Annotated in this window: 101 protein-coding genes and 3 pseudogenes (2 of these 104 running past the window's edge); 56 read left to right on the top strand and 48 right to left on the bottom strand. The window is 71.8% G+C overall.

From position 1 onward, the window contains the following. Positions 1 to 1,128, bottom strand: partial view of a 4-hydroxyphenylpyruvate dioxygenase gene (gene hppD / locus DA075_RS16930; protein ID WP_099954232.1) — the 5' portion only. 3 nt of this gene lie to the left of the window's left edge; only the first 1,128 of its 1,131 coding nucleotides appear in the window; its start codon is at positions 1,126 to 1,128; its stop codon lies beyond the left edge, outside the window. 118 nt (positions 1,129 to 1,246) lie between these two features. Between hppD and DA075_RS16925 the strand changes: the two genes are divergently transcribed. Both DA075_RS16925 and DA075_RS16920 read left to right on the top strand, forming a co-directional pair. After that, the gene (locus DA075_RS16925) at positions 1,247 to 1,741 is read left to right on the top strand and encodes an Lrp/AsnC family transcriptional regulator (protein ID WP_099956641.1); all 495 of its coding nucleotides are present in this window, start codon (positions 1,247 to 1,249) and stop codon (positions 1,739 to 1,741) included. Between the two features lie 190 nt (positions 1,742 to 1,931). Next, complete coding sequence (locus DA075_RS16920; RefSeq protein ID WP_099954231.1) at positions 1,932 to 3,017, top strand: patatin-like phospholipase family protein; 1,086 nt, start codon at positions 1,932 to 1,934, stop codon at positions 3,015 to 3,017. 40 nt (positions 3,018 to 3,057) lie between these two features. On the opposite strand, the gene DA075_RS16915 is transcribed toward DA075_RS16920, so the two are convergent. Both DA075_RS16915 and DA075_RS16910 read right to left on the bottom strand, forming a co-directional pair. Continuing rightward, positions 3,058 to 3,489: a CBS domain-containing protein gene (locus DA075_RS16915; RefSeq protein WP_099954230.1), complete on the bottom strand. Its 432-nt coding sequence runs from the start codon at positions 3,487 to 3,489 to the stop codon at positions 3,058 to 3,060. Positions 3,490 to 3,647: 158 nt separating this feature from the next. Beyond that, positions 3,648 to 4,466, bottom strand: a complete 819-nt coding sequence (locus DA075_RS16910; protein ID WP_099954229.1) for a rhomboid family intramembrane serine protease — start codon at positions 4,464 to 4,466, stop codon at positions 3,648 to 3,650. 532 nt (positions 4,467 to 4,998) lie between these two features. Between DA075_RS16910 and DA075_RS16905 the strand changes: the two genes are divergently transcribed. Then, positions 4,999 to 5,601 carry a PAS domain-containing protein gene (locus DA075_RS16905; protein ID WP_099954228.1) on the top strand — a complete coding sequence of 201 codons (603 nt, stop codon included), beginning with the start codon at positions 4,999 to 5,001 and terminating at the stop codon, positions 5,599 to 5,601. 159 nt (positions 5,602 to 5,760) lie between these two features. On the opposite strand, the gene DA075_RS16900 is transcribed toward DA075_RS16905, so the two are convergent. From DA075_RS16900 to DA075_RS16885, 4 genes are all read right to left on the bottom strand, one after another. Then, complete coding sequence (locus DA075_RS16900; protein WP_099954227.1) at positions 5,761 to 6,138, bottom strand: hypothetical protein; 378 nt, start codon at positions 6,136 to 6,138, stop codon at positions 5,761 to 5,763. Between the two features lie 97 nt (positions 6,139 to 6,235). Continuing rightward, positions 6,236 to 8,203, bottom strand: coding sequence for an alpha/beta hydrolase domain-containing protein (locus DA075_RS16895; protein ID WP_099954226.1), 1,968 nt, complete (start codon positions 8,201 to 8,203; stop codon positions 6,236 to 6,238). 89 nt (positions 8,204 to 8,292) lie between these two features. Then, a complete protein-coding gene (locus DA075_RS16890; protein WP_099954225.1) occupies positions 8,293 to 8,994 on the bottom strand; it encodes an NUDIX hydrolase in 702 nt (233 codons plus the stop codon). Beyond that, a complete protein-coding gene (locus DA075_RS16885) occupies positions 8,994 to 9,896 on the bottom strand; it encodes a PhzF family phenazine biosynthesis protein (RefSeq protein ID WP_099954224.1) in 903 nt (300 codons plus the stop codon). The genes DA075_RS16890 and DA075_RS16885 overlap by 1 nt, the downstream gene beginning before the upstream one ends. Before the next feature lie 320 nt (positions 9,897 to 10,216). Here DA075_RS16885 and DA075_RS16880 point away from each other — a divergent pair, with 320 nt between their 5' ends. Next, a complete protein-coding gene (locus DA075_RS16880) occupies positions 10,217 to 11,221 on the top strand; it encodes a DUF2891 domain-containing protein (RefSeq protein WP_244936164.1) in 1,005 nt (334 codons plus the stop codon). Between the two features lie 4 nt (positions 11,222 to 11,225). Here DA075_RS16880 and pdxY read toward each other — a convergent pair whose 3' ends face one another. Further along, positions 11,226 to 12,074 carry a pyridoxal kinase PdxY gene (pdxY, locus tag DA075_RS16875; RefSeq protein ID WP_099954222.1) on the bottom strand — a complete coding sequence of 283 codons (849 nt, stop codon included), beginning with the start codon at positions 12,072 to 12,074 and terminating at the stop codon, positions 11,226 to 11,228. Positions 12,075 to 12,292: 218 nt separating this feature from the next. On the opposite strand from pdxY, the gene DA075_RS16870 reads away from it, so the two are divergent. Then, entirely contained in the window at positions 12,293 to 12,817 is a 525-nt protein-coding gene (locus DA075_RS16870) for a DedA family protein (protein ID WP_099954221.1), read from the top strand. Positions 12,818 to 12,970: 153 nt separating this feature from the next. Beyond that, positions 12,971 to 14,176 carry a GGDEF domain-containing protein gene (locus tag DA075_RS16865; RefSeq protein ID WP_099954220.1) on the top strand — a complete coding sequence of 402 codons (1,206 nt, stop codon included), beginning with the start codon at positions 12,971 to 12,973 and terminating at the stop codon, positions 14,174 to 14,176. A 6-nt stretch (positions 14,177 to 14,182) separates the two neighbouring features. Here DA075_RS16865 and DA075_RS16860 read toward each other — a convergent pair whose 3' ends face one another. The 5 genes from DA075_RS16860 to DA075_RS16840 form a co-directional block, all read right to left on the bottom strand. Then, positions 14,183 to 15,187 carry an ABC transporter substrate-binding protein gene (locus tag DA075_RS16860; RefSeq protein WP_099954219.1) on the bottom strand — a complete coding sequence of 335 codons (1,005 nt, stop codon included), beginning with the start codon at positions 15,185 to 15,187 and terminating at the stop codon, positions 14,183 to 14,185. Positions 15,188 to 15,216: 29 nt separating this feature from the next. After that, the gene (locus DA075_RS16855; RefSeq protein ID WP_099954218.1) at positions 15,217 to 16,002 is read right to left on the bottom strand and encodes an ABC transporter permease; all 786 of its coding nucleotides are present in this window, start codon (positions 16,000 to 16,002) and stop codon (positions 15,217 to 15,219) included. 22 nt (positions 16,003 to 16,024) lie between these two features. After that, positions 16,025 to 16,852: an ABC transporter ATP-binding protein gene (locus tag DA075_RS16850; protein ID WP_232388576.1), complete on the bottom strand. Its 828-nt coding sequence runs from the start codon at positions 16,850 to 16,852 to the stop codon at positions 16,025 to 16,027. 131 nt (positions 16,853 to 16,983) lie between these two features. Beyond that, the gene (locus DA075_RS16845) at positions 16,984 to 17,244 is read right to left on the bottom strand and encodes a hypothetical protein (protein WP_244936162.1); all 261 of its coding nucleotides are present in this window, start codon (positions 17,242 to 17,244) and stop codon (positions 16,984 to 16,986) included. Next, positions 17,244 to 18,359, bottom strand: coding sequence for a PepSY-associated TM helix domain-containing protein (locus tag DA075_RS16840; protein ID WP_099954216.1), 1,116 nt, complete (start codon positions 18,357 to 18,359; stop codon positions 17,244 to 17,246). Before DA075_RS16840 ends, DA075_RS16845 begins: the two co-directional genes overlap by 1 nt. Positions 18,360 to 18,606: 247 nt before the next feature. Here DA075_RS16840 and DA075_RS16835 point away from each other — a divergent pair, with 247 nt between their 5' ends. Further along, positions 18,607 to 19,089, top strand: coding sequence for an MmcB family DNA repair protein (locus DA075_RS16835; protein ID WP_232388000.1), 483 nt, complete (start codon positions 18,607 to 18,609; stop codon positions 19,087 to 19,089). Between the two features lie 14 nt (positions 19,090 to 19,103). On the opposite strand, the gene DA075_RS16830 is transcribed toward DA075_RS16835, so the two are convergent. Continuing rightward, positions 19,104 to 19,727 carry a PilZ domain-containing protein gene (locus tag DA075_RS16830; protein WP_099954214.1) on the bottom strand — a complete coding sequence of 208 codons (624 nt, stop codon included), beginning with the start codon at positions 19,725 to 19,727 and terminating at the stop codon, positions 19,104 to 19,106. A 277-nt stretch (positions 19,728 to 20,004) separates the two neighbouring features. On the opposite strand from DA075_RS16830, the gene DA075_RS16825 reads away from it, so the two are divergent. Further along, on the top strand, positions 20,005 to 21,255 hold the full coding sequence (locus DA075_RS16825; protein WP_099954213.1) for an MFS transporter: 1,251 nt from the start codon (positions 20,005 to 20,007) through the stop codon (positions 21,253 to 21,255). Continuing rightward, positions 21,252 to 21,980, top strand: a complete 729-nt coding sequence (fhuF, locus tag DA075_RS16820; protein WP_099954212.1) for a siderophore-iron reductase FhuF — start codon at positions 21,252 to 21,254, stop codon at positions 21,978 to 21,980. The genes DA075_RS16825 and fhuF overlap by 4 nt, the downstream gene beginning before the upstream one ends. Here the strand turns inward: fhuF and DA075_RS16815 are convergent. The 4 genes from DA075_RS16815 to DA075_RS16800 form a co-directional block, all read right to left on the bottom strand. After that, on the bottom strand, positions 21,967 to 23,142 hold the full coding sequence (locus DA075_RS16815) for a glutathionylspermidine synthase family protein (protein ID WP_099954211.1): 1,176 nt from the start codon (positions 23,140 to 23,142) through the stop codon (positions 21,967 to 21,969). The two genes, fhuF and DA075_RS16815, sit on opposite strands and share 14 nt — an antisense overlap. Next, entirely contained in the window at positions 23,142 to 23,753 is a 612-nt protein-coding gene (locus DA075_RS16810; protein WP_338067977.1) for a DUF1190 domain-containing protein, read from the bottom strand. Before DA075_RS16810 ends, DA075_RS16815 begins: the two co-directional genes overlap by 1 nt. 45 nt (positions 23,754 to 23,798) lie before the next feature. Continuing rightward, positions 23,799 to 24,197: a DUF350 domain-containing protein gene (locus DA075_RS16805; RefSeq protein WP_099956639.1), complete on the bottom strand. Its 399-nt coding sequence runs from the start codon at positions 24,195 to 24,197 to the stop codon at positions 23,799 to 23,801. A 158-nt stretch (positions 24,198 to 24,355) separates the two neighbouring features. After that, complete coding sequence (locus tag DA075_RS16800; RefSeq protein WP_099954209.1) at positions 24,356 to 25,255, bottom strand: LysR family transcriptional regulator; 900 nt, start codon at positions 25,253 to 25,255, stop codon at positions 24,356 to 24,358. A gap of 224 nt (positions 25,256 to 25,479) precedes the next feature. Here DA075_RS16800 and DA075_RS16795 point away from each other — a divergent pair, with 224 nt between their 5' ends. The 8 genes from DA075_RS16795 (at position 25,480) to DA075_RS16765 (ending at position 34,622) form a co-directional block, all read left to right on the top strand. Continuing rightward, entirely contained in the window at positions 25,480 to 27,000 is a 1,521-nt protein-coding gene (locus DA075_RS16795) for an ABC transporter substrate-binding protein (protein ID WP_099954208.1), read from the top strand. A gap of 11 nt (positions 27,001 to 27,011) precedes the next feature. Beyond that, positions 27,012 to 27,926, top strand: a complete 915-nt coding sequence (locus DA075_RS16790) for an ABC transporter permease (RefSeq protein ID WP_099954207.1) — start codon at positions 27,012 to 27,014, stop codon at positions 27,924 to 27,926. Continuing rightward, positions 27,923 to 28,843 (top strand): ABC transporter permease, encoded by a 921-nt coding sequence (locus tag DA075_RS16785; RefSeq protein WP_099954206.1) that lies wholly within the window; start codon positions 27,923 to 27,925, stop codon positions 28,841 to 28,843. Before DA075_RS16790 ends, DA075_RS16785 begins: the two co-directional genes overlap by 4 nt. 55 nt (positions 28,844 to 28,898) lie before the next feature. Then, complete coding sequence (locus DA075_RS16780; RefSeq protein WP_099954205.1) at positions 28,899 to 30,314, top strand: M20 family metallopeptidase; 1,416 nt, start codon at positions 28,899 to 28,901, stop codon at positions 30,312 to 30,314. Between the two features lie 324 nt (positions 30,315 to 30,638). Then, positions 30,639 to 32,252 carry an ABC transporter ATP-binding protein gene (locus DA075_RS16775; RefSeq protein WP_099954204.1) on the top strand — a complete coding sequence of 538 codons (1,614 nt, stop codon included), beginning with the start codon at positions 30,639 to 30,641 and terminating at the stop codon, positions 32,250 to 32,252. Positions 32,253 to 32,357: 105 nt separating this feature from the next. Beyond that, positions 32,358 to 32,972, top strand: coding sequence for an aminotransferase class I/II-fold pyridoxal phosphate-dependent enzyme (locus tag DA075_RS38150; protein WP_276330914.1), 615 nt, complete (start codon positions 32,358 to 32,360; stop codon positions 32,970 to 32,972). Further along, positions 32,861 to 33,532 carry an aminotransferase class I/II-fold pyridoxal phosphate-dependent enzyme gene (locus DA075_RS38145; protein ID WP_276330937.1) on the top strand — a complete coding sequence of 224 codons (672 nt, stop codon included), beginning with the start codon at positions 32,861 to 32,863 and terminating at the stop codon, positions 33,530 to 33,532. Before DA075_RS38150 ends, DA075_RS38145 begins: the two co-directional genes overlap by 112 nt. 109 nt (positions 33,533 to 33,641) lie before the next feature. Next, positions 33,642 to 34,622: a catalase family peroxidase gene (locus DA075_RS16765; RefSeq protein WP_099954203.1), complete on the top strand. Its 981-nt coding sequence runs from the start codon at positions 33,642 to 33,644 to the stop codon at positions 34,620 to 34,622. 107 nt (positions 34,623 to 34,729) lie between these two features. Here DA075_RS16765 and DA075_RS16760 read toward each other — a convergent pair whose 3' ends face one another. From DA075_RS16760 to DA075_RS16740, 5 genes are read right to left on the bottom strand one after another with little or no spacing between them, the layout of a single operon-like run. Continuing rightward, entirely contained in the window at positions 34,730 to 37,159 is a 2,430-nt protein-coding gene (locus DA075_RS16760) for a glycosyl hydrolase 2 galactose-binding domain-containing protein (RefSeq protein ID WP_099954202.1), read from the bottom strand. A 7-nt stretch (positions 37,160 to 37,166) separates the two neighbouring features. Continuing rightward, complete coding sequence (locus tag DA075_RS16755) at positions 37,167 to 38,153, bottom strand: DUF1839 family protein (RefSeq protein ID WP_099954201.1); 987 nt, start codon at positions 38,151 to 38,153, stop codon at positions 37,167 to 37,169. A gap of 7 nt (positions 38,154 to 38,160) precedes the next feature. Then, positions 38,161 to 39,138, bottom strand: a complete 978-nt coding sequence (locus DA075_RS16750; RefSeq protein WP_099954200.1) for an amino acid--[acyl-carrier-protein] ligase — start codon at positions 39,136 to 39,138, stop codon at positions 38,161 to 38,163. Further along, a complete protein-coding gene (locus tag DA075_RS16745; protein ID WP_244936160.1) occupies positions 39,138 to 40,382 on the bottom strand; it encodes an acyl-CoA dehydrogenase family protein in 1,245 nt (414 codons plus the stop codon). Before DA075_RS16745 ends, DA075_RS16750 begins: the two co-directional genes overlap by 1 nt. Beyond that, positions 40,379 to 40,633 (bottom strand): acyl carrier protein, encoded by a 255-nt coding sequence (locus DA075_RS16740; protein WP_099954199.1) that lies wholly within the window; start codon positions 40,631 to 40,633, stop codon positions 40,379 to 40,381. Before DA075_RS16740 ends, DA075_RS16745 begins: the two co-directional genes overlap by 4 nt. A gap of 654 nt (positions 40,634 to 41,287) precedes the next feature. On the opposite strand from DA075_RS16740, the gene repA reads away from it, so the two are divergent. Both repA and repB read left to right on the top strand, forming a co-directional pair. Next, a complete protein-coding gene (gene repA, locus DA075_RS16735; protein ID WP_099954198.1) occupies positions 41,288 to 42,496 on the top strand; it encodes a plasmid partitioning protein RepA in 1,209 nt (402 codons plus the stop codon). Continuing rightward, entirely contained in the window at positions 42,493 to 43,626 is a 1,134-nt protein-coding gene (gene repB, locus DA075_RS16730; RefSeq protein ID WP_099954197.1) for a plasmid partitioning protein RepB, read from the top strand. The genes repA and repB overlap by 4 nt, the downstream gene beginning before the upstream one ends. 5 nt (positions 43,627 to 43,631) lie before the next feature. On the opposite strand, the gene DA075_RS16725 is transcribed toward repB, so the two are convergent. Then, complete coding sequence (locus tag DA075_RS16725) at positions 43,632 to 44,054, bottom strand: MerR family transcriptional regulator (protein ID WP_099954196.1); 423 nt, start codon at positions 44,052 to 44,054, stop codon at positions 43,632 to 43,634. Between the two features lie 71 nt (positions 44,055 to 44,125). Here DA075_RS16725 and DA075_RS16720 point away from each other — a divergent pair, with 71 nt between their 5' ends. From DA075_RS16720 to DA075_RS35985, 4 genes are all read left to right on the top strand, one after another. Then, positions 44,126 to 44,875 (top strand): MauE/DoxX family redox-associated membrane protein, encoded by a 750-nt coding sequence (locus tag DA075_RS16720; RefSeq protein ID WP_099954195.1) that lies wholly within the window; start codon positions 44,126 to 44,128, stop codon positions 44,873 to 44,875. 68 nt (positions 44,876 to 44,943) lie between these two features. Continuing rightward, entirely contained in the window at positions 44,944 to 45,147 is a 204-nt protein-coding gene (locus DA075_RS16715; protein ID WP_099954194.1) for a hypothetical protein, read from the top strand. 61 nt (positions 45,148 to 45,208) lie between these two features. Next, positions 45,209 to 45,433 (top strand): hypothetical protein, encoded by a 225-nt coding sequence (locus DA075_RS16710; RefSeq protein WP_174800096.1) that lies wholly within the window; start codon positions 45,209 to 45,211, stop codon positions 45,431 to 45,433. Positions 45,434 to 45,477: 44 nt separating this feature from the next. Then, entirely contained in the window at positions 45,478 to 46,035 is a 558-nt protein-coding gene (locus DA075_RS35985; RefSeq protein WP_123834305.1) for a hypothetical protein, read from the top strand. 329 nt (positions 46,036 to 46,364) lie between these two features. Here DA075_RS35985 and DA075_RS16700 read toward each other — a convergent pair whose 3' ends face one another. The 6 genes from DA075_RS16700 to DA075_RS16675 form a co-directional block, all read right to left on the bottom strand. After that, on the bottom strand, positions 46,365 to 48,698 hold the full coding sequence (locus DA075_RS16700) for an FdhF/YdeP family oxidoreductase (protein WP_099954192.1): 2,334 nt from the start codon (positions 48,696 to 48,698) through the stop codon (positions 46,365 to 46,367). An 81-nt stretch (positions 48,699 to 48,779) separates the two neighbouring features. Then, on the bottom strand, positions 48,780 to 49,247 hold the full coding sequence (locus DA075_RS16695; RefSeq protein ID WP_099954191.1) for a YaiI/YqxD family protein: 468 nt from the start codon (positions 49,245 to 49,247) through the stop codon (positions 48,780 to 48,782). Positions 49,248 to 49,251: 4 nt separating this feature from the next. Then, positions 49,252 to 49,443, bottom strand: coding sequence for a hypothetical protein (locus tag DA075_RS16690; RefSeq protein ID WP_099954190.1), 192 nt, complete (start codon positions 49,441 to 49,443; stop codon positions 49,252 to 49,254). Positions 49,444 to 49,717: 274 nt separating this feature from the next. Next, complete coding sequence (locus DA075_RS16685; RefSeq protein ID WP_244936158.1) at positions 49,718 to 50,893, bottom strand: glycosyltransferase family 4 protein; 1,176 nt, start codon at positions 50,891 to 50,893, stop codon at positions 49,718 to 49,720. Between the two features lie 8 nt (positions 50,894 to 50,901). Further along, positions 50,902 to 51,918: a glycoside hydrolase family 5 protein gene (locus tag DA075_RS37505; protein ID WP_164712358.1), complete on the bottom strand. Its 1,017-nt coding sequence runs from the start codon at positions 51,916 to 51,918 to the stop codon at positions 50,902 to 50,904. A 1-nt stretch (position 51,919) separates the two neighbouring features. Then, a complete protein-coding gene (locus DA075_RS16675; protein ID WP_164712356.1) occupies positions 51,920 to 53,281 on the bottom strand; it encodes a lipopolysaccharide biosynthesis protein in 1,362 nt (453 codons plus the stop codon). Between the two features lie 358 nt (positions 53,282 to 53,639). Between DA075_RS16675 and DA075_RS16670 the strand changes: the two genes are divergently transcribed. The 3 genes from DA075_RS16670 (at position 53,640) to DA075_RS16660 (ending at position 57,513) form a co-directional block, all read left to right on the top strand. Next, the gene (locus DA075_RS16670) at positions 53,640 to 54,449 is read left to right on the top strand and encodes a WecB/TagA/CpsF family glycosyltransferase (protein ID WP_099954187.1); all 810 of its coding nucleotides are present in this window, start codon (positions 53,640 to 53,642) and stop codon (positions 54,447 to 54,449) included. Positions 54,450 to 54,655: 206 nt separating this feature from the next. Continuing rightward, positions 54,656 to 56,467, top strand: a complete 1,812-nt coding sequence (locus tag DA075_RS16665; protein WP_123834303.1) for an alpha/beta fold hydrolase — start codon at positions 54,656 to 54,658, stop codon at positions 56,465 to 56,467. After that, the gene (locus tag DA075_RS16660) at positions 56,464 to 57,513 is read left to right on the top strand and encodes a glycosyltransferase (RefSeq protein ID WP_099954185.1); all 1,050 of its coding nucleotides are present in this window, start codon (positions 56,464 to 56,466) and stop codon (positions 57,511 to 57,513) included. Before DA075_RS16665 ends, DA075_RS16660 begins: the two co-directional genes overlap by 4 nt. Before the next feature lie 333 nt (positions 57,514 to 57,846). Here the strand turns inward: DA075_RS16660 and DA075_RS16655 are convergent, their stop codons facing one another. Continuing rightward, positions 57,847 to 59,859, bottom strand: a complete 2,013-nt coding sequence (locus DA075_RS16655; RefSeq protein WP_099954184.1) for an SDR family NAD(P)-dependent oxidoreductase — start codon at positions 59,857 to 59,859, stop codon at positions 57,847 to 57,849. Positions 59,860 to 60,025: 166 nt separating this feature from the next. On the opposite strand from DA075_RS16655, the pseudogene DA075_RS16650 reads away from it, so the two are divergent. The 8 genes and pseudogenes from DA075_RS16650 (at position 60,026) to DA075_RS16615 (ending at position 68,010) form a co-directional block, all read left to right on the top strand. Next, positions 60,026 to 61,122: pseudogene (locus DA075_RS16650) on the top strand (CgeB family protein). After that, positions 61,119 to 61,795: pseudogene (locus DA075_RS16645) on the top strand (glycosyltransferase family protein); the annotation flags it as partial. The pseudogenes DA075_RS16650 and DA075_RS16645, both read left to right, overlap by 4 nt. 196 nt (positions 61,796 to 61,991) lie before the next feature. Continuing rightward, positions 61,992 to 63,020: a UDP-glucuronic acid decarboxylase family protein gene (locus DA075_RS16640; protein ID WP_099954183.1), complete on the top strand. Its 1,029-nt coding sequence runs from the start codon at positions 61,992 to 61,994 to the stop codon at positions 63,018 to 63,020. 73 nt (positions 63,021 to 63,093) lie between these two features. Next, positions 63,094 to 63,858 (top strand): alpha/beta fold hydrolase, encoded by a 765-nt coding sequence (locus DA075_RS16635; protein WP_099954182.1) that lies wholly within the window; start codon positions 63,094 to 63,096, stop codon positions 63,856 to 63,858. Between the two features lie 272 nt (positions 63,859 to 64,130). Beyond that, the gene (locus tag DA075_RS16630; RefSeq protein ID WP_099954181.1) at positions 64,131 to 64,505 is read left to right on the top strand and encodes a helix-turn-helix domain-containing protein; all 375 of its coding nucleotides are present in this window, start codon (positions 64,131 to 64,133) and stop codon (positions 64,503 to 64,505) included. 130 nt (positions 64,506 to 64,635) lie between these two features. Beyond that, on the top strand, positions 64,636 to 66,351 hold the full coding sequence (gene ilvD / locus DA075_RS16625) for a dihydroxy-acid dehydratase (RefSeq protein WP_099954180.1): 1,716 nt from the start codon (positions 64,636 to 64,638) through the stop codon (positions 66,349 to 66,351). A 241-nt stretch (positions 66,352 to 66,592) separates the two neighbouring features. Next, a complete protein-coding gene (locus DA075_RS16620; RefSeq protein WP_099954179.1) occupies positions 66,593 to 67,024 on the top strand; it encodes an ester cyclase in 432 nt (143 codons plus the stop codon). A 53-nt stretch (positions 67,025 to 67,077) separates the two neighbouring features. Then, on the top strand, positions 67,078 to 68,010 hold the full coding sequence (locus DA075_RS16615) for a glutathione S-transferase family protein (protein WP_099954178.1): 933 nt from the start codon (positions 67,078 to 67,080) through the stop codon (positions 68,008 to 68,010). Between the two features lie 88 nt (positions 68,011 to 68,098). Here DA075_RS16615 and DA075_RS16610 read toward each other — a convergent pair whose 3' ends face one another. The 3 genes from DA075_RS16610 to DA075_RS16600 form a co-directional block, all read right to left on the bottom strand. Continuing rightward, positions 68,099 to 69,613: a L,D-transpeptidase family protein gene (locus DA075_RS16610; RefSeq protein ID WP_099956637.1), complete on the bottom strand. Its 1,515-nt coding sequence runs from the start codon at positions 69,611 to 69,613 to the stop codon at positions 68,099 to 68,101. A gap of 150 nt (positions 69,614 to 69,763) precedes the next feature. Continuing rightward, positions 69,764 to 70,459, bottom strand: coding sequence for a DUF1796 family putative cysteine peptidase (locus tag DA075_RS16605; RefSeq protein WP_232388026.1), 696 nt, complete (start codon positions 70,457 to 70,459; stop codon positions 69,764 to 69,766). Positions 70,460 to 70,482: 23 nt separating this feature from the next. Then, positions 70,483 to 71,436 (bottom strand): acetyl-CoA carboxylase carboxyltransferase subunit alpha, encoded by a 954-nt coding sequence (locus DA075_RS16600; RefSeq protein WP_099954176.1) that lies wholly within the window; start codon positions 71,434 to 71,436, stop codon positions 70,483 to 70,485. A 300-nt stretch (positions 71,437 to 71,736) separates the two neighbouring features. Here DA075_RS16600 and DA075_RS16595 point away from each other — a divergent pair, with 300 nt between their 5' ends. From DA075_RS16595 to DA075_RS16580, 4 genes are all read left to right on the top strand, one after another. Then, complete coding sequence (locus DA075_RS16595; RefSeq protein ID WP_099954175.1) at positions 71,737 to 72,903, top strand: patatin-like phospholipase family protein; 1,167 nt, start codon at positions 71,737 to 71,739, stop codon at positions 72,901 to 72,903. Between the two features lie 27 nt (positions 72,904 to 72,930). After that, on the top strand, positions 72,931 to 73,674 hold the full coding sequence (locus tag DA075_RS16590; protein ID WP_099956636.1) for an acetoacetate decarboxylase: 744 nt from the start codon (positions 72,931 to 72,933) through the stop codon (positions 73,672 to 73,674). An 80-nt stretch (positions 73,675 to 73,754) separates the two neighbouring features. Continuing rightward, on the top strand, positions 73,755 to 74,540 hold the full coding sequence (locus tag DA075_RS16585) for a 3-hydroxybutyrate dehydrogenase (protein WP_099954174.1): 786 nt from the start codon (positions 73,755 to 73,757) through the stop codon (positions 74,538 to 74,540). A 302-nt stretch (positions 74,541 to 74,842) separates the two neighbouring features. Further along, positions 74,843 to 75,676, top strand: coding sequence for a YfdX family protein (locus tag DA075_RS16580; RefSeq protein WP_099954173.1), 834 nt, complete (start codon positions 74,843 to 74,845; stop codon positions 75,674 to 75,676). A 463-nt stretch (positions 75,677 to 76,139) separates the two neighbouring features. On the opposite strand, the gene DA075_RS16575 is transcribed toward DA075_RS16580, so the two are convergent. From DA075_RS16575 to dapB, 3 genes are all read right to left on the bottom strand, one after another. After that, complete coding sequence (locus DA075_RS16575; RefSeq protein WP_099954172.1) at positions 76,140 to 76,484, bottom strand: CsbD family protein; 345 nt, start codon at positions 76,482 to 76,484, stop codon at positions 76,140 to 76,142. A 172-nt stretch (positions 76,485 to 76,656) separates the two neighbouring features. Further along, on the bottom strand, positions 76,657 to 77,280 hold the full coding sequence (locus DA075_RS16570) for a 2,3-bisphosphoglycerate-dependent phosphoglycerate mutase (protein WP_099954171.1): 624 nt from the start codon (positions 77,278 to 77,280) through the stop codon (positions 76,657 to 76,659). A gap of 36 nt (positions 77,281 to 77,316) precedes the next feature. Next, positions 77,317 to 78,114: a 4-hydroxy-tetrahydrodipicolinate reductase gene (gene dapB / locus DA075_RS16565; RefSeq protein ID WP_099954170.1), complete on the bottom strand. Its 798-nt coding sequence runs from the start codon at positions 78,112 to 78,114 to the stop codon at positions 77,317 to 77,319. Positions 78,115 to 78,374: 260 nt separating this feature from the next. On the opposite strand from dapB, the gene DA075_RS16560 reads away from it, so the two are divergent. After that, a complete protein-coding gene (locus DA075_RS16560) occupies positions 78,375 to 79,406 on the top strand; it encodes an alpha/beta fold hydrolase (protein WP_099954169.1) in 1,032 nt (343 codons plus the stop codon). Here the strand turns inward: DA075_RS16560 and DA075_RS16555 are convergent. Both DA075_RS16555 and DA075_RS16550 read right to left on the bottom strand, forming a co-directional pair. Then, the gene (locus tag DA075_RS16555; RefSeq protein WP_099954168.1) at positions 79,372 to 80,091 is read right to left on the bottom strand and encodes a MarC family protein; all 720 of its coding nucleotides are present in this window, start codon (positions 80,089 to 80,091) and stop codon (positions 79,372 to 79,374) included. The genes DA075_RS16560 and DA075_RS16555 overlap by 35 nt on opposite strands. Then, positions 80,091 to 80,843 (bottom strand): class I SAM-dependent methyltransferase, encoded by a 753-nt coding sequence (locus DA075_RS16550; protein WP_099954167.1) that lies wholly within the window; start codon positions 80,841 to 80,843, stop codon positions 80,091 to 80,093. Before DA075_RS16550 ends, DA075_RS16555 begins: the two co-directional genes overlap by 1 nt. A gap of 229 nt (positions 80,844 to 81,072) precedes the next feature. On the opposite strand from DA075_RS16550, the gene gloB reads away from it, so the two are divergent. Next, positions 81,073 to 81,852 carry a hydroxyacylglutathione hydrolase gene (gene gloB / locus DA075_RS16545; RefSeq protein WP_099954166.1) on the top strand — a complete coding sequence of 260 codons (780 nt, stop codon included), beginning with the start codon at positions 81,073 to 81,075 and terminating at the stop codon, positions 81,850 to 81,852. A 5-nt stretch (positions 81,853 to 81,857) separates the two neighbouring features. Next, positions 81,858 to 82,295, top strand: a complete 438-nt coding sequence (locus DA075_RS16540) for a cupin domain-containing protein (protein WP_099954165.1) — start codon at positions 81,858 to 81,860, stop codon at positions 82,293 to 82,295. On the opposite strand, the gene nhaA is transcribed toward DA075_RS16540, so the two are convergent. Next, positions 82,292 to 83,533, bottom strand: a complete 1,242-nt coding sequence (gene nhaA / locus DA075_RS16535; protein ID WP_099954164.1) for a Na+/H+ antiporter NhaA — start codon at positions 83,531 to 83,533, stop codon at positions 82,292 to 82,294. The two genes, DA075_RS16540 and nhaA, sit on opposite strands and share 4 nt — an antisense overlap. Before the next feature lie 217 nt (positions 83,534 to 83,750). On the opposite strand from nhaA, the gene DA075_RS16530 reads away from it, so the two are divergent. Together DA075_RS16530 and DA075_RS16525 are read left to right on the top strand one after the other, a co-directional pair. Beyond that, entirely contained in the window at positions 83,751 to 84,818 is a 1,068-nt protein-coding gene (locus tag DA075_RS16530; protein ID WP_099954163.1) for a metallopeptidase domain-containing protein, read from the top strand. Positions 84,819 to 84,840: 22 nt separating this feature from the next. Continuing rightward, complete coding sequence (locus DA075_RS16525) at positions 84,841 to 85,140, top strand: hypothetical protein (protein WP_123834301.1); 300 nt, start codon at positions 84,841 to 84,843, stop codon at positions 85,138 to 85,140. A 60-nt stretch (positions 85,141 to 85,200) separates the two neighbouring features. Here the strand turns inward: DA075_RS16525 and tlpA are convergent, their stop codons facing one another. After that, entirely contained in the window at positions 85,201 to 85,848 is a 648-nt protein-coding gene (gene tlpA, locus DA075_RS16520) for a thiol:disulfide interchange protein TlpA (RefSeq protein WP_099954161.1), read from the bottom strand. On the opposite strand from tlpA, the gene argH reads away from it, so the two are divergent. Both argH and DA075_RS16510 read left to right on the top strand, forming a co-directional pair. Further along, positions 85,847 to 87,238, top strand: coding sequence for an argininosuccinate lyase (argH, locus tag DA075_RS16515; RefSeq protein WP_099954160.1), 1,392 nt, complete (start codon positions 85,847 to 85,849; stop codon positions 87,236 to 87,238). The two genes, tlpA and argH, sit on opposite strands and share 2 nt — an antisense overlap. Before the next feature lie 228 nt (positions 87,239 to 87,466). After that, a complete protein-coding gene (locus tag DA075_RS16510) occupies positions 87,467 to 88,249 on the top strand; it encodes an SDR family oxidoreductase (protein ID WP_099954159.1) in 783 nt (260 codons plus the stop codon). 126 nt (positions 88,250 to 88,375) lie between these two features. Here DA075_RS16510 and DA075_RS16505 read toward each other — a convergent pair whose 3' ends face one another. Continuing rightward, entirely contained in the window at positions 88,376 to 89,542 is a 1,167-nt protein-coding gene (locus DA075_RS16505) for a complex I NDUFA9 subunit family protein (RefSeq protein ID WP_099954158.1), read from the bottom strand. Positions 89,543 to 90,015: 473 nt separating this feature from the next. Here DA075_RS16505 and DA075_RS16500 point away from each other — a divergent pair, with 473 nt between their 5' ends. Continuing rightward, positions 90,016 to 91,347: a peptidoglycan-binding domain-containing protein gene (locus DA075_RS16500; protein WP_099954157.1), complete on the top strand. Its 1,332-nt coding sequence runs from the start codon at positions 90,016 to 90,018 to the stop codon at positions 91,345 to 91,347. A gap of 69 nt (positions 91,348 to 91,416) precedes the next feature. Further along, positions 91,417 to 91,752, top strand: a pseudogene (locus tag DA075_RS38535) (DUF2243 domain-containing protein); the annotation flags it as partial. Between the two features lie 4 nt (positions 91,753 to 91,756). Here DA075_RS38535 and DA075_RS16490 read toward each other — a convergent pair. Continuing rightward, positions 91,757 to 93,259: an NAD(P)/FAD-dependent oxidoreductase gene (locus DA075_RS16490; RefSeq protein WP_099954155.1), complete on the bottom strand. Its 1,503-nt coding sequence runs from the start codon at positions 93,257 to 93,259 to the stop codon at positions 91,757 to 91,759. 188 nt (positions 93,260 to 93,447) lie between these two features. Between DA075_RS16490 and DA075_RS16485 the strand changes: the two genes are divergently transcribed. The 4 genes from DA075_RS16485 to DA075_RS16470 are packed head-to-tail and all read left to right on the top strand — an operon-like array spanning position 93,448 to position 97,695. Then, positions 93,448 to 95,274 (top strand): hypothetical protein, encoded by a 1,827-nt coding sequence (locus DA075_RS16485; RefSeq protein WP_099954154.1) that lies wholly within the window; start codon positions 93,448 to 93,450, stop codon positions 95,272 to 95,274. A 3-nt stretch (positions 95,275 to 95,277) separates the two neighbouring features. Next, a complete protein-coding gene (locus DA075_RS16480; RefSeq protein WP_099954153.1) occupies positions 95,278 to 95,844 on the top strand; it encodes a hypothetical protein in 567 nt (188 codons plus the stop codon). Further along, positions 95,844 to 97,160 (top strand): flavin monoamine oxidase family protein, encoded by a 1,317-nt coding sequence (locus DA075_RS16475; RefSeq protein WP_099954152.1) that lies wholly within the window; start codon positions 95,844 to 95,846, stop codon positions 97,158 to 97,160. The genes DA075_RS16480 and DA075_RS16475 overlap by 1 nt, the downstream gene beginning before the upstream one ends. Before the next feature lie 58 nt (positions 97,161 to 97,218). Continuing rightward, entirely contained in the window at positions 97,219 to 97,695 is a 477-nt protein-coding gene (locus DA075_RS16470) for a hypothetical protein (protein ID WP_099954151.1), read from the top strand. A 30-nt stretch (positions 97,696 to 97,725) separates the two neighbouring features. On the opposite strand, the gene DA075_RS16465 is transcribed toward DA075_RS16470, so the two are convergent. Both DA075_RS16465 and DA075_RS16460 read right to left on the bottom strand, forming a co-directional pair. Next, positions 97,726 to 100,038, bottom strand: a complete 2,313-nt coding sequence (locus tag DA075_RS16465; RefSeq protein WP_099954150.1) for a PAS domain S-box protein — start codon at positions 100,036 to 100,038, stop codon at positions 97,726 to 97,728. Between the two features lie 94 nt (positions 100,039 to 100,132). Further along, a complete protein-coding gene (locus DA075_RS16460) occupies positions 100,133 to 100,537 on the bottom strand; it encodes a DUF1236 domain-containing protein (protein ID WP_099954149.1) in 405 nt (134 codons plus the stop codon). Between the two features lie 277 nt (positions 100,538 to 100,814). Between DA075_RS16460 and DA075_RS16455 the strand changes: the two genes are divergently transcribed. Continuing rightward, positions 100,815 to 101,894, top strand: a complete 1,080-nt coding sequence (locus DA075_RS16455) for a replication initiator protein A (protein ID WP_099956635.1) — start codon at positions 100,815 to 100,817, stop codon at positions 101,892 to 101,894. A gap of 1,183 nt (positions 101,895 to 103,077) precedes the next feature. On the opposite strand, the gene hutU is transcribed toward DA075_RS16455, so the two are convergent. The 3 genes from hutU to hutI form a co-directional block, all read right to left on the bottom strand. Next, positions 103,078 to 104,742 carry a urocanate hydratase gene (hutU, locus tag DA075_RS16450; RefSeq protein ID WP_099954148.1) on the bottom strand — a complete coding sequence of 555 codons (1,665 nt, stop codon included), beginning with the start codon at positions 104,740 to 104,742 and terminating at the stop codon, positions 103,078 to 103,080. Between the two features lie 133 nt (positions 104,743 to 104,875). Further along, on the bottom strand, positions 104,876 to 106,411 hold the full coding sequence (gene hutH / locus DA075_RS16445) for a histidine ammonia-lyase (protein WP_099954147.1): 1,536 nt from the start codon (positions 106,409 to 106,411) through the stop codon (positions 104,876 to 104,878). Then, on the bottom strand, positions 106,408 to 107,631 hold the full coding sequence (hutI, locus tag DA075_RS16440) for an imidazolonepropionase (protein WP_099954146.1): 1,224 nt from the start codon (positions 107,629 to 107,631) through the stop codon (positions 106,408 to 106,410). The genes hutH and hutI overlap by 4 nt, the downstream gene beginning before the upstream one ends. A gap of 117 nt (positions 107,632 to 107,748) precedes the next feature. Here hutI and DA075_RS16435 point away from each other — a divergent pair, with 117 nt between their 5' ends. From DA075_RS16435 to mqo, 4 genes are all read left to right on the top strand, one after another. Then, on the top strand, positions 107,749 to 109,107 hold the full coding sequence (locus tag DA075_RS16435; protein WP_099954145.1) for a formimidoylglutamate deiminase: 1,359 nt from the start codon (positions 107,749 to 107,751) through the stop codon (positions 109,105 to 109,107). A gap of 234 nt (positions 109,108 to 109,341) precedes the next feature. Continuing rightward, positions 109,342 to 110,085 carry a histidine utilization repressor gene (hutC, locus tag DA075_RS16430; RefSeq protein ID WP_099954144.1) on the top strand — a complete coding sequence of 248 codons (744 nt, stop codon included), beginning with the start codon at positions 109,342 to 109,344 and terminating at the stop codon, positions 110,083 to 110,085. 124 nt (positions 110,086 to 110,209) lie between these two features. Then, a complete protein-coding gene (locus DA075_RS16425) occupies positions 110,210 to 110,716 on the top strand; it encodes a CYTH domain-containing protein (RefSeq protein WP_099954143.1) in 507 nt (168 codons plus the stop codon). Positions 110,717 to 111,167: 451 nt separating this feature from the next. Continuing rightward, positions 111,168 to 111,546 carry the 5' portion of a malate dehydrogenase (quinone) gene (gene mqo, locus DA075_RS16420; protein WP_099954142.1) on the top strand. Its footprint extends 1,337 nt past the window's final position, so only the first 379 of its 1,716 coding nucleotides appear in the window; its start codon is at positions 111,168 to 111,170; its stop codon lies off the right edge, out of view.

Below are 111,546 nucleotides of genomic sequence, written 5' to 3'. Positions count from 1 at the left end.
CGCCGCCGCGTCGCTTCTGTCCCCGGCCGTCAGCACGCCGCGGCGGATCTGGTCCTCCTCGATCGATTCGAACAGGGCCTTGAAGTTGCCCTCGCCGAAGCCGTCGTCGCCTTTTCGCTGGATGAACTCGAAGAAGATCGGCCCGATCGCGTTGGCCGAGAACAGCTGCAGCAGGATCTTGGTCATCCCGCCCTCGACCACCCCCTCGCCATCGATCAGGATGCCGTTGCGCTCCATCCGATCCAGCGGCTCGCCATGGCCGGGCAGGCGGCTTTCGACGCGGCGGTAATAGACCGAGGGGGGCGAGGGCATGAAGGCGACGCCGCCGGCCCGCAACGCCTCGATCGTCGCGTAGATGTCGCGGCAGCCGCAGGCGATGTGCTGGATGCCCTCGCCGTTATAGGCGTGCAGGTATTCCTCGATCTGGCTCTTCGCGTCGGCCGACTCGTTGATCGGGATGCGGATCTTGCCGTCCGGCGAGGTCAGGGCCTTCGAGAACAGGCCGGTCTGCTTGCCCTCGATGTCGAAATAGCGGATCTGCCGGAAGTTGAAGATTCGTTCGTAGAACCCGGCCCAGACGCCCATCCGGCCGCGATGCACGTTATGGGTGAGGTGATCGAGATAGTAGAGGCCCAGGCCCTCAGGGCGCGGGTCGCGCTCGGCCACCCATTCGAACGCGGCGTCGTAGGGCGAGCCCTTCGCCCCATACGTCTCCACGAAGTAGAGCAGCGAGCCGCCGATCCCCTTGATCGCCGGCACGTCGAGGGTCTTCTCCCCGTCCGCCGGGTCGGCCGGCTCGGCGCCGAGCGAGATCGCCCGGTCATAGGCGGCCCTGGCGTCGACGACCCGGAACGCCATCGACGGCGCGCAGGGGCCGTGGGCGGCGACGAATCGGTGGCCGTGGCTGCCCGGCTCCTCGTTGACGAGGTAGTTCACGTCGCCCTGGCGGTAGACGGTGACCGCCTTGGTGCGGTGGCGCGCCACGGCGGAGAATCCCATGGCGCGGAAGAGGTCGTGCAGGGCCTGGGGCTCCGGATGGGCGTATTCCACGAACTCGAAGCCGTCGGTGCCCATCGGGTTGGCGGCGGTGACCTCGGCGGCGGGAGCGTCGTGCGGATAGGGGCCCATGGGTGCGTCCTCGTGGCGGCTTGGCCCGCATCACAGCATGGACGGCCCGCGCGGGGCGTGCGAAATCCGGCCGCCGATCCGGATCTGGCGCACGGATCGTGCACGGATGACCCTTCCGATGACCGATTCTCTCACCCTCGACGGGTTCGACCTCAAGATCCTCGCGGCGTTGCAGGAGGACGGCCGGCTCGGCAACCAGGAGCTCGCCGAGCGGGTACATCTCTCGGCAAGCCAATGCTCGCGCCGGCGCCTGCGGCTGGAGGAGCGCGGCGTGGTGCGGGGCTACCGGGCGGATCTGGCGCCGGAACCGCTGGGCCTGCGCGTCACGGTCTTCACCAAGGTCGCGCTCGCCACCCACAACCGCGACAATGCCCGGCGCTTCGCCGAGCTGGTCCGCGGCCTCGACAGCGTGCTGGAGGCCCACGTGATGACCGGCGACAGCGACTACCTGCTGAAGCTGATCGTGCCCGACCTGAAGGCCCTGTCGGCCCTGGTCAACGACGTGCTGCTGCCGCACGAGAGCGTGGCCCACGTCCATTCCTCGGTGGTACTCGACACGCTGAAGGCGGCGGCGCCGCTGCCGCTGCCGCGCGGGCCGGCCGCCGGCGGCTAGCATGCCCCCATGCCTGTCCCCACTTCTCAACGGGGTGCAGCAAGGGCCCGCACGGGGCCGGAAGGCTGCGGCTGGGACGGGATCGCCCAAATCTTCTCCCAAACGGCAATGAAACCTCTGCCGTTGACGAACGCTTGATTCATCCACGCCACACTGCAATCCGGGACAGGCCCGGCAGAGGTCAGGCGCCATGATGTGGGACGGCATCGCACTCTTTTCCGGCGCGCCCGTGCGGCGCTCAGCGGACGGCGTGCTGGGTGCCGCGGGTGTTCCCGAACACAAGCCGCCCCTGCCCAAGGCCCCCCAGCCCAAGCCCCCCCTGCCCAAGCCGCCCCGGCGGGCGAAGGTCGGCCTGGCGCTCGGCGGCGGAGCCGCCCGCGGCTGGTCGCATATCGGGGCGATCGAGGTGCTGCAGGAGGCCGGCATCGCCATCGACGTGGTGGCGGGATGCTCGATCGGGGCGGCGGTGGGCGCCTGCCACGCGGCCGGCAAGCTCGGGGAGCTGCGCGAATTCGCCCTGTCGCTGACCAAGCGCCGGGTGATGGGCCTGCTCGATTTCCATATCAGCGGCTCGGGACTGATCGCCGGCGAGCGCCTGCGGCGGCTGCTCGAGCGCGACCTCGGCCATGCCCGGATCGAGGAGCTGCCGCTCACCTTCGCGGCGGTGGCGACCGAGCTCGGCACCGGCCACGAGATCTGGCTCACCCGCGGCGGCCTCGTCGAGGCGGTGCGGGCGTCCTATGCCCTGCCGGGCATCTTCGATCCGGTGAAGATCGCCGGGCGCTGGCTGATGGACGGGGCGCTGGTCAACCCGGTGCCGGTGACGGCGGCGCGCGCGCTCGGCGCCGACGTGGTTCTGTGCGTCAACCTCAACGGCGACATGCGGGTGCGCGGCACGGTGATCCAGTCGCACGGGGCCGAAGGGGCCGACGCGGTGATGGAGGCCGCCGCCGAGGCCACCGCCATGCCGGAGGAGCCGCGGCGCTGGCCCCTGATCGGCGGCCGCCGCACGCGGCCGAAGCCCCGGCCGGAGATCGGCGCGCCGAGCGGCATCGCCAGCGTGATGGTGGATGCCTTCAACATCACGCAGGACCGGATCTCGCGCTCGCGCCTCGCCGGCGACCCGCCCGACGTGATGATCAACCCGAAGCTCGCCCAGATGGGCCTGTTCGAGTTCCACCGCGCCGAGGAATGCATCGAGCTCGGCCGCCAGGCCACGCGGCGGATGCTGCCGGAGATCCACGAGATGATCGCGGCGGCGGTGACGCCGGTCTGAGGCGGTGCGGCGGCGGTTAGGACCGCCGCCAACCTGGCCGTCAGGCCGTGGCGATGTACTCGCGCAGCGCGCGATGCTCGGCCTCGACCGATTCGATGCGGTGCTTGACCACGTCGCCGATCGACACGAGGCCGACCAGCCGGCCGTCCTCGACCACCGGGACGTGGCGGAAGCGCCCGTCGGTCATCAGTTCCATCACCTCGTCGACGGCGGTGGCGCGGGAGCAGCACACCACCTTGGCGGTCATGTGCCGGGAGACCGGCGCCTCGAGCGCCGCGCCGCCGCTGCGGACCACGGCCCGGATGATGTCGCGCTCCGACAGGATGCCGAGGACGGTCTGGCCGGCATCGCTCACCACGAGGGCGCCGATGCCCTTCTCGGTCAGCAGTGCCGCGGCCTCCGCCAGCGTGCGGTGGGGCTGAACGGTCACCACGGTGCGGCCCTTCTGCGACAGGATGCGCGCAACGGTCATCAACACCTCCCTGCTCGGGCCCCGCCAGCCACCGAGTGGTCCGGGCGGGACGCTCGTTCGGAGGGGGAGTGTGTGACCGCGCGCCGATTGAGGCAAGCACCCCGGAGGTCGAAGAGAAACAATCTCCCGGAGAACCGATCTCCGATCCCTTGCCTGCCTCAGCGTCGTCCGAGCCGGTCGACCAGGGGAAGCAGAAGGAAACCGACGACGAACCCCCCGAGATGCGCGTCCCAGGCGACCGCGGAATCGCTCAGGCCCAGCGGCAGGGCGGCGAGACCGAACAGCAGGTTGGTGACGAGCCAGATGGCGAGGAACACCACCGCCGAGCGGTTGCGCAGGAGTTCCGGAATGGTCTGCAGCCGGGTCGGCACGGGACGCTGCCACGGCACCGCCGCCGGCCCCACCATCTCGACCGGCTGGAAGGCGAAGCGCACCGCCGCCGCCATCAGCCCCGATACGCCAGCCGACGCGCCGATCAGCGGCACGGTGCTCAGGGGATCGATGAGGACGTGGAGGAAACCGCCCGCGGCGGTCGAGACCAGGGCGATCAGGCCGTAGCGCCAGGCGCCGCAGCGCCGCGCCACCGGCGTGCCGAAGGCCGCGAGCCAGACGCTGTTGAGGAGCACGTGGGCCCAGGAGCCGTGCAGGAGCGCGTAGGACGCGAAGGTCCAGGGCATCGCGCCCGGATCGGCCACCAGGTAGGCCGCGAAGGCCTTGCGCGCCTCGACCTCGAGGGCGCCGCCCCCCGAGGCGGCTGCGGCCCGGATCACGTCGGCGGCCCGGTCGGGGTCGAGGGCGAGGGTCCAGCGCGCCGGCACCAGTGCGAGGTCGAGGAGCAGGGTGATGTCCCAGACGTCGGGCAGCACCTGCCGCACGGCGTGGATCAGCACCAGGATCCCCACCGAGGCGGTGACCACGGCGGGCATGTTGAACACCGGCACGCGCGGCGGTCGCGGGAGGTCGGGGGTGGCATCCATGTCGGCACCATTGCGGGGCCGCCGGCCCGACCGCAAGGGCGACCGCCGCCGCGGGCCCGGCGCACCCCCGAAAAGAGGACGTCGCCCGCGAAAAAACACGGTCTCGCACGAAAAAAGCAGCACGTTGCCGCTCTCCCCGCCGCGCACAAAAAAAGGGAGAGCGTCGCCGCTCTCCCCGAAAGAGGGTGCCTCCGCGCCCGACCATGTCCGGCCGCACGCGAAACGTCTTCAGGACCGTGATGACGCGGGCCGGGACCGACCCTCACCCCTTGGTATGCGGGCGGGCATAGGGTGGGTGTCTCACCCCTGCCAGCCCGAATTCGCTGTCGTTCACGACAATCGCGCAAGTGTGGGAGAAACGCAACATTTATGACTTGGTAACCTTAATCAAACCTTACGCTCTCGCGGCACCGCCATTCGGCATACGGTCTGCTGAACCGAATCAGCCGAACCGGTCGTCGTCCCGAAACGGGACGCCGACCGGCGGCCCCTGGACCGCCCGATCACACGTTCCGTGCCAGACCGAGACGCCATGAAGCACCCGACCAGCCGCATGCTCCACGCCTACTGGAACGGCCTGCGCGGCGCCCGCGCCGCACCGGAGCGGGGCGAGATCGAGCCCGGAGAGATCCGCCACGTCCTGGCCGACAGCCTGATCCTCGAGATCGACGCGCCCCGGCACGCCGCCACGGTGCGTCTCGCCGGCACCCGGCTCTGCGCGCTGTTCGGGGCCGAGCTGCGGAGCCTCTCCTTCGCGGGCTTGTGGGGCGAGGCGCCGGCCGCCGATCCGTGGCGGCTCGTCGAGGTGGTGATCCAGGACACCACCGGCGTGGTGGTCGGCCTCGTCGGGGTGACGGAGGCCGGGGAGACGATCGACCTCGAATTGCTGCTCCTGCCCCTGCGCCACCGCGGCAAGACCCAGGCCCGGGTGATCGGCTCGCTCTCGCCGGCGGTGATTCCGACTTGGCTGGGCCTGCGCCCGATCGTGGCCCTGCGCACCGTGTCCCTGCGGATCCTGACGCCCGAGGCCAACGCCGCCCCCGCCCCGCTGGCGGCGCCGCCGCCGGCGGCCAACGACGAGCCGGGCCTCGAGCGCCGCAAGCGCTTCGTGGTGCATCGCGGCGGACGGCTCTGAGCCGACGTCGCAAGAGCGGTTTCGGTCCTGCGATAGAAATCCGCGACAAGACAAGAACCTGAGCGAACGAAGCGTCGGCCTGCCGACGCAAGTCCGCGGTGGAACCGTCAGGCCCTCGCGCCGCCATGCGGAGAGCCCGAAACGGCGCCCCGGGGCGGATCAGGCTCGTGTCGCCCCGTCCCGCAGCCTAGCCCCGGCCTCGCCGTAGCCCGAGGCCGCCGCCGCCCGGTTGGCGATGCCGCGGCTCAGCGTGACCCATTCGAGGTCGTTGATCGCCTTCACCAGCCGCTCGCGCTCGGGCGCCTCCGCCTCCTCGCCGGGTGCGGCTTCGGCGAGGTTCACGGCGGCGATCAGGACCTGGTCGCGCCCGTCCTCGATCCGGGGATCGCGCTCGACATGGCCGCGCACGTCGTCGTCGAAGCGCTTGATGACCGACCAGGGCAGCGCGTCCGCGCTGCACCCCGACGGATAGCCCCGTGCGACGAGCCGGGCCTGCGCCGCAGCCTCCCGGACGAGTTCGACGAGCTTGGCGACCATGGCCCCTCCGTGCCGGCATTCTCGGAGCGGGAACCCGCGAGATCGCCCGCGGGTCCCCGATGCGGATCCCCGATGAGAATACGCCCGGCGAGGCGCGTCACCGCGCCAGCGACCCTTCCTGCGCCGCCTTCGCCATCTCCTCGGCATCCGCCGGCAGCAGGGTCCGCTCGGCCACCATCCGCTCGGCCGCCGCCTTCACCGCCGCCGCGTAGGCGACCGCATCCGGGTAGCGCTCCTCCAGCGAGGGCCGTGGGTCGTCCGCGGCCTTCGCCGCCGCCCGCGTCTCGGCGAAGGGGAGGACGCCGCCCTTCTGGTTGCACAGGGTGTCGGCGGCGACGCCGCGGGTCGGGTTCCAGGCGGTGTAGGTCGCCCGCGGCGCCTCGATCAGCGGGAGGCGGAGGCCCGCCAGGGTGTTGCCGTCGGGATCGACCTTCGGCAGCAGCAGCGGGTAGGTGCCGCGCACCACCGGCGGATCGCCGCGCCCGGCGCCGGGTTCGATCCCAGGCTCGACCCACTCGGCCGGGGTGTGGAGGCCCGTATAGGGCAGGCCGGGGATCGGCGGGTAGAGATGCGCCGGTGCGCCCAGGGTGCCGTCGGCCCGCGAGGGATAGCGGCTCGCCGGCGGCGCGATGCCGTCGGTGATCCAGGCTTCGAGCGCGGTGAGGAGGGCCCGCGACGCCGCCCCCGCATGGACCGGGCTCACCGGCAGGGCGCAGCCGGGCTCGCTCGCGGTCCTCGCGTCGGGAGCGGCGAAGTGCGGCGCGCCGGTGACCATGTAGACCCGGACCTCCGGCGGCTGGGGCAGGTCGGCGCCGCGCGTGTCGGTGGTCACGAGCGCCCCGCGGGAGCCCCACAACTCGTACTCGCTGTCGACATGCATCAGGCGCGGGCAGGTGTTGGTCACCCGGCAGCGCAGGAAGAGGCCGTCGCGCCTCCCCGTCAGGGCGTCGGTCGTCGTCGCATAGGCGAAGGGGAACTGGTCGGCGGGGTAATGGCGGTCGAGATGGGGTCCGGGATTGCGGCCGGGCTGGGCGAAGCGGGCATTGGTGAAGCTGCGCCGGCTGCCGGCGATGTGCGGCATCATCCCGTCGAACACCATCCGGCCCCGCTCGTCCTCGTTGAGGCCGAGATAGAGCAGGTCGCGCAGCACCCGGCCCGATTGCGAGATGCCGAAGCCGATCGCCCGGTCGATGGTGCTCCGGCCGTCCCGCGCGAGCGGGTTCCGGTCGGTGGTGTCGTGGCGCAGGAAGGTCGCGACGTCGCGGATCGCCGCGAGGCCGAGGCCCATCACCGCCGGGTCGCGGGCGGTGTAGCTCAGCTCGTAGAGGGCGCTGCCGTCGAACCCCGGGGGCCGGGTGATCTCGATGCGCTTGGCGTCGAGGTAGCGGAACGCCAGGCCCGGCGGCGTGGTGCGCGGGTCGTCCGGCTTTGCCCGCACGGTGAGGCGGGCCTTGCCCGGGTCGAGGTCGGCGGCGGGCCAGGTCAGCGGCGCGGCGATCGGGGATTTCGTGTTCTCGAAGCTCCATTCCTCGCGCGAGGGCCCGGTCACGCCGGTGAGCACCGGCAGGCGGATGCCCATCCCGGTGCCGGGGGCGATGTCGCCCTGCCAGCCGATCCAGGCGAGGGTGTAGCCGCGCGACAGCAGGAAGCCGCGTCCCCCATCGTCCGCCTGTTCGAGCCGGCCCGACGCCTCGGTCGAGACGCCCTCGAAGAGGGGGCCGATCAGCTTGCGGCCGCGATTGGGGATCTCGACCAGCAGGAGCCCGTTGGGGCGCTCGGGGCGCAGCAGCACCACGTCGGCCACTGCCTCGACCCGGCCCTCGGCGTTGCGGGGCGCGAGCGCCAGGTCGGCGATGACCGCGTTGCGCGGGTCGGCGGGATCGAGCGCGAGGGTCGCCCGGCCGGTGATCTTCTGCGCCGTGCCGCGCTCGCCGAAGCTGCGGCCCTGCAAGGCGGGCGTCTCGGCGGCGGCGGTCTCGAACCGCGTCACCTCAGCCCCGGCCGGCCCGGCGGCGAGGCCGCAGCCGAGCATCGCCAGGGCCACGGCCCTCGGCATCCTGGTCATCGCTGGACTCCCCCTGGCGGCGCCACGGACGGGCGCCTTCGGGACGACCGTAAAGGTGCGACGCCCGGCTGTGAACCGGAACCCGCGGCTCAGGCGGCCAGCACGCTCGCGAGATAGTGCCGGACGAAGCGCGGCATCCGGGCGGGATCGAGATCCGCCGCGTCGCGCACCCCGACGATGGCCGACAGTTCCGGCTCCGCGTCCGCCGCGAGGTGGGCGGCGATGCTCTCCCGCACCTGCGCCTCGTCCTCGTCGAGCTGCACCGGGCGCAGCAGGGCCATCAGGCCGCCGTCGCGCACGATGGTCCAGCCGGGATCCGGCCCGTCGGGGGCGACGAGGCCGGTCTCCTCCCGCAACTCGCGCAAGGCGCTCGCCGCGAGGTCGACTTGCCCGTCGGGGCCGATATCGGTCGGGTCCGGCGTGCCGCAGGGAAAGTAGACCCGCCCGGCGGCGGCGGTGTGCGGGCCCATCTCGCCGAGCAGGAAGGTGCCGTCCCGGGTGCGCGGCACCGCCGCCGCGAAGACGTTGAGGACGCCTCCATCCGGAAAGCCCCAGTCCTTCAGGGCGGTCAGGGCCGCGTACTGGGCCTCGAACAGCTCGGCCTCGAGCACGCCGCGGGCGAGGGTCCAGCGGCGCAGCATCAGCACCGTGCCGTTGAACATCGCCGGGCGGGCGGCCCGCCGCTCCTCCCAATGGGCGGCGATCGCCGCCCGGTGGTCGCGGGCCCAGGGCCAGTCATGGGCGACCATCCGGGCCTCGACCCGGCGGGCCGGAGTGAGGGTGACGCCCATCAGAGATGCAGCGCGCCCTCGGAAACCAGGACGGCGCTGCCGCCGATCTCGGCCGCCCGCAGGGCCCCGTCCTCGATCGTGAGCTGGAGCGCGATCTCGCTCGGCCGGCCCATCTCGAACCCTTGCGCGATCGTGAGGTCGTGCGTGCCGCTGCCCAACGGCTCGAACTGCATGAGCGCCCCGGCGAAGGCCGCGACCGCGCCGCCGGTCGCCGGGTCCTCGGCGATGCCGGCGCCGGGGGCGAACATCCGGGCCCGGAAGCTGTGGCCCGCCTCCCCGGTCTCGCCGGTATAGAGGAAGACCTTGGCTTTGGGTCCCAGGGCCTGGTTCAGCGCCTCGGCGCTGGTGCGGGCCCGCGCCAGGGCGTCGAGCCCCTGCACCGGCACGAGGTGGAACGGCGTGCCGGCGCTGTAGCGGCTCGGCCGGTGACGGGCAAAGCCGATCTCGGACGGCGACAGGCCGAGGGCAACGGCGAGGCCTGTGGCGTCCGGCTCCTCGCCCCAGCTCTCCGGCAGGCGCGGCAGGCGGAAGCGCGCGCGGCCCCTGCCCTCCCCGGCCTCGACCACGCAGGGCACCACCCCGACCTGCTCCTCGAGGCCGAACGCCACCGCGTCGGCGACCTCCGCCCGCCGGTCGCCGAGGGCGAGCAGCACCGCGGTGCCGACGGTCGGGTGGCCCGCGAAGGCGAGTTCCTGGGTCGGCGTGAAGATCCGCAGCCGCGCCCGGTGCCGGGCCTCGGCGGGCGGCAGCACGAACACCGTCTCCGACAGGTTGAACTCACCGGCGATGGCCTGCATCGCGGCATCGTCCAGCCCCTCGGCGTCCAGCACCACCGCCAGCGGGTTGCCGGCGAGGGCTGTGTCGGTGAACACGTCCAGGGTGGCGTAGCGGCGTGCGGGCATCGGGTCTCGTCCTTGGGGTCGTGGCCTGACCGGGGCTCGCAGGCGAGGCAGCACGGATCGGGTGGGCGGTGCAACCCCCGGGGACGGAGGACCCGTCACGCGGAGCCGTTATGGCCGTTTCGCGAAACGGCCATAACGGCGCTCAGCCGCGGCGACTCCATCGCTTTGTCCGAGCCGCTTCGCGGCAGGCTTGAGCGTCCCTTTGATCCGCTCGGGCTCTGCCCTCGCGATTGCAGTCGCTGCGCAGACGGATAGCCGACGCTGCAACGATGCCGGTGAATGGTGTAGGCGAGCGGCGTGATCCGACGGAGCGCAGCCCCTTGCCCCACACCCTGACGCCAAAGACCGCCGCCCGCTTCGCCGCCCTCACCCTGGGCCACGTCACCCGGGAATATCCGAACAAGCCGGACCACACGCTGGCCGGCCCGGAGGACGCCCGCACGCCGGCCGCCCTCCACCCGGTATTCTACGGCAGCTTCGACTGGCATTCCTGCGTCCATGGCTACTGGCTGCTCGCCCGCGTGCTGCGCCGCTTCCCCGAGGGTCCGCAGGCGCCAGCGATCGCCGCACTGTTCGACCGGCAGCTGACCGTTGAGAAGGTCGCGGGCGAATGCGCCTATCTCGACGCCCCGACGGCGCGGGGCTTCAAGCGGCCCTATGGCTGGGCCTGGGCCCTCAAGCTCGCCGACGAGCTGCGGCAGCTGCCCGAGCCGCGATGGTCGCGGGCGCTGGCGCCGATGGCCGAGATCTTCGCCCAGCGTTTCCGCGAGTTCCTGCCGCTCTCGCCCTATCCGGTGCGGGTCGGCACCCACTTCAACACCGCCTTCGGCCTGCGCATGGCGGCGGATTACGCGCAAGGAGCAGGGGATGCGGCCCTGACGGACCTGCTGCGCGCCACCGCCGCGCGCTGGTACGGCGCGGATGCCGATTGCCCGGCCTGGGGCGAGCCGAGCGGCGACGACTTCCTGTCCTCCGCGCTGATCGAGGCCGAGTGCCTGCGCCGCCTGATGCCGGCGGACGCGTTCTCGCCCTGGTTCGACCGCTTCCTGCCGCGCCTCGCCGAGCGCCACCCTGCGACCCTTTTTCGGCCGGCGACCGTCACCGACCGCAGCGACGGCAAGATCGCCCATCTCGACGGGCTCAACCTCAGCCGCGCCTGGTGCCTGCGGGCGCTCGCCGGTGCGCTGCCGGCCGGCGACACCCGCGTTCCGGTGCTGCGGGAGGCGGCCGAGGCGCATCTCGACGCGGCCCTCCCGCATCTCGCCGACGACTACATGGGCGAGCACTGGCTGGCGAGCTTCGCGCTCCTCGCCCTGGAAGCGTGAACCGTCACACCGCCTCGACCGGGAAGGTGCGGCTCGGCGCCACGAACTCCTCCTGGGCCGCCACGGTCAGGATCTCCCGGGCGCCGGCCTCCGCGGTGCGGCGCAGGAGGCCGTAGATCGAGGCGGCGGCAGCGCCCAGGGCCTCGCCGGCCGAGCGGCTGCGGGCGTAATGCACCAGGAACAGGGCCGCGGTGGCATCGCCCGCGCCGTTGACGTCGAGCGACAGCCGCGGGGTGCGCAGGCGCCAGAACTGGCCGTTCGCGCCGGCCAGCATGTCGATGCTGTCGTCGGGCGTCTCCTCGGTGTGGAGCGAGGTCACCAGCACCACCTGCGGCCCGCTCGCCTGCACGGCGGCCACGGCGGCCTTGGCATCGGCCAGCGTCCGGGTCTCGATCCCGCTCAGGTAGTCGAGCTCGAACTGGTTCGGGGTGATGATGTCGGCCGCCGGCACCGCGTGGTCGCGCATGAATTCCGGGATGCCGGGGCGCACGAACACCCCGCGGCCGATATCGCCGATCACCGGGTCGCAGCAATAGAGCGCCGCCGGGTTGGCCTCCCGCACCCGCGCCACCGCCCGCAGGATCGCGGTGCCGATATCGGCCGAGCCCATATAGCCCGACAGGACCCCGTCGCAGGTGGCGAGCACCCCGCGCTCGGCGATGCCCTCGACCAGCTCCTCGATCGCCGGCCCGTCGAACACCCGGCCGCGCCAAGCGCCGTAGCCCGTGTGGTTGGAAAACTGCACCGTGTGCACCGCCCAGACCTCGACCCCGAGCCGCTGCATCGGGAAGACCGCCGAGGCGTTGCCGACATGGCCGTAGGCGACGTGGGACTGGATCGACAGGACGTTCATCGCGACACGAGACCCCGCGCAAGGTGCGACCGGCCCCCCGGCCGGGGGGCCCGCCCGCACGATTCCCGGAACCGGACGCTCCTGGCAACCGCCCCGCGCCGTGAAACCGCGCGGGACGTGACGTCACGCAGCGCTCACCCATCTCGCGTAAGGAAGGGGAACGCCCGCCCGCCTCTCCGACTTGTCCCGCCATCCCCCCAACCCACGGTCAAGGCTCCATGGATTTCGAGAGCTTACGCACCACGGTCCTCGATGTCCTGCGCGAGCACCAGGCCTGGGCGCCGGTGATCACCGGGATCATCGCCTTCTGCGAGTCGCTCGCGGTGCTCTCGCTGCTGGTGCCGGCGACCGTGATCCTGATCGGGATCGGCGCCCTGATCGGCTCGGGTGCGATCCCGTTCCTGCCAGTGATGGTCGGGGCCGCGGTCGGGGCGATCATCGGCGACTGGGTCTCCTACGAGATCGGCCGCTACTACAAGGACGGCGCCAAAAGGCTCTGGCCGCTCAGCCGCTACCCCGAGATGGTGCAGAAGGGAGAGACCTTCTGCCAGCGCTGGGGCGCCTGGGCGATCTTCGTCGGCCGCTTCATCGGCCCGGCCCGGGCGGTGGTGCCGCTCATCGCCGGCGTGGCGCTGCTGCCGCGGCTCTGGTTCCAGCTCGCCAACCTGTCGTCGGCCTTCGTCTGGGCCTTCGTCTGGCTGGCGCCGGGGGCAGGCCTGATCGACTGGCTGCGGCGCACCTGACGGGGCGGTAACCGCAATCAAGGAAAGGTGTCCGCTCACCCGAGCACTCGGTCGAGCTAACATGGTCCGTACGGAAACCTCATCAAATATTAAGTCACGTCGGCAGACTTGGTCGGCGCGGCCCTGAACGGGGCCGTCTCCGGAATTCGGTCCATGCCCGACGCGACGCCGACCTATCTGCTCCCGCGCGCCGCGCTCCTGCGCTGGCTCGTCGATCCGAGCCTCGACCTGCCGGATAACCTGCGGATCCGCCTGCTCACGACGCTGATGTCCTCCGCGGCCTCGCTGGTGATCGGTGCTGTCGCGATGCTGATCATCGAGGTGGCGGCCGTGATCCGCCACCCGGCGCCGGCCTTCCTGTGGCTGCTGGCGGCGGATGCGGGCCTGCTCGCCCTCCGCCTGGTCCTCGTCGCCCGCAGCCGTCGCGCCATCGCGGCCGGACGCCCGGCGCCGACCGACCTTTTGCTCGCCAGCAGCCTCGCCTGGGCGGCCCTCGTCGGCATCGCCACCGTCCTGTGCTTCACGAGCGGCGATCCGCTGCTGCAGGTCCTGGCGCCCCTGACCATGATGGGCATCCTGAGCGGCATCGTGACCCGCAACTACGCGGCGCCGCGCCACGCCCTCGCGATGATCGTGCTGTGCGACCTGCCGCTGAAGCTGATGCTGCCGCTCCATTACGGCGATCCGTGGTTCCTGATCGGGGCGGTGCAGGGCCTGCTGTTCGTGGTCGCCATGCGCGTCACCACCGTGCGGCTCAACCGCACCTATGTCGAGGTTCTGCTCGCCAAGCAGGAGAACCAGCGCCGGGCCACCCACGACGCCCTGACCGGCCTGCGCAACCGCACCGGCCTGATGGATGACCTCGCCGACCGGCTGCAGGGCGGCGTCGGCGGCGTCGGCGTCGGCGGCGTCGCGCTGCTCTACCTCGATCTCGACGGCTTCAAGGCGGTCAACGACTGCCTCGGCCACGCCGCCGGCGACACCCTGCTGGTGCAGGTCGCCGGCCGGATCTCCGCCGCGATTCCCGCGGAGTGGCGGGCGGCCCGGCTCGGCGGCGACGAGTTCGTGGTCCTGGCCAGCGGCGACCGGACCCACGAGGCGGCGATCGTGGCGGCCCGGCTGATCGATGTCGTGAAGGCGCCCTACGACCTCGGGATCGGCGTCGGCCTCAGAATCGGGATCGGCTGGGCGACCCCGGGGATGACCCCGGACGCGCTCCTCGCCGAGGCCGATGCCGCGCTCTACCGCGCCAAGGCCGCCGGCAAGGGCCGCCTGATGACATCGGGCGCCCATGCACCGTCGGGTGCCGGCGCGACGGTGCCCGGGCTGCGCGCCGCGGCCCGGGTCGGGTGGGCGTGAGCCGGGTCAGCCCATCGCCTTCCTGATGAACCGGTCCTCGACCGTCGTCGCGAGGTCGACCTTGGCGCCCTGCAAGTCGGGATCGAGGGTGCGGACCAGCTCCAGCACGCTCGCCATGCCCTCCTGCGTCGGGATGCCGGTGCGGGAATAGCTCTCGAGCGAGTTCTTCACCGCCTGCACGTAGAGCGGCTTGTCGCCGAAATGGTAGGCCGGCGGCACCGTGTCGGCGATCTCCTCGGGCGAGGCGGCGGTGATCCACTTCAGGGCCTTCGCGAAGGCGTTGACGACCTTCTGGGTCGCGGCGGCGTGGTGCTCGATCCAGTCCTGCTTGGTGTAGACCACGGCCGCCGGGTTCGGCCCGCCGAAAAGCGCCCGGGTGCCGGCTTCGGTGCGGGTGTCGATCATCACCGCGATGTCGCCGTCGGCCTCGAGCTTGGCGATCACCGGATCGAGGTGCGAGATGGCGTCGATCTCGCCCTTCTTCATCGCCGCGATGGCGCCCGCCCCGCCCCCGACCCCGATCAGGGCCGCGTCGGTGGCCTTCAGCCCGGCCTTGATCATCGCGTACTGGGCGGTCAGCGCCGTGGAGGAGCCCGGCGCCGTCACGCCGATCTTGCGGCCCTTGAGGTCGGCGGCGGACTTCACCGTGCCGGCGAGGTCCTTGCGCACCCCGATCACGATGGCGGGAAAGCGGCCGAGCTCGCACACCGCGCGGACATCCTGGCCCTTGGCCTGCATCCGGATCGTGTGCTCGTAGGCTCCCGTCACGACGTCGACCGAGCCGCCGATCAGCGCCTGGAGCGAGCGCGCGCCGCCGCCGAAATCGTTGATCTCGGCCTCGACGCCCTCCTCCTTGAAGAAGCCCTTCCGCTCGGCGATCGTCAGCGGCAGGTAGTAGAGGAGCGGCTTGCCGCCGACGCCGATGCGGACCTTCACGGTGTCGGCCCGGGCCGGCGCGGCCGGGGTCAGCGCCAGGGCGGCGGCGCCGGCGAGGAAGCTGCGGCGTTGCATGGGTGTTGTCCTCCCGTTGTTCTGGTTTCTCACCCCTGGCCGCCGGCTTGCGGGCGCCAGACCAGGAGGCGGTTCTCGATCAGGGTGACGACCGTGTCGATCACGATGACGAACACGGTCAGGATCAGCATGCCGGCGAAGACCCCGGTGACGTCGAAGACGCTCTCGGCCTCGTGGATCTTGTAGCCGAGCCCGGCCGAGGAGCCGAGATACTCGCCCACCACGGCGCCCACCAGGGCGAAGCCGACTGCGGTGTGGAGCGAGGAGAACATCCAGGTCAGCGCCGAGGGCCAGTAGACGTGGCGGAGCAGGCCGCGCTCGCTCATCCCGAGCATCCGGGCGTTGTTCAGCACCACCGGGCTCACCTCGCGCACGCCCTGGTAGACGTTGAAGAACACGATGAAGAACACCAGCGTGAAGCCGAGCGCCACCTTCGACCAGATGCCGAGTCCGAACCACAGCGCGAAGATCGGCGCCAGCACCACCCGGGGCAGGGCGTTCGCCGCCTTGATGTAGGGGTCGAACACCGCGGCGAGGAGCGCGTTGCGGGCGAACAGGAACCCGAAGGCGATGCCGCCGAGCGCGCCGGTGAGGAAGGCCAGCACCGTCTCCTGCAGGGTGATCCAGAGATGGCCCCAGATCTCCGGGTTCGTCATCTCGGTCCAGGTCCGCTTCAGCACCTCGACCGGGGTCGAGAAGAAGAACTGGATCTGCTTGGGCGCCCCGAGGATCGGATAGACGGTGAGCACGTGCCAGATCGCCAGGACGACGAGGCCGACGAGGATCTGAAGGGCGAGGAGGCCGAGGCGGTTCACGGGGTTACTCTCTCCGAAGGGGTCACGCCGGGCCGCCCGCATAGGCACGGGAGACCTCGACCCGCAGGCACGACCAGATCTCCTTGTAGAGGGCGTGGAAGTGCGGCTCGAGGCGGATCTCGCTGATGTCGCGCGGTCGGGCGAGGTCGACCGTGAACTGGCCGACGATTCCAGCGGCGGGCCCGGCCGAGAGCACCACCACCCGGTCGGCGAGCGCGATCGCCTCCTCGAGGTCGTGGGTGACGAACATCACCGCCTTGCGGTTGGCCGCCCACAGCTCCAGCAGCAGGTTGCCCATGATCTGCCGGGTCTGCGCGTCGAGCGGCCCGAACGGCTCGTCCATCAGCAGGATCTCGGGGTCCCGGATCAGCATCTGGGCGAGCGCCACGCGCTTGCGCTGGCCGCCCGAGAGCATGTGGGGATAGCGGTCGACGAAGGCCGAGAGCCCGACCTTGCCGAGCCAGTCGCGGGCCCGCACCAGGGCTTCCGAGCGCGGGACCTTCTGCGGCTCCAGCGCCACCGCGACGTTGTCGAGGGCCGTCTTCCACGGCATCAGGGCGTCGGCCTGGAAGAGGTAGCCGGCGCGGGCGTTGAGCCCCGAGAGCGCCGAGGAGAACACCGTGACGGTCCCTGAGGCGGGCTTCAGCAGGCCGGCGGCGGCGTTGAGCAGCGTCGACTTGCCCGAGCCGGTCGGCCCGACCACCGCCACGAACTCGCCAGGGCTGACCCCGAGATCGATGCCCTCGACGGCGACGTAGCGTTTGCCGCCCTTCAGGGTGAAGGCGATGCTGACACCCTCGAGCCGCACCGCATCGCCGTGGGCGAGCGCCGTGCCGCCGACCAGGCGCATGCCGGCCCGCCCACTTTTTCGTCCCTCGGCGGCGCGCTGCCCCACCATCACGTCTCCCTCCCGTCGCCCGGCCGTCTCGCGCGGCTCCGGGCGGGGCAGACCATCGGCGAGCGGGCGCGTGAGATCAACCGCTACGTCCGTCGCGCCGCCCTGTCTCGCGGCGCATGAGCCCTGCCGATCCGGGCCTTGCCGAGATAGGCCTTGCCGACATGCCAGGCGATCAGGGCGAGCGGCAGGCTCAAAGAGAGCCAGGCCGCGACCCCGCCGGCACCCTCGTGGAGGAGCGCCGCCAGGAGACCGACCAGGGTGGCAAGGCCGACGAGGAGCGGCACGCCGAACACGGCGCGCCAATCGGCCGGGAGGCGGCGGGGCATCGGGACGCGGCCGGACATCACGCCACCTGCGCCCGCAGGGCCGGCGCCGGACGGCGGCGGCGCACCCACCAGAGATAGAGCCCGCTCCCTAAGACCACGATGGTGACGAGGTCGAGCGACGCCCAGAGCACCTTCATCGGCAGCCCGCCGTAATCGCCGAAATGCAGCGGCTGCGAGACGAGGAGCGCGGTCAGGTACCAGGGCAGGGGGCGCGAATCGGCGACCGCGCCGGTCCCGGCATCGAGCAGCACCGGCTGCAGCAGCCGCGCGGTGAGCGGCGCGGTGCCGCGCAGGAAGACGCCGAAATGCCGCGGCGTCGCGAAGGGCGTGCCCGGGAAGGCGATGAAGCCCGGCACCATCCCGGGCGCCGCAGCCTTCGCCCGCGCCACCACCGTGTCGAGGGAGGCGGGCGGGCCGGCATTGGTGTCGGCCTGGCTGCCGGCGATCATCCGCGACAGCGTGTCGGCCTTCCACACCGCGATCAGCGGCTCGGACAGGGTGTTGATGACGCCGGTGAGGCCCACCACCGTGAGCCAGGCCACCGTGACGATGCCGAGCAGGTTGTGCAGGTCGAGCCAGGCGACGCGCCGGGCGCGCTCCGGCCGCACGGTGCCGAAGGCCAGCCGGCGGGTGAACGGCCAGTACAGCACCACCCCCGACACGATGGCGGCGACGAGGAGCAGGCCCATCGCCCCGAGGAAGAGCTTGCCGGGGAGCCCGGCATAGAGGTCGACGTGCAGCCGCAGCATCACCTGCATGAAGGCATTGCCCGACGGCCCGAGCGTGCCGGCGCTGACGGCGTCGTAGAGCGTCACCGTGGCGTCGTTCGGCGGGGCATCCGCGGCGGCGTTGAGGATCACGAAGACCTTGTGCGGCTCGTGCTGGTCCCAGCCGATATACTGGATGACCTTGCCGGGATGGTGGCTCAGCGCGTTCGTGGCGATCCGGTCGGCGGGAGCGGGAGCCTGCCCGGCCATCGCCGCCGGGGCGTCGCCGACCCCGAAAAGCTCGTCGATCTCGTGGTGGAAGATCAGCGGCAGGCCGGTGAGGCACAGGAGCAGCATGAACAGGGTCGAGATCAGGCTCGACCAGGTATGCACGAAGGCCCAGGCGCGGACGCTGGACGCTCTCATCCGGTTCTCCTCGGGCAGCGGCGCCGGCTTCCCGGCGCAGTTTTGAATCAGAATAAACTACTGATTCCGTTCGGCTTTCCGGAACGCTGGCTAGAGGCTGGGCGCCTTCCACGCAAGGGGTGCGCCCCTCGCGCAAGGGGTGCGCCGCCTGCGACACGGGCCGCAGGTGACAACGGATGTCGAAGCTGGTCCGATGACGTTCCCGATTCGGTCCCGCGCAACCCGTCAGCAGCATCCGTCCACAGCCTTGTCCGCCGCCCTCGCCCTCTCTCTCCCCGTCGACCGCCGCCAATCGCCGACCGCGCTCAGCGTGCAGCGGGGCGTGCGGCGCCTCTTCGCCGAGCTCGGGCACGTCACGATCCCGGAATTCACCCTGGCCAACGGCCGGCGCGCCGACCTCATCGCGCTGGGGGCCTGCGGCAAGCTGACGATCATCGAGATCAAGTCGAGCGTCGCCGATTTCCGCGCCGACCGGAAATGGCCGGACTACCGCGACTTCTGCGACCGCTTCTACTTCGCGGTGCCGGAGACCCTGCCGGTGGAGATCCTGCCCGAGGAGACCGGGCTGATCGTCGCCGACGCCTTCGGGGCCGCGATCCTGCGCGAGCCGCCGGATCATCCCCTGGCCGGCGCCCGCCGCAAGGCCGTGACCCTGCGCTTCGCCCATGCCGCGGCGGGCCTGCTCCACGCCCTCGCCGATCCGGGCTCGATCCGCGAAGGCGCGCTGTAGGCGCGCCCCGCGCGCTACAGCACCAGGTTCTCGTCGAACCGGTCCGGCGACAGCGGCAGCCGGAACTCGACCGCGAGGCCGCCCCGGAACCGGCGCACCACCCGGGCGGGCGTGCGGCCGACGACCACGGCGGACTCGAGCGGCAGCTCCACCTCGCAGGCCAGGGCCGCACCGGAGAGCGAGACGTCGATGATGCGGGCGGCGATCTCGCGCCCGCCATCGATCCTCAGTGTGGCGGGGCTCTGGCGCGGCACCACGCGCTCGTGCCGGCGGTCCTCCGGCAGGCCGAGCGCCGTCCGGTTGGCGAGCCAGGTGAGCTGCGAGGCGATCTTGTCGCGCTTGTGCGCCGTGGCGGTGATCGCCACCGCGACGCCGTCCGGCAGGATCCGGGCGATCGTCCCCTCGATCCGCCCGACATGCTCGAGATAGATCACGATGCGCTCGCCGACCTCGCCGCCGACCGCGCAGGTGAGGCGCACCCCGCCGGGGGACATGTCGACGGTCTGGCACGGATATTCCTGCCGGTCGGCGAGCATGTAGCGCCCGAGCAGGGCCACGGGCACGCGGCGGTGCCGGCGCTGGTCCGTCGCCGGCAGGCCGAGGGAATGCCCGCCCGGCAGCGTGGCCTGACCCATCATGCCTGCCATCACGCTCGCCACGACGCTCGCCCCATGACGCTCGACCCTCCCGGCGCGGAACGGACCGCTCTCGGCAGCTTGCATGGGACTCATTAAGCAATTGCTCCGGCCGCGGCCGCGGCACGGGATCCGCCCGCGCGACACGGGGGCGGCCTTGCGGGCCGGGGCCCCTCGCCGTAAGCTCAAGTCCCTGTATACAAAGAAGAATTAGTGTGATTCCAAAGTACCCTCCGCGCGTCACGGCGCGCGACGCGGCCGGTCCGGGCGATGATGCGCCGTGACGCAGGCCGTCGCGCTCCGCAAGACCCACGGCGTCCTCGCCGGGTTGCGCCCGCTCCTCCCGTTCTTCTGTCTCTACGTGACCTTCGGGGCGACGCTCGGCTTCCTGTCCGGCGGGGCGCCGCTGATCCTGCGGGCGCGGGGCCTCGATCTCGCCGAGGTCGGGCTGTTGCAGCTCATCAACCTGCCGGTCGGGCTGACCTTCCTGTGGGCGTTCCTGCTCGACCGGGTGCGCCTGCCGTTCCTCGGCCGCCGCCTCGGCTGGATCGTCGCGGCGCAAGGCGCCGCGGTCGCGCTGCTGGCGACCTTGAGCCTCGGGGAGCACTGGCCGCTGCCGGCGCTGCTGGGGCTCGCCATCGCCACCTGCGCCTGCATCGCCACCATGGACATCGCGCTGGAGGCCCTGGTGGTCGAGACGGTGCCGGCGGAGCGGCGGGCCTTCGTCGCCTCGGCCAAGCTCTGCGGCGCCTCGCTCGGGGGCATCCTGGGCGTCGGCGTGCTGGTCGGCTCCTACGACACGCTCGGCTGGCCGGCGGCGCTCCTCGCCTGCGCCGGGCTCGACGCGCTCTGCCTTTTGCCGATCCTCGCCTATCCGGAGGCGCGGCTGCAGGGGGCCGGCGGCGTGCCGGAGCGCTGGACTGGCTCGTTCGCGCGCCTGCGCCAGCTGGCCGGCCGCATCGCGGCGCTCGGCGCCTATTTCGCTGCGGCCTACCTGCTGGCCGGACCCAACACCCTGGCGCTGCTCGATCTCGGCGTGCCGCTGGGCCGGGTCGGCTTCCTCACCGGCACCGTCCTGCCGGCGGTCAACCTGGTGATGGCACTGATGGCCGGCGGCCTCGCGGCCCGGTTCGGCACGCTGCGGCTGATCGGCCTCGGCGGGATCGGGGTGCTCTGCGCCGGCGGCCTGATGGCGGCGGCCTGCCTGTTTCGCTCCGAGGGGCTGGGGGTGGCCGCCACGGTCCTGAACTTCGTCTTCGGCGGCTTCCTCGGGGTGCCGGTGTTCAACATGATCTATCGCTGGGCTCAAGGGCCGCGGCCAGCCACCGACTACGCGCTGCTGTTCGGCGCCGCCTTCTTCGCGGCGATGCCGCTGCGCGTCGCCGCCCCGGCACTTGCCGGCTGGGCCGGCTGGCCGGGCTACTTCGCCGCCGCGATGCTGCCCTATGCCGCGGCGCTCGCCTGGCTCGCGCTCGAGATCGCCCGGACGTTGCGGGACGACCGGGCGGGGGGACGGGGATCCCCGCGATGATTCCCGATGTCGCGTCCCACGTGCCGGCCTCGCTCGGGACCTATCGCGACGGCGTGGCGGCCGAGACCGGCGGGGCGGCGGCGACGCCCCTCGTCGCCTTGCGCGATCCCACGGTGTTCGACGCCACGCTGGCGGCCTTCGCAGCCGGGCTCGGCGCCGATCCCGGCACGGTCGACCGGCGGGCCCTGGTCTCGTACTGGAGCCAGTTCTACCTCGCGCCGCTCGCCACGCCGGTGATGACGGCTCTGGTGCGCCTCGGGCGGCCGCTGCCGCTGGCCTTCGCGACGACGAGCCTCGAGCTCGACGCGGCCGGCCGCCCGGCCCGCTTCCTGGTGCGGCCCACGGCGTCGGACAAGACGTGCATCGGCCTCACCGGCCTCGTCGAGGACCATCTGCGGCCCTTCGTCGAGCTGTGCCGGGCGCAATGCGGCATCGCCCCCCGGGTGATCTGGGGCAACGCCGCGGTGATCCTCGACTACGTCGCCCGCCAGCTCGGCGAGACCGAGACGCAGGCCTGCCCCGAGGTCGCGGCCTGCCTCGGCTGGTGCGGCGGGGCCCCTTGCGCCCGCACTCCGCTGGCCCAGGCCCTGTGCGGCCGGCGGCGGCGCACCTGCTGCCTGCGCCAGCGCCTGCCGGGGGTGCCGTCCTGCGGGGAGTTGTGCCCGGTCCGGGAGGGCGGCGGGTGCTGCGGGTTCGCCTCGCCGGGCCCGGTCACGGATCGATGACGTGCGGCACGAAGCGGGCCCGGTCCGTGGTGATGGGCCCGTCGCCCTCGCGCAGGCACAGGCCGGCGGGCTCGTCCCCGACGATCCAGCTGCCGACGAGGGCGTGGCGCCCGTCGAAGCGGGGCAGCGCCGCGAGGCCCTGGCGGACGAAGCCCTCGGTCCCGTAAGGCCCCTCGACCCGTGCCGCCACCGCACCGTCGCGCACGATCAGCACGTTGGCGCCCTCCCGGGCGTAGAGCGGCTTCCTGACGAAGCTGTCGCCGAGGGCGGCCTTGGCCGGGTCCTCCTCGAAGAAGGCCGGCAGCAGGTTCGGATGGCCCGGCGCCATCGCCCAGAGATGGGCCAGCATCCCCTTGTTGGAGAGAACCGCCTTCCAGGGCGGTTCGAGGAAGCGGGTGGGCGAGGCACCGACCGCCCGGCCGAACGGATCGGACCACATCCATTCCCACGGGTAGAGCTTGAACAGAGCCTCGATCGGGCGCCCGGCCTCGTCCACGAACCACCCGTCGGAATTGCGCCCGATCGCCTCGACCGGCAGGAAGGGCGCGGCGAGGCCGGCCTGGAGGGCGCAATCCTGCAGGTAGGCGACGGTGCCGCGGTCCTCCGGCGCGTCGGCAAAGCTCGCAAAGGCGATGCCGGGGACGCGCAAGGCGCCGCCGACCGCCGCGAGGCGCGCGACCAGCCGCTCGTGCACGGCGTTGAACTGGTCGGAGCCCGCCGGCAGGCGGCCGCGGGCGAGCCCGTCCTCGAGCCACAGCCACTGGAACACCGCGCACTCGTAGAGGGCGGTCGGCGTGTCGGCGTTGACTTCGAGGAGCTTCGCCGGCCCGGTTCCGGCCCCGCCGTAGCTGAGGTCGAGGCGGCCGTAGAGGGAAGGGTCGCGCCGGCGCCAGCTCGCCCGGATCGCGTCCCAGGCGTGCTCGGGGATCCTCAGGGAGGCGAGGATCCTCTCATCCGCGACAGCGCGCGCGACGAAGGCGAGGCAGAGCGCGTGCAGCTCGCGGCTCGGCTCCTCGATGTCCTGCTCGATCTCCGCGAGGCTGAAGGCGTAACGGGCGCTCTCGTCCCAGTAGGGCGCCCCGTCGAAGGAGTGGAACTGGAAGCCGGCGCGGGCGGCGTGCTCGCGCCAGTCGGGCCGCTCGGGCGTCGCGATGCGGCGCATCAGCCGCCCCCGGACCCGTGCCCGCTCCCCGCCGCCGCGACAGCCCGCCCGGTCCCGCCGAAGCCGCCGCGGGCGATGATGCGCGGGGTCGAGGTCGTGCCGCGGGCGACCGTGGCGGGGACATGGGCCCGCGAGCCGCCGCCCGCGTAGACGACCCGGCCGCCCGATCCGGTGCAGAAGCCGCCGGCCGTCCCGCCGCCATGGGCGGCGTGCGGCTGCTCCTCCTCCGGGGCGTGGGCGTAGAGCGGCTGGACCGGCAGGTCCTGCTCGTCCGTCCGGCCCATCATGAAGGCGGCCATCACCGGCAGGGTGCGACCTTGCGCGGCCGGCGTCACCATCGCGCCGGGCACGCAGCCGCCGCGGCCGTGGTGGCGCTCGCAATCGGCCAGGGTCTCGTAGCGCGGCGCGCTCGCGGCGTAGGCGGCGCGGGCGGCGGCCTCGGCATCGGTGCAGGCCTGGGCGCTGCGCACCCGGTCGGCGATGCAGGCGTCGAGCGTGCGATAGACCAGCACGTCCTCGTCCCGCTGCGAGGCATCGAGGCGGGCGAGCGCGAACGCCCCGGCCCCGGCTCCGGCGACGAGCACCAGGGAGAGGGTGGCCGAGCGCTTCATGCGGCGGGCCGTGTCCGGGGGAGAGGCAGGCTCTCTCATGTCGTCTCAATAGGTCATCGAGGCGGCATTCAGGACGCCGCCGGCAACGGAGGCGGCCCCGAGCAGGCAGGCCGCCGCCATCCGGTCGTCCTCGATCCGCCGCGACAGGTCCGGCAGGACGAGGCGGACCAGCCAGTAGACCGCGATCTGCACCACCAGGGCGACGAGGCCCCAGACCAGGCAGTCGAGCACGGAGCCGGCGTTGTAGATCGCCACCGCCAGCGGCAGGGTGAAGCCGATCAGGCTGCCACCGAGCGCGACCGACGCGGCCGTCACGTCCCGGCGGATCAGCGCCACCTCGTTATGCGCCGTGGCGAGGGTGTAGACGGTCAGGTAGAGGCCGGTCAGGCCTGCGGCCGCACCGAGATAGAGCAGGAATTCGGGCAGCCCGGCGATCGACGTCATGGCGACCATATCATGGTGTCGACATCACGGCGTCGGACGAGCCACGTTCGCCGGCGGAGATCTCATCGAGACGAGCAGGATGCAAGGCTGGCGAAATCCTTCGATCGTCTGAGGCCCACCGATTCGTCCGGTCAGTGTCATCAGGCAAAGCCCGACCGTCAACTCCGCGCCGGCGGCAGCGCCGCCACCAAGGCGGCCAGGAAGGCCTGCACCGCGCGCGGCAGGCGCCGGTCGCGCATGGTCTGGATCTCGATGCCCCGGGCGAGGCTGCGGCGGGACCGGATCGGCAGCACCCGGAACTCGCCGCGCTCGACCTGGCCCTGGAGCGCGACCGAGGACAGCAGGGTCAGGCCCCGGGTGCGGCGCAGGAAGGGCAGGACGGACGAGACGGTGTTGGAGGTGAGCGCCGGCTCGATCGCGATGCCCTCCGCCGCGCAGGCGGCATCGAGGATCGTGCGCAGGGTGGTGTCCCGCGGCAGGAGCGCGACCGGGTATTGCGCGAGATCGCAGAGCCCGATCAGCCCGCGCCCGGCGAGCGGATGGTCGGGGGTGCACAGGGCCACCATGTCGAGGCTGCCGCGATAGGCGACCGTGGTCTCGGTAGAGGGCTCCAGGCTGAAGGTGAGCCCGAGATCGGCGTCGCCCTGGACCACCCGGTGGGTGACCTGGCCCGGCGGCAGCACGCTCAGCTCGAAGCGGATGCCCGGATGGCGGGTGTGGAACGCGGCCATCGCCTCCGGCACGAGATCGATGGCGAAGGCCTCGGTACAGGCGACGCGCACGAGACCGCGCCACAGGCCCTCCAGCTCCTGGATCTCGGTGACGACCTGCTCGGCGCTCGCCAGCACCTGATGGGCGTGGCGGGCGAGCAGCTCGCCCGCCTGGCTCAGCACCATGCCGCGTGGCCGGCGCTCGAACAGCAGGCAGGCGAGCTCGGCCTCCAGGTTGGCGATCTGCCGGCTGATCGCGGACGGCGCGACGTTGAGCCGGTTCGAGGCCGCCGCGATCGTGCCCTCGCGGGCGACCGCCAGGAAGTAGCGCAACGCCGTGGTCTGCATCCCCCGTCCCGCCTCGTTCGGCGCATGCCTTGCCGTTTCGGCAACGAACCTATCGATAAATTCGACTTGCTGCGATCGAATCTGCGCAACATCCTGGCATGGTGTTTTTTGCGGCAGTGCACCATGACGGGTCCGAGCGCCCGCGCTGCCCACGACGAGGCGGAGCCGACATGCCGATACGGATGCCGACACGGATCGAAGCGGGCAGGATTCCGGCGAGCCGGATGCGCAAGGCGGGGGCGCTGGTCGCGGGACTCCTCCTCGCCGGCATCGCGGGCCCGGCTCTGGCGGCCAAGGCCAACGACACCCTGGTCTACGCCTCCGACAGCGAGCCGGAGAACCTGAGCCCCTACCACAACAACCTGCGCGAAGGGGTGATCCTCGCCCGCAACGTCTGGGACACTCTCCTCTACCGCGATCCGGCGACCGGCCAGCACCAGCCGATGCTCGCCACCGCCTGGACCTGGGTCGACCCGGTGACGCTCGATCTCACGATCCGCGACGGCGTGACCTTCCACAACGGCGATCCCCTGACGCCCGAGGACGTCGCCTTCACCTTCAACTACGTGCTGACGCCCGAGGCGAAGATCGTCACCAAGGGCAATGTCGACTGGATGAAGTCGACCGAGGTGACCGGGCCGCACAGCGTGCGGATCCACCTCAAGGCGCCGTTCCCGGCCGCCCTCGAATACCTCTCGGGCCCGACCCCGATCCTGCCCGCCGCCTACTTCAAGAAGACCGGCCTCGACGGCTTCAGCAAGGCGCCGGTCGGCACCGGTCCCTACCGCATCGTCTCGGTCGAGAGCGGCCGGAGCGTGAAGATGGTGCGCAACGACAAGTACTGGCCGGGCAGCCCGATCGGCAGGGCGAAGATCGGCAAGCTCGAGTTTCGCATCATCCCGGACGCCGACAGCCGCATGGCCGAACTGATGACCGGCGGCGTCGACTGGATCTGGCGCGTGCCGACCGACCAGGCCGAGCAGCTGAAGAGCGATCCCACCCTCACCGTCGTGTCGGCCGAGACGATGCGGGTCGGCTACCTGCAATTCGACGTGCAGGGCCGCGCCATGGAGAACTCGCCCATCAAGGACGTGCGGGTGCGCCAGGCGATCGCCCACGCCATCGACCGCAAGGCGATGGTCGACAACCTGGCACGCGGCGGCGCCCGGGTGATGAACGCGCTATGCTTCATCGAGCAGTTCGGCTGCACCGAGGAGGGCGTGCCCACTTACGCCTACGACCCGGCCAAGGCGCGGACGCTCCTCAAGGAGGCCGGCTACCCCAACGGCTTCGACATCGATCTCTCGGCCTATCGCGAGCGCGATTACGCCGAGGCGGTCATCGGCTACCTGCGCGCCGTCGGCATCCGCGCCAGGCTCAACTACCTGCGCTACGCCGCCTTCCGCGACGCGCTCCGGGCCGGCAAGACCTCGATCGGCTACCAGACCTGGGGCTCGTTCTCGATCAACGACGTCTCGGCCTTCACCGGGATCTATTTCCGCGGCGGCGAGGAGGACCTGGCCCGCGATCCGACCGTGATCGCCGACCTCCAGGCCGGCGACACCAGCACCGATCCGGCGATCCGCAAGGCCAAGTACGCCGAGGCGCTCAAGCGCATCGGGGCCCAGGCCTACGCGCTGCCGATGTTCTCCTATCCGTCGAACTACGCCTTCAGCGCGGACCTGACCTTCACCGCGCAGACCGACGAGGTGCCGCGCTTCTACGCCGCGTCCTGGAAGAAGTAGGAGGGGGCGCCATGCTGGGCTTCGCGCTGCGGCGCATCCTCGTCGCCATCGCCGTCGCGCTCACCGTCTCGGTGGCGAGCTTCCTGCTCCTGCACCTCTCGGGCGACCTCGCCACCGCGATCGCCGGCCCGGAGGCGACGGGCGAGCAGATCGCGGCGGTCCGTGCGCAGCACGGGCTCGACCAGCCGCTGGTGGTCCAGTTCGGCACCTGGGCCTGGCGGGCGCTCCACTTCGATTTCGGCCGCTCGTTCTACTTCCCCGAGCAGGTGACCGACCTCGTCGCCGCCCGCATGCCGGTGACCCTGACGCTCGGAATCATCGCGCTCGCCGTGGCTTTGCTCGTCGCGATCCCGCTGGGCGTGCTGGCGGCGTTCTACCGCGACACCTGGCTCGACCGGGCGGCGCTCGCCGTCTCGGTGCTGGGCCAGGCGATGCCGAGCTTCTGGTTCGGCCTCACCCTGATCCTGATCTTCTCCGTCAACCTGCGCTGGCTGCCGGTCTCCGGCAACGCGACCTGGAAGCACTTCATCCTGCCGGCCGTGGCGCTCGGCTACTACGCCATGCCGGCGGTGATGCGCCTCACCCGCAACGGCATGCTGGAGGTCCTGTCCTCGGACTATGTCCGCACCGCCCGCGCCAAGGGTCTGCCGCCGCGCAAGATCCTGATCCGCCACGCGTTGCGCAACGCCGTGATCCCGGTGATCGCGCTCGCCGCGGTGCAGTTCGGGTTCATGCTCGGCGGCTCGATCGTGATCGAGGCGGTGTTCTCGCTCCAGGGTCTCGGCCAGCTCGCCTGGGAATCGATCGCCCGCAACGACTTTCCCGTGGTCCAGGCGATCGTGCTGGTGCTGGCGATGATCTACATCGCCCTGACGCTGGCCGCCGACCTCCTCAATGCCCTCCTGGATCCGAGGCTGCGCTCATGACGACCCGGCCCGCCTCCCCCCTCGCAGCGCCTCCCGCCGAGATCGTCCTGCCCCCGGCGCGCTCGCCGGCGGTGATCGCGCTCCGGCGCGGCCTGTCCCATGGCGGCTTCCTGATCGGGGCCGGCCTCGTCGGATTCGTCGTGCTGATGGCGCTCGCAGCCCCGCTCATCGCCCCGCACGACCCCTACGCCCAGGACGTGTCGCGCCGGCTGATCCCGCCTTTCTGGCACGCCAAGGGCAGCGTCGAGCACCTTCTCGGCACCGACAAGCTCGGGCGCGACTACCTGAGCCGCCTGATCTACGGCAGCCAGATCTCGCTGCTGATCGGCCTCTCCGCCGCCCTGATCTCGGGGGTGATCGGCACCACGCTCGGGGTGCTGGCCGGCTATTATGGCGGGCGGGTCGACGCGGTGGTGAGCTACGTCGTCACCACGCGCCTCGCGATGCCGGTGGTGCTGGTGGCGCTCGCCATGGCCTCGCTGGTCGGCGGCTCGCTGAAGGTCGTGGTGCTGGTGCTGGGATTCCTGCTCTGGGACCGCTTCGCGGTGGTGACGCGCGCCGCGACCCGGCAGGTGCGGTCCCAGGACTTCGTCTCTGCCGCCAAGGCCGCGGGCTTTGGCCCGGTGCGGATCCTCGCCCAGGAGATCCTGCCCAACATCCTCAACGCGCTGATCGTCGTCGCGACCCTGGAAATGGCGCACGCGATCCTGCTCGAAGCCGCCCTGTCCTTCCTCGGCCTCGGCGTGCAGCCGCCGCTGCCGTCCTGGGGGCTGATGATCGCCGAGGGCAAGCAGTACATGGTCTTCCAGCCCTGGGTCATCACCATCCCGGGCGTGGCGCTCCTGATCCTGGTCCTCGGCATCAACCTGCTGGGGGACGGGGTGCGCGACATCACCGCCCCGGAAGGGCGCCACTGACCTCCCCTCCCCTGTCGCCCTCCCCCACCGCACGCGTGAAGAAGAGAGCTCCTCCATGTCGCGACGCGACGCCATCGGGCTGGCCCACCGGCACTACGACGACGGCGGCTTCCTCGCCGTGCTCCGCGAGGCGGTCGCCCTGCCGACCGAGAGCCAGGCTCCGGACCAGGGACCGGCGCTTGCCGCCTACCTCACCCGGTTCGTCGCCCCCCTGGTGTCGCGCCTCGGCTTCCAGACCCGCCTCCTCGACAACCCGGTCCCTGGGCGCGGGCCGTTCCTGATCGCCACCCGGCACGAGGGCGACGACCTGCCGACCGTGCTCACCTACGGCCACGGCGACACGGTGCGGAACTACCCCGAGCAGTGGCGCGCCGGCCTGCACCCGCTCCAGGTCACGGTCGAGGGCGAGCGCTGGTACGGGCGCGGCACCGCCGACAACAAGGGCCAGCACCTGATCAACCTCGGCGCCCTCGAGGCGGTGATGCAGGCCCGCGGAGGCCGGCTCGGCTTCAACGTCAAGCTCTTGATCGAGATGGGCGAGGAGGCCGGCTCGCCGGGCCTGCGCGAGGTCTGCCGCGAAGAGGCCGAGGCGCTCTCCGCCGACCTCCTCATCGCCTCCGACGGGCCGCGGATCGAGGCGGCGCGGCCGACCATGTTCCTGGGGTCGCGCGGCGGCACCACCTTCGAGCTGGTGGTGGACTTGCGCGACGGCGGCCACCATTCGGGCAACTGGGGCGGGCTCCTGCGCAATCCCGGCACCGTGCTGGCGAACGCCATCGCGACCCTGGTCGACGGGCAGGGCAAGATCCTCCTCGACGCGCTTCGCCCGCCGCCGATCCCCGCGGGTGTGCGGGCGGCGCTCGCCGACATCACGGTCGGGGGCGATCCGAACGCGCCGGCGATCGACGAGGGCTGGGGCGAGCCGGGCCTGACCCCGGCCGAGCGGGTCTTCGGCTGGAACACCCTCGAAGTCCTGGCCTTCAAGTGCGGCGATCCGGACGGGCCGCAGAACGCGGTGCCGCCCAACGCCAAGGCGACCCTGCAGCTGCGCTTCGTCGTCGGCACCGATTGGGAAGGCCTGCTCCCGGCGATCCGCCGGCATCTCGACGCGCACGGCTTACCCATGGTCGAGGTGCGGGCGACCCGCGGCGAGGTCTTTCGCGCCACCCGCCTGCCGGTCGAGGATCCGTGGGTTCCTTTCGCTTTGTCCTCGATCGAGGCCAGCACGGGCAAGCGCCCGGCGCTGCTGCCCAATCTCGGCGGCTCGCTGCCGAACGACGCCTTCTCGGAGATCCTCGGCCTGCCGACGCTCTGGGTGCCGCATTCCTACCCGGCCTGCTCGCAACACGCGCCGGACGAGCACCTCTTGGGGGCCCCGACCCGCGAGGCCCTGGGGCTGATGGCTGGTTTGTTCTGGGACCTCGGCGAGACCGGGCCGGCGGTGCTGGCGGAGCGCAAGGCAGCGGGCTGAGGGGGCGTCAGGCCAGTATACCGGCACTGATACCATCGCGCTTTCGAACGAGTCCGTTCGAAGGCGCGGCGGTATGACATCCTCTGCGTCATCCCGGGGCCGCGCAGCGGAACCCGGGATCCATATCCGCCGACGCTTCAGGATGAAGTGGAACGCTGACCGCCTTGTCCTGTGCCGTCAGCGGTTATCGATCCCGGGTTCTCGGCTGCGCCGAGCCCCGGGATGACGCGGAGGGCATGAATGCCGTCGAGACCCTGACAACAGTCTCGAACAAGGCTTCATCCGATTGCATCAGCCCGCCCCTCGGGCGCGAAAGGGCCAGAGATGAGCGAACCGATCGTCCAGATCCGCAACCTGACCCTCGCCCTGCCGCGGGGCGCCGACCGGCCGCACGCGGTCGAGGATCTGAGCCTCGACCTGATGCCGGGGCGTATCCTCTGCGTCGTCGGTGAATCGGGCTCGGGCAAGTCGATGAGCGCCTACGCGCTCACCGGCCTCCTGCCGCGCTCGCTCAAGGTCGCGGGCGGCGAGATCCGGTTCGAGGGCCGGGACCTGCTGCGCCTCGACGAGCGCGCCTGGCGGCATTTGCGCGGCCGGCGGATCGCGATGATCTTCCAGGAGCCGATGACGGCGCTCAACCCGGTGATGCGCATCGGCGACCAGATCGCCGAGATGTTCGAGGCCCACGACCTCCTCACCCCCAAGGAGCGGCGCGAGCGCGCGGTCTTGCTCGCCCGCGAGGTCGGCCTGCCCGACCCCGAGCAGATCGTGAGGGCCTACCCGCACCAGCTCTCGGGCGGTCAGCGCCAGCGGGCGATGATCGCCATGGCGCTGGCGCTGGAACCCGCCGTGCTGGTGGCCGACGAGCCGACGACGGCCCTCGACGTGACGACCCAGGCGCAGATCCTCAAGCTGATCCGCACCATCCAGCAGCGCCGCAACATGGCGGTCCTGTTCATCACCCACGATTTCGGCGTCGTCGCCGACATCGCCGACCACGTCGCGGTGCTCCAGCGCGGCCGGCTGGTCGAATCCGGCTCGGCCGAGGCGGTGCTGCGCCACCCCCGACACGCCTACACCAAGGCGCTGCTCGCCGCCGTGCCGAGCCTGACCCCGCCGCAGCGCGAGCCGATCACCGCGGCGCCGGTCGCCCTCTCAGTGGCGAACCTCGCCAAGACCTACGCCACCCGCGCCGGCCTCCTCGGCAAGCCCCGGGTGGTGGCGGCGGTCAAGGAGGTGAGCTTCGATCTGCGCCGCGGCGAGACCCTCGGCATCGTCGGCGAGTCGGGCTCCGGCAAGTCGACCACGGCGCGGCTGGCGATCCGCCTGATCGAGCCCGATCACGGCACGGTGCGCCTCGGCAGCCTCGACTTCACGGCGCTCAAGGCCACGGCTCTGCGCGACGAGCGCCGGCGGATCCAGATGATCTTCCAGGATCCCTTCGCCTCGCTCAATCCCCGCCGCACCGTCGAGCAGATCATCGCCGGCGGCCCGATCGCCCACGGCACCCCGTCCCGCCAGGCGCGGGCCCGGGCGCGCGAGCTCCTCGACCTCGTCGGCCTGCCGCCGAGCGCCGCCGAGCGCTACCCGAACGCCTTCTCGGGCGGCCAGCGCCAGCGCATCGGCATCGCCCGGGCGCTCGCCATGGAGCCGGACGTGCTCGTCGCCGACGAGGCGGTCTCGGCCCTCGACGTCTCGGTCCAGGCGCAGGTGCTGGCGCTCCTGGAGGACCTGAAGCAGCGCCTCGGCATCGCGATGCTGTTCATCACCCACGACCTGCGCGTGGCGGCGGCGATCTGCGACCGGATCGCCGTGATGCACCGGGGCGAGATCGTCGAGACGAACCGCACCGAGGCCTTGTTCCGGGCACCCGGGCATCCCTACACACGCAGCCTGCTGGCGGCGGTGCCCGGCGCGCTGTTCGCCGAGACGGCGTGAGGGGCGAGATCGCCCACACCTCGCCCGTGCCCGGCGGTCGATCCGCGCGGATCGTCCGCCCCCCACGCCCGGGCGTCCCCACCCGAACCCCGCGAGCCTGCCGCCATGGTGCCGTCCTCCCCCCTCCCCGCCCCACGGCCGGCCTTCGCCCGGTGGATGGGCACCACCAACCAGATCACCCGGACCTTCCTCGCCGCCGGCGCCATCCCCGACCTGATCAACGTCGCCGGCGGCCTGCCCGACCCGGACATCTACCCCACCGACGGCCTCGCCGAGATCGCCCGCCGGGCGGTCGCCGAGCATCCGGACGAGGTCCTGGGCTACGGGCCGGTCGAGGGGCTGCCGCGCTTACGGCACGCCCTCGCCCGGCGCCTCAGTTCGCCGGCGCTGCCGCTGACGCACGACAACGTGCTGGTGACCACCTCCGGGATGCAGGCCCTCGACCTCGTGGGGAAGGTGCTCCTGGAGGAAGGCGGGCTGATCGCCGGCCAATACCCGACCTATCTCGGCGCCCTCGATGCCTGGCGCCCGCGCGCGCCGCGCTCACGGGCGCGCAATTCGCCTACGCGGTGCCGAACTTCTCGAACCCCACCGGACGCCTCGTCGGCCTGGAGACGCGCCGGGCCCTCGTCGCGGCGGCGCACGACACCGGCACCTGGCTCGTCGAGGACGATCCCTACGGCACCCTGCAGTATGACGGGGCGCCGCTGCCGCGCCTGATCGAATTGTCGGCGCAAGCCGCGCCGGGGAAGCCCTATGCCGGCCCGGTCGTCTCCATGGGCACGCTCTCGAAGGAGATCGCGCCCGGCCTGCGCATCGGCTGGATCGTCGCGGCGCCGGCGATGATCGAGGCGCTGACGCTCGCCAAGCAGGGGTCGGACCTGTGCACCAGCGGCCTGACGCAGCGCATCGCCCTCGCGGCGATCGAGACCGGCCTGATCGAGGCGATCCGGCCTTCCGTCATCGCGCTCTACCGGGCGCGCCGGGACGCGCTCTGTGCCGCCCTCGACGCCCACCTGTCCGCGTGGTTCGACTGGGAGGTGCCGGTCGGCGGCATGTTCGTCTGGGCGACCGCCAGGGACTTGACCCTCGACACCGACGCACTGCTCCCGCACGCCCTGGCGGCCGGGATCTGCTACGCGCCGAGCAGCGTCTTCGACGCCGCCGGGGCGAACCGGCGGGGGATGCGGATCAACTTCACCCTCAACAAGCCGGAGCGGCTGGACGAGGGGATGCGGCGCCTCGCGGTGGCGGTCGCCGCGTTCCGGCGGGCAGCCTGATCCGGCCTGTCACCGGCGGGAAACGATCCAGGTACAGATTGGAATCAGACTTGCAATAAAGTTGCACGCAATTCAAACTGCCCCTCGGCAATCCCGAGGAAACGCCTCCATGATCCGGTCCTTCTCCCTCCTGGCCAGCACCGCCGTGCTGGCCAGTCTCGTCGCGCCCGTGCAGGCCGAGGAGGCCGATCCCGGCGCGATCGTCGCCCTGCAATTCGCCGTCAGCGGGGACCACAAGGGCGTGCGCGCAAGCGGCGCCAAGGGCGTCTGCCTCAAGGGCAGCTTCACGCCCGCCCCCGACGCGGCCACCCTGTCGAAGGCACCCCAGTTCGCCAAGCCCGTGCCGGTCACCGCCCGCTTCTCGATGGGCGGCGGCAACCCGAAGATCTCGGACAAGACCAAGCCGACCACCCGCGGCTTCGCGATGCGGATGATGGATCCAGCCGGCGACATGACCTTCGTGGTCATTTCCGCCCCGGTCTTCTCGACGAAGACGCCGGCGCAGCTCCTCGAATTCCTCAAGGTCCGCGTGCCGGGGCCGGACGGCAAGCCGAATGCCGAGGCGATCAAGGCCTTCGCCGCGCAGAACCCGGAGACCGGCCGCCAGGCGGCGTGGCTCAACGCGCGACCGGTGCCGGCAAGCTTCGCGGGCACCGATTACTGGGCGGTGCACGCCTACACGCTGACGAACGCCAGGGGCGAGACGACGAAGGCCAAGCTGAAGTTCGTCGCCGCCGACAAGGCGACCCTCTCGGACGAGGAGCTGAAGGCCAAGCCCGACGCGTTCTACGCCGACGAACTGAAGGAGCGGCTGGCCCGGGGCCCGGCGCGGTTCGATCTCGTGGCGATCCTGGCCGAGCCGGACGACCCGACCACGGACGTCACCGCGACCTGGCCGGAGGACGAGCGCAGGACGAAGACGCTCGGCACCCTGGCGATCGCGGGAATAGAGCCCGACGCCACCTGCGACGCCGCCACCTTCGACCCTGTGGTCGACCTGCCCGTGGGCATTGCCGGCCCGGCCGACGACCCGATGTTCGCGATCCGCTCGCCGGCCTACGCGGTGTCGCTGTCACGGCGGTCGAACTGAGACGAGGCCCCTCCCGGAGCTGGCGAAAAGGTCGGCCCGCTGCCGATCGAGGCATGGCGACGGCCACGATGGCGCGCCCTCGCAACGGCGGGGCGGCGGCTGGGTTCTCAGAACCGCACCGCCCCGCTCCCGTTCACCGCCCGTACCATCCCGCTCGGCCGCCCTCCCGTCCCGGTCAGCGCGAGGTGGCGTTCTCCCCCCGGCGCCAGATGGAACCAGTTGTCCGACGGGCGTCCCTCGCCGTCGAGCACCACATGCACCCCGAGGGCGTGCTGCGCCGTCGCGACCCGCAGCACGACGCCGTCCCGGTCCTCGACGAGAGCGGCGGAGAGGCCGATCTCCCGCGGCGTCGCATCCCGGCCGGCCTGATGATGGAAGGCCTCGGCCAGCAGCGTCCCGTCGGCGCGGGCGAGCCGCAGATGCGCCAGGGCGTGCGCGGCCGGGCCGAAGCGATAGGATGCGGTCGCGTCGAAGAAGCGGCCGAGCAGGGCGGCCGAGGACAGGGTGACGGCCTCGCGGGGTGCGAGCGACAGGGCCCGCTCCGCCTTGGCGGCGACCTTGCCAGCGGCGGTGGTGAAGGTGAGCGCGAGGGTGGCGTCGATCGCCGCGGCGGTCTCGTTCCGCAGATGGGCGTGGAGGCCGTTCAATCCCTCGTCCGAGAGCACGGCCTGGACCGGACGGAAGGCACGCTTGAGGGCGTACCAGGCCGATTTCGGCCGCCCGGCGGCGTCGACCACGCCCCAGCCCGCCCCCGGCGCGAGGTCGCGATGGAGCCAGACCAGGCCGCCGGCGGTGAGCGAGCCCGCGCGGCGCCACTCGGCAAAGGTCGCCTCCATCACCTCGGCGACGGCGGCGCGGCCGAGCATCAGGTAGCGCTCCGGATCGTCGCGGCGCAAGCGCTCCGGGTCGACGCCGTAGAGGGCGCCGACGTAATGGTCGCGCACGCCCTCGAAATCCCAGTCGGCGCCGCGGTCGCGCGGCACGACGAGGCCCCAGGCGGGATCGCGCGGATCGGTCAGCCCCGCCTCGCGCAACGAGACGGGCTCTGGCACGTTGGCGAAGGCCAGGCACTCGGAGGCGAAGCGCACCTCGGCCCGGCGCGCATCCTCGAATGGGCGGCCATAGGCGCCGACGCCGTAATAGTGGGTCACGCCCGCATTCGTGGAGAAGGGAAGGTCGCCGCCCGAGGGCGAGTTCGGCACCACGACGAGGTCGGGCCGGCGCGCGGCGACGCCCTCCCGCAGCATCGCCTCCACCGCCCCGGCCCGCCAGACCGATTCGGGAAAGCCGAGCATCGCGGCCTGCTGCTCGACCTCGCTGCCGCCGCCGACGACGCAGAGCGAGGGCGAGGATTGGAGCCGGTCGAGGAGCTGCGCGACCTCGGTTTCGAGCGCCGCCCGGAAGGCGGGATCGTCGACAGGATAGTCGAAATTCGCCAGCATCAGGTCCTGCCAGACCAGGATGCCGAGCTCGTCGCAGAGGTCGTGGAAGGCCTGTGCCTCGTACAGCATCGTGCCGCCGACCCGCAGCATGTTCATGCCGGCCTCGGCGGCGAGTTCAAGGAGCGGGGCGTAAGCGTCGCGGTCGCCCGGCAGGCCGACGAGGTCGGGCGGGGTCCAGCAGGCACCGCGGCAGAAGACCGGCACGCCGTTGACCGCGAGGCTCAGGCCCTCCGCGAAGGGACTGACCTGCGTGATGGTGCGGAATCCGACCCGGCCGAGATCGAACGTCTCGCCGCCGGCCTCGACCGCGACGGCGTGCAGCCGCGGCTCGCCATGGCTGTGCGGCCACCACAGGGCGACGCCCGGCAGCGCGAGCCGGCCCTCGAACCGGCCGGGCGCGGTCTCGGCGAGCCGAGCCGTACGGCCGTCGCAGCGCACCATGACGGGGCCGCCGGCCTCCGGAAGGCTCAGGCCAACGCTGAGGATCCCGGTCCCGTCCTCGACGCTCGCCCGCAGGTCGATCCCGGTCGGCCGCCCCCCCTCCCCTCTCCGGGTGATCGGCCGGTACGGGCCGACGGCGTCGACGCCCGGGCACCAGCCCGGCATGAAGCCGAGCAGCGTGGTGCGGGCGTGGCGGAGCGAGCCGGGCGTCGCGAGCTGGGGTCGCCAGCGGCCGCGCTTGTGAGGCCGGGCGAGATCCTGCGCCAGGGAGCGGAAGGCGAGCGCGAGGATGTGGCTGCCATCGAGATCGACCGCGACCTCGTGGGCGAGGAACATCGAGCGGGACGTGAGGAGGAGCCGGCCGTCGAGCCAGACCTCGCAGAGCGTCGCCAAGCCCTCGAACCGCAGGATCTCGCGGCCCCGGCCCGCGAGCGACGTACGATACCAGATGTCGGAGCCGTGCAGCGGCGTCGGCTCCCGGTCCGACCATCGGCCGGCGGCGCGAAGCGCCCCCGCGGCGGTGCCGGGCACCGGAGCGGGGACGAAGCCTGACAGGGTGTCGAGGTCACCGGGCCCGGCGCAGGCGCCTGGTCCGGTCACGATCATCTCCCACGGACCGTCGAGGGTCCGGTCGACGGTCCGCAGACGAGCCATGCGCGGGTCAGTCCGTCGCGAGGGCACGGTCGAGGGCGGCGAACACCGTCGCGTAGGTCGCCTCGGCGGCCGACAGCCGCTCGGGGAGTCTGGCGAGCTTGCCGCGGGAGAAGGCGCGGGCGAGCTGGAACTGGAACGCCTTGGCCTCCTGCGCGAGCCGTGTCGCCGCCTCCGCCGCCTCACCGAGCGGCCCCGCCCCCGCCTCGGTCAGCCAGGCGAGATGGCTGCCCAGAAGCTCGAAATTGGCCCCGAGCTGGCGGGTGGTGTTGAAGGCGTAAGAATGGAAGGCCGAGAGCGGACGCTGCACGAAGGAATCCGGCTTCGCCGCCAGGGCCTCGCGGAAGGCGGTGACCGGGTTGCGCCCGGGCGCGTGGGCACGATGGCGGCGCAGGAGCGCCAGGGCGGCGCCCGGCAGCGCGGATTCCGACAGCGCCGGGCCGCACGGCTTCACGAACTCGGCATAGGGCAGGAGCCGCCCCTTCGCGAAGAGGCCGTCGTAATCGGCGCCGTCGAGCTGGAAGCGGCCGGCATTGTGGATGTAGTCGAGCCGGCGCCGCTCCGGATCGAGGGCCAGGATCGCGACCGTGGTCTTGGCGGCCTCGCGCCCGTAGGTGGTGCCGGCCGTGTCGGGCAGGTAGAAGGCGTCGACCTCGACCAGCACCGGCAGGCCGCGGGCCGTCTGGACCAGGCAGTGGCGCTCCAGGTCCTCGTAGAGTGCCAGTTCCAGGATCTCCAGGCCGTAAAGCGACTCGATGTCGGCGGGTTTCGGCTTGAAGAAGGTGAATTGGTCGCCCTCGAAATCCTGCCGCAGGGTGAAGCCCAGCATCGCCTCGGGCGCGAGACCCCGCAGGTGCAGGAGCTCGATCCACAGATCGACGTAGCAATTCGTCTCCGGCCAGGTCCGGTCGGGGGCGTGGAGCGCGTGCGGCGCATGGGGCGCCGCGGACGTCTCCGTCCGCGGCGTGTCGAGCGGGAGCGCAAGAGCGGCCGACATCGCGGCCTCAGCCGAAGAGCTGGGCGCGCACGTCCGCCGGCCAGGCATCGAGATCGAGGCCGTGATGGCGCAGCAGCGCGAGGGTAATCCGCTCCAGGCCGAAGCCGACGCAGGCGGTGTGGGCCACCGAGCCGTCGGCCTGATGGATGCCCCAGGTCGTGCCGAAATGGTCCTGGTGGTAGTTGAAGCTGAGGCAGGCGGTCGGCTTGTCCTCGCTGTTGACCGGCACGTTCAGCTCGAACTTGAGCGCCTGGGCGCGCTGGTTGTTGGCCAGCATCTTGCCGGCGCGGCCGAAGAACGGATCGTTGGCCGGGTCGATGGCGAGCGGAAGGCCGAGGTCGCTCATCATCTTGGTGCCGCGCTCGAGCCACAGCTCGCGGAAGGCCAGCACCTGCTCCGGCGTGCCCATGCGGACGTATTCGCGCATGCGGAACAGCTGCATGCGGGTCGGCTCCAGCGAGGGCTCGTGCCGGAAGCAGTAGGATTGCAGGTCGAACAGCAACCCGCCTTCCGGGAGCCGGCCGCGGGCGGCGGCGACGGGGTAGAGCGGGTAGCAGGCGGCCGGCGTCAGCACGATGTCGGTCGCGGCCTGCTTGGCGGTCCAGTCCTCGCCGGCATCGAGGCAGGCGAGCAGCCGGGCGTGGTCGGCCTCGTTGCCGCAGAAGCTGTGCACCGTGCCGGCGAGGTGCGGGAAGCCCTTGAGGTAGCCGCTGCGCTCGAAGCTGGACCGCGCCATGCCGGGCGGGAAGCGCAAAGCTTCGGCGCCGTCGGCCCCGCCGATGCGCGAGACCAGCCGGTCGAGGGCCTCGACCACGCTCTCGAAGGCGCCGGAGCGGCCGTAGAGCCCGTCGACCCCGGTGCGGATCAGGAGGCCGCGGTCGAACAGGCGGTCGAGGAACGAGCGCGGCGCGGGCGCCGCAGAGCCCGCATCGGTGATCGCCTCGTCGGCGGCGGGCAGGAGATCGGAGGAGAGGCTCTGGTCCATCACGCGCTCAGGAGCTTGCCGCTGCCCTTCTGCACCAGCAGGAGGTTGGCGGTGTTGGAGAGGATGCGGTCGTTGCTGATCATCAGCGGCGCCGACAGGACGTCGCGCAGCTGCCGGCCGAGGCTGAACGGGGTGCCGTTCTTGTAGCCCGCGATGCCGACCACCGAGAGGGCGCGCTGCACGATGTCGACGGCCTGGGCGGAGACGGTGGTCTTCACGTTGTTGAGCATGATCGAGAAGCCGATCGCGCTCAGCGCGTCGGGATCGCCCTTGGCGGCCTCGTAGCGCGCGAGCCCGGCGACGATCGTGCTCTTCATCGCCTGGAGTTCGTTGGCGGCCTCCGCGAGGCGGAGCGCCCCGGGGGGCACCTGGCCCGGCTTCTTGCGCGCCTCGCCCTGCACGAAGGCGCGGGCACGGTCGACGGCGTAGCTGCTGATCCCGAACCACACGCTGCCCCAGAGCAGGTGCGAGGCGGCGAGCATCGATTGCGCGGCGATCTCCGCGAAGGGCTTCTGCAGCACCTGGGCCAGCGGCAGGCCCTCGGCCTTGAGCAGGAAGCCGTCGCTGCAGGTGCCGCGCATGCCGAGCGTGTCCCACACGCTGGTCCGCTCGAGGGTGATCTGGTCGGCGAGGAGCGCCACCAGCACCTGGTCGGAGGTCGCGGCCCCGGGGTGGCGGCGGGCGGTGGCGAGGATCAGGTCGGCCTGCGCACCGTAGGAGATGACGCTCGCCTCCTTGGTCAGGCGGAAGGTGGCGCCGTCTGCCCCGTCCTGGGCCTCGACGGCGCAGAGGCTGTTGCGCAGGTCGCCGCCGATGCCGGCCTCGGTGGTCGAGGAGGCGATGAGCAGCTGCTCGCCCGCGATCCGCTCCATCAGCGCGCCATGCCAGGCGCTGTCCTGGCCATGGGTGACGAGGCTCGCGAGCTTGATGTGGTGCATCGCGAAGACCATGGCGGCGGCCGAGCAGGCGCGCCCGAGGATGGCGCAGAGCTCGGCGATCTCGCTCATCGAGGCCCCCTCCCCTCCCAGGGAGCGGGGCACCTGGATGCCGAGCAGGCGCTCGGCCTTGAGGGCGGCGACCGCCTCCGCCGGGAACCGGCCCTCGCGGTCGACCGCGTCCGCGTAGCGGGCGGCTTCGTCCGCCACGCGCTTGGCCCGTTCGTCGAGGCCGCCGGCCGGGGCCGCCGCGACCGGGACGGCCGCCGCGACGGGCACCGTCGCCGCGACCTCAACGTGCATGTTCATGCGGCCTCCTGCTGGCGAAGGCCGGACACCGTGTCCCGGATGATGCGGATGGTCGAGAACGAGCGCCGGCTGAGGGCCGAATCCGGGAACTCGATGTCGAACCGCTCCTCGAGGGCCAGCATCAGCTGCACCGAGCCGAAGGAGTCCAATCCCTTCTCGAACAGGTCGTCGTCGTCCGACAGGGTGTCGACCACGCCCTTGAGTGCGTCCAGCGACGTCAGCACGTCCCGGATGTCAGAGATCTCGACCATGAGGCACCACCTTCCTGTGTGAGACACGAGTCGCATCCGGCAGATGAGAATGCAATCTCGGGGACAAAGTTTGGTAAATTTTCGGATGTCTATTTTAGAGAAAGATCCGATCCACTGCGGGGCGGAGCGGTCGATCCGAGTGGATGGGAGACACTAAACTCTGAACAGCTTAACGGCTCGCAAATCGGAGAACCCGTGCGGGGACAAGTTTCCGTCAAGCTTACGGATTTCGTCGGGAGCGGATGGGGCCTGCCGCGCGCGAGAGACCCTCGCGTCGGTCGCCGTCCGGTGGCGGTCGCGCCACGGGTGGATCGTGGTGGAAGTGCCTTGATGGAAGTGCCTTGGAAGTCCGTCGCGGCGCCGATCCGGACCCTAGCGCCGGCGGGACGCGCGATGAAGCGGCCGGCACCGCCCCATTTCGAGGTAGGAAGCGGGCCCGTCCGGTGAGGCCGCTGCCGCTTCGGGTGGAGGGGCAGCCCCATGATCCCCCCTGCCCCGCCGCCGGGTCGCGCTGCCGGCGTGCGCGGGCGGCGCGCCAGGCTTGCGCGGGGCTTGTGCAGGGCCTGCGCCGCCGATTGCGAATCGGCTTCGGAACGGGCCAATTGCAGTTTGAACGCCGAACCGGCGAATTTTCTGCAAACAGGGTCTGCGAGGATGAATCAGCATAAGCCGCCGCTCCCCCCTGCTCCGGTCGCACCCGCGGCGATGATCGGCGCCCATGCGGCGACGCTTCGCGCGCAGTTGCAGGCGATCTCCTCGGGGCTGTTTCCGCCCACCGCCGCCAAGGGCCTGCGCCGCTTCACCTCGACGGAGGCCGCCCGGATCATCGGCGTGACGGTGTCGCGGCTGCAGCAGCTCGCGGCCGACGGGCTCGGGCCGCAGCCGGAGGTCTCGGCCAACGGGCGCCGCTCCTACACGCTGGCCGACATCCACGGCCTGCGCACCTATCTCGACGAGAACACGCGGGGTGGCCGGCGCTACCAGCCCCGGCGAAGCGCGAACGAGCACCTGCAGGTCGTGGCGGTCGCGAACTTCAAGGGCGGATCGGGCAAGACCACCACCACCGCCCATCTCGCCCAGTCCCTGGTGCTGCGCGGCTACCGCGTGCTCGCCATCGACCTCGATCCCCAGGCCAGCCTCTCGGCCCTGATGGGCGTGCAGCCCGAGCTCGATGTCGGGACCGACGAGACCCTCTACGGCGCGATCCGCTACGACGACGCCAAGCCCCTGCGCGACGTGGTGCGCCCGACCTACTTCACCGGCCTCGACCTGGTGCCGGCCAACCTCGAATTGATGGAGTTCGAGCACGAGACGCCGCGGGCCTTGAGCCGCCGCCGGGCCGGCGAGCCCCTGTTCTTCGACCGGGTCGCCCACGCGATCGAGACGGTGGCCGATGATTACGACGTCGTCGTCATCGATTGCCCGCCGCAGCTCGGCTACCTGACCCTCTCGGCGCTCTGCGCCGCGACCTCGCTGCTGATCACCGTTCATCCCCAGATGCTCGACGTCGCCTCGATGAGCCAGTTCCTGGCGATGACCGAGGACCTGCTCGGCGTCGTGGCGGAATCCGGCGGGCGGCTGCAATATGACTGGCTGCGCTACCTCGTGACCCGCTACGAGCAGCAGGACGCGCCGCAGACGCGCATCGTCGGCATGCTGCGCACCCTGTTCGAGGACGCGGTGCTGACCGCGCCGATGCTCAAATCCTCGGCGGTCTCCGACGCCGGCCTGTCGAAGCAGACCCTCTACGAGATCGGCCGCGAGAGCGTGACCCGCTCGACCTACGACCGGGCGCTCGAATCGCTCGAGGCCGTCAACGGCGAGATCGAGGGCCTGATCCGCCGTGCCTGGGGCCGGCCATGAGCCGCAAGTCAAACCTCGACGCGCTGTTCGGCGCCAAGCCACTCCCCAAGCCGCAGCCGGCGCCAGCCTCCGACCCCGAGGCCGCCCCGGCGCCGGAGCCCGAGGCGTTTGCAGCTGCAAACGTGACCCCGTCCGAGTCGGAGTTTGCAGCTGCAAACCCCCGCGCCCCGGATTCCCATGTCCAGGAGCCACGCGCCCAGGAGCCCCGCGCCCAGGAGCCCCGCGTCCCCGAGCGCAACCGCAGCGGCGCGGTTCGGGCGATGAGCAGCACCCTGCGGGGGCTGGCCGCCCGGGCGGACGCCGCGGCGGAGATCGAGGCCGGCACCGTCGTCATCGAGATCGAGCCGGACCGGATCGACGATTCCTTCATCGCCGACCGGGTGGCCGATGCCAACGATCCGGGCCTTCCGGCCCTCGTCGAGAGCATCCGCGAGAGCGGCCAGCAGGTACCGATCCTGGTGCGGCCGCACCCGTCGAGCCCGGAGCGCTATCAGGTCGCCTATGGCCGCCGCCGCATCCAGGCGGCGCGGCGCCTCGCCCGGCCCGTCCGCGCCGTGGTGCGCCCGCTCACCGATGCCGAATTGGTGGTGGCGCAGGGCAAGGAGAACCTGGAGCGGCAGGACCTGAGCTACATCGAGCGGGCCTTCTTCGCGCTGCGGCTCGAGGAGCACGGCTTCCCCCGCGCCACGATCACCGCCGCGATGGGCGTCGGCAAGGGCGACCTCTCGACCCTGATCTCGGTGGCCCGCACGGTTCCGGCGGAGATCGTCCGGGCGATCGGCCCGGCCCCGGCCGCCGGGCGGCCGCGCTGGATGCTCCTCGCCGAGCGGATCAAGGCGGCGCAGGCCGGCCGGATCGCCGGATTGATCGCCGATCCGGGCTTTCAGGCAAAGCCCACCAACGAGCGCTTCACGGCTGTGCTGAACGCGCTGGCGCCCCCCGCCGCCAAGCGGCCGGCACCGCAGCTCTGGAGCGACGAGGCCGGCCGCTTCATCGCCCGGATCGAGCGCACGCCCGACCGGGTCGCCCTGTCCTTCGACGAGACCCTGGAGCCCGGCCTCGCCGATTACGTCCTCGACCGGCTGCCGGAGATCCTGGCCGCCTACCGGGCCGGCCGCGCCAAGCCCTGACGCCGTCACTCCGGCTCGAAGGCGGCGATGATCGGACAGGGTCCGGCCTCGCTCGCGCCGCAGGCCCGCGCGAGCCGGACGAGGGCGTCGCGGGCCGCGCTCAGCTCGGCGATCCGGGCCTCCAGGGCGTCGATGCGGGAGCGGGCGAGTTCCCGCGCCCGGGCCCGGTCCTCGCCTGCATCGAGCGCCAGGAGTTCGGCGATCTCCTCGAGGGTGAAGCCTGCGCCTTGCGCCGAGCGGATGAAGCGCAGGCGCCGGACCTCCTCCGGGCCGTAGCGCCGGATGGCGCCGGCCCGGGCCGGCACCGGCAGCAGCCCGCGCCGCTGATAGTAGCGGATCGTCTCGACCCCGACGCCGCCGGCGCGGGCGAGGCCGGCGATCGTCAGGTCGGCCGTCCTCGGGTTGGACGTCGTCCTCGGAATGGACATGGCTTGACTCCGTAGCATGGTACGGATGCTACGCCCTCGGGCCTCCCGTTGACACGAGACGAGGTCGCCCGATGAGCTCCTTGCCCACCCGCACAGCCACGCTCTACCGCATGGTGACGGACACCCATGTCTGTCCCTACGGGTTGAAGGCCCGCCACCTGCTCCGACAGGCTGGCTACACGGTCGAGGACCGGCCCCTGACCACCCGCGAGGCGACCGACCGCTTCAAGGCCGAGCATGGGGTGACGACCACGCCGCAGGTCTTCATCGCCGGCGAGCGCGTCGGCGGTTACGACGACCTGCGCCGCCGCCTCGGCCGGACGGTGCCCGACCCGAAGGCGGTGAGCTACCGCCCGGTCGCCGCAGTCTTCTGCATGACGGCCCTGATGGCCCTGGCGGCGAGCCAGGCGGCCTACGGCACGCCGCTCACGGTCAGGGCGGGCGAATGGTTCATCGCCTTCAGCATGTGCGTGCTGGCGATCCTCAAGCTGCAGAACGTCGAGACCTTCTCCAGCATGTTCCTCGGCTACGACCTTTTGGCCCGGACTTGGGTACCCTACGCCTCGATCTACCCTTACGCCGAGGCGCTCGCCGGCCTCCTGATGGCCGCCGGGGTGCTGACCTGGCTGTCGGTTCCGGTGGCCCTCGTCATCGGCGGGATCGGCGCGGTCTCGGTGTTCAAGGCGGTCTATCTCGACCGGCGCGAGCTGACATGCGCCTGCGTCGGCGGCGGCAGCAACGTGCCGCTCGGCTTCGTGTCGCTCACCGAGAACCTGATGATGGTGGCGATGGCCGTGTGGATGGCCGCGATGGCCCTCTGACCGGGGCAGGGAACCATCGGGCGGGCGCGACGATGGATCGGGCAGATCCGCCCGCATCGAGGCCTGCCATGCGCCACGTTCTCCTGACCCTCGCTCTCCTGACGCCCGCCGCCGCGAGCGCCCAGGCCGCGCCCGATCCGGCTCCCGCGGAGGGGCGCCGGGTCTGCGAGGCCAAGGCCGATCAGGATGGGATCACCGGCGACAACCGCGCGACCTACCTCCGCGAATGCGAGGCGGGCGAGCGCCTGGTGCGGGGCGACGCGCCGCGCTGAGGCGAACGGCGGCGGGCCGGGCGCGTTGTTTCCGTACAGGCACTCGCCGCGGGAGCATCCGATGACCGATTGGAGGCCCATCGATCGCGCGCCCCAGGATGGGCGCTGGATCATCGCCATCCACCGGGACGAGCCGGACCGGCGCGCCGTGATCCGCTGGGATCCCGGGCGGGCCGGGGATGGCCGGCCCTGGCACGTCGCCACCACCGAGTACGGCTACGCGCCGGACGCGTTCACCCATTGGACGCCGTTCCCGGACCCACCGGAGCCGGGGCAGGGGGCCTGAGCCATGCCGCGCGACGACGCGGCCTTCACTCTTGGGGAAGACCCTTGGGGAAGATCGTCGAGCGCCGCGCCGCCACCCTGAGCGGTCTGCTGCCCGGATTCGGGCGCGATTGGCGCGGCAAGGGCTGCGCGCATCCACGCCCTCGTCGCCCTGAATTCGGCCGTCGCCCCGACCTCGGCGCTCAGCCTCTACGTGGTGGTGTGCCGGGAAGGTGGGAATGCCGATCCGCTGTGGATGATCCGGTGCAGGTGACCACGGAACCGGCGCAGGCGATCGGCCGCACACCGATGGCCCAGGACGCTGACGCATCGGTCCATCTCGAATTTCCTATTTCAAGCCATGGGCTTGACGGAAATTCGAGAACGGAACCAGCGGTCGTTTTCAACGACCGCTGGTATCGCTCGTCCGGGACGGTCGTCGCTGGCGTCACCTGGAAGTGCCTGACGATTGCGGCGAGCCTCCGGTTCGCGGCCTCCGCCGTCATCGTCGCCGGGGGGGCGCAGCTCACCCTGCTCGCACTCGCGACGGGGTTCGGCCTGACGATCCTGACCGTCTTGAGGCTGCTCGACCGCTTCGGGCTGACGGGCCGCGGGGAGGTGTGACCGGCGGACGGCCGAAGCCTTGTCCTTGAAGCCTTGTCCTTTTGGCCGGATTGCCCCGCCCGACCCAATAGGGGACAAAAACAAGCACCGCCGCGATGGCGTCGCGGCGGTGCTCGCCCTCAACGAGGGCCTTCCTCCCCAGACTTCGGGCCGCTCTCGAGGGCGACCTATGTCGTGTCTGTGATCACAGTGGTACCCGGCGTTTCATGCCCGCACAAGCACAATTGTGCGTCATTCGCGGGCATCTGGCATTTTGATGCGCAGGCGGCTGGGAGGGGAGGGGACCCGTAGCCCCCACCCGACCCCACGATGACGGTGCCGGTCGGCCGTCAGATCGGATGCGCCGCGTGCCCGGTCGGCTCGCGCCGGTTCGTCTTCAGGCCACCCGCATCCGCCCGGATCCGCACCGGCACCGATTTCGCCGCCGGTGTCCCCGACTCGATGTCGTGGTGCGAGAGCGCCATCAGGGGATTCATCTCCGGGTAATAGGCCCCCAGGCATCCATCCGGCAGGGAGAACGGCGTCACGGTGAGACCCGTCACCTCGCGGGTGATCCCGTCGCCGGCATCGCTGACGAGCGTGACGACCTGACCGTCGCTCAAGCCCGCCCGGCGGATCTCGCCCGGATTCATCAGGAGCACGTCGCGGGTGCCCTCGATCCCGCGCAGGCGGTCGCTGTAGCCGTAGATCGTGGTGTTGAACTGGTCGTTCGACCGCATGGTGATCAGCCGGTAGCGGCCGGGCTCGTCGGAGAAGCCGGTCGCCGACATCACCTCCGGCGCGGTGAACTCGGCCTTGCCGCTCTCGGTCTTCCAGATCCGCTCGCGGGCCGAGTTGCCGCGGTAGAAGCCGCCGGGAATCCAGAGCCGGTCGTTGAAGTCGTGGAACTCTTCCCGGTAGGTCTTGGCGATCTCGTCGCGGATCAGGCCGTAATCGCCGACCCAGGCGTCCCACGGCACCTTCGGGTTCGGCGCCAGCGTCGCCTTGGCGAGCCCCGCCACGATCGCGACCTCGGACTTCAGGAAGTCGCTCGCCGGGGTGCGGCGGCCCAGCGATCCGTAGATGCAGCTGAACGTGTCCTCGATGCTCACCGCCTGCGGGCCGGTGGCCTGGCGGTCCTCCTCGGTGCGGCCGAGGCAGGGCAGCAGGTAGGCGATCTCGCCGTTGACGAGGTGCGAGCGGTTGAGCTTGGTCGCGACCTGCACGGTGAGGCGCATCCCGGTCCAGGCCTTCTCCATCCGGTCCTGGTCGGGGATCGCCCGCACGAAGTTGCCGCCGAGCCCGATGAAGCTCCGGACCTTGCCCGACAGGATGCCCTCGCAGGCCTCGACCGTGTTGACGCCCTTCGCCCGCGGCGGCTCGAAGCCGAATTGCTCGGCCAAGCGGTCGAGGGGCACCAGCTCCGGCTTCTCCGAGATGCCGACGGTGCGCTGGCCCTGCACGTTGGAGTGGCCCCGCACCGGCGACACGCCGGTGCCGTCGCGCCCGATATTGCCCTTGAGCAGCAGCAGGTTGACGACCATCGCGACGTTCTCGAAGCCGTGCACGTGCTGCGTCAGCCCCATGCCGTAGAAGGCGCAAGTCCGCTCGGCCTCGACATAGACCTGCCCCGCCGCCTCGATGTCGGCGCGACTGATTCCGGATTCGCGCTCGATCTCCTCCCAGGGGGTCGCCCGGACCTTCGCCTCGAAGGCCTCCAGCCCGGTCGTGTGCTGGGCGATGAAGTCGGTGTCGAGGACGCGGGTGCCCTTCGCCTTGGCGGCGTCGTCGGCGGCAAAGACGTGCTTGCACAGGCCGAGCATCACCGCGATGTCACCGCCGGGCCGGACCTGATGGTACTGCGCGCTGATCGGCGTCGCCTTGCGGGTCAGCATCTCGACCGGGCTCTGCGGATTGGTGAAGCTCTCCAGGCCGCGCTCGCGGACGGGATTGAAGGTGATGATCTTGACGCCGCGCTTCGAGGCCTCCTGCAGCGGGTGCAGGAACCGTGGCGAGTTGGTGCCGGTGTTCTGGCCGAAGAAGAACATCGCGTCGCATTTCGACAGGTCATCGAACACGACCGTGCCGACGCTGGCACCGATCACCTTCTTGAGCGCCACCGAGGTCGTCTCGTGGCACATGTTTGAGGAATCGGGCAGGTTGTTGTTGCCGTAGAGCCGGGCGAACAGGGCGTAGAGATACGATGTCTCGAGGCTGGCCCGCCCCGAGGAGTAGAACACCACCGATGTCGGATCGAGCAGGCGCAGCTCCGAGCCGATCGCCCGGAAGGCCTCGTCCCAGCCGCAGGAGACGTAGCGGTCGCTGGCGCGGTCGTAGCGCAGGGGATGGGTCAGGCGGCCCTGCTGCTCGAGCTCGTAGTCGCTCCAGCCGCGCAGTTCGGTCAGCGTGTGCTTGGCGAAGAAGTCCGGCGTGCAGCGCCGGGTCGTCAGCTCCCACAGGGTCGCCTTGGCGCCGTTCTCGCAGAACTCGAAGGGATGGTAGTTCGCCGGCTTCGCCCAGGAGCAGGACACGCACATGAAGCCTTTCGGCTTGTTCTGGCGAAACAGGGTCTCGGTGGCGAGCGGCGTCGCCCATTCCTTGCCGAACACCTCGGCGATGCCGCGGACCGAACCCCAGCCGCCGGCCGGGCTGTCGTAATGGACCGTGTTCTCCTCGACCGACATGCTGGCTCTCCCATACGGCAGGCGAAGGGTCGCCGCCGACAAGGAACCCGCAGGACATGGGGAAGTTCGAAGGGACCGGCCTCAGCCGCCCTGGGCGTTGCGCCGCAGCCGGACCAGGGCGCGGTCGAGGGCGCCGAGGAAGGCGGAGCGGTCCTTCGGGGAGAACGGCTTCGGGCCGCCGGTCACCGCGCCCGCCTCACGCAGGGACTGCATCAGGTCGCGGGTGGCGAGCGCCATGCCGACGGAGGAATCGGTGAAGGCCTTGCCGTTGGGCGCGAGCACGCTCGCCCCGGCCTTCACGCAGCGGCTCGCCAGGGGAATGTCGGCGGTGACGACCACCGCGAGCGGCCCGGCCCGCTCGGCGATCCAGTCGTCGGCGGCGTCGAGCTTGTCGGAGACGATCACCCGCTCGATCCACGGCTCGCGGGGTATGGTGATGAAGCTGTTGGCCACCACCACGACATGCGCGCCGTGCCGCCCGGCGACGCGGTAGACCTCGTCCTTGACCGGGCAGGCATCGGCGTCGACGTAGACGGTGATCGCGGACATGGCGTCAGCGGCCCGGGTTGAGGAACAGGCTGTCGAATTCCGGCGGCGCGTAGTCCCGGCCGGTGATGTCGGTGATGACGACGTGGTCGTGGCCCTCGGCCTCAAGTTCCTGCGCCTTCTCCAGGGCGTCCTCCGGCGAGGTGCGCTGGTGCGAGAGCGGGCCGTTGGCGGTGTGAGCGGTCACGACGAGATGCATTGTCATCCTTGTGCAGGGATCTCGCACGCTTATCGCACGATCCGGTGCGTCGCGGTGAGCTGCCGGGCAGGGGAGGGGAGGGCGGCGACCCGGCGCTGGAAGGGGGGCTGATGCCGGATCGCCGCTCTCGCCGCCCCGGCGTCAGCCGGCGCGGCAAGGCCAGGGTCGCGGATGAGGGTTAACGGTGTGTTGACGAGGGGAGAACGGCGGGGCGCACCCGCCCCCCTGCGGGGGAGGGGTGATCGGGTGCGTCCCGCACTTTGCCCGACACCACTTACGCCGCCGTGGCGGCCACCACCTGCCCGCTTCCCGCGAGTGCCGCCTCGTAGACCGACACGTAGCGCGCCGCGACGCTCGACCAGCGGTAGTCCGACAGGTCCTCCGCGCCGCGCAGGATCGCGCCGCGCTCCAGGCGGTCATAGGCGTCGCGGATCGCCGCGGCGGCCCCGTGGGGATCGGCGAAATCCGTCAGCGTGATCGAGGGATGGCGCTGTTTCAGCCAGGCGAAGGCGTCGTTGGGATGGGCCACCGGGACGAGGCCGGCGCTCAAGGCCTCGATCAGCGCGATCCCGAATCCCTCGTATTGCGAGGCCGAGACGAACACGCTCGATTGCCCGATCAGCCCGCGGACCGCCGGGGCGTCGAGACCGGTATGCAGGGTGACCGCGCCGGCGAGCCCCCGGCGGTCGATCTCGGCGGTCAGAGCGGCTTGCGTGACGTCGGACGGCACGCCGACGATCCGCAGCCGCCAGCCGGCGCCGTCGGCGTTCAGCGCTTGCAGGGTCGCGAGCAGCCGGTCGAGGCGCTTGTTGTGGGCGAAGCGGCCGATCGTCAGCAGCGCGCGGCGAGGCTCCGGCGCGGCGGCCCCGGCGAATTTCTCGAGGTCGACGCCGTTCTGGATCACCGGGACGCCGCCGGGCGTGATGCCCTGGAACAGCCGGGCGTCGCTCTCGCTGCAGGCGACGATCGCCTCGTAGCCGCGCACGCTCATCCGGGTCGGGCCCTCGAACCAGAGCTTCTTCAGCCGCGAATGCGCGCCGGTGTGGAAGAAGCCGCCATGGGTCGTCGCCACCATCGGGCGGCGGTGCAGGGGACGCGCCAGCGCGAAGGCGTCGAAGAAGAAGTCGATGGCGTGGACGTGGACGAGGTCGGCGTCGCCGAGATGCCGGAACACCGACGGCGCGACGGGATAGCGGGGCGAGCCGAAGAACGGGATCCGCTCGATGTCGATCCCCTCCAGGCGCTCCCGCGCCGGCAGCCGCGCCTCGGGCGCCGAGAACAGCCGGTCGAGGGTCAGCACCCGGACGCGGTGGCCGAGGCGGGCCTGCTCGCGGGCGAGGTTGGCGACGAAATCCTCCAGCCCGCCGCGATTGGGCAGGAACTGCCGGACCACGTGCAGGATCGAGAGGGGCGCGGCGGAACTCGGCAGGGGGCTCACAAGGGCGCTCACGATGACGCTCACGGCTCGCAGGAGGGTTTGGCCCGGGCGGCGGCCTGGATCGCGGCCACGACCGGGGCGGTGGCGCCGGCGGGATCGAGCCGCAGGGGATAATCCGGCGCCCACAGGTCGCCGGCGGCCCAGGCGGTCCAGCCGACCCATTGCTGCGGGTTCGCGTTGACGTGGCGCAACACCGCCGCCAGGCGCTCCGGGCAGCCGCGATTGCCGGGGGCGCCGATCTCGCCCAGGAAGGCGCGGCGCCCGTTCTGCGCCAGCCAGCCGGTCAGGCGCTCCACCGCCTGCAGGGCGTCGGCGCCCCGGCTGCACTCGGCATGGGTGCCGGAATAATCGGCGTCGAGATACTGGTGCACCTCGTAGGCGACGTTGTTGCCCGGATCGACCGTGCCGAGCATGACCGCCGCGTTGTTGCCGGTCGGCAGGTCGGCGGTCCAGCTATGCGCGCCGGTCCAGCCCGAGCCCGGCACCAGCACCAGCTGCCTGGCCCCCACCTCCCGGATCGCCGCGATGGCGGCGTTGGCGGCGATGAGCCAGCGATCGGCCGGGATGTCGTGGGGCTCGTTCATCAGCCCGAACACCACCGAGGCATCGCCCCGGAAATGCTGCGCCAGGCGCCGCCAGACATCGGCGAAGGCCTCCGCCGTCACCATCTCGGTGCCGATCCGCGCCTTGCCGTAATAGGCGTAGTTGTGCAGGTCGATCACCGTGCGCATTCCTGCCTGCGTCGCGGCCGAGACCGTGGCTTCGAGGCGGGCGAGCTCCTCCGGGTCGAGGGGCTGGCGCAGGGCCGGCTGCAGGCGCTCCCAGCGGATCGGCAGGCGCATCGTCGTCAGCCCTAAGCCCGCGAAGCGGCCGATCGTCGAGGCCGGGGGATAGAGGTAATCGAAGCCGTAGCGTCCCGGCACGGTGCCGAACTCGGCCCCGCTGATGTTGACGCCGCGCAGGCAGGTGGCGGCGGCCGCGGCCGGGGCGGGCGGCAGAGCCAGGATCAGGCAGCAGAGGGTGAGGAGGCGGCGCATCTCATTCCGCCGCGTGCGCGGGAGCTGAGGGGAGGGGTTGGCCCGGGAGCCAGGCCCGGCGGGTGAAGAAGGCGGTCGCGCGGCTGTCGACGTCCCAGTTCGCCCGCACCCAGCGGGCGAGCACCAGGTTGATGACGATCGTCCAGCCGACATTCGCCACTGCGACGCCGAGGATGCCGAACGGCACCGCCACGAGGCAGAGCAGGACCGCATAGGCCGAGAACAGGACCGCGTTGCTGATCAGGATGTAGCGCTCGCCGCCGCCGATCGTCAGGAGCGAGGGGCCCGGACCGAAGAAGGCGCCCACCACCGACGACAGGCTGAGCACCATCAGCACGTCGGTATGGGCGGAGAAATCCGGCTTGAAGAGGCCGAGCGCGAAGGGCGCGCCGACCGCCATCACCACGGCACCCGCCGACGAGATCGCGAAGCTCGCGAGCGACAGCCGGCCGATCAGGCGCTGCGCCCCCTCCCGGTCGCGGACCTGGAAGTGGCTCGCGATCATCGGCAGGCTGACGGTGTCGATCGCCGCGCTCGGCAGGTTGACCAGCATGGCGTAGCGCAGGGCCACGAAGTAGAATGCCGCCTCTTCCATGCCGAGAGCCGCCCCGACGATCACGGTCTCCAGGAAGGCCGCCGCGGCCACGATCACGTTGTTGGCGGTAAACAGCAGGCTCTCGCCGCGCCAGGCCGGCGCCTTGTCCGGATGGCGCAAGCCCCCGCGCCAGGAATCCCAGCCGTGAAGCCCGGCGAGGTGGCGGATCTGGTAGAGCGTCATCGCGAGCAGCAGCCCCAGCACGATCTCCATCGCGACGGTGGCGCCGCTGAGGAGGCCGGCAAGCGAGGCGCCGCAGAGCAGCACCGAGCAGGCGCCGCGCCAGACCACCTCCCGCGGCAGCAGGGCGAGCCAGATCCGGCCATGGACGCGGAAGTAGCTCTGCAGGTATTCGGAGAGGGCGAACACCGCCGCGAATGCGCAGGCGAGGTGGAGCCGGCGGTAGGGATCGGGCAGGGCGTCCTCGGCGACGAAGACCACCGCGCTCAAGGCCAGCATCAGCAGGATCGCGACCGTGAGCCAGCCGAGATTGTAGCGCACCAGCGCGTCGTTGTGCGGCGCGAGGCCGTCGCGTGCGCGGTAATGCTTCAGCACCAGGTTCTGCTGGCCGAGCGCCACGATCAGCCCGAGCCCGCTGCCGAACGTGAACAGGAAGACGTAGACGCCGTACTCGTAGGTGGTGAGCAGCCGGCTTGCGACGAGCAGCATCACGAAGCCGAGCACGGCGCTGGCGATCCGGGCGACGAAGGCCGAGGCGAATTGCTGCGAGCGGGCCGATCGGCGCAGCCGCGCGACGAGTGTCAGCATCGTGTCCGTCGCCTCTCGATGGGGTGCGGGGTCTGAGCGCCCACCGCTCCGGGTCCCGGCGTAGCAGCCATCCCCTATCGGGACTTTAACGCGATCTCCCGCAGACGCCACGGAAGCCGCAACATCATCGTCGTGTGAGGCCTCAGACGACAAGCTTAGCCATTCACCGCGCCCTCGATGACGGCTTGTCGGCATTTATCCAATCTGTCGTTAACCCTGCGCTGAATTAAGACTGCATCTCGTTTGGGGGAAGCTGCATTCACTTTGCGCGGGGCGGGACCGGCCGGTAATTCTTTACCGATCCCGACGATGGTCTTGCCTCGACTCGGATCACAGCAACCCCGATCGGAAGCGTCCCATGCCTGACCGCGCCCTCGACATGGCGCCCGGAGCCGCGAGCGTCGACCGCCTCGAGCTCGAAGGCGTCAGCGTCAGCGATCTCACCCGCGACGAGCTGTTTGACCGCCTGCGCGGCGCCCTCGACCGCCGCACGCAGCTGTGCCTCGGCTTCTGCAACGCCAACATGCTGCTCAAGGCGCTCTGTACGCCGGCCTATGCCGCGTCCCTGCGCGGCTTCCTGCTGGTCAGCGACGGGCTCGGCATCGATCTCTGCTCGGCCCTGTTCCGCGGCCGCTTCTTCCGCCAGAACCTCAACGGCACCGACCTGATCCCGGCCTTCCTGGCCGCCGAGACGGCGCCGCGCACCCTGTTCCTGCTCGGGGCCAGGCCCGGCATCGCCGAGGCGGCGGCACGCAACCTGGCGCTGCTCCATCCCCAGCACCGGGTCGTCGGCGCGCGCGACGGCTACTTCCCGGCCGAGGAGACCGGGGCGGTGCTCGCCGAGATCAACGCCGCCTCGCCGGACATCCTGCTCGTCGCCCTCGGCAATCCGGGCCAGGAGACCTTCATCGCCGAGCACGCGCACCGGATCGACGCGCGCGTGCTGATGGGGGTCGGGGCGCTCCTCGACTACACGGCCGGCGCGTCGGTCCGCGCGCCTGCAGCGTTCCGCTTCGTTCGGCTCGAGTGGCTGTTCCGTCTCCTGCGCGAGCCGCGCCGCCTCGGACGGCGCTACACCGTCGATGTCGTGGTCTTCCTGGCCATGATTCTCCGCCTGCGGCTGGCGAGCCTGGCGCGCAGCCGCCCGGTCCGCGTCGCCCGCTCGTGAGCCGGAGCTGAGCCGGAGCCCCGTCTCCAACGAGGCGGCACGAACAAACACCCGGGGCAGCGCGCGACATCGCGAGCGCGACAGCGTAGCCGCTGTCAGCGGGAGAGGCTCGTCGTAGACAATTCGGCAAACTTGAAGACCTAGAACAATCGACGAAAGCAACGGAACCGGGTGCTGCTCGGCGGATAGGAAGGGGGATGGTCAAGATGCTGACCGACGACGCGGGCAAAATGCCCATCGCGGCAGAACCGGTCCCGGTCGTGCTCGGCGATGCGTTCGGCTGGTACAGCCCGGGCGCGCGCCGGCGCGGCGTGCTCCTGTGCGGAACCTTCGGGTTCGAGCAATGGTGCGCCTATCGCTCCTGGCGCGCCCTCGCCGCGACGATCGCCGGCGCCGGCTGCCCGACCCTGCGCTTCGACTATCCGGGCCAGGGCGATTCGCGCGACCCGGCCGGTCCCGAGATCCCGGCGGCGCTCGATGCGATCCGGGCGGGCATCGCCTTCCTGCGCGAGCAGGCGGGGGCGGACGAGATCGTGGTGGTGGGTCTGCGCCTCGGCGCGACCCTCGCGGCGTTGGCCGGCGAGAGGATCGACCGGCTGGCGATGCTGGCGCCGTTCACCACCGGCAAGGCCTATCGCCGCGAGATGGCGATGCAGTCGCGGCTCATCGACGTGATGCCCGACCGCACGCCGATGCCGCAGGAACCCGACTCGCTGATGGTCGGCAGCTTCACCCTCGGCCCGCAGACCCTCGCCGACCTCGCGCGGATCGACCTGATGGCGTCGGAGAGCGCTCCGGCGACCCATATCCTGATGCTCGGGCCCAAGGTCGAGGCCCTGGCCGAGCGCTACCGGGCGTTCGGGAGCACCGTCGAGACCGGGCCGTTCCCCGGTTTGAACCAGCTGGTCTCCGAGCCGCTCTTCTCACGCACCCCCGACCAGACCTTCGCGGCCGTGCGCGACTTCGCCGTGGCGCAGGCGCCCGCGCCCGTCGCACCCTCGCCCTCGCCCCTCCCCGTGTCGCCCTGCCGGCTCGCCGACGCGACATGGCAGGAGGAGGTGTCGCGCTTCGGCCCTGGCCTCGTCGGCATCCTGTGCCGGCCGCGCGGGCCGTGGAGCGGCGGCACCGTGCTGATGGTCAATTCCGGGCGCAACCCGCGGGCCGGGCACGGCCGGCAGACGGCGCAGCTCAGCCGGCGGCTGGCCGCGTCCGGCATCGCCTCGTTCCGCTTCGACCTGCGCGGCATCGGCGACAGCGCCGAGCGCCCGGACGGATCCCTGCCGCTCTACGCCTTGGATGCGGTCGCCGACGTCCAGGCTGCGCTGAACCATCTCGAGGCCCGGCAGCACACGCCCTGCGTGGTCCTCGGCGCCTGCAGCGGGGCCTTCCTGGCCTTCCAGACGATCTGCCAGGACGAGCGCCTGTCCGCGGCGATCCTGGTCAACCTGCACTGCTTCGACGTGGAGCCCGGCACCGACATCGAGACGATGATCCGCGATTCCTTCCGCGGGGAGGTGGGCTACGCCGAGCGGGCGCGGCAGGGCGAGCTCTGGCGTCGGATCCTCAACGGCGAGCTGCGCTTCGGCAAGATCCTGCGGGCGGTCGGGCGCGACGCCCGGGCCCGCCTCACGGCCTGGACGGCGCGCATCCCGGGCCTCGCCCCGGGCGGGCAGACGGTCGCCCGGCGCGTGGCGCGGCTGCGTCGCCGGGGCGCACGGATCCATGCGGTCTACAGCGAGGGTGATCGGGGCGTCGCCGCGCTCGCCGCCAATCTCGGCACGTCGCACGAGGCGATCGCGCGCAAGCTCGGCGCTCCGGTCACCATCCTGGACGGGGTGGACCACAACCTGAGCAAGGCCGCCGACCAGGAGCGGCTCTTCGCGATCGTGAGGGAGGCCGTCGAGGACGCGCGGCGCACCCGGAGCCCGGAACACGAAGCCGGCCAGGCGAGCCGGGCGCGCGAGGTCCCGGATCCGTCCGACTCCCACCCGGCCTCCGTCGCGGCGGTGAGGGCATGAGCGGGATCGGCACCGCCGGCGGGCGGGAAGCCCCGCGCGCGACCCTCGTCGTGACGGCGAAGCCGGGGGCGCGTTGCGGCGTCTCCGATTACACGGAGAAGCTGCGGGCGATCATCGGCGAGCGCGGCCTCGACGTCAGGGTGGAACGCCTGCCGACCTGGTCCTTCCGGGGATTGCTGCGCGTCTGGCGGCAGGGCGTCGGCCGCCGGCGCTCGGTCGTGCACGTGCAGTACCCGTCGATGAACCTCGGCAAGTCGCCGGCCGTAGCCCTCGCCCCGGTCCTGATCGGCGGCGGCCGCCTCTACCTGACCCTGCACGAATTCACGATCTTCAACCGGATCAGGAAATGCTACTTCCTGACCTACGCGCTGTCGCGGGCCACGGTGATCTTCTCGAACGAGTTCGAGCGGCGCGCCTTCGAGGCGTTCTTCCCGGTCCGCCGCTGCCGCACGCTGGTGGTGCCGATCGGCTCGAACATTGCGGTCGGCCGGCCCGGGGTCCCGTCCGAGGCGCGCGAGCCGACGCTCGTCTATTTCGGCCAGATCGGCCCGGACAAGGGCCTCGAGGCGTTCCTGGCGGTATCGGAACGGCTTCGCGCCGAGGGCGAGAGGCTCGCCATCGCGGTCATCGGGTCGCCGTCCGGCCCCGATTGCCCGGTCTTCCGGGACGTGGCCGCGCGGGCCGACCGGCTCGGCCTCCGGCTGGTCCTCAATGCCGAGCCGGAGCAGGTCTCGGACGAACTGTCCCGGGCGCGCGTCGCCCTCCTGCCATTCCCCGACGGGGTGAGCGAGAAGCGCGGATCGGCCCTCGCGTGCCTGGAGCACGGCGTGGCGGTCGTCACCACGCACTCGGCCAAGACTCCGGACTGGCTCAGGGCCTCGACGGTGCCTCATGTCTCGATCGAGGCGAGCGTGGCGGCCATCCGCAGCCTCGTCTCGGCGGAGGGTCACCGGGCAGCCGTCGGCGGCCGTGATCCGGAGGCCTTGCGGGCGCGCGCCTGGCCGAGCATCGCCGAGCGGCACCTCGCGCTGTACGGCCTGGAGTGATACCGCCGCGCCTTCGAACGGACGCGCTCGAAGGCGCGGCTAAGCCCGAACGGGCATCGGCGCTGATGCGAAGGCGCAAGGGTATGAGGCCGGCGCAACCGGAGCACGGTCCCGGGCATCGTGAGTGGCGGCCGGTCTTCCGGCGGGATTGCCCCCGATCCCCCGAGTCGGAGCCCGGCCGCCGACGGCGCGGCCCAGGCCGTGCCACATCTCGATCCCGCACGGGACTTCGCTCCCCGGCAGCCGGGAGACGTCGCAGGCCGGCGCCGGGCGACGCATGCCGCTCACCGCGATCGGGCGATGGCAAGGCTCGCTCCCCTTATCGGTACCGCCTTATCCCGCGCGGGAGAGGGCAGCCTCGCCGGCGGCCTCCGCCCGATGCAGGAAATCCGGGATCGCCTCCCCGAACACCCGGTCCGCCGCCGCCCGGTCGTCCGCCGCGACCGCCGCCGCGAGGCGGTCGAGCCAGGCGGCGAGCTGGGCGCGGTCGGCGAAGACGGGTTTCGCCGCCATCACGCCATCGATGCCGGCGAGGTTCACCATCGGCTCGTCGCGGGCAAAAAGAATCTCGTTCAGGCGCTCGCCCGGGCGGGCGCCGGTGACGACCACGTCGATATCCTCGCCGGGCTCGAAGCCGGCCAGGCGGATCATCCGCTCGGCGAGGTCGCGGATGCGCACCGGCTGGCCCATCTTGAGCACGTAGACGGCGGCGCGCTGGTCGCCGGCCCCCGGATCGCGGGCCTCGCGGTCGGCATGGGAGGCGGCGGTGAGCACGAGGTCGGCGGCCTCGCGCACCGTCATGAAGTAGCGCACCATGTCGGGATGGGTGAGCGTGACCGGACCGCCGCGGGCGATCTGCGCCTTGAACACCGGCACCACCGAGCCGACCGAGCCCAGCACGTTGCCGAAGCGCACCGCGACGAGACGGGTCTCGTCGGCTTGGCGATCGGCAGCTTGGCGGTCGGCGGCTTGGCGGCCGGCAGCTTGGCGACCGGCGGCTTGGCGGCCGGCATCTTGGCGGCCGGCATCGAGGGCCTGGGCGTACATCTCGGCGAAGCGCTTGGTGACGCCGAGCTGCGACACCGGCTCGATCGCCTTGTCGGTCGAGATCATCACCAGCGCCTTGGCGCCGGCCGCCAGCGTCGCGTCCGCGACGTTGACCGAGCCGAAGACGTTGGTCTTGATGCCCTCGCTCCAGTCCCGCTCCAGGTAGGGCACCTGCTTCAGCGCCGCGGCGTGGAACACGTAGTCGGGCCGGAACTCCTTGAGCACGCGGAACAACCGGTCGCGGTCGCGGATGTCGGCGATGACGCCGCTCACGCCCGCATGGCCGGAGAGCCCGGGGCGGCTCAGCACCCCGTGCAGGGCGGGCTCGGAACTCTCCAGCACCAGCACGGCGCTCGCCCCGAAGGCCACCGCCCGGGCGCAGATCTCCGAGCCGATCGAGCCGCCGCCCCCCGTGACCACGACCCGCCGCCCGGTCAGGAAGTGCTCGAGCCGCGGCCGGTCGATGGCGACCGTCGGGCGCAGGAGCAGGTCCTCGATCTCGATCGGGGCGAGCTCCGCCCCCCGTCCCGCGTCGCCGAGGCTCGTCACCCGGGCGAGGGGCAGGCCGAGGCGGCGCGCCCGCGCGATCAGCGCCTCGGGCTCGGCCTCGGGGGCGAGCGCGCTCGGCGTGGCGACGAGGCGGCGGATCGGCACGCCGCGCTGGCTCAGGCCGGCCACCACCTCCTCCAGGTCGGAGACGGCCCCGAGCACCGGCACGCCGCGCATGGTCTGGCCCTGCTCCTCGGCCCGGGGCGACAGGATGCCCTTCGGGTCGAGCTTGCGCACCGCGCCCGATTCGATCGCCCGCAGCACCACCTCGATGTCGTGGCCCCGCCCGATCAGCAGCGTCGGCGTGCTGGCGGCGCGGGCGGCACTCTGGCGCGAGCGGCTGTATTTCAGGTAGCGGAACGCCAGCCGCGGCCCGCCAAGCAGGAAAATCTGCAGGACGAAGTAGAGACCGATGGCGATCTTGCCGAAGAAGTAGATGCCGAACAGCACCGGCGAGACCAGCACGTAGTCGACCACCAGGAGCAGCAGCGTGAGGACAGCCACCGCCCGGACGATGTTGGCGAGGTCCGGCAGCGAGGCGAAGCGCCACTTGGTCCGGTAGAGCCCGAAGGCACGATAGACCAGGCCGGCGCAGGCCACGAAGGGCGGCAGCAGCACCGGCAGATGGGCGAGCCGCTCGGCGAGCAGAGGCCCGTCGAACCGGATCACGAAGGTGAGGAGCACGGCGAGGGCCGTCGCCACGAGGTCGTGGACGATGATCGTCGCGGTCTTGAGAATCTGTCTGCGCATCGGGAGCCGGGCGCGGTATCGGCCGGGCTTTCCGCGGTGTCAACGCGGGCGGCCCTCCGGCCTCTTCAGGCGGCGGGATTTGCCAAACGCCGCCGCTCCGCCATCGGGGCATACAGTCAGGGGACATCGCGGGAGCGCGGTGCCGAGAGGGAGACCCCCGCGTCGCATGCCCAGCCTCGCCTTGCACGGCTCCAGCCTGCTCTCCGCCTGCTGGAACGGTGCCGCCACCTAATATCGCGGCCTGATCCGCGACCTCGCCGGCCGGGCCTGGCAGACGACCTTCTACGAGCCGGACGCCTTCGAGCGCCAGCGGCACCGCGGCATCGACCCGCCGGACTGGGCGCGGGCGGTCGTCTACCCCGCCACCGAGGAGGCGGCGCGGGGCGTGATCGCCGAGGCGGCGCAGGCCGACGTGGTGGTGAAGGCCCCCGGGGTCGGCGTCCTCGACGACCACCTGCTCGAAGGCCTGAGCCGGACCGCCCGGCCGGACGCGGTGCGGCTGTTCTGGGACGTCGACGCGCCGGCGACGCTGGCCGAGATCGGCGCGTCCCCCAATCCTCCGCTGCGGCGCGTCCTGCCGGGTCTCGACCTCGTGCTGACCTATGGCGGTGGGCTGCCGGTGGTGGAGGCCTATCGGGGGTTTTCGGGGCTCAGGCCTGCGTGCCGATCTACGACGCGCTGGATCCCGACACCCGCCACCCCGTGCCGGCGGAAACGCGGTTTTCCGCCGATCTCGCCTTCCTGGGCAACCAGCTGCCGGACCGGGAGGCGCGGGTCGAGGAATTCTTCCTCAATCCCGCCGCGAGCCTTCCCGAGCGGCGCTTCCTCACCGGGGGCAACGGCTGGGAGTGGCGGGCGCTCCCTGGGAACGTGCGCCGCATCGGCCACGTGCCGACGGCGGACCACAACGCCTTCGACACTTCGCCCCGGGCCGTGCTCAACATCGCCCGCGATTCGATGGCGGCCACCGGCTGGTCGCCGGCGACCCGGGTGTTCGAGGCCGCCGGCGCCGGTGCCTGCCTGATCACCGATGCCTGGACCGGCCTGGAGATGTTCCTCGCCGAGGGGACCGAGGTGCTGGTCGCCCGCGACGGCCGGGACGTCGCCGCCCATGTCGAGGCGCTGACGGCGGAACGAGCCCGGGCGATCGGGGAGGCCGCGCGCCGGCGCATCCTTGGCCAGCACATCTATGCGCGCCGGGGCGCCGAGGTCGACCGGCTGCTGCGCCGGGCGCTCGCCGCCCGCCGGGGAGCGCCCGCGTGAGCCGGCCCCTCGACCTCGTGGTCCTCGGCCTGAGCCTGTCCTCGTCCTGGGGCAACGGCCACGCCACCACCTACCGGGCGCGGCTGCGCGCCTTCGCCGCCCGCGGCCACCGGATCACCTTCCTGGAACGCGACGTGCCCTGGTACGCCGCCCACCGCGACCTCGCGGATCCCGGCTATGGCGACCTCGTGCTCTACCGGGATCTGGCCGCGCTCGCCGACCTGACACCGCGGCTGGAGGCGGCCGACGCCTTGATGGTCGGCCCCTACGTGCCGGACGGGGTCGCGGCCGGCGCGATGGCGACCCGGAGCATGGCGCGCCTCGGGGCGGCGGCTTGCGCTACGATCTCAGCTATCTCGGCACCTACAGCCCCGACCGGCAGCCAACCCTCGAGCGGCTCCTGATCGAGCCGACCCGCCGGGCGCCGCACCTGACCTTCGCGGTCGCCGGGCCGCAATATCCCGAGGGGATCGACTGGCCGGCGAACGTCGTGCGCCTCGACCATGTCGGCCCGGCCGACCACCCGGCCTTCTACGCCGCCAGCCGCGACACGCTGAACGTCACCCGCGCCGACATGATCGCCGCCGGCTACAGCCCGAGCATGCGCCTGTTCGAGGCCGCCTGCGGCACGCCGCTGATCTCGGATTCCTGGGACGGGCTCGACACCGTGCTGTAGGAAGCGGGGACTGGCTGCATCCGCGCCGCGCCCTAAAGTACTGACACCCTGTATCACAAAGGGGCGCGGGAGCGACGCATTCTGTGCGGGTGCGGCGCCGGGAACAAAGATCCCGGATTCGTGAGGTGCCGAAAGGGCGCCCTGGGTGGTTCCGCAGGGTTCCGCCCAGCCAGGCCGGAAGAGGAGCGACCGCATGAGACACCCCGAGAGCACGCTCGTCCTGGTCGCCGGCGGGGCAGGGTTCCTGGGGTCTCACCTGTGCGATCGATTGCTGGCCGAGGGGCACGAGGTCGTCGGCCTCGACCATTTCGGCACCGGCCGCCGGCGCAACCTGCGTCACCTCGAGCGCGAGCCGCGCTTCGACCTCGTCACCCACGACGTGGTCCAGCCCCTGCCGGCCCGTCTGCGGCGCCAGCGCTTCGCCCGGATCTACAACCTCGCCTGCCCGGCCTCGCCGCCGCATTACCAGGCCGACCCGGAGCACACGCTGCTCACCAGCGTGCTCGGCACCCGCCACCTGCTGCTGGCCGCCGAGGAATCCGGCGCGCGCCTGCTCCAGGCCTCGACCTCGGAGATCTACGGCGACCCGGAGATGCACCCGCAGCAGGAGGGCTACTGGGGCCGCGTGAACCCGACGGGTCCCCGCGCCTGCTACGACGAGGGCAAGCGGGCGGCCGAGACGCTCTGCGCCGATTACGCCAGGGCCGGCCGCGTCGCCGTGCGGGTGGCGCGGATCTTCAACACCTACGGGCCGCGGATGCGCGCCGATGACGGCCGGGTGGTCTCGAACGTGATCTGCCAGGCGCTGGCCGGCGACGACATCACGGTCTACGGCGACGGCAGCCAGACCCGCTCGTTCTGCTACGTCGACGATCTGATCGACGGCCTCTGGCGCCTGATGGAGCACGAGGCGGAGGCGTGCGACATCGGCGCGGTCAATCTCGGCAACCCGGTCGAGCTGACGGTGTCGGACCTGGTGCGCCGGGTGCTGGCCATGACGGATTCGCCCTCGGCGGTGGTGAACCATCCGCTCCCGGTCGACGATCCGCGCCGGCGCCGGCCCGACATCACCCGCGCCGCCGAGATCCTGGGCTGGGCCCCGCGCGTGCCGCTGGAGCAGGGCCTGCACGCCACCGTGATGTGGTTCGCCGACGAGGCCGAGGACGGCCCGCGCGCCGTCGCGCGACCGGGGCTCGACGTGCCGGCGGCGGCGGTGGCCTGACGCGCCCTCCCGCGTTGCGGGCCGGGCCGGCCCTGGATAAAGCCGGCTCCGACCTCGCGCGGGAGCCCTTGCCATGCAGACCTTCGACTCGGACGGCGTTCCGATCGCCTTCATCGACGTCGCCCCGAAGGAGGGCGCGGGCGAGCCGATCCTGCTGATCCACGGCTTCGCCTCGAACCACGCCGTCAACTGGGTCAACACCTCCTGGGTGCGCAGCCTGACCGGGGCCGGGCGGCGGGTGATCGCCCTCGACAATCGCGGCCACGGCCGCAGCGGCAAGCTCTACGAGCCGGAGGCCTACGGCTCCGACCTGATGGCCGAGGATGCCCGCCGGCTCCTCGACCACCTCGACATCCCCCGCGCCGACGTGATGGGCTACTCGATGGGCGCGCGGATCACCGCCTTCCTGGCGCTCGCCCATCCCGGCCGCGTCCGCTCGGCCCTCCTCGGGGGCTTGGGCATCCACCTCGTCGAGGGGAGGGGGCTGCCGGCCGGCATCTCGGAGGCGATGGAGGCCCCGTCCCGCGACGAGATCTCCGATCCGACGGCGCGGATGTTCCGCGTCTTCGCCGAGCAGACCGGCAGCGACCTCAGGGCGCTGGCCGCCTGCATGCGCGGCTCGCGCCAGACCCTGTCGCGGGCGGAGGTCGCGCAGATCGAGGTCCCGGTCCTCGTCGCGGTCGGCACCACCGACACCGTGGCGGGGTCGGGCGCGGCCCTCGCAGCCCTGATCCCGGAGGCGAAGGCCCTCGACATTCCCAACCGCGACCACAACCTCGCGGTCGGCGACAAGGTGCACAAGGCCGGAGTGCTGGAGTTCCTGGACGGCCGGCCCTGACGCGCCGGGCCGGAGCACGTCGCGGAAAACCGTGAGGCGGCACAAGAACTAACATTTGTTGCCGATCCCTGCGCCTCGACTTCCCGCCCGAGGCGGCCACCCGGATCGGACGCTCGCTGGCGGAACTCAACGCCGACCCGTTCCTGGACGTCGCCGCGGCGGAGCGGGCCGAGTTCCGCGCCCGCGCCATCCACCATCACGGCGAGGGCACCCTGTTCCAGGCGAGGCCGCTCTTCCAACCGGGCAATCTCGGTCCGCTGCGGTTCCGGGTCGTGTCGGCGCCGGTCCGCGACGAGGCCGGCCGGATCACGGGCTGGAATTGCCTGATGTCCCCGATCCAGGCGCCGTCGCCGCCGGCGGCCGGTCCCCTCCGCCGCGGGCTCGTGCAGGCCTTGCGCGGGCACCACCTGCGGGCCGCCCGCGGCCTGCTCGACTGGTCGCGGGAGGACCTGGCGCGGGCGAGCGGCCTGCCGCTGTCGACGGTGCGGCGCCTCGAGGCGGACGCGGAGGCGGGCAGGATCCGCTCGCACGTGACCCGCTCCCACCACGGCGCCGTCGCGGCGCTCCGCCGCGCCGGGATCCGCTTCGTCGCCCTCGACGACGGCACCATCGCCCTCGCCAAGGGGCGCGAGGTGGCGCAAGGGTAAGGACGCGCGCGGACCTGCCGCTCGGGACGGCCCCGACCATCGACCGGGCCGCCGGGGCGGGCCATAACTCCCCGACGACACGGGATACCGGGCGCGACGACGCCGAGGGCCCCGTGCGGGGGAGGGGACCATGGCGGCAGATCCGCGGCACAACAGCCGGCGCCTCTACGAGGGACCGGACCGGGCAGTGGCCCGCTCGATGATGAAGGCGATCGGCGAGACCGACGAGAGCCTGGCGCGGCCGCAGATCGGCATCGCGCATTGCTGGATCGGCACGATGCCGTGCAACTGGAACCACCGGGACCTCGCCGCCCTGGTGGCGCAAGGCGTGCGCGAGGCCGGCGGCACGCCGCTCGAGGTCAACACGGTGGCGATCAACGACGCCATCACCACCGGCACCGAGGGCATGAAGACCTCGCTCGTCAGCCGCGAGGTGATCGCCGATTCGGTCGAGCTCGTCGCCCGCGGGCACATGTTCGACGGCATCGTCACCATCTCGGGCTGCGACAAGACCATTCCCGCCATGGCGATGGTGCTCGGGCGGCTGAACATCCCCGGCACGATGCTCTATGGCGGCTCGATCGCGGCCGGCCGCTGCAAGCATGAGGGCGGCCTGTTCTCCGGCCGCAACCTGACGGTCCAGGATGTCTACGAGGCGGTCGGCGCCTACAATGCCGGGCGGATCACGGACGACGAGCTTCGCGACGTCGAGGACCATGCCTGCCCGGGGGCGGGCGCCTGCGGCGGCCAGTTCACCGCCAACACCATGGCGACCGCCTACCAGATGCTCGGCATCTCACCGATGGGCACGAACGACATCCCGGCCGTCCACGCCGACAAGGAAGCGGCCGCGCTCGCCTGCGGCCGCCTCGCCGTGGATCTCGTCCGCAACGGGACGACCCCGCGGGCGATCGTGACCCGCGAGAGCTTCGAGAACGCGATCACCGGCGTGATGGCGACCGGCGGCTCCAGCAACGCGGTGCTGCATCTCCTCGCCACCGCCTGGGATTTCGGCATCCCCCTCGACCTCGACGATTTCGACCGCATCTCGCGCCGCACCCCGGTCCTTGCCGACCTGCGCCCCTGGGGCCGCTATACGGCACCGGAGATGCATGCGGCAGGCGGGATGGCGGTGGTCGGCAAGCGCCTGATGGCCGCCGGGCTGTTGCACCCGGAGGCCCGGACCGTGACGGGCCGGAGCCTCGGCGACGAGATCGCCCGGGCGCCCGAGCCCGAAGGGCAGACGGTGATCCGCTCCGCCGACGATCCGCTCAAGAGCGAGGGGGGCCTCGTCATCCTGCGCGGCAACCTGGCGCCGGGCGGCGCGGTGATGAAGATCTCCGGCCAGACCAAGCGCCTGCACCGCGGCCCCGCCCGCGTGTTCGAGCGCGAGGAGGACGCCTTCGCGGCGATCAAGGACGGCACGATCGTCCCCAACGACGTGATGGTCCTGCGCAACGAGGGACCCCGCGGCGGGCCCGGGATGCGCGAGATGCAGCTCGTCACCGGCGCGCTCCAGGGATCCGGCCTCGGCGAGCACGTGGCGCTGATGACCGATGGCCGCTTCTCCGGCGCGACCCGCGGCTTCGTCATCGGCCACGTCGTGCCGGAAGCGTTCGAGGGCGGTCCGATCGCGGCCCTCCGGGACGGCGACGCGGTGACGATCGACGTCGATGGCCGGCGCCTCGACGTGGCGCTCTCCGACGAAGAGATCGCGCGGCGCCTCGCCGAGCGCCCGGCGCCGCGGCCCGCCTATACGCGCGGGGTGCTGGCGAAGTACGCGCGGCTCGTGGCGAATGCCTCGCGGGGCGCGGTCACCGATTGGGCGGGGCGGGAGGAGGGCTGAACGACCGCGACGTCATCGCCGCACGAACGCCTTGCGGAGTCACGCATCGCCGGATGAGGCGCAGGATCCTCCTCTCTCCGCGGGCGGCAGGGCTGTCCGCGGAGAGAGGAGGGGAGGCCCGCACCTTTGCTCGAATGCCTCTGCGTTCCGTCGGAACGGATCGCAAGTTAATCGGTTGTGCGCAAATAAATCATGACCATCGCGCACCCCGGAGAGGGATCGCGCATCCAGGGAGGACGCCATGTCGATCGATGCCAATCCGACCGATGCCAACAAGGATCTCGCCCGCGCCTATTTCACCGCCTTCCTCGACCGGGACGAGGCGTGGTGGCAGCGGCACATCGCGCCCGAGTTCGTGCGCCACGATCCCGGCCTGGATTTCGCGGTGCGCGGCCCCGAGGGCGTGCGCCGGCTCGGCGAGGTGCTGCATGGCGGCGTCACCGGGATGAAGCTGCCGATCGAGGAGGTGATCGCCGAGGGCGACCGAGTGCTGGTCCGGCTGCGCTTCCAGGGCCGTCATACCGGCGACCTGATGGGGCTGCCCGCGAGCGGCCGCACCGTCGACATCGCGGTGATGGACCTGTTCCGCATCGTCGACGGGCGCCTGGTCGAGCATTGGGCGCTCCTCGACAATCTCGGCCTCCTGAAGCAGGTCGGCGCCCTTCCGGCGTGAGACCTGAAGTCCGCGAGACTTGACGTCCTCAACCCCGAGCTGGGAGATTCCGCATGGCCGCGCCGCAGATCATCCTGCACCACTACGCCTTCTCGCCCTATGCCGAGAAGGTCCGCCTCGCCCTGGGGCTGAAAGGGCTCGATTGGGGCTCAGTCGAGGTGGCGATGATGCCGCCGCGCCCGCTCCTCGATCCGCTCGCCGGCGGCTACCGGCGCATCCCGGTGCTGCAGGTCGGGGCCGACATCTACTGCGACACCCACGCGATCCTGCCCGCCCTGGAGCGTCTGGCACCGGAGCCCAGCCTGTATCCGACCTTGGGCCCCGCTCTGACCGAGGGCCTGACCTACGGCCTCGAACGGGACCTGTGGCTCGCGGTCATCGGGATCACGGTGCATTTTGCCGGCGACCTGCCGGAGGCCTTCCTGCGCGACCGCAAGGACGATTACCTCTACGTCGACATCAGCCACGCCGCGATGGAGCCGGACTTCGCCCGCAACGCCCAGCGGGTCGCGGCCTGGACCGCATGGCTCACTCAGGCGCTGTCGGACGGCCGCCGCTTCCTCGGCGGAGAAAGGGCCGGGGCGGCGGACCTGGCGCATTATCACCTGCTCTGGCTGATGCGCGGCGGCGAGCGGGCAGGGGCGGTCGACCGGCTGCTCGGGCTTCAGCCCATCCGCGGCTGGATCGAGCGGGTCGCGGGAATCGGCCAGGGCCGGCCGCAAGGAATGAGCGCCGAGGCGGCCCTTGAGGCCGCGCGGAACGCCGAGCCGGCGCCGGTCGAGGCCGTCAACACGGTGCCGGACCTCGTCGCGGCGGCTCCCGGCGACGCCGTGACGGTGACGCCGGACGATTTCGCCCGCGTGCCGGTCGAGGGCCGCCTCGTCGCCGTGGATGCAGGCGGGATCGTCATCCGCCGCGACGATCCGCAGGCCGGGGCGCTGCACCTGCACTTCCCGCGCGCCGGGTTCGTCGTGACGAAGGTCTGATCCGTCGGCGATGGTGTCCCGGGCCGCTCTCGCGGCCCCGGGACGATGCGGCGTGTTCCCGACACGTCGGAAGCGGTGGGCGGGCGCGTCAGTTCGCCGGCTGGGAGGTCGCGACGCGGTTGCGGGCCTGGCCTTCGGTACGCTTGCCGGTTTCCGGCGCCTTCTCGGCCGGCTTGGCCTCCGCAGGCTTGGCGTCGGCCGGCTTGGCCTCGGCCTTCTTGGCGGTCGCCGGGTTGAGCCCGTCGACCTTGGCCGTCGCGGTCGCGTGGGCGGTCGGGTGGAGCCGGGCGGTGACCTTCTTCGGCAGGGGCGCGGCCGGGGAGATCGCCGCGACCGGAGCGGTGTCGGCCGCCGGCAGGGCGGCGGGCGCGACCGGGGGCGCCGCCGGAGCGCCGCCGAACAGGTTGCCGAGGAGCTTGCGGTAGGAGGAGGTGTCGCCGTCGGCGCTCGCCACCGTGATCGGCGCCGCCGGGGCGGCCGCGGCCGCCTCGCGGGTCGGGATCGGGGCCGGGTTCGTCGCCGGGGCCGCGAAGGCGAGGGCGGTGGGCTTCGCCCCGTGCTTGGCCTTGTCGTGCTTGGGATCGATCTTGGCGAGCAGGGTCGGCTTCACCTTCGGCTCGATGGTGATCTCCTCCGGCGCCGCGGCCAGGGCCTCGGGCCGGCTGACGGTGCCCAGGTTCGGCCGCGGCTGCGCCTGCTCGGCGAAGAGCTGGGTGCTCGGCGCGCTCTCGCGGAAGAACGGGTGCTGGCCGCCATCCTGGTAGACCAGGCGGGTCGCCGCGGTGCCCTTGGCGACGAGTTCGGCCACCTCGACCTCGTCCTTCTCGCGCTTGGCGACGACGAGGGGATCGACCTTCGGGTTGCAGGCGCCCGCCGCAGCGTCCGAGCCGCCGAACACGTAGCGGTTGCCGCAGACGCCGACCCGCGGCTCCTCGTGCAGGGCCTCGAAATAATCCGAGCCTTCCTTGAGGTTCCGCCAGAAGCCGATGTTGGGGTCGTTGCGGAACTTGGCGAGGTTCTGCGCCGTCATCCGGAACGGATAGGACTGGAACTGGAACGCCCGCTGCCCGCCGGCGAAGGCCTCGCGGGCGATGGCGTAGATCTCGGCGATCGCCTCGTCGGTCATGGCGAAGCAGCCGGCCGAGGAGCAGGTGCCGTGCACCATCAGGTAGCTGCCGGTGCGGCCGTTGGCCCGGTCGAAGGCGTTGGGGTAGCCGGTGTCGAAGGAGAGGTAGTAGGACGAGTTCGGGTTCATCTGGCCCACCGAGATGGGATAGAATCCCTCGGGTGCCTGCCGGTCGCCCTCGCGCACCTTCGGCCCGAGCTGGCCCGACCAGCGGCAGATCGGGAAGGTCTTGAGCAGCGCGTACTGACCGTCGGCCCCGCGCTTCCACACCTCCATCTCCGATTCCTTCTTGAAGGCGCGGATCAGGATCGGGTCGCGGGGCGACATGGCCTTCGACGCCATCAGGGCGACGGTCTTTTGCGGGATCGGCTCGCGGGCCCGGGCCGAGCCGGCGGCGGAGAAGCCGGCATCCTGGCACGCCCCGAGGGACAAGGCGACGACGAGCCCGCTCGCCGCCAGCATCGGACGCATCGCCAGACGCACCATGGGATCCCCACCTTCTCGCCATCGGACCGCCGGCACACTGACGCCGCGGACCGGTCTCCCCAACCCCATAGCTTCGTTAAACTTACCCGCCTCTTACCGCAAGAACGGTCAAGGTCACGCGGGCCGGTCCAAAACGAACGCTTACAGGTCGATGAGTCCCGCGGTCCTGACGAGGTCGGCGACGAAGACATCGTCGCCTTGTTCGGCGAAACGAAGGCCGAGCGACGGCGACCGGGTGTGAATGTCGTGGATGACGAGGTCCGGCCGGCCGAGATCGGCCCGGTCCGTCCGCGGCTGGTCGGCTCCCGCCGTCACCCGCAGCACCACCAGGCGGTTGCAGGAGGGCAATCGCGACAGGTGATCGCTGATCGCCAGGAGATCCTCGGTCGTCGTCGGGACCGTGGTGAGCAGGTAGTGGCGGTTTCTGGCGGCCGGGTCGGCGAGGACGGTGCGCAGGCGCCGCACGCCCTCCTGCAGGAACCGGTAATCGTCCGCCGAGGTCGCGGGATCGTGGTGGTTGAAGACGCACGGAACCGCATGGACGTCGCGGTAGTAGCGATGCCGGCAGCGCGTGATGGTCGGGCCGAGGCGCTCGGCGGGCGGGACGGGCTGGTACTCGTCCGGGTCGAGGAGCCGGGCGAAATCGGTCTCGAGGCAGTCCCGCACCATGCCGGGGCTCGAGAAGATCCAGTCGAACGGGCCCGACCACGTCCGCAGGCCCGTCTCCTTGAGGATCTGGGCCATATGGCAGTGGCCGCCGAGGGAGACGTGATTGTCCCGTCCGGGCTCGCGCGATCGGCCGAGGCGGGTCCAGTACTGCCTGAGATGCGCGGACAAGCCTGCCCGCGCGCCTCCCCCCGTCACAGGGCGCGACCGATCTCGAGGAATTTCTGCGCCCGCCGGTCGCGGAGGGACTCGGCGTCGAGGCCCGACAGCGGCTCCAGGGCGCTCGCGATCGCCTCGCCGGTGGCGCGGATCGCCGCCTGCCCGTCGCGATGGGCGCCGCCGGTGGGCTCGGGGACGATGCCGTCGATCACGCCGAGGCGCAGGAGGTCCTGGGCGGTGATCTTCATCGCCGTGGCGGCGTCCTGGGCCCGGCCGGCATCGCGCCACAGGATCGAGGCGGCGCCCTCCGGCGAGATCACGCTGTAGATCGCGTGCTCCAGCATCAGGACCGTGTTGGCGGTGGCGAGCGCGATGGCGCCGCCCGAGCCGCCTTCCCCGATCACCACCGTGACGTTGGGGGTCGGCAGGCCGAGGCAGGCCTCCGTCGAGCGGGCGATGGCCTCGGCCTGGCCGCGCTCCTCCGCCTCGATGCCCGGATAGGCGCCGGCCGTGTCGACGAAGGTGAGCACCGGCAGGCCGAAGCGGCCGGCGAGCCCCATCAGGCGCACCGCCTTGCGATAGCCCTCGGGCTTGGCCATGCCGAAATTGTGCCGGATGCGGGCCTCGGTGTTGGCGCCCTTCTCCTGGCCGATGACGCAGACCGGCCGGCCGCGGAAGCGCCCGAAGCCGCCGACCACCGCCTCGTCCTCGCCGAAGGCGCGGTCGCCGGCGAGCGGCTGGAACTCCTCGATCAGCCCGGCGCAGTAATCGACGAAGTGCGGCCGCTGGGGATGGCGGGCCACCTGGGTCTTCTGCCACGGGGTGAGGCCGGCATAGAGTTCGGCGAGCGCCGCCGCCGCCTTGGCCTCCAACCGCGCCACGTCCTCGCTGATCGCCACCGCGCCGTCGCGGTCGCCGAGGGCCTTCAGCTCCTCGAGCTTCGCCTCGAGCTCGGCGACGGGCTTTTCGAAGTCGAGGTAGGAGCGCATCGGAACCTGTGCTGTGTCGGGCCGGCGTGGCGGGGGGCTTTGGCGGGGAGCCGGGGCCTTGAGAAATCCTGCGGGCACGGGCGGCCCTCCCGGGGCCGGGCGGCGCGGAGGCTTGGCGGAGGGGCCGGCCCGTGTCAACCCGGAGGGCCGGCCGCATGGCCGGCCCGTGTCGACACAAGGGGCCGGACAAGGGGCCGGCCCGCGCAGCCAACGCATGACGCAGGCCGGCGCCAGGCTTGTCTCGCGGCAGTGCAGCATCATCTAACCGCCGAGATTCGCGCGGCGGCCAGCGGAGGCCACATGGACGAGCGGGATCAGGCGGGGCGCAAGGCCGACCGTGACGAGGCGGAGGGCCGCGAAGCGGGCGACGAGTGCCGGGTGCTGGTGCTGCAGGGCGGCGGCGCGCTCGGCTCCTACCAGGCCGGCGTCGCCGAGGCGATGCAGGAGGCCGCGCTCTCGCCCGACTGGGTCGCCGGCATCTCGATCGGGGCGATCAACGCCGCGCTCATCGCCGGCAACCCGCCCGAGCGCCGGGTCGAGCGGCTGCGGACGTTCTGGGAAAAAGTCTCCTCCGCCATCACCGTCTCGCCGTGGTGGCCCGGCGAGCAGGTGCGCGAGGCGTTCAACGCCTGGAGCGCCGCCTTCGGGGCGACGGTCGGGGTGCCGGGCTTCTTCGCGCCGCGCTGGCCGCCGGCCACTCTCTACCCGGCCGGCGCCCCCCAGGCGCTCAGCTACTACGACACCGCCCCGTTGCGGCAGACTCTCCTGGAGCTGATCGACTTCGACCGGATCAACGCTTGCGAGACGCGGCTCAGCGTCGGCGCGGTCAATATCCGCACCGGCAACTTCATCTATTTCGACAACCGCCACGAGCGGATCGCGCCTGAGCACATCATGGCCTCGGGGGCGCTTCCGCCGGGCTTCCCGCCGGTGGAGATCGACGGCGAGCAATACTGGGACGGCGGCATCGTCTCGAACACGCCGCTGCAATACGTGCTCGACGAGGAGCGGTTGCGCGACCTCGCGGTGTTCCAGGTCGACCTGTTCAGCGCCCGGGGCCCGGTGCCCCGCACCCTGTCCGAGGCGGCCGAGCGCGAGAAGGACATCCGCTTCTCCAGCCGCACGCGGCTCAACACCGACGACCAGATCGAGATCCACAAGGCGAAGACCGCCTTCCGGCGCCTGTTCGACAAGCTGCCGCCCGAGCTGCGCCAGGATCCGGACGTCGCCTTCCTGTCGGAGGTCAGCCACCAGAACGCGGTGACGATCCTGCAGCTGATCTACCGCGCCAAGAATTACGAGAGCGACGCCAAGGACTACGAGTTCTCGCGCACCACGATGCTGGAGCACTGGAAGGCGGGACGCAACGACGTGCGCCGCTCGCTGCGCCACCGCCGCTGGATCGAGCGCTGCCGGCCCGAGGAGGGCGTGAGCGTGTTCGACCTCACCCGCGACGCGCGGGACTGATTCATGTTGCAGAAGAAGGAATGCCGCATGACCCGCGACGAGATCCTGAAGGCGCCCTCGATGCCGGCCTTCAGTCCGAGCTACCCGCACGGGCCCTACCGGTTCATCCGGCGCGAATACCTCATCATCACCTACGAGACCGATCCCGAGGCGCTCCGCGCCGCGCTGCCCGAGCCGCTCGAGCCGGCGCCCGGCAACCTCGCCTATTACGAGTGGATGAAGATGCCGGATTCCTCCGGCTTCGGCGATTACGAGGAGAGCGGCTCCGCCATCGTCGCGAGCTACAAGGGCGAGCCCTGCAACTACTCGGTCCAGATGTATCTCGACGACGAGCCGCCGATCACCGCCGGCCGCGAGATCTGGGGCTTTCCGAAGAAGTACGGCGTGCCCCGCCTCAAGGTGATGAAGGACACGCTCACCGGCACCCTGCACTACGACGAGGAGCGGGTGGCGATGGGCACGATGACCTACAAGCACCACAGCCTGGAGGACCAGCTCGACAAGGTCCGCGAGGGCATCGGCCAGCTCAACGTCAACCTGAAGCTGATCCCCGACGTCGATGGCGGCGTGAAGGTGGCGCAGCTCGTCGGCTACCGCCTGAAGGACATCACGGTCCACGGCGCCTGGGAGGGCGACGCCCGGCTGCACCTGATCCCGCACGTCAATTGCCGCGTCGCCGACCTGCCGGTGCGCCGGATCGTGCGCGCCCGCCACCAGATCGTCGACTTCACCCTGCCGTACGGCCACGTGCTGCACGACTACCTGGCGTGACGGACTTGGCCTGACGAACTTGGCCCAAGGAACTTGGCCCAAGGAACTTGGCCTGAACCTATCCCGAGGAGACGAACCCCATGACGCTGCAATCCAAGACCGCCCTCGTCACCGGCTCGACGAGCGGGATCGGCCTCGCCATCGCCCGGACCCTGGCCAAAGCCGGCGCCAACGTGGTCATCAACGGCTTCGGCAAGCCGGAGGCGATCGAGAAGGAACGCGCCGGCATCGAGTCCGAGTTCGGCGTCCGCGCCGTCTATTCCGGCGCCGACATGTCGAAGGCCGACGAGATCGCCGCCATGGTGACGGACGCCGAGACGGAGTTCGGCGCGGTCGACATCCTGGTCAACAATGCGGGCATCCAGTACGTCTCGGCGATCGAGGACTTCCCGGTCGAGAAGTGGGACCAGATCATCGCGATCAACCTGTCCTCGGCCTTCCACGCCATGCGGGCGGCGATCCCCGGCATGAAGAAGAAGGGCTGGGGCCGGATCATCAACACGGCCTCGGCGCACTCGCTCGTCGCCTCACCCTACAAGTCGGCCTACGTGGCGGCCAAGCACGGCATCGCCGGCCTGACCAAGACCGCGGCCCTGGAGCTCGCCACCCACAAGGTCACCGTCAACTGCATCTCGCCGGGCTACGTCTGGACCCCGCTCGTCGAGGCGCAGATCCCCGACACCATGAAGGCCCGCGGCCTGACCAAGGAGCAGGTGATCGAGGAAGTGCTGCTGAAGGCCCAGCCGACCAAGGAATTCGTCACCGTCGACCAGGTCGCGGCGATCGCGGCGTTCCTGTGCTCGGACGCGGCCAGCCAGATCACCGGCACCAACCTGTCGGTGGATGGGGGCTGGACGGCGCAGTAGCACGCCGGCCCCGGTCCCGGCGCGGGTCGCGCCGCGACCGGCCCGGAGCGAGAGCTCACACGCGATGCGGGCCGCCGCGCCCGACCGCTCGGCGGTCGGGCGCTGTCTCGTTTGGGAACGGATCATGGCTCACCGTCGATGCATGCCCGAACGAAACTGTGCCGTTTGATCCACGATGATTACCGGCTTTTAATGTAATAGACAGGCAACGCCAGCCTCTTCGATGTATTATCGAAATGTAGAGACACTATCGACCTGAGCAGAACAGTCTGCCGAAGTCGATTTCTACAGGAGGCATCGTCATGGCCTATCGGAAATCCATCGCCGCGGCTCTCGTCGTCACCACCTTCCTCGGCGGTGCGGCCTACGCGGCCGAGCAGGCGGCCAAACCGGCCGCGATGCAGGAGACACCGGCGCAGAGAGCAGTCGACCAGGATGTCGGCAAGCTCTCGAAGGACGGCGCCCAGGCGTTCCGCGACATGCATCTGGCGCGCGTCGCGATCTACGACGCCGATCCGGCCCAGGCGAAGAGCCTGATCGGCAAGGCGCAGGCCGCGCTCGCCAAGGCGAAAACGGACGACGCCGTGTTCACCAAGGCGGAAGCCGACCTCAGGACACCGGCCGATATGGCGGCGCCAAAGGACATGGCAACGCCAAAGGACATGGCCACGGCGGACAGGACGGCGGCGCAGCCGGCCGCCAAGGACATGACGTCGAAGGACATGACGGCTTCCGGCAAGGTCGCCTGGGTACCAGTCGATGCCCAGATGACGCTCGGCGAGGATTTCGTCGCGACGCCGGAGAAGGCCTCGGCGGTCAACGAGGCGAACAAGAGCCTCGCCAAGGGGGACCAGAAGGGTGCGATCGAGAAGCTGAAGCTCGCCCATGTCGACGTGAACTTCGTGATGGCGGTGCTGCCCCTCGACAAGACCACCGCCGACGTGAACCAGGCGGCCACGCTGATCGGCCAGGGCAAGTACTACGAGGCGAACGCAGCGCTGAAGACCGCCGAGGACGGGATGCGCTTCGACGTGATCGATGCGGTCGGCCTGCCGCAGAAGGCCGCCGTGCACGCCGCCGCCAAGCCCGCCCCGCAGGGCGCCGCGGGCGCGACAGACGGCAAGGCGACGAAGTAGGCGCAGGGCGTGCCGGCCCGGGGCTTCCGTCCCGGGCCGCCGCTTCGCGGGGGGAGGTTATCATGAGGAGGTCGTCGTGAGCCCCGCCCGGCTCTCGGTCCCGGTCGCGATCGGGCTGGTCCTGTCCGGACGCGCACTGATCAAGCCCGTAACGGCCAAGCCGCCCCGGGCGCCGGCCTTCCGGCATTCTCGTTAGCGAGGTCCTGCGCGATCGAACGGCGGCCCGGGCCCGATGCGTCCCCGGCGAGCTATCGCGGCTGCCTGTCCGACGAGCGCGCGGCGCGGCGTACCCTACGGCGGCACTGGTCGGCCTTCCCGGCCGCGGACCGGCGCAATTGCCGGCAGGAGAGCGCGATTGGCGGCACGCCCTCCTGCGTCGCCCTGCTCACCTGCTTGCAGCTCGCCGACGGCACGCTGCCCCGCGCGCCGCTGCCGCTGCCGCTGCCGCGGTGACTCGGGGGCTTCAGCGCCGCCCGTGCACCAGCAGCGCGAGCCCGTAGCCGACCGCACCCGCGACCAGCAGGGCGAGAAGCGGGGTCTCCTCCACGTAATGCGTCACCGTCCGGGCGCCGTGGCGGGCCGCCTGGCGGCCGTGCTCGTAGGCGTCCTCGGCGTAATCGATGGCGGTATCGGCGGCGTCGCGCAGGGCGTCGCGGGCCTCGCCGGCGACTTGCTCGGCATGGCCTTGCGCCTCGCGGAAGCGGCCCTCGACCTGCGCGCGGCGGTCGCCCGCGAGGTCGCCGAGGGTCGATTGCGCCTTGCCGCCGAGTTCGCGGGCCGCGCCGGTGATGCGATCGGTGTCGACCATCTGTCTCTCCCTTGCCGGGGGCGTGCGAGGGGCGCGCCGGAGAAGCGCGCCAGGACGCGCGCCATGAGACGACAGGTGGGACGGATGGGCGGCGCGGCAATGGCCCCGCGCCGGTTTCGACGGGCAGCCGCCCTTACGCCGTGGGGCGAGGGCGGCCGCTACGCTCGCGCGGTCAGTCGTGGTCGAGGACTTCCTTCGAGGCGACCGTGGTGTCGTCCTTCAGGCGGTAGACCAGCGGCACGCCGGTGTGGAGTTCGAGGCCGGGGATCGTCTCGGTGGTGAGCCCGTCCAGCACCATCACGAGGGCGCGGAGCGAGTTGCCGTGGGCCGCGACCAGCACGCGCTCGCCGCGCATCACGCGGGGCAGGATCTCCCGCATCGTGTAGGGCAGCACGCGGGCGACCGTGTCCTTCAGGCTCTCGCCGCCGGGCGGGGGCACGTCGTAGGAGCGGCGCCAGACATGGACCTGCTCCTCGCCCCACTTGGCGCGGGCATCGTCCTTGTTGAGGCCCGAGAGGTCGCCGTAATCGCGCTCGTTGAGCGCGGCGTCGGCGAAGGTCGGCAGGCCGGACTGGCCGAGCTCCTCCAGGATCAGCGCGCAGGTGCGCTGGGCCCGGGTGAGGTCCGAGGTGAAGGCGACGTCGAACTGTACGCCTTTCGCCTTCAGCCGCCGCCCGGCGGCCCGCGCCTCCTCGACGCCGAGCGCGGTGAGCCCGGGGTCCTTCCAGCCGGTGAACAGGTTCTTCAGGTTCCACTCGCTCTGGCCGTGGCGCGCGAGGACGAGAAGACGCTCCATGATGCGTGTCGCTCCGTTGTCAGGGGGAAACAGGGTTCAAAGGCCCAGCACGTCGTCCATGCCGTAGAAGCCGGGCTCGCGCGATTGCGCCCAGAGGGCGGCCTTGACGGCGCCGGCGGCGAAGAGGCCGCGGTCGCTCGCCAGGTGGGTGAGTTCGATGCGCTCGCCGGCGCCCGCGAAGATCACGCTGTGCTCGCCGACGACGCTGCCGCCCCGCAGGGTCGCAAAGCCGATCGTGCCGGGCTCGCGCGGGCCGGTATGGCCGTCGCGCACCGCGACCTTGCGCTCAGCAAGGGCGACGCCCCGCCCCTGCGCCGCGGCCTCGCCCAGAAGCAGGGCGGTGCCGGAGGGCGCGTCGACCTTGTGGCGGTGGTGCATCTCCAGGATCTCGATGTCGTACTCGTCGCCCAGAGTCGCCGCGACCTTGCGCACCAGGCCCGCCAGCAGGTTCACGCCGAGCGACATGTTGCCCGACTGCACGATGCGGGCGTGGAAGGCCGCCGCCTTCAGCTTCGAAAAATCGTCCGGCGACAGGCCGGTGGTGCCGACCACGTGGACGATGCGGGCCTGGGCCGCGAGCTCGGCGTAGAACACCGTGGCGGCCGGGGCCGTGAAGTCGAGGACGCCGTCGGCCTCGGCGAAGGCCGGCAGCGGATCATCGGTGACCGGGACGCCCAGCGGCGACAGCCCGGCGAGCAGGCCGGCATCCTGGCCGAGGGCGGGCGAGCCCTCGCGCTCGATCGCGCCCGAGAGGGTGCAGCCCTCGGTGCCGGCCACGGCCTGGATCAGCATCCGCCCCATGCGCCCGGAGGCGCCGACGACGACGAGACGCATGGGTCACGCTCCTTTATGCCTGCTGCCTTCGCCTGGCGGCGAAAGCGTCCCGGCGCATCGGCGCCGACGCCCGGTCCGGCCTGCCTCGCGCGCCCGTTCGGCGTGCGTGAGGCAGCGGTCCCGGCCCGCCCGTCCGGGCCTCGTACAGGGGCCCGGCGATGCTGCCAAGGCTGAGGGACATATGGGCAGGGTGGGGGGATATGCGCGGGACCGGGAAGGCCCCATCTTATCCCGCAGTGCAGCATCGCGCCGGAGATCCCATGGCCTTTCGGTTCGTTCCAGGGCGCACCACCCGCCGCGCCGCCAGCGGCGCCGTGCGGATCCTGCGCGCCACCGCCAAGGCGAACGCCGCCGCGGCGCGCCGGACCGGGGCGCTGATGCAGCGCGGCGCCGAGGCGCTGAAGACGAACGAGCCGGCGCACACACCGCCGGGCCGCTTCATCGAGGTCGACGGGGTGCGGGTGCACGCCATCGTCCGCGGCAAGGGCCGGCCGGTGGTGCTGATCCACGGCAACGGCACGATGGCGGAGGATTTCGTCATCTGCGGCCTCGTGGAGCAGCTGGCCAAGAGCTATCGGGTCATCGCGATCGACCGGCCCGGCTTCGGCCATACCGAGCGGCCGCGGCACTGGGTCTGGTCCGCCGCCGCGCAGGCGCGGCTGATCGGGCACGTGCTGGCCGCGCTGAACGTCGAGCGGCCGGTGGTCGTCGGCCATTCCTGGGGGACCATCGTCTCGCTGGCGCTGGCAATCCACGAAGGCGTCGACCTGCGCGGCCTGGTGCTGCTCTCCGGCTACTACTATCCGGGCCGGCGGACCGACGTGGCGCTGATCGCGCCGCTCGCCGTGCCCGGCGTCGGCGACGCGGCCCGCGCCATGATGCCGGGGGCGGTCGGGAAGATGCTGGCGCCGAGGGTCTTCCAGCACGTGTTCAAGCCGCAGGCCGTGCCGGCGCGGTTCACCGCGCGCTTCCCCGTCGCGCTCTCGCTCTCGGCCACGCAAGGGCGGGCGAGCGCCGAGGACACCGCCAGCATGAACACCGCCGTCGCCCTCATGCAGCCGCGCTACGCGGGCTTGCGGCTGCCGGTGGCGATCCTGTCGGGCGATGCCGACGCCGTCGTGGACCCGGCCGAGCAATCCTGCCGCCTGCACGCGGAGGTGGCGGGCAGCACCCTGACCCTGCTGCCCGGGCAGGGCCACATGATCCACTACTCGGCCAAGGCCCGGATCCTGCGGGCGGTGGACGCGCAGATGGCGCTCACCGGACGAACCCTGGCCTGGCGTTCGCGATGAGCGGACCCAGCACGTCGGTGACGCCCGTGAGCGTGATCTGGGTGCCGACGCAGAGGAGCAGGAAGGCGGCGAGCCGCCCGAGCACCCGGGCCCTCGCGTGGCCGAGCCGCTCCACCAGCCGGTCGGCCGAGGCGTAAGCGAGAAGCACCATCAGGGCGATGACCAGGGAGGCGGCCGAGGCGCCGGCCAGATACCCGATCCGGTCCACCCCGCCCTCCGGCCGGCCGGCGCCGAGCGCGATCGCCACCGCGATCGTGCCGGGCCCGGTGGTGAAGGGCAGGGTCAGGGGGAAGAACGCCACCTCGGCGAGGACGGCGGGCTCAGGGTCGTCCTCGCTCGCCTGAACCGGCTCGGCCTGCGCGGTCTTGCGGGCCTCGCGCTGCTCGGGCGCGGAGAGCAGGGTCCAGGCCTGCGCCGCCACGACGAGGCCGCCGGCGATGCGCAAAGCCGAGAGCGAGATGCCGAAGAAGCTGAGCACCGAGGCCCCGGCCCAGAGCGAGACCAGCATCACGGCGGCCGCGTAGGCGCCGATGCGGCGGGCGAGCCAGGTGCGCTCGGCGTGCTGCCGCCCGGCGGTGACCTGCGCGAAGATCAGCGCCGCGCCGGGCGGGTTGACGATCGAGAACAGGGCCGAGAAGGCGAGGAGGAAGCTCTGCAGCGCCGCTTCCGCGCCGGGAAAGAGCATCACGCGCCTCCCGGCACGGGGGTGGGGACCGGCACGGGCACCGGCGCCAGCACCCGGGCGCCGAGGCGCGCCGCCTTGCGGGCCCGGACCGCCACCGGGCGGTGCAGCTGCTTGGTCGCCTCGACCACGTGCAGGCCGGCGAAGGGCAGGGACAGGCCGGTGCCGACCCGCTCCCAGGCGCTCGCGGTGCGCACGGTGAGCCAGCCCTCCACGGGCGGCACGTAGAGGGTCTCGGCCCAGTCCTCGGGGGAGAACAGGGTGTCGCGCATCAGGCGGCCGAGCTGCGAGCGGCTGTATGGCTGGCCGTGGCCAAAGGGCGTGGCGTCGCGCCGCGCCCACAGGCCGCGGCGGTTGGGCACCGCGACGATCAGCCGTCCGCCCGGCGTCAGAACGCGCCAGACCTCCTGCATCAGCTCGGCCGGGCTCTCCACCGCCTCGATGGCGTGAATCAGCAGCACCCGGTCGAGGGCCGAATCGGGCAGCGGCATCATGGTCGGATCGACGAGGCAGGAGGCCGAGCGGCCCGAGCCGGGCCAGTGCGTCACCCCCTGCGCCGCCGGCATGAAGGCGAGTGTCCGCTCGGCGGCGTGCCGGACGGGTCCGAGATACGGCACGGCGTAGCCGAGCCCCATCACCCGCAAGCCCGAGACCGAGCCGAGCATGCGGTGGACCGTGCGGCCGACGAGCCGCTGCGCCACCGCCCCCAGGGGGCTGGCGTAGAAGGCGCGCAGGTCGGTGACGTCGAGGCTCATCGGTACCCGGGACGTGCGGGGCAGCGGGCGCGTCGCCCTCATGCCGTGAAGGCCAAGGGACCCGCATCCGAGGGTCCCGAGGCCATGAATGGGGAGTGGCGCGAAGCGCGGCAAGGCGTCAACCCGCAAGGCCGCCCGCGCTCCCCGCTATTCGCCGGGCCGCAACTCGCGCGAGGGCGCCGCCGCCCTATCTTCCGGCGGCGAGAGAGTGTTTCGAGGAGGCGCCGCCATGCCCGAGATCCGTCCGGAGATCCGCACCTTCCTGTGCCGGAGCGACAATATCGGCGTGCTGATGCGCGACCCCGAGACCGGCGCCTGCGCGGCGATCGACGTGCCGGAGGCCGCCGCCATCCTGCGCGCCCTCGACGAGACCGGCTGGCGCCTCACCGACATCCTGGTCACCCACCGCCACGGCGACCACGTCGAGGGCATCCCGGAGGTGAAGGCACGGACCAACGCCCGGGTGACGGCACCGGCGCGGGCCGGCAGCGCCGTGCCGCAGGTCGACGCCACGGTGCGCGAGGGCGACGTCGTGACGGTGGGCTCCCTCGCCGCCGCCGTGTGGGAGACCCCCGGCCATTGCGACGACCACGTCACCTACTGGTTCGAGGAGGCGGGAATCGCGTTCGCCGGCGACACCCTGTTCACCCTCGGCTGCGGCCGGGTGCTCGAGGGCCCGCCCCAGGTGCTGTGGCGCTCGCTGTCGCGCTTCCTGCCCCTGCCCGACGAGACCGTGATCTATTCCGGCCACGACTACGTCCTGTCGAATGCCCGCTTCGCCCTCGCCGCCGAGCCGGAGAACCGGAACCTCAGGGACCGGGCGGCGCTCGCGGAGACGGCCAAGGCGGAGGGGCGCTTCCTGGTGCCGACGACCTTGGGCGAGGAGAAGGCCACCAACCCGTTCCTGCGCGCCACCGAGCCGGCGCTCGCCCGCGCCGTCGGGATGGAGCCCGGCGCCGACCCGGCGGCGGTGTTCACGGCGCTCCGCGAGTGGAAGAACCGGTTCTGACGACGATGAACACCCTGACTGCCGCCGAGGTCGTGCGCCTGCTCGACCTCAAGCCCCATCCGGAGGGCGGGCATTACCGCGAGACCTTTCGCGATTCCCGCGAGGTCGACGGGCGCCCGGCCTCGACGGCGATCTACTACCTGCTCGACATCGGCGAGACCTCGGAATGGCACCGGGTCGACGCGACGGAGGTCTGGCTCTGGCATGCCGGAGCGCCGATGGTCATCACCACCAGCCCCAACGGCCACGACGCCGAGGCGCGCCATCTCGGCCCCGACCTTGCCCGGGGCCATCGGCCGCAGATCGTGGTGCCGGCCCATCACTGGCAGACCGCCACCAGCCTCGGGGCCTGGACGCTGGTGAGTTGCACCGTGGCGCCGGGCTTCCGCTTCGAGGGATTCGAGATGGCGCCGCCGGACTGGCGGCCGATGCCGCGGGTTTAGGACCCGATCCTCCGAGCGTTGGAGGGCCGCTCCTTCGCCACGGCCGGCCGCCCCGCCGGTCGCGGCCCGAGCGACAGGACCAGGGCCCCGGCCAGCGTCGAGAGCACCGAGCCCAGGATCACCCCGAGCTTCGTCTCGGTGTCGAATTCCGGTGCGTTGGCGAAGGCGAGGCCGCCGATGAACAGGCTCATGGTGAAGCCGATGCCGCAGAGCAGAGCCACCCCGTAGACGTGGCGCCAGGTGGCGCCCGCGGGCTTGTGCGCAAGCCCGGTCCGCACCGCGAGCCAGACGCCGCCGAGCACCCCGACCTGCTTGCCGAGAAACAGCCCCGCCGCGACCCCGAGGGTGACGGGCGCCAGCAGCGCCGACGGCGTCAGCCCGGCGAGCGGCACGCCCGCATTGGCGAAGCCGAAGACCGGCAGGATCAGATAGGCGACCCAGGGCTGGAGCGCGTGCTCCAGCCGGTGCAGGGGCGAGTCCCCGTCATCGGGCCGGCCGGGGCTCGCCCGCAGCGGGATCGCCAGCGCCAGGACCACGCCCGCCACGGTGGCGTGCAGCCCTGAGCGCAGCACCAGGAGCCAGAGCACGGCGCCGAGGATCAGGTAGGGCCCGAGCCGGCGCAACCCGAGGCGGTTGAGCACCGTGAGCATCGCCGTCACGGCGCCGGCGAGCGCCAGCATCGGCCAGGCGAGGTCGGCGGTGTAGAACAGCGCGATGATCACCACCGCCCCGAGATCGTCGAGGATGGCGAGGGCGGTGAGGAAGACCTTGAGCGAGACCGGCGCCCGGGAGCCGAGCAGCGCCAGGACGCCGAGCGCGAAGGCGATGTCGGTGGCCGCCGGGATTGCCCAGCCCCGCAAGGTGGCGGGGGAGGACCAGTTGACGGCGACGTAGACGAGGGCCGGCACCGCCATGCCGCCGAGCGCCGCGATGCCCGGCAGCGCCCGGTCGGGCCAGGTCCGCAGGCCTCCGTCCAGGATCTCGCGCTTGATCTCGAGCCCGACGAGCAGGAAGAACACGGCCATCAGGCCGTCGTTGATCCAGTGCAGCAGGCTCAAGGGCCCGATCTTGGCGTGGAGCGCGTGGGCATAGGCCTCGCCATAGGGGCCGTTGGCGACGATGAGGGCGAGCACGGCGCTCGCCATCAGGACGAGGCCGCCGCCGGCGCTGCTGACGAGCAGGTTGCGCAGGGCGGAGAGGGGGCGCGGCAGGCGCCGGGGGGATGAGGTCGTCCGCATGGCGCCCCGCCTGACAGGAATCCCGAGTTGGATCAACGTGGGAGCCGGGATCGTCGGACCGACGCTGCCGCTCGTGAGAGCACGATTCCTGGAAAACACTTTTGCAGCAAGTTAGAACTTTACATGGCACAGATGATCTGGATTGCCAGTCTTCACAGATAAACGATTTTTTGATCTTCTCGGCCGATCATCATCCAGGGCTGAGGTGTTTTCCACGATGGCTGGCGACGTCAACCTTCCCGAGGTGCTCCTGCCCCCGCTGCCCCGAGACGGGATGGCGGCCATGGCGGCCCCGTTGCCAGTGCTACACGAGTACGGCCCGGCGGTGCGGATCGGGTTGTGGGAAGGGGCGCTGCCTCACGCGCCCATCAACGAGGCGGATCTGAGCGAGCAGGAGCGCCTGGGGCTTCAGGCGTTCAGAACGCGGCTGCATGACTCCTATCGCGATGAGAAGGAGAATCGCCCTCGCAGGTCGGCGCCATGGGACGAGGACGGCGGCCGTTCGGGATTGGACGAGGATCAGCCCGCCGCAACCCCGCCGGCGCCCCCGCTGCCGGCTGATCCGACCACGGTCCCCCAAGCCCCGCAGGTCAGGCGCTTGGCCGGTCGCATCGCCGTCGGCGTCGTCATCGTTTCGGGACCCGGACCGCTGACGATGACCAGTGCTCAGCAAAGCAAGATCATCACCGACGTGCAGAACGGCCTGAGCTTCCTGGGCGGCCGTGCACCGGCCAGGGACGTGACCTTCACGTACGACCTCCATGTCGCTCAGATCGCCACACCCGACACCACCGGGCCAATTCCCGCCGGCCAGGATCCCTATGAACACTTCGAGGCACCCTGGCGGGATGCAGCCCTCGCGTCGATCGGACAGCCGGCCGGGTGGTCCGGAGTCAAGAACTACATCGGGGGGATCAAAGCAGCCAAAGGGGCGCAGGCTGCGTATTGCGCCTTCTTCACCCACTACCAGCTTCACCATTTCGCCTATTGCCGGGACGATTGCGTCGTCATGCAATATGCCAATGACGGCTGGGGAACCAAGAACCTCGACAGCGTGTTTGCACACGAGACGGCTCACGTCTTCGGTGCGCCGGACGAATACGCTTTGAGCGGCTGCAACTGCGGCGGTTCGCACGGCGCGTACGGTCGACCGAACCTGAATTGCGAGAACTGCGCGGATGGCGGCGGCGTGGCATGCATCATGCGCAACAACATCTTGGACATGTGCGCCGTGACGCCGTACCATCTCGGCTACACGATGCCCAAAGCAGCCGGCAGCGTGTAGGAGGCCTGGTATGGAACAGGTCGTGATCGTCGATCCCGACGAGGCGGATGCCGGCACGTGGTCGGCCATCCTCCGCGCGCACAGAACTCAGGAATTCTCCGATCACGTCTTCGTGGTCGAAGGCGACGGGCCGGAGATCGATGCTCTGCGCGCCCTTCCCGGCGTGAGGATTCCGGCACAGCTCGATCCGGTCGCGGCGGCGCGGCTGTCAGCGATCGAGAAGCTCATGATCCACGCCTGGAGCGAGCGCGAGAAGGCATCGAGGACGGTCCGCCCGGGCCACGGGTTGAACTGGGGCCACAAGGGCTTCCAAAATCCCTGATCCGAACATTTGACGCCCGGCCGCGCCCTCGCGGCCGGGCATCGCGCTCGCGCACGCGGCTCACCCCCGCCCGAGCGCCGCCCGCACCAGCTTCAACGCATCCTCGCTCGCCCATTCCGCCGGGCCCTTCATGACGCCGATCCCGCAGCCATCGGGGTCGATCAGGAAGGTGGTGGGCAGGCCGACGACGTCGCCGCCCTGCTGCAAGGCCGGCAGCGCCCGCCCGGCCGGGTCGGAATAGTAGGCCAGCCGCGCGATCCCGTTCTCCTTCATCCAGAGCGGCGGCCGGTCGGGATTGCGGGTGTCGAGGTTGAGGGCCACCACCTCGAAGTCCTGGCCGCCCAGCGCAGCCTGCAACCGGTCGAGGGCCGGCATCTCCGCCTTGCACGGCGCGCACCAGGTCGCCCACAGGTTCAGGAGCACGGTGCGGCCCTTGAGGTCGGCGAGCGTGCGCGGCTGGCCGTCCGGCCCGGTGAAGGTGATGGCGGGCGCGGGCTTCGGCCGGGACTCGACCTGGAGCGCCGCTACCTCGCCGCGGGCGAGCGGCGCGACGCGGGCGGCGGTGGCGGCCCCGAGCGGGCAGGCGCCGCCGTTGCCCCCGCCCGCAACCCCGTATAGGGCAGCCCCGAGGCCGAGGACGGCGACGAGCCCTCCCGCGACGAGGGCGAGGCGGGCTTTTCGCGAGGATGCGAGACGAGGTGAGGACATGAGCAACCGGATGTGGGGCGGGCGCTTCGCGAGCGGCCCCGCCGAGATCATGGAGGAGATCAACGCCTCCATCGGCTTCGACAAGCGCCTCGCCCCCCAGGACATCCGGGGCTCGCTCGCCCATGTCGCGATGCTGGGCAAGGCGGGGATCCTGCCGGCCGAGGATGTGGCGAAGATCGAGGCCGGGCTCAAGACCGTCCAGTCGGAGATCGAGGCCGGCACCTTCGAGTTCCGCCGCGAACTCGAGGACATCCACATGAGCGTGGAGAGCCGCTTGCGCGAGATCGTCGGCCCGACGGCCGGGCGGCTCCACACCGCGCGCTCGCGCAACGACCAGGTCGCCACCGACATGCGGCTGTGGGTGCGCGACACCCTCGACGCCCTCGACGCCCAGGCCGCCGACCTGCAGCAGGCCATGGCCGAGCTGGCGCTCAAGCATGCCGGCACGGTGATGCCGGGCTTCACCCACCTGCAATCGGCCCAGCCGGTCACCTTCGGCCACCATCTGCTGGCCTATGTCGAGATGCTGGCCCGCGACCGCGGCCGGTTCCGCGACGCCCGCGCCCGCCTCAACGAATGCCCGCTCGGCGCCGCGGCGCTCGCCGGCACCTCCTTCCCGATCGACCGCCACGCCACGGCCGCCAGCCTCGGCTTCGACCGGCCGACCGCGAACTCCCTCGATTCGGTGGCCGACCGCGACTTCGCCCTCGAAGCGCTCTCGGCGGCGGCGATCGCGGCCGTGCACCTGTCGCGCTTCGCGGAAGAGATCGTGGTCTGGACCTCGGCCCAGTTCGGCTTCGTCAAGCTGTCGGACCGGTTCACCACCGGCTCCTCGATCATGCCGCAGAAGCGCAACCCCGACGCCGCCGAGCTGGTCCGGGCCAAGTCCGGCCGGATCATCGGCGCCCTGTCGGGCCTGCTGATCGTCATGAAGGGCCTGCCCCTCGCCTATTCGAAGGACATGCAGGAGGACAAGGAAGGCACCTTCGACGCGCTCCAGACCCTCTCGCTCTGCCTCGCCGCCATGGCGGGCATGGTGCGGGATCTCGAGCCCGTGCCGGAGGTCCTGAGGGCCGCCGCCGGCTCCGGCTACGCCACCGCCACGGACCTCGCCGACTGGCTGGTGCGCGAGCTCGGCCTGCCGTTCCGCGATGCCCATCACGTGACGGGCCGCCTCGTCGGCGAGGCCTCGTCCCGCGGCATCGGCCTCGAGGCGCTGCCGCTCGCGGTGATGCAGGCGGAGGAACCCCGCATCACCGATGCGGTCTTCGCGGTGCTCGGCGTCGAGAATTCGGTGGGGAGCCGCACCAGCTACGGCGGCACCGCGCCGGACAACGTCCGGGCGCAGGCCGAAGCCTGGCTGAAGCGGCTCGCCGGCGAGACGGCCTGAGCGGCCCCAGACCCGTCTATCCCAACCGGCAACCTCATCCTGAGGTGCTGGCGATCTTCGATCCCCGGCCTCGAAGGAGGGCTCCAGACGTCTCCGAGCTGTCTGGAGCCCTCCTTCGAGGTTCGCTTCGCTCACACCTCAGGATGAGGTCGTGGGTGGGAGGGGGTAGGCACTCGTGTTAGTGCAAGCCCCGGTCGAACAAGCTCTACCATCACGGGAGGAAACACCATGGATCTCGGTCTCAAGGGCAAGCGCGCCCTCGTTCTGTCGTCCAGCCGCGGCCTCGGCCGCGGCATCGCCGAGGCCCTGGCGGCCGAGGGCGCGGACGTGCTGCTCACCGCCCGCACGGCCGAGCGCCTCGACGAGGCGGTGGCGGCGATCAACGCCCGCGGCCAGGGCCGCGCCTACGCCTTCGCGGGCAGCCTGAAGGACAACGTCGAGGCGATCTACGCCGCGGCGCAGGAGCATCTCGGCGGGGTCGACATCCTGGTCGCCAATACCGGCGGTCCGCCGGCCGCCACGGCGCTGACCGTGCAGCCCGAGGCCTGGACGCCCCAGTTCGAGGCGATGGTGACCCCGGTCTTCCGCCTCGCCGGGCTGGTCCTGCCGGGCATGCGCCAGGCCGGTTTCGGCCGCATCCTGGTCGTCGCCTCGAGCGGCGTCGAGCAGCCGATCCCGAACCTCGTGATGTCGAACGCGCTGCGGGCCTCGATCGCCGGCTGGGCCAAGACCCTGGCCTCCGAGGTCGCGGCCGAGGGCGTCACCGTCAACATGATCCTGCCCGGCCGGATCGAGACCGACCGCACCGGCGAGCTCGACGCCGCCAACGCCAAGGCGCAGGGCAAGACGCCCGACCAGATCGCCGAGGCCGCCCGGTCGGCGATCCCCGCCAAGCGCTACGGGAAGGTGCAGGAATTCGCCGACGTGGCGTGCTTCCTCGCCTCGGAGCGGGCGTCCTACGTCACCGGCAGCATGATCCGGGTGGATGGCGGGGCCGTGCGGTCGATCTGAGGTTTGCGGAGGCTGAACGGCATTCGTCCGGCCTCCACCCTTCCCGGGCCCGGAACGGGGATCGGCCATAAAAGAAAGGGCGGCCCCGCGGGACCGCCCTCTCTCATGTCCGAAATGGTCTGTCGCTTATTGCCGCTTGCCCCAGCGCACGCCCGGGGCCGGACCGGCGCCAGCGGCGAGCTGCCCGACCGCCGGGCCGCTCGCATCGCCCGGGTGATGCTGCGAGCCCTGGCCCATCGGGTCGTGCGCCATCAGGTCAGGGGTGGCGGCCATGTCGGGGGTGCCGTGGCCGGTGGCGAACTGGCCGGCCTTGCGGAAGCGCCACAGATAGCCCGGCACCACCGCCTCGATCGCGGTCGGGGCGATGCCGATGCCCTCGATCGTGCGCCCTTCCGCCTTCGCCGCCTCCGACACGACGTTGTCGCTCTGGAGCAGGGCGACCTGGTCGCGGGTGAGCTTCAGGGTGTCGGGCAGGAGGCCGAGCGTCAGGGTGTCGACCAGCTCCATCGCCCGGGCCTGGAGCCGGGCGGCGGGGGCGGGCAGCGGCAGCACCACGCGGCTGCGCATCGTCACCTTCAGGGTGTACTCGACGAGCTGCCGCAGGGTCAGGATCTCCGGCCCGCCGAGCTCGTAGACCCGGCCGCCCTGGACCTGGCCCTCGACCGCCCGGGCGATAGCCTCGGCGACGTCGCCGGCGAAGACCGGCTGCATCCGTGCCTCCGCCCCGGCGAGCGGCAGCACCGGCAGCATCCGGGCGAGGGCCGCGAAGCGGTTGAAGAAGCTGTCGCCCGGCCCGAACACGATCGAGGGGCGCATGATCACCGCGTCGGGCCGGGCCTCGAACACGCGGGCCTCGCCGATCGCCTTCGAACGGGCATAAGCCGAGGCCGAATTCTCGTCGGCGCCGAGCGCCGAGACGTGCACCATCGGGGCGCCGACCGCGGCGGCGGCCCGGGCGACCTCGCCGGCTCCTTCCGCCTGGAGGCGGTGGAAGCTCTGGCTGCCGCTCTCCTGCAGGATGCCGACGAGGTTGACCACGATGTCGGCGTGCTCGGCGGCGCGCACGATCGAGGCCGGGTTGCGCAGGTTCGCCTGCACGCCGACGATCTGGCCGACGCGGCCGAGGGGCTGCAGGAACTGGGCGAGGTCGGGCCGGCGCACCGCCACCCGGATCCGGTAGCCGCGCTTGGCGAGCGCCCGCACCACGTGGCGGCCGAGGAAGCCCGATCCCCCGAACACGGTCACGAGCTGCGAGGCGGGCCGGGTCAGGCCGACATGGTCGAAGCCGGTCATGGTCGTGGGGTCCTTCCGCGGGTCTTGGCCGGGGCGGCTGGCCGGAGGGTCTTGCCGGCTCCTTAGTCGAGGGGGCGGGCGCTGTGAAGCTCTTTGGGCTCAAGCCCGTCCGGGTCGCAGCCGGACGGTCCGCCCAGGAGCCGATCGAGAAGCCCGATCAGGAGCCTGGGGAAGATCGCAGTGGTCCGCATGCCGCTGGGACAGCGCCCAGACCGGCTGCCTCGCAGCGACCAGCGGGACGGCAGCGCAAGCGAATTGGTAAAAATATCCTTTGAGATTGACGTATCGTCATGTAGCGAATTCGTGACAAACTGCGTGAGAGGGGGGAATGGGGGATGAATTCGGATGCTGACATGCTGGCTGCCGTCGTCGGCGCTGGCCTGGTTTTGCTCGCGGCCGCATATTGGTTTGCGCGTCGGACGGCAAAGAAGCGATCCGTCATTCCCGACCGCCCGGGCGACGAACTCGAAATATTGGCCGACGAACTGGCCAACCTGGTGGACGTTGCGCGGTTCATCAATAACGGTTTTCAGGACGATAATTTCTACGCCATCAGAAGCAAGTATTATGTCATCGCAAAGTGCCTGCAGGAGCATCCGGCCTATTCGCGCTACGTCGATCCGAAGATCGGCACCGGCGCGGAGGCGGGGCACGCCCTGCCGCTGAGCATGCTGCGCCCGGAAGACAAGGAATGCCTGCTCGTCACCCTGCGGGAGATGCAGGGATGCGTGCAGATCCTGATCAATCTCCGCGATGCCGGCTGCCTCCCGGGGGCCGAGCCCGGGGCCCGGCCCGGCCGTCCCCCTCCAGCCGGCGCCCCGATCGCGCGTCCCGTCCGGTGGCGCGGCCTGCGCGTCGCGACGGCCGCCGCCGCCCTCGCCCTGCTCGCCGGAGGGACCTGGCTCCTGGCCCTCGGCGATGCGGCGGGACCCGTCGCGGCCCTGCTCGCGCAGGCCCACCGGAGCGTCCGGGACGCCGTCGGGGTCGGATCCGGCAGCGGCGCGGCCGCCGGCCTCCCGGCCGATCAGGCGGCGGGGCCGCGCCAGCTCGTCGCCGAGATGGGGATGCTCGATCAGGCCGTCGCCCGGCGCCGGGACGAACTCGACGGGCTCGGCCAGGCGATGGGCGCTCTCCGGGCGCAGGAGGCAATGCAGCGCGAGGGATTGGCCACCGCCCGCGAAGAGGCCGACGCGACCCGGGCCGCCCTGGTCGCCCTGCGCGCCGAGATCATCGAGCAGGCCGGACGGATGGACGAGGCCCGGGCCGAGGGCGAGGCGGCGATCCGGCAGATCCGCGACCGTCTCGCCGCCCTCGGGCAGGCCGCGCAGGACAACCATGCGGCGATCGACCGGATCGCCGGCATGGCTGACGTGATGCAGGAGACGGCGCGCGGCATCGAGGATGCCCGCGACCAGCTGTCACGCGAGCGCGTGCATCTCGCCGCCCTCACCAGCGACGGCAGCGAGGCCGACCAGAGCCTGTCCGAGATCCGGACCCGCATCACCGCCCTCAAGGTCTCCCTCGCCGGGACGGATGGCGGGGCGACGGTGCCCGCCGCCCCGGCTCCGGCCCAGCGGAACGAGGCGGCGTTGCAGCCGGAGGAGTGGCGGCAGATCCAGCACGCCCTGGCCAAGTCCGGGCATTTCGCCGGCAAGGCCGACGGCCGGCCGGGGGAGGGGACCCGGGCGGCGATCGCGCGCTACCAGCGCGGGCTCGGCGCGGAGGCCACCGGCCGGCTCACCCCGGCGCAGATCGACCGGCTGCTCCCGCACCGCCCGGTCAAGGGGCCGGTGGCGGCGCGGTGACGCGCCGGCGCCGCGAGCTTCCGGAGCGGATGCAGCCCGGCGCCGGTCGCCCCGCGTGACGGCCGGGTCCTCGCCGGCGCGGTGCCGCTCGTCTGGGCGGCGTTCGACCTGGTCGAGGGGGTGATCGACCACCAGGTCCTCAGGCTGCATCACGTCGGCGAGACGGCGCCGCGGGCGGCCCGGCCGTGGTGGGATGCCGGCGTCCCGGCCTGGGGCACCGCCATGGCGGTGGCGGGCGGCCTCCTGGTGCGGGGGCGGAGATCCGCGCCGCCCTGCCGTGGATCGCCCTGGCTCTTGCCCTCGCGGCCGCGACGGCGCCGGTCTGGGGGCGCGATGCGTGTCCGGATACGATCCGCCCCTCGACGGGCTGCCGAGCCTGCGCTGCGGGGTCAGACGGCGTCGTGACGGCTCACGCCACCTTGCGCGGCACCATCCGCTCGCTCCCCAGGGCCTCCCGGGCGCCCGACAGACCGGCCTCGGCGTATTCGGCATCCTCGTTGACGTTCCACACGTCGTAGCGCCGCTCGCCCAAGAGGATGTTCCGCGCCGTCAGCATCGCGGTCATCATGGCGTGGTCCTGGTTGTTGTACTTGTGCATCCCGTTGCGGCCGACGAGGTGCAGGGTCGGGTAGCTCCCCTCGAGGTCCCGGCGGATCGTCGCCACATGGGCGAGGTAGGAATCGTCGTAGACCGGATAGGCCTTGGGCTGGCGCACCACGCAGGCATCGACGACGCTGGCCGGATCGACCAGGCCGATCTGGCCGATCTCGCGGCGGGCCAGCGCGATCAGCTCGGAATCGGGCGCGTTCCACAGCCCGTCGCCCTCGAAGCAGAAATATTCGAGGCCGAGGCAGGCATAGGACTCGTCCGGCACCATCTCGGGCGACCAGGAGCGGAAGTTCTGCACCCGGCCGACCTTCACCGCCGGGTCGTGGACGTAGATCCAGTTGTCCGGGAAGCTGTCCCGCGCCCGGGCGATCAGCGCGACGGTGATGAAGTCGCGGTAGCGCAAGGAGCGGGCCTGGAAGGTGCTCAACGGCGCCGGGCGGATGGCGCCGACGAGCTCGCGGATCGGCGCCGAGGAGACGACGTTGCGGGCCGTGAAGGTCTCGCGGGTGCCGCCCTCGCACCGGGCGCTCACCGTCCAGAGCTTCGTCCCGGGATCGTACGACAGGGCGTCGACCCGCCGGTCGAGCAGGACCTTCCCACCGTTCCGCCGGATGGCGCTCGCGGCGGCGTCCCACATCATGCCGGGGCCGCGGCGGGGATAGCGGAACGATTCGATCAGGGTCTTGATGACCGGGCCGTCGCCGGCGGCCGGCCGGTGCAGCCCGAGCGAGCGCTTGAGCCCGTCGCGGATCGCCGCGCCCAGGTCGAGGCCCTTGATGCGCTGCGCCGCCCAATCGGCCGAGATGTCGTCGCAGGACATTCCCCACACCTTCTCGGTGTAGGTCTTGAAGAAGATCGCGTAGAGGCGCTCGCCGAACTGGTTGCGGACCCAATCGTGAAAGCTCCGCGGCTCCTTGATCGGCCGGGTCCGGGCCCAGAGATAGGAGGCGACGCAGGCCGCGCTCTCGACGATCCCGAGGTTGCGCAGGGCCTCGAAGGCCTTGAGCGGGTAGGCGTAGGTCTTGCCCTTGTAGTAGATCCGCGACAGCCGCGGCCGCTCGATGAAGTCGTCGGGCAGGATCTCGTTCCAGAGATCGACCACTTCCTTGGATTTCGAGAAGAAGCGGTGGCCGCCGATATCGAACAGGAAGCCCTTGTACGCGACCGTGCGGCTGATGCCGCCGACCTGGGTCGCGTCGCGCTCCAGCACCACGACGTCGCGGCCGGCCTTGGCCAGCATGTAGCCGGTGGTCAGGCCCGCCGGTCCTCCGCCGATCACCAGCGTCTCGGTGTGAAGGCTCATCGCTCGGGCAACTCCGGGGCCGTCACGGCCGCTTCCGCGCGGGACGGATCTCTGGGACGGGTCTCTCTCCCCGAGCTTTACAGCCCGGATGGTAAAGAACCGCTCAACCGGCCCCGCTAACCGGGGGGTAACGGCGTCCATGCGAACCGGGACCACCCGGATCTCACGTCCAGGCCCAGGATCCCGCCATGCTCGCCGCCTTGCTGCCCCAGGCCCGGACCGGACCGGAGGCGGCGCAAGCCTCCCCCTTCGAGCGCCCGGCGATCGTGTGGCTCCTCGTCCTGGCCGGCCTCGTCGGCTTCACGTCCTGGTCGGGCCTCGGAGCGGTGCTGCGCGACCTGCGCCTGCCGGACACCGACGACGCCATGCGGCTCGTCCAGGTGCGCGACCTTTTGGCCGGCCAGTCCTGGTTCGACCTCGCCCAGCACCGCCACGCGGGCGCGCCGCCGATGCACTGGTCGCGCCTCGTCGACGCGCCGATCGCCGGGCTGATCCTGCTGGCGCGGCCCCTCGCCGGGCCGGCCCTCGCGGAGGGGATCGCCGCGGCGGCGTGGCCGCTCATGCTGCTCGGGCTCTACGCGGCGATCCTCTACCGCGGGGTGCGCCGGGTCTTCGGGTGGCGCGCCGCGGCCTTCGCGCTGTTTGCCGGCACGCAGTCGATCTTCGTCGCCGGCCTGTTCGCCCCGGGGCGGATCGACCACCACAACGTCCAGATCTGCGCGATCCTCGCCCTCATCCTCAGCCTCGCCCGCCCGGCCCCGACCGCACGGGACGGAGCGATCGCCGGCGCCCTCGCGGCGTTCTCCCTGGCGGTCGGGCTCGAGGCCTTGCCGTTCATCGCGCTCGCTGGCCTCGTGCTGGCCGGCCTGTGGCTGCGCGCTGGGCGCGCCGCGCTGCCGCCCTTCCTCGGCTTCGGCCTCGCCCTCGGGCTCGTCGCCCCGGCCCTCTTCCTCGTCCAGACCGCGCCGGCGCTCTGGAGCGCGACCGCCTGCGACGCGCTCTCGCCGCCCTGGCTCTGGCTCGCGGCCTCGGCCGCATGCACCGCCGCCGGTGCGGCTCTGCTCCCGGGGGGGCGGGGGATCGGAGGACGGCTCGGCCTCCTCGCTGCCTGCGGCGTCCTCGCGGCCGGCGGCTTCCTCGTCCTGTTCCCGGCCTGCGCCGCCGGGCCGTTCACCGGCATGCCCGACCTCGTGCGCCGGGACTGGCTGGTGCGGGTACAGGAGATGCTCCCGGCCTGGCAGCTCGTCCGACTGGCCCCCGACGCGGTCCTCGCCGGCACCCTGCCGGTGCTGGCCGGCGCCGTCGCGGCGAGCCTGTGGGCGTGGCGCGGGCGCGATCTCGGGGAACGGTCCCTGATGGCCGCGGCCGCCGGCGCGCTCTGGCTCGGCCTCGCCCTCGGCGTGCCGCAGGTCCGCGGCCTCTACCTCGCCGCCGCCTTCGTGCCCCTGGTGGCCGGTCCGGTCCTCGACCGGGCGGTCGCGCTCCTGCGCCTGCCCGGCGCCGCGCCGCGCCGGCGGGCCGCCGCCCTGGCGCTGGGCCTGTCCCTGTGCGGCAAGGTCTGGATCGTCGTCGCGTCGCTCCTGCCGGCCTCCGCCGGGACGGACACGGCGCTCGCGGCGGAGCGCGCCGCCTGGCAGAGCTGCGGCGCCCGGCGCTCGGTCGCCGCCCTCGACGTCCTGCCGCCGGGGCTGGTCCTCGCCCGGATCGATCTCGGGCCCGCCCTGCTCCTGCACGGCCACCACGCCGTCGTGGCGGCGCCCTATCACCGGGCGCTGCCGGGCCTTTCCGCCGCGCTCGAGGCGTTCCGGGACGAGGCCACCCTGGCGCAGGTGGCCGCGCGGGTGGGGGCGGACTACATCGTGGCCTGCACCACCCCGGCAACGCCGGGCGTGGCGCCAAGCTTCGCCGACCGGCTCGGGCGCGGCGAGATCACCCCGCCCGGGCTGGAGCCGATCCCGGTGCCGGACACCCCCTTGCGACTCTGGCGCCTTGCGGCCGGCGCCGCCAGGGACTGATCCGTGACCGGGCGTGCCGCCGCGCTCTCCCTTCTTGGCGTCCTGGTGGCCCTCGTCCTCGCGGTCCTGGCCGCCGGGGCGGTGATGGTCGCCCGCGGCGAGGAGCCCGGCGGCATCGAGGAGGCCTGGCTCGCCCTGCTCGGCCCGCCCGATCTCGGCCCGGTCGATTTCGCCGCCCTCCGGCGCATGCCGTCCCGGGGCGACGCGCTCGCCTGCGCGGCCGATATCTGCCCCCTGGCGCAGGCCGACGCGGTGCCGCCGGACTACGCGGTCGCGGGTGCCCGCCTGCGCGAGATCGTCCGGGCGGTGGCCGCGCGCCAGCCGCGCACCGCCCTGGTCTTCACCGACCATTGGGGCGAGCAGGACCGCTACGTCGCCCGCACCGCGGTGCTTCGCTGCCCCGACACCGTCACGGTCGAGATCGTCGGCCGCGGGGAGGGCCGATCGAGCCTCGCGCTCTACATCCGCAGCCAGGCCGGCTGCCCCGTCCCGGCGACGAGCCACGGGCGGCTGACCCGCTGGCTCGACGGGATCGCGGCAGCGGCCGGAACCGAGGCGAACAAGGGGTGATGATCCGGATGCCGCGCGCCGCCCACGAGCACCTGAACCCCACCGGCGTCCCGCCCCTGGCGGCGCTGCCGGCCAACCCGGACGTCGTGGTGATCGGCGCCGGCGCCGCCGGGATCGGCGCGGCGCGCCGGCTGATCGCCCGCGGCCTGTCGGTGGCGGTGCTGGAGGCCCGCCCGCGGCTCGGCGGCCGCACCGTCACCACGCGTCTCCGCGGCCACCCGGTCGACCTCGGCGCCCACTGGCTCCATGCCGGGCCGATCAACCCCCTGGTGGCCTTAGGCGTCGCGCGTGGCGAGCCCCTGCGCCGGGCGGCGCAGGAGAGCCACCTCTGGGTCGGGCGGCGCCCCGGTCGGCCGGCGGAGGAGCTGGCCTTCGGCCGGGCCTGGGCCGTCGCCGATCGGGCGATGACCGACGGCGCCCGCCTCCACGGCGAGGACCGGCCCGCGGCGAGCGCCCTGCCGCCGGGCCTCGGCCCCTGGGGGCAGCGCGTGACTCTGGTGCACGGCCTCGTCTCGGGTCGGCCGCTCACCGAGATCAGCCTGCACGACTTCCCGAGCATGGAGTACGGCGACAACTTCTTCATCGCCGGCGGCTACGGCGCCTACCTCGCCCGCCTCGCCGCCGGGCTGCCGGTGGCGCTCTCCACCCCCGTCACCGCCCTCGACTGGGCGGGGGAGGGGGTGCGGCTCGATCTCGGGGGGCGCGGAACCTTGCAGGCCCGTGCCGCCCTCGTCACCGCCCCGATGATGGTGTTGCAGGAGCCGGCCCCGGCGCTGCGCTTCGCTCCCGACCTGCCGGGCCCGGTGCGCGCGGCCATCGACGGGTTCCGCACCGGCATCTACGAGCACGTGGTGCTGCACTGGCCGTCCTCGCCGTTCCGCGGCCGCGACCGGCTGGCGAGCCTGATCGGCGGCCGCCTCCAGCCGCCGGGCCTGCTGACGCGGGTCGACGGCACGCCGTTCCACTATTTCGAGCTCGACGTGCCCCTGGCCCGGCGCCTCGACGCCGCCCGGGCCGGAGCCGACGGCGCCCGGCGGCTGGTGCGCGAGACCCTGGCCGGGCAGGTCGGCCGCGGATCCTTGCGCGACCTCGCGGTGCCGGCCGTGACCGAGTGGCGCCACGATTCCTGGTCGCGCGGCTCCTGGGCGGTGGTGCCGCCGGGCCATACGGGCGCCCGCGACCTCCTCAAGGAGGCGATCGCTGAGCGAATCTGGTTCGCCGGCGAGGCCCTGTCGCGGGAGCAGTGGGGCACGGCGGGCGGCGCCTTCGCGGAGGGCGAGCGGGCGGCGGAGTCGATCGCGGCGGCGCTCCGCTGAAGCCGCATTGGACTAAACGCATAGTGGGCTTCGCGCCCGCGACCCCTATAGTGCCGCCATGCTCACGCGCGTCCTCACCCTCCTGATGCTCCTCGGCCTGTCCTGCGCCGTCGAGTCCCACGCTCAAGGCCTGACCCGCAACGTGCTCAAGGGCGCCTGCGAGAAGCTCGTCATCGCGGGCAAGGACGTCAGCCCGACCTGTGGCGAGAGCATCGTCAACACGGTCCAGGGCCGGCGCACCTCGTTCGACTTCACGTCGAGCGACGGCACCACGGTGAGCTTCAGCGGCACCGGCATGCCGCAGGACCGCCAGGAGGAGGTCGGGGTGGATGCCCTCCAGCCGGTCAGCGCCGTGATCCTCACGGTGAAGGGGACCGACGGCGGCATCACCCGCGACACCCTGATGACCGTCGGCTCCTGCCGCTTCCCGGCCTCGGGGCCTAACCGCTCCACCGTCGCCTGCACGGCCGACACCCAGCGCGGCCGCTTCGAGGGGACGTTCACGACGGCGAGCGACGCGGGCCCGGCGAAATAGGACGGCCCGGTCCGGGGCTCGGGCCGCTCCTCACTCCCCGCGCCGCAGCTCCGCCAGCGGCGCCGTCAGCGTGCACACCACCCCCTCGGGCAGGTAATGCGTGGCGACCTCGCCGTCGACGGTGCCGGCGAGGCCCCGTTCGATCAGGCGCGAGCCGAAGCCCTTGCGGGCGGGCGGCGTCACCGGCGGGCCGCCATGCTCCTGCCAGCGCAGGGCCAGGACCGGCGCATCGGGGCCGCTCACCGTCCAGTCGAGAGTGACGTGGCCGTCGGGCATGCGCAGGGCCCCGTACTTGACCGCGTTGGTGGCGAGCTCGTGCGCCATCAGGGCGAGCGAGAGCGCCGCCCGCGCGCCGCAGGGCACCGGCGGTCCGGCGAGCCGGAAGCGGCCGGGCCGGCCGTCATCGTGGATGGCGAGCGCGCTCTCGAGCACCGCCCGCAAGGAGGCGCTCTCGCCCTCGCCGGTCAGCAGGATGTCGTGCGCCTTGCCGAGCGCCACCAGCCGGGCCACGAGCGCCTCGCGGGCCGCCGCCGGGTCGGCGGCGTTGCGCAGGGTCTGCACCGCGATGGCCTGCACCATCGCCAGGGTGTTCTTGAGCCGATGGCTCAGCTCGCGGTTGAGGATCTCCTGCTGCGCCTCCGCCGCCTTGCGGGCCGAGATGTCGTGGCTCACCGCCGCGAAGCCCTCGAAGGCCCCGCCAGATCCACTCAGGGCGAACAGGTTGTAGCGCACCGGCACCACGGCCCCGGTGGCGAGGTTGCGCATGCGGAACTCGCCGCTCCAGCTTCCGCCGGCCCGAATGGCAGGCAGGATCGTGCCTTCGGCGAAGGGCAGGTCCTCGGGCGGGAAGAAATCGGTCAGGCGCGCCCCGCGCGCCGCGTCCTCGCCCAGGCCCACCAGGGCGCGCCCGGCCGGATTGACGTAGTCGATGGCACCCATCGCATCCGCGATGGCGATGAAGTCGCTCGATTGCTCGGCGACGAGGGCGAGGCGGCGCGAGGCCGCCTCGGCGGCGCGCTGCTCGGTCACGTCGAGGAAGACCGTCACCGCCGCGCGGATCGCCCCGTCCTCGTCCCGCACCGGGCTGCTCGAGACCTCGAGCAGGCGCAAGGCCCCGGTCGCGGCGTGGCGGTAGCGCATCGCCTCGCCGGTCACCACGGCGCCGTCCCGCAGCGCGCGCAGGGACGGATAGTCCTCCGGCGCGTAAGCGCGCCCGTCGGCATGCACGGCGCGGAAGGACGCGTAGCGGGAGAGCGTGGGCCCGCCGAGATCGTGGCCGAGGATCGCCTCGGCCCGGGCGTTGATCAGGTTCGGCGCCCCCGGCCCGAGGCCGGCGACCGAGATGCCGACCGGAGCCTGCCGGAAGACCGCTTCGAGCAGGCTGCGCTCCAGGTCGAGCCGGCGCTCGGAATCGCGCCTGTCGGCCTCGGCGCGCCGGCGCTCGGTGAGGTCGAGCATGGCACCGATCATCCGCACCGCGCGGCCGGCCTCGTCGCGGATCACCGAGCCGCGGTCGAAGACGTGGGCGTAGGAGCCGTCGGCGCGCCGGAAGCGGTACTCGTCGCTCCACACGGTCCCGGCCCCGTCGATGACGGCGTGGATCGAGGCGTCAATCCGGGCGCGGTCGTCGGGATGGATGTGGTCGATCCACCACGCGCCGGTCGGCGCGACCGCCGCGAGCGGGTGGCCGTAGGCTGCCTCCAGCGCTTCGTTCCAAAGCACGTGGTCGGTGGAAAAATCCCAGTCCCAGATCGCGTCGCGGGTGGCCTGCGCGGCCCGGCGGTAGCGTTCCTCGGTGGCCTGCGCCGCCCTCAAGGACGCCTCCTGCTCGGCATTCGCCCGGCGCAGGGCCAGCTGGCCCATCACCTGGCGCGCCAGCGCCCGCAGGTCCTCGGCCTCGACGGCGCTCAAGCCCTCCGGCCGCGAGACGTAGTCGATCACGCAGAGCGTGCCGAGCACCTGGCCCTCCGGCGTGCGCAGGGGCGCCCCGGCATAGAACCGGATGCCGGGATTGGCGGTGACGAGCGGGTTGTCGCGGGTGCGGGGATCCTGGGTCAGATCAGGGACGACGAGGAGCGAGTCCGGATGCGCCAGGGCGTGGGCGCAGACCGAGCGGCCGAGATCGGTCTGCGGGAAGGGAAATCCCGTCCGGGCCTTGAACCATTGCCGGGTGCCGGCGACCAGGCTCACCAGGGCGACCGGCACGTCGCAGAGCCGGCTCGCCAGGCGCACCACGTCGTCGAAGCCCTGCTCGGGCAGGGTGTCGAGGACGGCATACGATTCGAGCGCGGCGAGGCGGTCGGGATCGCACGCGGCTTTCAGCGGATCGGGAGGGCGTGACATTCCGGGCCGGGAGCGGTGGTCCCACGGGTTCTTAGCCCGAACCCGCCCCCTGCGTCACGGTCCATCGCGGGCGTCCAGGCCTCTGCCGATCGGATCAGTCGATCACCTCGACGACGCGGCGCGTGCCGGGCTCGACCAGCACCGGGTGATCGTTGACGATGGTGTAATTGTAGCCCTTGAGGGCGAATTCCGGCGGCACGTCGTAATAGACCACGCCCTCGGGCGGCAGCACCGTGCCGACGCGCAAAGGCCCCTCGTAGACGAAGGACGGCCGGCGCTCGCCGGCGGCATAGATGCGGAAGCGCTCGCGCCGGTCGATGCCCAGGATGCTGTTGGCCGTGCCGACGGCAGCCCCGATGGCCCCGCCCACCACCGCACCCACCGGCCCGGCGATCACCTCGCCCCGTGCCGCGCCGTCCTGAGCCCCGCGGGCGGTGCCCTGGGCGTGGGCGGAGCTAAGGCCGGTGGCGACGAGGAGGGCGGCGAGGGCGAGGCGCATGGGCGGAATCTCGAAAAGGCAGGGGCAGCTTGGCCGTCGAGGGAGAACGGCGGGTCTACGGGGGAGGTTCCGGGGCTGCATGTCCGGATTCGGCGTTAACCGCGATTGAAGAGGATTGGGGACGGAACCCGAAAACCCTGTTCCGTCCACGATTTGGAAGGCGGGCGGCTCCTAGCGTCGTCGCCATGAGACGGATGCGGACCAACGGGACGGCAGGGGGCGGCACGGCGCGGCGACAGGTCTGCGCTCCGGCCATGGGACCCGCACGGGCGTGACGATGAGCCATCGGCGCAACGACCAGATCGACATGGTGGTGCCCTTCGTGCACTTCCGCGACCAGCGGGAGACGATGGAGCGGCCGTTCTTCTCGATCGCCAAACAGAAGCGCCTGAAGGAGATCGACTATACCAGCCCCGACGGCTCGGTCTGGGTACGGGTGCTGCCGAACCAGGCCTACGGCATGGCGACGATCTGGGATGCCGACATCCTGATCTGGGCCGCCTCGACCATCTGCGAGATGAAGAAGCGCGGCCGCAACGACATTCCGCGCAAGCTCCACTTCATGCCCTACGACCTGCTCAAGGGCATCGGCCGCGAGACCGGCGGGCGGCAGTACAAGCTCCTGCGCGACGCGCTGTTTCGCCTGCAATCGACCTCGGTGCGCACCAACATCCGGGCCGAGAAGGCGAAGCGCAAGGAGCGTCAGTTCAGCTGGATCGACGCGTTCGACGACACGATCGACGAGGAGACCAATGCCAGCCGCGGCATGTCGATCACCCTGTCGGACTGGTTCTACGAGGGCGTGCTGATGGATGGCGGCGTGCTCGCCATCGACCCGGCCTATTTCGGCATCACCGGCGGGCGCGAGCGCTGGCTCTACCGCATCGCCCGCAAGCATGCCGGGGGAGCGGGGGAGGGGGGGTTCGCCATCAGCCTGCCGACCCTGTTCGAGAAGTCGGGCGCGGAAGGGACCTACCGCCGGTTCAAGTTCGAGATCGCCAAGATCGCCAAGGCGGACGAATTGCCGGGCTTCGTCCTGCGGATCGAGGAGAAGGAGCGCGGCGAGCCGCATCTGCGGATGATCCGCCGCGACCTCGTCACCGACGAGGTGCTGGTCGAGGCAGCCCCGAAGCCGAAACGCACCCGCAAGCCGAAGGCGGCGCCGGCACTGCCGCTCTTCCGCCACCTCTCCGACGAGACGATCGCGCTGTGCCGCAAGGCCCATCCGGGATGGGACGTGTACGGGCTGAAGACCGAGTTCGACCACTGGCTCGAAGGCGATCCGGACCGCGAGCCGAAGAACTACGAGAGCGCCTTCTTAGGGTTCGCCGAGCGCTTCGTGCGCGACGCCCATTGATCCACAGGCCCGCCCGTTCCCGATGTACGGGAGATGCGGCGGGCGACGAGGGCGGCCCCGAGGAGAAATCCCCGGAATCCCTGTGAATGACTCCGGCAGAGTCGGCACTTCGGGAACGCTCCGGGGCCGGAACGGTACTTCGGGAACGCCCACCGTGCGATCGGGAACGCCGGCACGGTACTTCGGGGACGGAGGGCGCGGTACTTCGGGGACGAATCGTCGGTACATCGGGAACGGCCCACCCGCATTAAGCATTTGGGCGAGTTCCAGGAATCGCCGCCGCCCGAGCGCCTAAATCGATAAAGATTCCTGTAACACTCTAAGCGGTGCATTCTGGGGAAAAGCCGGACAGCGAGTCCGGCCCGGAATCACAGCCCGCAAACACGAGTCGAGAACGGGTCCACAAGGCACCCACAGGAGTCGACGGGACTCGCCGGACCGAATCAGGGCACGACGGCATCTGTCGAACCGGAGCGCGCGAACTGGACTCGACTCGAGAAAGCTTTCCTGTGGGACTCTCCGGGGTGGCGGATCGCGATCTCGACTCGTCAGACCTCGCATCGTACGAGCGGATTCAAGGCGGCGACGGGATCGGACGGCGATGCGCGATGACGGGAAATCGGGGGTTCCCGCCAGGGTGGACCGTTCGTGAAGTACGCCCCGGCGGCGGTCGGTCGGGGCGGATGCGCTATCCGGGGAGGCGGCGGGGCGGAAGAGTGTGCCGGTCGCGGTCACGGACGTCCCGCCGAACGGTGCCGCCAGGGGATGAAACGACCGCGGCGATGCGGGAGCGTACATCGGGGACAGCGGGGAGAGTGACCGATCGGTGCGGCGGCGACGCACGATCTCCCCGCCATGGCGGAGGCATTGGGAGTGGATAAGGCGCGCGCAGGACGGGCGGTTTCGGGATGGAGGCGGGGCAAACGAAACCATGACGGTCTCGGCGGCCACGAAGCCTTCTGAAGCAATCGACGCGGAGTCACGCGGAGTTCCCGAAGTACGCCGGCTTCCATTTGGCCGCTTCGTCGAGAGCGGTCACGTCCCGCCACTCCGAACATCCTGGTTTTATCGGGAAATCCGCACACACATCGACATCTCCCGGCGTCATCCCGGAACTCGCCGAAAGCGAGAACCTAGGATGACGCCGAGGGTCGCCACTCAGTCCACCCACTCAAGCCGGCGCTCAGCCGAGCGACGGCAAGTTCAGCCCGTGCTCCCGGGCACACGCGACCGCATCGTCGTAGCCGGCATCGGCGTGGCGCATCACGCCGGTGGCGGGGTCATTCCACAGTACCCGCTCCAGGCGCCGGTCCGCCGCCTCGCTGCCGTCGCAGACGATCACCATGCCGGCATGCTGCGAGAAGCCCATCCCGACCCCGCCGCCATGGTGCAGCGAAACCCAGGTGGCCCCGGACGCGGTGTTGAGGAGGGCATTGAGCAGCGGCCAGTCGGAGACCGCGTCGGAGCCGTCGCGCATCGCCTCCGTCTCGCGGTTCGGCGAGGCGACCGAGCCGGAATCGAGGTGGTCGCGGCCGATGACGATCGGCGCCTTCAGCTCGCCCTTGCGCACCATCTCGTTGAAGGCGAGGCCGAGCCGGTGGCGGTCGCCGAGGCCCACCCAGCAGATCCGCGCCGGCAGGCCCTGGAACCGGATCTTCTCCCGCGCCATGTCGAGCCAGCGGTGGAGATGGTGGTTGTCGGGCAGAAGCTCCTTCACCTTGGCGTCGGTCGCAAAAATGTCCTCCGGGTCGCCCGAGAGGGCGCACCAGCGGAACGGCCCGATGCCGCGGCAGAAGAGCGGACGAATGTAGGCCGGCACGAAGCCCGGGAAGGCGAAGGCGTTCTCGACGCCCTCCTCCAGCGCCATCTGGCGGATGTTGTTGCCGTAATCGACCACCGGCACGCCGGCGCGGTGGAAGTCGAGCATCGCCCGCACGTGCACCGCCATCGAGCGCTTCGCCGCCGCCGCCACGGCGGCCGGGTCGGTCTCGCGCTTGGATTCCCACTCGGCGACCGTCCAGCCCGCCGGCAGGTAGCCGTTGACGGGATCGTGGGCCGAGGTCTGGTCGGTGACGCAGTCGGGGCGCACGCCGCGGGCGTAGAGCTCCGCGAAGATGTCCGCCGCATTGCCGAGCAGCGCGACCGAGCGCGGGGTCTTGGTGCGGCAGGATTCCTCGATCAGCGCGAGCGCATGGTCGAGGTCGCGGGCCTGAACGTCGACGTAAGCAGTGCGCAACCGGAACTCGATGCGCGAGGCCTGCGCCTCGACGGCCAGGCACGAGGCCCCCGCCATGGTGGCGGCGAGCGTCTGCGCGCCGCCCATGCCGCCAAGGCCCGCCGTCAGAATCCAGCGGCCCGACAGGTCGCCGGCATAGTGCTGGCGGCCCATCTCGACGAAGGTCTCGTAGGTGCCCTGCACGATGCCCTGGCTGCCGATATAGATCCAGGACCCGGCCGTCATCTGGCCGTACATCATCAGGCCCTTGCGATCGAGCTCGTGGAAATGCTCCCAGGTCGCCCAGTGCGGCACGAGGTTCGAGTTGGCGATCAGCACGCGGGGGGCATCCGGATGGGTGCGAAACACCCCGACCGGCTTGCCGGACTGGACCAGCAGGGTCTGGTCGTCGTCGAGGTCGCGCAGGGCTGCCACGATGCGGTCGAAGCTCGCCCAGTCCCGCGCCGCCCGGCCGATGCCGCCATAGACTACCAGCTCGCCCGGCCGCTCGGCGACGTCGGGATCGAGGTTGTTCATCAGCATCCGGAGCGGCGCTTCGGTCAGCCAGCTCTTGGCGGTGAGGGTCGGGCCATGGGGGGCGCGGACGATGCGGGCGTTGTCGATGCGGGTCATGGGCGGGGGCTCCGGAGAAGATAAGGTCGAGAAATCGCAGTTCATGAGTGTCATCCCACCCGCGACCTCATCCTGAGGACGGGTGGGAGAGGATTGCCGTCCGTGCGACCGTGGTTGCGGGTCGAACGTCGTCTCAGCCGAGGGCTGGGAGCGGCACCTCGCCCACTGCCGCCACGAGGCTGCCGTCCCGCACCAGCGCCAGCGCCGCCGCGATATCGGGGTGAAAATGCCGGTCGTCGTCGAGATGCGGCACGTCCGCCCGCAGCCGCGCCCGCACCGCCTCCAGTGCGGGGCTCGAGGTGAGCGGCGCGTGGAAGTCGCAGCCTTGCGCCGCCGCCAGGACCTCGATCGCCACCACCGCGGCGGCGTTCTCGGCCATCGGCATCAGGCGGCGGGCGCCGTGGGCGGCCATCGAGACGTGGTCCTCCTGGTTGGCCGAGGTCGGGATCGAATCGACGCTCGCCGGCATCGCCCGCTGCTTGTTCTCGGAGACGAGGGAAGCGGCCGTCACCTGCGGGATCATGAAGCCGGAATTCAGCCCCGGCTTCGGCGTCAGGAAGGCCGGCAGGCCCGACAGGGCGGGGTCGACCAGCATGGCAATGCGCCGCTCGGACAGGGAGCCGATCTCGCACAAAGCCATGGCGATCATGTCGGCCGCGAAGGCCACCGGCTCGGCGTGGAAGTTGCCGCCGGACAGGGCCTCGTCGGTCTCGGGGAAGATCAGCGGGTTGTCGGAGACGCCGTTCGCTTCCGTGGCGAGCGTCTCGGCGGCTTGCCGGAGCAGGTCGAGGCACGCGCCCATCACCTGCGGCTGGCAGCGCAGGCAATAGGGGTCCTGCACCCGCTCGTCGCCGACGAGGTGCGAGGCCCGGATGGCGCTGCCGGCCATCAGGGCGCGCAAGGCGGCCGCGGTCTCGATCTGGCCGCGGTGGCGGCGCAAGCCGTGGATGCGCGGATCGAACGGTGCGTCGGAGCCCCGCGCCGCGTCGGTGGCGAGCGCCCCGGCGACGAGGGCCGTGCGCAGCAGGGTCTCGGCCTCGAACAGGCCGGCCAGCGCATTGGCGGTCGAGAACTGGGTGCCGTTGAGGAGCGCCAGGCCCTCCTTCGGCCCGAGCGTGGCCGGCGCGAGGCCGGCCGCGGCCAGAGCCTGGGCAGCGGGCATCCGTCCCGTCGGCGTGAAGGCCTCGCCGACCCCGATCATCACCGCCGCCATGTGGGCGAGCGGCGCGAGGTCTCCCGAGGCGCCGACCGAGCCCTGGCACGGCACGACCGGGATCACGTCGCGGGCGAGCATCGCCGCCAGCAGGTCGAGCGTTTCGGACTGCACGCCGGAGGCGCCTTGCGCCAGGCTCGCGAGCTTGAGCGCCAGCATCAGCCGCACGACCGGCACGGGGCTCGGCTCACCGACGCCTGCGGCGTGGGAGAGCACGATGTTGCGCTGGAGCGTCGCGAGGTCGGCGGCGTCGATCCGCACGCTCGCGAGTTTTCCGAATCCGGTATTGATGCCGTAGACCGGCTCGCCCCGGGCGAGGATCCGGGCGACCGCCGCCGCACTCTCGGCGACCGCCGGGGCGCAAGATCGATCGAGGGCGGCGCGGGCGCCGCGATAGACCGCGCGCCAGCCGGAGAGCGGCACCGCGCCCGGCACGAGGGTGATCGTCTCGGTCATCGTGTTCCCCGGATGCGGGCGTGGAGCGGGTTGAAGCCCATGCGGTAGACGAGCTCGGCCGGCCGCTCGACCGACCAGACCGCGAGGTCGGCGCGCTTGCCGGCCTCGAGGGTGCCGACCTCGGACAGGATCCCGAGGGCGCGGGCGGCCTCGCGGGTGGTGCCGGCCAGGCACTCGTCGACGGTGAGGCGAAACAGGGTCGCGGCCATGTTCATGGCGAGCAGCAGCGAGGTGAGCGGCGAGGTGCCGGGATTGGCGTCGGTCGCCACTGCCATGGGGACGCCGTGCTGCCGGAAGAGCGCCACCGGCGGCAGCTTGGTCTCGCGGATGAAGTAGTAGGCGCCGGGCAGGAGCACCGCGACGGTGCCGCTCCTCGCCATGGCGGCGGCGCCGGATTCGTCGGTATGCTCGAGGTGGTCGGCCGAGAGGGCGCGGTAGCGCGCGGCCAGCGCCGCGCCGCCGAGATTCGAGAGCTGGTCGGCGTGGAGCTTCACCGGCAGGCTCAAGGCCTGGGCCCGGTCGAACACCCGGGCGACCTGATCGGGCGAGAAGGCCAGCCCCTCGCAGAACGCATCGACCGCGTCGACCAGTCCTTCTGCGGCGAGCGCCGGCAGCATCGTGTCGGCGACCGCGGCGATGAACGCGTCCTTGTCGCCGCCGGCCTCCGGCGGCAGGGCGTGGGCGCCGAGGAAGGTGGTGCGGATGCCCACAGACCGCATCTCGCCGAGCCGGCGGGCGGCGCGAAGGGCCTTGCGCTCGCTGGCGAGGTCGAGGCCGTAGCCCGATTTCACCTCGACGGTGGTGACGCCCTCGGACATCAGCGCGTCGAGCCGGGGAAGCGTCTGGCGCACCAGCTCGTCCTCGCTCGCCGCACGCAAGGCGCCGACCGAGGAGACGATGCCGCCGCCGGCCCGCGCCACCTCCTCGTAGGAGGCCCCGGCGAGACGCAACTCGAATTCGTGCGCCCGGTCGCCGGCCCAGACGAGATGGGTGTGGCAGTCGATCAGCCCCGGGGTGATCCAGCGGCCCTCGCCGTCGACGATCTCGGCGCCGTCGAGCGCCGCCCCCGGCAGGTCGGCCTCCGCGCCGGCGAACAGGATGCGGCCGTCGCGGATCGCGAGCGCGGCCTTCTCCACCGCGCCGATGCCCGGGAGCCCGGGCGCGACGGTGGCGAGCCGGACGTTGCGCCAGACCTGCGGCACCCGTTCTGTCTCGCTCATGCGCGTCTCCTCCGTGATTCGCGTATATGTATAGACATGAGCGATCGGGCTTGTATAGACATGATGCGACGCGCGCGAGCGCCAAGGACCCCAAGGACCTATGCAGGAGACGCGCCGATGACCGTGCTGCACGCTGCCCACGCCCTCACGCCCACGGGCTGGCAGGCCGATCTCCGGCTCACCCTGGAGGCGGGCCGGTTCTCCTCCGTCGAGGCCAACCGGGCGCCGGAGCCGGGCGACACCCGCGTGGCGGTGCTGGTGCCGGGGCTGCCGAACCTGCACAGCCACGCCTTCCAGCGCGGCATGGCGGGGCTGGCCGAGCGGCGGGGCCCCTCCTCCGACACGTTCTGGACCTGGCGCGAGACGATGTACCGCTTCGCCCTGCGGATGAGTCCCGACGAGGCCGAGGCGGTGGCGGCGCAGGCCTATGTCGAGATGCTCGAATCCGGCTTCACCCGGGTCGGCGAGTTCCACTACCTGCACCATGCCCCGGACGGGCGCCCCTACGCCCGCCTGGCCGAGATGGCCGAGCGGATCGCCGCCGCCGCGTCGCTCACGGGGCTTCGCCTGTCCCTTCTGCCGGTGCTCTACCGCTGGTCGAATTTCGGTGGCGTCGCCCCGAACGAGGGCCAGCGCCGCTTCGTCAGCGACCTCGACCTGTTCGCCCGCCTCGTCGAGGAATCCCGCGCCGCGGTGGCGGATCTCCCCGGCGCAACGCTCGGCGTCGCGCCCCACAGCCTGCGGGCGGTGACGCCCGACGACCTCTCCGCCGCCGTCGCGCTCGCGCAAGGCGGGCCGGTCCATATCCACGCCGCCGAGCAGGTGCGGGAGGTGGAGGAGTGCCTGGGGTGGTCCGGCGCCCGGCCCGTGCAGTGGCTCCTCGACGAGGCCGGCCTCGATTCCCGCTGGTGCCTGATCCATGCCACCCACATGACGGCCGACGAGACCGCCCGGTTCGCGGGCAGCGGCGCCGTCGCGGGGCTGTGCCCGGTGACCGAGGCGAGCCTCGGCGACGGCATCTTCCCGGGCCCCGGCTTCGTCGCGGCGGGGGGGCGCTACGGGGTGGGGACCGATTCGAACGTGCTGGTCGGCGCCGCCGACGAATTGCGCCAGCTCGAATACGCCCAGCGCCTCGGGAACCGGCAGCGCAACGTGCTGGCCGCCCCCGGCGCCTCGACCGGACGGGCCCTGTTCGACGCAGGCCTCGCCGGCGGCACCCAGGCCCTCGCCGCGGAGGGGGGAGGGCTCGCGGCCGGGGCGCCGGCCGATTGCGTGGCGCTGGCCGGGACGGACCCGGCGCTGATCGAGCGGAGCGGCGACGCCCTCCTCGACGGCTGGATCTTCGCGGCCGGCTCGCGGGCGGTGGAGGCGGTGTGGGTGGACGGCCGGCAGGTCGTCGCGGGCGGGCGCCACGTGGCGCGGGAGGCGGTGGCGGCGCGGTATGCGGGGGCGCTCGGGCGGCTGATGGCGGCGTGATCGACTGTCACCGATCCCAGCTCCCTCAGCTTTCCCAAGTCGAGCACACCTCCCCTCTCCCACACGGGAGAGGGGATCCCGCGGCTTTCCGTCATCGAATCGCGCCCAGTCTGGATTGCCATGCGGCTTCCGTCTTCGAGCTCGGGTATGAGAGAGGCGGCCGGACCTCCCGGTGGAGTCGACGGCAGGAGGCGGCGTGTGCGAGCGAGATCCCTTGAGCGGACCTGATCCCCGATGACCGCCCACGATCCCGCCCGCCCCGAGGCCCGGCCGATCTCGCTGCACCAGCAGATCCTCTCGGAACTCCAGGGCCACATCCTGTCCGGCCGCTGGCCCCCCGGCCACCGCATCCCGTTCGAGCACGAGCTGACGGCGCAGTTCGGCTGCTCGCGCATGACCGTCAACAAGGTGCTGACCCAGCTCGCCGCCGCCGGGCTGATCGAGCGCCGGCGCAAGGTCGGCTCCTTCGTGCGCCAGCCGCATTCGCAATCGGCGGTGCTGGAGATCCCGGAGATCCGCAGCGAGGTCGAGGCCCTGGGCCTGCCCTACCGCTTCACCCTGCTCCGGCGCCGCCGGAGGCGCAGCACGCAGGCCGACCGCGCGGAACTCGGGCTCGACGCGCCGGCCCCGGTCCTGGCCCTCACCGGCCGGCACGACGCCGGGCCGCGCCCGTTCTGCCTGGAGGAGCGGCTGATCCACCTCGCGGCGGTGCCGGAGGCCGAGGCGCAGGATTTTTCCGCGGAGCCGCCGGGGGCATGGCTCGTCCATCACGTGCCCTGGAGCGCGGCCGAGCACCGCATCCGCGCGCGGAGCGCCGATGCCGGCCTCGCCGCCACGATGGCCTGTCCGCCCGGGACGCCCTGCCTCGTCGTCGAGCGCCGCACCTGGAGTGCCGGGCGCCCCGTCACCGTCGTGCGGCTGACCTATCCGGGTGAGGCGCACGAGCTCGTCGCCCGTTTCGCACCGTCACAGAGTTGACGTAATGCCCTAGCCCTCACAAGCCCGATCAGCTATCAGCCCTGCCGGCAACGGCCGGTCCTGCCGGGTTTTCTCTACGTCACCGCCCCGTCGCCGCGAGGCGGGGCATGAACGGTCGAGGGTGATGCGGTACGAGGTCGAGCGGAAGTTCCTGGTCGCTCATGCGGGTTGGCGCGAGCACGCGGTGAGCCGGCACCGGCTCACGGACGGGCTCGTGGGCGAGTTCGCCGGCGGCAAGGTCCGGGTGCGGCTCGACGAGGAGCGGGCCTGGCTCACCGTCAAGGGCCGGCGCGACGGCCTGTCCCGGCCGGAATTCGAGTACGAGATCCCGCGGGGCGAGGCCGAGGACATGCTGCGCCTCGTCTGCGAGACCTGCCTGATCGAGAAGACGCGCCACTGCGTGCCGCATGGCGGGCTGGTCTGGACCGTGGACGAGTATGGCGGGTCGCTCGCCGGCATGGTCCTGGCCGAGATCGAGCTGGAGCACGAGGCGCAGGTCGTAGCCCTGCCGGACTGGCTCGGCCGCGAGATCACGGCGGATGCGCGCTTCCGCCAATCGACCCTGCTGCGACTCGCCCGCGAGGCCGGCCGCCCGGTGACCCTGACCGAGGTGATCGCCGCGCAGCTGTGAGGATCCCGCCGCATCCGGGCGCGGCACGCGGCATGAAGATCCCGGACATGCCGGTGAGGAAATGCCGGCATTCCACAGCATGGCCCATCGATGATCGCGGCAGAGAGGCCGGATGCCGGACGGTCGTTGTCCTTTGCCCGGGCATCGTCTATGACCCGGCGCCAGACTCAATCGAGCTCACCAGCCGGCGTCTTCTAAAGAGCCCCCGAAGCAGCCGTCAGGCTGCCGCGAAGAGCGGGCGAAGCGGATGCCGCCCCGCCCTCCGGCCTGGTCCGGACGCGCGGGGAATCGAGGCCCCGAGGGACCGACGGCGTCGGGGTACCGCGGCCTCCTCCCGAGGAAACCACCCGAAAAGGTCTTACGCGGCGAGCCGGCGGCGCGCTCGCGATCGGACGCCTGTCACGGCCGGGGGCGCGCGCCTGCCGGTCCTGTACCAGAACGGGGTTTGGCCATGCGTGCCGACGACAAGACCACCAGCCTTGCCAGCGTGAGCCGGCGCCGGATCCTCGGCGGTGCGGCTGCCGGCCTCGCGGCCGCGGCTTTGCCCGATTCGCTCGCCCTGGCCAAGGATCCGGATGGAACCGGCGCCGACAAGGTCGACGTGCTGCTGATCGGCGGCGGCGTGATGAGCGCGACGCTCGGCGTGTGGCTCAACGAGCTGGAGCCGGGCTGGTCGATCCGGATGCTCGAGCGCCTCGACCAGGTGGCGATGGAGAGCTCGAACGGCTGGAACAACGCCGGCACCGGCCATTCGGCGCTGGCCGAGCTGAACTATACGCCCGAGAAGAAGGGCAAGATCGAGATCGCCAAGGCTGTCGAGATCAACGAGG

Origin of the sequence: Methylobacterium currus (assembly GCF_003058325.1) — a bacterium.
Taxonomy (GTDB): domain Bacteria; phylum Pseudomonadota; class Alphaproteobacteria; order Rhizobiales; family Beijerinckiaceae; genus Methylobacterium; species Methylobacterium currus.
The sequence above is the reverse complement of the archived record's forward strand: the minus strand, read 5'-3'. Positions and strand labels throughout refer to the sequence as shown.

What these genes read in the sequence shown, in the direction of transcription:
- DA075_RS16925 (WP_099956641.1), top strand. Translation starts at nt 1,247, where the DNA reads ATGACCGATTCTCTCACCCTCGACGGGTTCGACCTCAAGATCCTCGCG.
- DA075_RS16920 (WP_099954231.1), top strand. Translation starts at nt 1,932, where the DNA reads ATGATGTGGGACGGCATCGCACTCTTTTCCGGCGCGCCCGTGCGGCGC.
- DA075_RS16915 (WP_099954230.1), bottom strand. Translation starts at nt 3,489, where the DNA reads ATGACCGTTGCGCGCATCCTGTCGCAGAAGGGCCGCACCGTGGTGACC.
- DA075_RS16910 (WP_099954229.1), bottom strand. Translation starts at nt 4,466, where the DNA reads ATGGATGCCACCCCCGACCTCCCGCGACCGCCGCGCGTGCCGGTGTTC.
- DA075_RS16905 (WP_099954228.1), top strand. Translation starts at nt 4,999, where the DNA reads ATGAAGCACCCGACCAGCCGCATGCTCCACGCCTACTGGAACGGCCTG.
- DA075_RS16900 (WP_099954227.1), bottom strand. Translation starts at nt 6,138, where the DNA reads ATGGTCGCCAAGCTCGTCGAACTCGTCCGGGAGGCTGCGGCGCAGGCC.
- DA075_RS16895 (WP_099954226.1), bottom strand. Translation starts at nt 8,203, where the DNA reads ATGACCAGGATGCCGAGGGCCGTGGCCCTGGCGATGCTCGGCTGCGGC.
- DA075_RS16890 (WP_099954225.1), bottom strand. Translation starts at nt 8,994, where the DNA reads ATGGGCGTCACCCTCACTCCGGCCCGCCGGGTCGAGGCCCGGATGGTC.
- DA075_RS16885 (WP_099954224.1), bottom strand. Translation starts at nt 9,896, where the DNA reads ATGCCCGCACGCCGCTACGCCACCCTGGACGTGTTCACCGACACAGCC.
- pdxY (WP_099954222.1), bottom strand. Translation starts at nt 12,074, where the DNA reads ATGAACGTCCTGTCGATCCAGTCCCACGTCGCCTACGGCCATGTCGGC.
- DA075_RS16870 (WP_099954221.1), top strand. Translation starts at nt 12,293, where the DNA reads ATGGATTTCGAGAGCTTACGCACCACGGTCCTCGATGTCCTGCGCGAG.
- DA075_RS16865 (WP_099954220.1), top strand. Translation starts at nt 12,971, where the DNA reads ATGCCCGACGCGACGCCGACCTATCTGCTCCCGCGCGCCGCGCTCCTG.
- DA075_RS16860 (WP_099954219.1), bottom strand. Translation starts at nt 15,187, where the DNA reads ATGCAACGCCGCAGCTTCCTCGCCGGCGCCGCCGCCCTGGCGCTGACC.
- DA075_RS16850 (WP_232388576.1), bottom strand. Translation starts at nt 16,852, where the DNA reads ATGCGCCTGGTCGGCGGCACGGCGCTCGCCCACGGCGATGCGGTGCGG.
- DA075_RS16845 (WP_244936162.1), bottom strand. Translation starts at nt 17,244, where the DNA reads ATGTCCGGCCGCGTCCCGATGCCCCGCCGCCTCCCGGCCGATTGGCGC.
- DA075_RS16840 (WP_099954216.1), bottom strand. Translation starts at nt 18,359, where the DNA reads ATGAGAGCGTCCAGCGTCCGCGCCTGGGCCTTCGTGCATACCTGGTCG.
- DA075_RS16830 (WP_099954214.1), bottom strand. Translation starts at nt 19,727, where the DNA reads ATGATGGGTCAGGCCACGCTGCCGGGCGGGCATTCCCTCGGCCTGCCG.
- fhuF (WP_099954212.1), top strand. Translation starts at nt 21,252, where the DNA reads ATGATTCCCGATGTCGCGTCCCACGTGCCGGCCTCGCTCGGGACCTAT.
- DA075_RS16815 (WP_099954211.1), bottom strand. Translation starts at nt 23,142, where the DNA reads ATGCGCCGCATCGCGACGCCCGAGCGGCCCGACTGGCGCGAGCACGCC.
- DA075_RS16810 (WP_338067977.1), bottom strand. Translation starts at nt 23,753, where the DNA reads ATGAAGCGCTCGGCCACCCTCTCCCTGGTGCTCGTCGCCGGAGCCGGG.
- DA075_RS16805 (WP_099956639.1), bottom strand. Translation starts at nt 24,197, where the DNA reads ATGACGTCGATCGCCGGGCTGCCCGAATTCCTGCTCTATCTCGGTGCG.
- DA075_RS16800 (WP_099954209.1), bottom strand. Translation starts at nt 25,255, where the DNA reads ATGCAGACCACGGCGTTGCGCTACTTCCTGGCGGTCGCCCGCGAGGGC.
- DA075_RS16795 (WP_099954208.1), top strand. Translation starts at nt 25,480, where the DNA reads ATGCGCAAGGCGGGGGCGCTGGTCGCGGGACTCCTCCTCGCCGGCATC.
- DA075_RS16790 (WP_099954207.1), top strand. Translation starts at nt 27,012, where the DNA reads ATGCTGGGCTTCGCGCTGCGGCGCATCCTCGTCGCCATCGCCGTCGCG.
- DA075_RS16785 (WP_099954206.1), top strand. Translation starts at nt 27,923, where the DNA reads ATGACGACCCGGCCCGCCTCCCCCCTCGCAGCGCCTCCCGCCGAGATC.
- DA075_RS16780 (WP_099954205.1), top strand. Translation starts at nt 28,899, where the DNA reads ATGTCGCGACGCGACGCCATCGGGCTGGCCCACCGGCACTACGACGAC.
- DA075_RS16775 (WP_099954204.1), top strand. Translation starts at nt 30,639, where the DNA reads ATGAGCGAACCGATCGTCCAGATCCGCAACCTGACCCTCGCCCTGCCG.
- DA075_RS38150 (WP_276330914.1), top strand. Translation starts at nt 32,358, where the DNA reads ATGGTGCCGTCCTCCCCCCTCCCCGCCCCACGGCCGGCCTTCGCCCGG.
- DA075_RS16765 (WP_099954203.1), top strand. Translation starts at nt 33,642, where the DNA reads ATGATCCGGTCCTTCTCCCTCCTGGCCAGCACCGCCGTGCTGGCCAGT.
- DA075_RS16760 (WP_099954202.1), bottom strand. Translation starts at nt 37,159, where the DNA reads ATGGCTCGTCTGCGGACCGTCGACCGGACCCTCGACGGTCCGTGGGAG.
- DA075_RS16755 (WP_099954201.1), bottom strand. Translation starts at nt 38,153, where the DNA reads ATGTCGGCCGCTCTTGCGCTCCCGCTCGACACGCCGCGGACGGAGACG.
- DA075_RS16750 (WP_099954200.1), bottom strand. Translation starts at nt 39,138, where the DNA reads ATGGACCAGAGCCTCTCCTCCGATCTCCTGCCCGCCGCCGACGAGGCG.
- DA075_RS16745 (WP_244936160.1), bottom strand. Translation starts at nt 40,382, where the DNA reads ATGAACATGCACGTTGAGGTCGCGGCGACGGTGCCCGTCGCGGCGGCC.
- DA075_RS16740 (WP_099954199.1), bottom strand. Translation starts at nt 40,633, where the DNA reads ATGGTCGAGATCTCTGACATCCGGGACGTGCTGACGTCGCTGGACGCA.
- repA (WP_099954198.1), top strand. Translation starts at nt 41,288, where the DNA reads ATGAATCAGCATAAGCCGCCGCTCCCCCCTGCTCCGGTCGCACCCGCG.
- repB (WP_099954197.1), top strand. Translation starts at nt 42,493, where the DNA reads ATGAGCCGCAAGTCAAACCTCGACGCGCTGTTCGGCGCCAAGCCACTC.
- DA075_RS16725 (WP_099954196.1), bottom strand. Translation starts at nt 44,054, where the DNA reads ATGTCCATTCCGAGGACGACGTCCAACCCGAGGACGGCCGACCTGACG.
- DA075_RS16720 (WP_099954195.1), top strand. Translation starts at nt 44,126, where the DNA reads ATGAGCTCCTTGCCCACCCGCACAGCCACGCTCTACCGCATGGTGACG.
- DA075_RS16715 (WP_099954194.1), top strand. Translation starts at nt 44,944, where the DNA reads ATGCGCCACGTTCTCCTGACCCTCGCTCTCCTGACGCCCGCCGCCGCG.
- DA075_RS16710 (WP_174800096.1), top strand. Translation starts at nt 45,209, where the DNA reads ATGACCGATTGGAGGCCCATCGATCGCGCGCCCCAGGATGGGCGCTGG.
- DA075_RS16700 (WP_099954192.1), bottom strand. Translation starts at nt 48,698, where the DNA reads ATGTCGGTCGAGGAGAACACGGTCCATTACGACAGCCCGGCCGGCGGC.
- DA075_RS16695 (WP_099954191.1), bottom strand. Translation starts at nt 49,247, where the DNA reads ATGTCCGCGATCACCGTCTACGTCGACGCCGATGCCTGCCCGGTCAAG.
- DA075_RS16690 (WP_099954190.1), bottom strand. Translation starts at nt 49,443, where the DNA reads ATGCATCTCGTCGTGACCGCTCACACCGCCAACGGCCCGCTCTCGCAC.
- DA075_RS37505 (WP_164712358.1), bottom strand. Translation starts at nt 51,918, where the DNA reads ATGCGCCGCCTCCTCACCCTCTGCTGCCTGATCCTGGCTCTGCCGCCC.
- DA075_RS16675 (WP_164712356.1), bottom strand. Translation starts at nt 53,281, where the DNA reads ATGCTGACACTCGTCGCGCGGCTGCGCCGATCGGCCCGCTCGCAGCAA.
- DA075_RS16670 (WP_099954187.1), top strand. Translation starts at nt 53,640, where the DNA reads ATGCCTGACCGCGCCCTCGACATGGCGCCCGGAGCCGCGAGCGTCGAC.
- DA075_RS16665 (WP_123834303.1), top strand. Translation starts at nt 54,656, where the DNA reads ATGCTGACCGACGACGCGGGCAAAATGCCCATCGCGGCAGAACCGGTC.
- DA075_RS16660 (WP_099954185.1), top strand. Translation starts at nt 56,464, where the DNA reads ATGAGCGGGATCGGCACCGCCGGCGGGCGGGAAGCCCCGCGCGCGACC.
- DA075_RS16655 (WP_099954184.1), bottom strand. Translation starts at nt 59,859, where the DNA reads ATGCGCAGACAGATTCTCAAGACCGCGACGATCATCGTCCACGACCTC.
- DA075_RS16640 (WP_099954183.1), top strand. Translation starts at nt 61,992, where the DNA reads ATGAGACACCCCGAGAGCACGCTCGTCCTGGTCGCCGGCGGGGCAGGG.
- DA075_RS16635 (WP_099954182.1), top strand. Translation starts at nt 63,094, where the DNA reads ATGCAGACCTTCGACTCGGACGGCGTTCCGATCGCCTTCATCGACGTC.
- ilvD (WP_099954180.1), top strand. Translation starts at nt 64,636, where the DNA reads ATGGCGGCAGATCCGCGGCACAACAGCCGGCGCCTCTACGAGGGACCG.
- DA075_RS16620 (WP_099954179.1), top strand. Translation starts at nt 66,593, where the DNA reads ATGTCGATCGATGCCAATCCGACCGATGCCAACAAGGATCTCGCCCGC.
- DA075_RS16615 (WP_099954178.1), top strand. Translation starts at nt 67,078, where the DNA reads ATGGCCGCGCCGCAGATCATCCTGCACCACTACGCCTTCTCGCCCTAT.
- DA075_RS16600 (WP_099954176.1), bottom strand. Translation starts at nt 71,436, where the DNA reads ATGCGCTCCTACCTCGACTTCGAAAAGCCCGTCGCCGAGCTCGAGGCG.
- DA075_RS16595 (WP_099954175.1), top strand. Translation starts at nt 71,737, where the DNA reads ATGGACGAGCGGGATCAGGCGGGGCGCAAGGCCGACCGTGACGAGGCG.
- DA075_RS16590 (WP_099956636.1), top strand. Translation starts at nt 72,931, where the DNA reads ATGACCCGCGACGAGATCCTGAAGGCGCCCTCGATGCCGGCCTTCAGT.
- DA075_RS16585 (WP_099954174.1), top strand. Translation starts at nt 73,755, where the DNA reads ATGACGCTGCAATCCAAGACCGCCCTCGTCACCGGCTCGACGAGCGGG.
- DA075_RS16580 (WP_099954173.1), top strand. Translation starts at nt 74,843, where the DNA reads ATGGCCTATCGGAAATCCATCGCCGCGGCTCTCGTCGTCACCACCTTC.
- DA075_RS16575 (WP_099954172.1), bottom strand. Translation starts at nt 76,484, where the DNA reads ATGGTCGACACCGATCGCATCACCGGCGCGGCCCGCGAACTCGGCGGC.
- DA075_RS16570 (WP_099954171.1), bottom strand. Translation starts at nt 77,280, where the DNA reads ATGGAGCGTCTTCTCGTCCTCGCGCGCCACGGCCAGAGCGAGTGGAAC.
- dapB (WP_099954170.1), bottom strand. Translation starts at nt 78,114, where the DNA reads ATGCGTCTCGTCGTCGTCGGCGCCTCCGGGCGCATGGGGCGGATGCTG.
- DA075_RS16560 (WP_099954169.1), top strand. Translation starts at nt 78,375, where the DNA reads ATGGCCTTTCGGTTCGTTCCAGGGCGCACCACCCGCCGCGCCGCCAGC.
- DA075_RS16555 (WP_099954168.1), bottom strand. Translation starts at nt 80,091, where the DNA reads ATGCTCTTTCCCGGCGCGGAAGCGGCGCTGCAGAGCTTCCTCCTCGCC.
- DA075_RS16550 (WP_099954167.1), bottom strand. Translation starts at nt 80,843, where the DNA reads ATGAGCCTCGACGTCACCGACCTGCGCGCCTTCTACGCCAGCCCCCTG.
- gloB (WP_099954166.1), top strand. Translation starts at nt 81,073, where the DNA reads ATGCCCGAGATCCGTCCGGAGATCCGCACCTTCCTGTGCCGGAGCGAC.
- DA075_RS16540 (WP_099954165.1), top strand. Translation starts at nt 81,858, where the DNA reads ATGAACACCCTGACTGCCGCCGAGGTCGTGCGCCTGCTCGACCTCAAG.
- nhaA (WP_099954164.1), bottom strand. Translation starts at nt 83,533, where the DNA reads ATGCGGACGACCTCATCCCCCCGGCGCCTGCCGCGCCCCCTCTCCGCC.
- DA075_RS16530 (WP_099954163.1), top strand. Translation starts at nt 83,751, where the DNA reads ATGGCTGGCGACGTCAACCTTCCCGAGGTGCTCCTGCCCCCGCTGCCC.
- argH (WP_099954160.1), top strand. Translation starts at nt 85,847, where the DNA reads ATGAGCAACCGGATGTGGGGCGGGCGCTTCGCGAGCGGCCCCGCCGAG.
- tlpA (WP_099954161.1), bottom strand. Translation starts at nt 85,848, where the DNA reads ATGTCCTCACCTCGTCTCGCATCCTCGCGAAAAGCCCGCCTCGCCCTC.
- DA075_RS16510 (WP_099954159.1), top strand. Translation starts at nt 87,467, where the DNA reads ATGGATCTCGGTCTCAAGGGCAAGCGCGCCCTCGTTCTGTCGTCCAGC.
- DA075_RS16505 (WP_099954158.1), bottom strand. Translation starts at nt 89,542, where the DNA reads ATGACCGGCTTCGACCATGTCGGCCTGACCCGGCCCGCCTCGCAGCTC.
- DA075_RS16490 (WP_099954155.1), bottom strand. Translation starts at nt 93,259, where the DNA reads ATGAGCCTTCACACCGAGACGCTGGTGATCGGCGGAGGACCGGCGGGC.
- DA075_RS16485 (WP_099954154.1), top strand. Translation starts at nt 93,448, where the DNA reads ATGCTCGCCGCCTTGCTGCCCCAGGCCCGGACCGGACCGGAGGCGGCG.
- DA075_RS16475 (WP_099954152.1), top strand. Translation starts at nt 95,844, where the DNA reads ATGATCCGGATGCCGCGCGCCGCCCACGAGCACCTGAACCCCACCGGC.
- DA075_RS16470 (WP_099954151.1), top strand. Translation starts at nt 97,219, where the DNA reads ATGCTCACGCGCGTCCTCACCCTCCTGATGCTCCTCGGCCTGTCCTGC.
- DA075_RS16465 (WP_099954150.1), bottom strand. Translation starts at nt 100,038, where the DNA reads ATGTCACGCCCTCCCGATCCGCTGAAAGCCGCGTGCGATCCCGACCGC.
- DA075_RS16460 (WP_099954149.1), bottom strand. Translation starts at nt 100,537, where the DNA reads ATGCGCCTCGCCCTCGCCGCCCTCCTCGTCGCCACCGGCCTTAGCTCC.
- DA075_RS16455 (WP_099956635.1), top strand. Translation starts at nt 100,815, where the DNA reads ATGAGCCATCGGCGCAACGACCAGATCGACATGGTGGTGCCCTTCGTG.
- hutU (WP_099954148.1), bottom strand. Translation starts at nt 104,742, where the DNA reads ATGACCCGCATCGACAACGCCCGCATCGTCCGCGCCCCCCATGGCCCG.
- hutH (WP_099954147.1), bottom strand. Translation starts at nt 106,411, where the DNA reads ATGACCGAGACGATCACCCTCGTGCCGGGCGCGGTGCCGCTCTCCGGC.
- hutI (WP_099954146.1), bottom strand. Translation starts at nt 107,631, where the DNA reads ATGAGCGAGACAGAACGGGTGCCGCAGGTCTGGCGCAACGTCCGGCTC.
- DA075_RS16435 (WP_099954145.1), top strand. Translation starts at nt 107,749, where the DNA reads ATGACCGTGCTGCACGCTGCCCACGCCCTCACGCCCACGGGCTGGCAG.
- hutC (WP_099954144.1), top strand. Translation starts at nt 109,342, where the DNA reads ATGACCGCCCACGATCCCGCCCGCCCCGAGGCCCGGCCGATCTCGCTG.
- DA075_RS16425 (WP_099954143.1), top strand. Translation starts at nt 110,210, where the DNA reads ATGCGGTACGAGGTCGAGCGGAAGTTCCTGGTCGCTCATGCGGGTTGG.